Origin of the sequence: Kocuria sp. WN036 (assembly GCF_002287015.1) — a bacterium.
GTDB lineage: Bacteria > Actinomycetota > Actinomycetes > Actinomycetales > Micrococcaceae > Kocuria > Kocuria rosea.
Genome location: NZ_NSKF01000006.1, coordinates 56,408 through 145,716, shown reverse-complemented (window position 1 = coordinate 145,716; position 89,309 = coordinate 56,408). Strand labels below are relative to the sequence as shown.

General features: G+C 73.6%; 81 protein-coding genes, 5 tRNA genes, 1 other RNA gene and 1 riboswitch (1 of these 88 cut by a window edge). Of the genes, 66 read left to right on the top strand and 21 right to left on the bottom strand.

Annotation, left to right across the window (positions count from 1 at the left end):
- Positions 1-1,624, top strand: a 1,624-nt coding sequence (locus tag CK505_RS06195; RefSeq protein WP_176475298.1) for an AAA family ATPase, incomplete at its 5' end; no start/stop codon positions are given.
- A gap of 26 nt (positions 1,625-1,650) precedes the next feature.
- Here CK505_RS06195 and CK505_RS06190 read toward each other — a convergent pair.
- Positions 1,651-2,886, bottom strand: coding sequence for an MFS transporter (locus tag CK505_RS06190; RefSeq protein ID WP_095650552.1), 1,236 nt, complete (start codon positions 2,884-2,886; stop codon positions 1,651-1,653).
- A gap of 82 nt (positions 2,887-2,968) precedes the next feature.
- Here CK505_RS06190 and ftsY point away from each other — a divergent pair, with 82 nt between their 5' ends.
- From ftsY to CK505_RS06065, 25 genes are all read left to right on the top strand, one after another.
- The gene (gene ftsY / locus CK505_RS06185; RefSeq protein WP_095650551.1) at positions 2,969-4,114 is read left to right on the top strand and encodes a signal recognition particle-docking protein FtsY; all 1,146 of its coding nucleotides are present in this window, start codon (positions 2,969-2,971) and stop codon (positions 4,112-4,114) included.
- Positions 4,115-4,322: 208 nt separating this feature from the next.
- Complete coding sequence (locus CK505_RS06180) at positions 4,323-5,636, top strand: ammonium transporter (RefSeq protein WP_081615781.1); 1,314 nt, start codon at positions 4,323-4,325, stop codon at positions 5,634-5,636.
- A gap of 51 nt (positions 5,637-5,687) precedes the next feature.
- Complete coding sequence (locus tag CK505_RS06175) at positions 5,688-6,026, top strand: P-II family nitrogen regulator (protein ID WP_017833766.1); 339 nt, start codon at positions 5,688-5,690, stop codon at positions 6,024-6,026.
- Positions 6,027-6,225: 199 nt separating this feature from the next.
- A complete protein-coding gene (gene ffh, locus CK505_RS06170) occupies positions 6,226-7,809 on the top strand; it encodes a signal recognition particle protein (RefSeq protein ID WP_017833765.1) in 1,584 nt (527 codons plus the stop codon).
- Between the two features lie 7 nt (positions 7,810-7,816).
- On the top strand, positions 7,817-8,302 hold the full coding sequence (locus CK505_RS06165; protein ID WP_017833764.1) for an NUDIX hydrolase: 486 nt from the start codon (positions 7,817-7,819) through the stop codon (positions 8,300-8,302).
- Positions 8,303-8,373: 71 nt separating this feature from the next.
- Complete coding sequence (locus tag CK505_RS06160) at positions 8,374-9,681, top strand: hypothetical protein (RefSeq protein ID WP_109244288.1); 1,308 nt, start codon at positions 8,374-8,376, stop codon at positions 9,679-9,681.
- Positions 9,682-9,748: 67 nt separating this feature from the next.
- Entirely contained in the window at positions 9,749-11,257 is a 1,509-nt protein-coding gene (locus tag CK505_RS06155; RefSeq protein ID WP_095650549.1) for a sensor histidine kinase, read from the top strand.
- Entirely contained in the window at positions 11,254-11,943 is a 690-nt protein-coding gene (locus tag CK505_RS06150; protein WP_095650548.1) for a response regulator transcription factor, read from the top strand. Before CK505_RS06155 ends, CK505_RS06150 begins: the two co-directional genes overlap by 4 nt.
- Before the next feature lie 160 nt (positions 11,944-12,103).
- Positions 12,104-13,045 carry an ABC transporter ATP-binding protein gene (locus CK505_RS06145; protein ID WP_017833760.1) on the top strand — a complete coding sequence of 314 codons (942 nt, stop codon included), beginning with the start codon at positions 12,104-12,106 and terminating at the stop codon, positions 13,043-13,045.
- Positions 13,042-14,223, top strand: coding sequence for an ABC transporter permease (locus CK505_RS06140; RefSeq protein ID WP_095650547.1), 1,182 nt, complete (start codon positions 13,042-13,044; stop codon positions 14,221-14,223). The genes CK505_RS06145 and CK505_RS06140 overlap by 4 nt, the downstream gene beginning before the upstream one ends.
- Positions 14,224-14,404: 181 nt before the next feature.
- Positions 14,405-14,839: a 30S ribosomal protein S16 gene (gene rpsP, locus CK505_RS06135; RefSeq protein ID WP_031283142.1), complete on the top strand. Its 435-nt coding sequence runs from the start codon at positions 14,405-14,407 to the stop codon at positions 14,837-14,839.
- 2 nt (positions 14,840-14,841) lie between these two features.
- A complete protein-coding gene (locus CK505_RS06130; RefSeq protein ID WP_017833757.1) occupies positions 14,842-15,084 on the top strand; it encodes an RNA-binding protein in 243 nt (80 codons plus the stop codon).
- A gap of 139 nt (positions 15,085-15,223) precedes the next feature.
- Complete coding sequence (gene rimM, locus CK505_RS06125) at positions 15,224-15,862, top strand: ribosome maturation factor RimM (protein ID WP_095650546.1); 639 nt, start codon at positions 15,224-15,226, stop codon at positions 15,860-15,862.
- Positions 15,862-16,680: a tRNA (guanosine(37)-N1)-methyltransferase TrmD gene (gene trmD, locus CK505_RS06120; RefSeq protein WP_017833755.1), complete on the top strand. Its 819-nt coding sequence runs from the start codon at positions 15,862-15,864 to the stop codon at positions 16,678-16,680. Before rimM ends, trmD begins: the two co-directional genes overlap by 1 nt.
- Positions 16,681-16,875: 195 nt before the next feature.
- A complete protein-coding gene (rplS, locus tag CK505_RS06115) occupies positions 16,876-17,280 on the top strand; it encodes a 50S ribosomal protein L19 (RefSeq protein WP_017833754.1) in 405 nt (134 codons plus the stop codon).
- Positions 17,281-17,296: 16 nt separating this feature from the next.
- Positions 17,297-17,977 (top strand): signal peptidase I, encoded by a 681-nt coding sequence (gene lepB / locus CK505_RS06110; protein WP_095650545.1) that lies wholly within the window; start codon positions 17,297-17,299, stop codon positions 17,975-17,977.
- Between the two features lie 62 nt (positions 17,978-18,039).
- Positions 18,040-18,945 carry a signal peptidase I gene (gene lepB, locus CK505_RS06105; RefSeq protein WP_255250895.1) on the top strand — a complete coding sequence of 302 codons (906 nt, stop codon included), beginning with the start codon at positions 18,040-18,042 and terminating at the stop codon, positions 18,943-18,945.
- Positions 18,935-19,708, top strand: a complete 774-nt coding sequence (locus tag CK505_RS06100; protein ID WP_095650544.1) for a ribonuclease HII — start codon at positions 18,935-18,937, stop codon at positions 19,706-19,708. The genes lepB (CK505_RS06105) and CK505_RS06100 overlap by 11 nt, the downstream gene beginning before the upstream one ends.
- On the top strand, positions 19,705-20,049 hold the full coding sequence (locus CK505_RS06095) for a DUF2469 domain-containing protein (protein ID WP_017833750.1): 345 nt from the start codon (positions 19,705-19,707) through the stop codon (positions 20,047-20,049). Before CK505_RS06100 ends, CK505_RS06095 begins: the two co-directional genes overlap by 4 nt.
- Positions 20,050-20,161: 112 nt before the next feature.
- Entirely contained in the window at positions 20,162-20,530 is a 369-nt protein-coding gene (locus CK505_RS06090) for a YraN family protein (RefSeq protein ID WP_017833749.1), read from the top strand.
- A gap of 174 nt (positions 20,531-20,704) precedes the next feature.
- Positions 20,705-21,877: a hypothetical protein gene (locus tag CK505_RS06085; protein WP_095650543.1), complete on the top strand. Its 1,173-nt coding sequence runs from the start codon at positions 20,705-20,707 to the stop codon at positions 21,875-21,877.
- 165 nt (positions 21,878-22,042) lie between these two features.
- The gene (locus CK505_RS06080) at positions 22,043-23,614 is read left to right on the top strand and encodes a YifB family Mg chelatase-like AAA ATPase (protein ID WP_095650542.1); all 1,572 of its coding nucleotides are present in this window, start codon (positions 22,043-22,045) and stop codon (positions 23,612-23,614) included.
- Positions 23,615-23,741: 127 nt separating this feature from the next.
- Entirely contained in the window at positions 23,742-24,950 is a 1,209-nt protein-coding gene (gene dprA, locus CK505_RS06075) for a DNA-processing protein DprA (RefSeq protein WP_095650541.1), read from the top strand.
- Positions 24,951-24,959: 9 nt separating this feature from the next.
- Positions 24,960-25,910, top strand: a complete 951-nt coding sequence (locus tag CK505_RS06070; protein ID WP_017833745.1) for a tyrosine recombinase XerC — start codon at positions 24,960-24,962, stop codon at positions 25,908-25,910.
- Between the two features lie 310 nt (positions 25,911-26,220).
- Positions 26,221-26,724: a DUF3145 domain-containing protein gene (locus CK505_RS06065; RefSeq protein ID WP_095650540.1), complete on the top strand. Its 504-nt coding sequence runs from the start codon at positions 26,221-26,223 to the stop codon at positions 26,722-26,724.
- 153 nt (positions 26,725-26,877) lie between these two features.
- On the opposite strand, the gene CK505_RS06060 is transcribed toward CK505_RS06065, so the two are convergent.
- From CK505_RS06060 to aceE, 6 genes are all read right to left on the bottom strand, one after another.
- Complete coding sequence (locus CK505_RS06060) at positions 26,878-28,137, bottom strand: beta-ketoacyl synthase (RefSeq protein ID WP_017833743.1); 1,260 nt, start codon at positions 28,135-28,137, stop codon at positions 26,878-26,880.
- Between the two features lie 111 nt (positions 28,138-28,248).
- Positions 28,249-28,494: an acyl carrier protein gene (locus CK505_RS06055; RefSeq protein WP_017833742.1), complete on the bottom strand. Its 246-nt coding sequence runs from the start codon at positions 28,492-28,494 to the stop codon at positions 28,249-28,251.
- 207 nt (positions 28,495-28,701) lie between these two features.
- On the bottom strand, positions 28,702-29,769 hold the full coding sequence (locus tag CK505_RS06050; protein ID WP_095650539.1) for a beta-ketoacyl-ACP synthase III: 1,068 nt from the start codon (positions 29,767-29,769) through the stop codon (positions 28,702-28,704).
- Between the two features lie 111 nt (positions 29,770-29,880).
- Positions 29,881-30,795 carry an ACP S-malonyltransferase gene (locus CK505_RS06045; RefSeq protein ID WP_095650538.1) on the bottom strand — a complete coding sequence of 305 codons (915 nt, stop codon included), beginning with the start codon at positions 30,793-30,795 and terminating at the stop codon, positions 29,881-29,883.
- A 78-nt stretch (positions 30,796-30,873) separates the two neighbouring features.
- A complete protein-coding gene (locus CK505_RS06040) occupies positions 30,874-32,148 on the bottom strand; it encodes a CdaR family transcriptional regulator (RefSeq protein ID WP_095650537.1) in 1,275 nt (424 codons plus the stop codon).
- Positions 32,149-32,278: 130 nt separating this feature from the next.
- Positions 32,279-35,017 (bottom strand): pyruvate dehydrogenase (acetyl-transferring), homodimeric type, encoded by a 2,739-nt coding sequence (gene aceE / locus CK505_RS06035; protein ID WP_095650556.1) that lies wholly within the window; start codon positions 35,015-35,017, stop codon positions 32,279-32,281.
- A 454-nt stretch (positions 35,018-35,471) separates the two neighbouring features.
- Here aceE and CK505_RS06030 point away from each other — a divergent pair, with 454 nt between their 5' ends.
- From CK505_RS06030 to CK505_RS06015, 4 genes are all read left to right on the top strand, one after another.
- On the top strand, positions 35,472-35,888 hold the full coding sequence (locus tag CK505_RS06030) for a DUF3052 domain-containing protein (protein WP_017833737.1): 417 nt from the start codon (positions 35,472-35,474) through the stop codon (positions 35,886-35,888).
- Positions 35,889-35,923: 35 nt separating this feature from the next.
- The gene (locus tag CK505_RS06025; protein WP_017833736.1) at positions 35,924-36,382 is read left to right on the top strand and encodes a peroxiredoxin; all 459 of its coding nucleotides are present in this window, start codon (positions 35,924-35,926) and stop codon (positions 36,380-36,382) included.
- Positions 36,383-36,413: 31 nt separating this feature from the next.
- Positions 36,414-37,316, top strand: coding sequence for an NAD-dependent protein deacetylase (locus CK505_RS06020; RefSeq protein ID WP_095650536.1), 903 nt, complete (start codon positions 36,414-36,416; stop codon positions 37,314-37,316).
- Positions 37,317-37,446: 130 nt separating this feature from the next.
- Positions 37,447-37,522, top strand: a tRNA-Val gene (locus CK505_RS06015).
- 43 nt (positions 37,523-37,565) lie between these two features.
- Here the strand turns inward: CK505_RS06015 and CK505_RS06010 are convergent.
- On the bottom strand, positions 37,566-37,850 hold the full coding sequence (locus CK505_RS06010) for a hypothetical protein (RefSeq protein ID WP_017833734.1): 285 nt from the start codon (positions 37,848-37,850) through the stop codon (positions 37,566-37,568).
- Between the two features lie 190 nt (positions 37,851-38,040).
- Between CK505_RS06010 and gndA the strand changes: the two genes are divergently transcribed.
- Positions 38,041-39,498 carry an NADP-dependent phosphogluconate dehydrogenase gene (gene gndA / locus CK505_RS06005; RefSeq protein ID WP_095650535.1) on the top strand — a complete coding sequence of 486 codons (1,458 nt, stop codon included), beginning with the start codon at positions 38,041-38,043 and terminating at the stop codon, positions 39,496-39,498.
- Between the two features lie 76 nt (positions 39,499-39,574).
- On the opposite strand, the gene epsC is transcribed toward gndA, so the two are convergent.
- The 3 genes from epsC to msrA form a co-directional block, all read right to left on the bottom strand.
- Complete coding sequence (gene epsC, locus CK505_RS06000; protein ID WP_017833732.1) at positions 39,575-40,159, bottom strand: serine O-acetyltransferase EpsC; 585 nt, start codon at positions 40,157-40,159, stop codon at positions 39,575-39,577.
- 158 nt (positions 40,160-40,317) lie between these two features.
- The gene (cysK, locus tag CK505_RS05995) at positions 40,318-41,253 is read right to left on the bottom strand and encodes a cysteine synthase A (RefSeq protein WP_095650534.1); all 936 of its coding nucleotides are present in this window, start codon (positions 41,251-41,253) and stop codon (positions 40,318-40,320) included.
- Positions 41,254-41,390: 137 nt separating this feature from the next.
- On the bottom strand, positions 41,391-41,990 hold the full coding sequence (msrA, locus tag CK505_RS05990; RefSeq protein WP_241482908.1) for a peptide-methionine (S)-S-oxide reductase MsrA: 600 nt from the start codon (positions 41,988-41,990) through the stop codon (positions 41,391-41,393).
- Positions 41,991-42,094: 104 nt separating this feature from the next.
- On the opposite strand from msrA, the gene CK505_RS05985 reads away from it, so the two are divergent.
- Together CK505_RS05985 and CK505_RS05980 are read left to right on the top strand one after the other, a co-directional pair.
- Positions 42,095-43,054, top strand: a complete 960-nt coding sequence (locus CK505_RS05985) for a Nif3-like dinuclear metal center hexameric protein (protein ID WP_095650533.1) — start codon at positions 42,095-42,097, stop codon at positions 43,052-43,054.
- Complete coding sequence (locus CK505_RS05980) at positions 43,051-43,785, top strand: zinc ribbon domain-containing protein (RefSeq protein ID WP_095650532.1); 735 nt, start codon at positions 43,051-43,053, stop codon at positions 43,783-43,785. The genes CK505_RS05985 and CK505_RS05980 overlap by 4 nt, the downstream gene beginning before the upstream one ends.
- A gap of 46 nt (positions 43,786-43,831) precedes the next feature.
- On the opposite strand, the gene rnpB is transcribed toward CK505_RS05980, so the two are convergent.
- Positions 43,832-44,225: RNase P RNA component class A (gene rnpB, locus CK505_RS05975), an RNA gene on the bottom strand.
- 69 nt (positions 44,226-44,294) lie between these two features.
- Between rnpB and CK505_RS05970 the strand changes: the two genes are divergently transcribed.
- A complete protein-coding gene (locus CK505_RS05970; RefSeq protein ID WP_158279215.1) occupies positions 44,295-45,068 on the top strand; it encodes a YaaA family protein in 774 nt (257 codons plus the stop codon).
- Positions 45,069-45,099: 31 nt separating this feature from the next.
- On the opposite strand, the gene def is transcribed toward CK505_RS05970, so the two are convergent.
- The 3 genes from def to orn form a co-directional block, all read right to left on the bottom strand.
- Positions 45,100-45,672, bottom strand: coding sequence for a peptide deformylase (def, locus tag CK505_RS05965; protein ID WP_035929883.1), 573 nt, complete (start codon positions 45,670-45,672; stop codon positions 45,100-45,102).
- Positions 45,673-45,770: 98 nt separating this feature from the next.
- Positions 45,771-45,844 (bottom strand) — tRNA-His (locus CK505_RS05960).
- A 129-nt stretch (positions 45,845-45,973) separates the two neighbouring features.
- Positions 45,974-46,591 (bottom strand): oligoribonuclease, encoded by a 618-nt coding sequence (gene orn, locus CK505_RS05955; protein ID WP_095650531.1) that lies wholly within the window; start codon positions 46,589-46,591, stop codon positions 45,974-45,976.
- A 156-nt stretch (positions 46,592-46,747) separates the two neighbouring features.
- On the opposite strand from orn, the gene mptB reads away from it, so the two are divergent.
- The 6 genes from mptB (at position 46,748) to ettA (ending at position 52,595) form a co-directional block, all read left to right on the top strand.
- Entirely contained in the window at positions 46,748-48,319 is a 1,572-nt protein-coding gene (gene mptB / locus CK505_RS05950; protein WP_306460800.1) for a polyprenol phosphomannose-dependent alpha 1,6 mannosyltransferase MptB, read from the top strand.
- 69 nt (positions 48,320-48,388) lie between these two features.
- Positions 48,389-48,461, top strand: a tRNA-Arg gene (locus CK505_RS05945).
- 728 nt (positions 48,462-49,189) lie between these two features.
- The gene (locus CK505_RS05940) at positions 49,190-49,420 is read left to right on the top strand and encodes a hypothetical protein (RefSeq protein ID WP_017834571.1); all 231 of its coding nucleotides are present in this window, start codon (positions 49,190-49,192) and stop codon (positions 49,418-49,420) included.
- Between the two features lie 436 nt (positions 49,421-49,856).
- Positions 49,857-49,991: a hypothetical protein gene (locus CK505_RS18820; protein ID WP_017834572.1), complete on the top strand. Its 135-nt coding sequence runs from the start codon at positions 49,857-49,859 to the stop codon at positions 49,989-49,991.
- Positions 49,992-50,196: 205 nt separating this feature from the next.
- A complete protein-coding gene (locus CK505_RS05935) occupies positions 50,197-50,790 on the top strand; it encodes a single-stranded DNA-binding protein (RefSeq protein WP_081615852.1) in 594 nt (197 codons plus the stop codon).
- A 122-nt stretch (positions 50,791-50,912) separates the two neighbouring features.
- On the top strand, positions 50,913-52,595 hold the full coding sequence (ettA, locus tag CK505_RS05930; protein WP_031283621.1) for an energy-dependent translational throttle protein EttA: 1,683 nt from the start codon (positions 50,913-50,915) through the stop codon (positions 52,593-52,595).
- Positions 52,596-52,697: 102 nt separating this feature from the next.
- On the opposite strand, the gene CK505_RS05925 is transcribed toward ettA, so the two are convergent.
- The gene (locus tag CK505_RS05925; RefSeq protein ID WP_017834575.1) at positions 52,698-53,588 is read right to left on the bottom strand and encodes an acyl-CoA thioesterase II; all 891 of its coding nucleotides are present in this window, start codon (positions 53,586-53,588) and stop codon (positions 52,698-52,700) included.
- Between the two features lie 74 nt (positions 53,589-53,662).
- Between CK505_RS05925 and CK505_RS05920 the strand changes: the two genes are divergently transcribed.
- Together CK505_RS05920 and CK505_RS05915 are read left to right on the top strand one after the other, a co-directional pair.
- The gene (locus CK505_RS05920) at positions 53,663-54,148 is read left to right on the top strand and encodes a thioesterase family protein (RefSeq protein WP_017834576.1); all 486 of its coding nucleotides are present in this window, start codon (positions 53,663-53,665) and stop codon (positions 54,146-54,148) included.
- 5 nt (positions 54,149-54,153) lie between these two features.
- Entirely contained in the window at positions 54,154-54,822 is a 669-nt protein-coding gene (locus CK505_RS05915) for a hypothetical protein (RefSeq protein ID WP_052133108.1), read from the top strand.
- A 13-nt stretch (positions 54,823-54,835) separates the two neighbouring features.
- Here the strand turns inward: CK505_RS05915 and CK505_RS05910 are convergent, their stop codons facing one another.
- Both CK505_RS05910 and pepN read right to left on the bottom strand, forming a co-directional pair.
- Complete coding sequence (locus tag CK505_RS05910) at positions 54,836-55,255, bottom strand: globin (RefSeq protein ID WP_081615853.1); 420 nt, start codon at positions 55,253-55,255, stop codon at positions 54,836-54,838.
- 161 nt (positions 55,256-55,416) lie between these two features.
- Positions 55,417-57,984: an aminopeptidase N gene (gene pepN / locus CK505_RS05905; protein ID WP_095650530.1), complete on the bottom strand. Its 2,568-nt coding sequence runs from the start codon at positions 57,982-57,984 to the stop codon at positions 55,417-55,419.
- 240 nt (positions 57,985-58,224) lie between these two features.
- Here pepN and CK505_RS05900 point away from each other — a divergent pair, with 240 nt between their 5' ends.
- Genes CK505_RS05900 through CK505_RS05890 form a run of 3 tightly spaced genes read left to right on the top strand, consistent with a single transcriptional unit; the run spans position 58,225 to position 60,311 of the window.
- Complete coding sequence (locus tag CK505_RS05900) at positions 58,225-58,746, top strand: ribose-5-phosphate isomerase (RefSeq protein WP_035930062.1); 522 nt, start codon at positions 58,225-58,227, stop codon at positions 58,744-58,746.
- Positions 58,747-59,637: an Fpg/Nei family DNA glycosylase gene (locus CK505_RS05895; protein WP_095650529.1), complete on the top strand. Its 891-nt coding sequence runs from the start codon at positions 58,747-58,749 to the stop codon at positions 59,635-59,637. It abuts the gene before it with no gap.
- Positions 59,638-59,669: 32 nt separating this feature from the next.
- The gene (locus CK505_RS05890) at positions 59,670-60,311 is read left to right on the top strand and encodes a methyltransferase domain-containing protein (protein WP_095650528.1); all 642 of its coding nucleotides are present in this window, start codon (positions 59,670-59,672) and stop codon (positions 60,309-60,311) included.
- 82 nt (positions 60,312-60,393) lie between these two features.
- Here CK505_RS05890 and CK505_RS05885 read toward each other — a convergent pair.
- Positions 60,394-60,464, bottom strand: a tRNA-Gly gene (locus tag CK505_RS05885).
- 225 nt (positions 60,465-60,689) lie between these two features.
- Here CK505_RS05885 and CK505_RS05880 point away from each other — a divergent pair.
- The 6 genes from CK505_RS05880 to CK505_RS05855 all read left to right on the top strand — a co-directional run bounded on the left by CK505_RS05880 (position 60,690) and on the right by CK505_RS05855 (position 66,026).
- Positions 60,690-60,762 (top strand) — tRNA-Pro (locus CK505_RS05880).
- 109 nt (positions 60,763-60,871) lie between these two features.
- On the top strand, positions 60,872-62,323 hold the full coding sequence (gene tig, locus CK505_RS05875; RefSeq protein ID WP_158279214.1) for a trigger factor: 1,452 nt from the start codon (positions 60,872-60,874) through the stop codon (positions 62,321-62,323).
- Between the two features lie 268 nt (positions 62,324-62,591).
- Positions 62,592-63,179, top strand: coding sequence for an ATP-dependent Clp protease proteolytic subunit (locus CK505_RS05870; RefSeq protein WP_229587529.1), 588 nt, complete (start codon positions 62,592-62,594; stop codon positions 63,177-63,179).
- Positions 63,180-63,240: 61 nt separating this feature from the next.
- Positions 63,241-63,918, top strand: a complete 678-nt coding sequence (locus CK505_RS05865) for an ATP-dependent Clp protease proteolytic subunit (RefSeq protein ID WP_017834585.1) — start codon at positions 63,241-63,243, stop codon at positions 63,916-63,918.
- A gap of 151 nt (positions 63,919-64,069) precedes the next feature.
- Positions 64,070-65,365, top strand: a complete 1,296-nt coding sequence (gene clpX, locus CK505_RS05860) for an ATP-dependent Clp protease ATP-binding subunit ClpX (RefSeq protein ID WP_095650526.1) — start codon at positions 64,070-64,072, stop codon at positions 65,363-65,365.
- 64 nt (positions 65,366-65,429) lie between these two features.
- Positions 65,430-66,026: a DsbA family protein gene (locus CK505_RS05855; RefSeq protein ID WP_095650525.1), complete on the top strand. Its 597-nt coding sequence runs from the start codon at positions 65,430-65,432 to the stop codon at positions 66,024-66,026.
- Between the two features lie 90 nt (positions 66,027-66,116).
- Here the strand turns inward: CK505_RS05855 and valS are convergent, their stop codons facing one another.
- Positions 66,117-68,777, bottom strand: a complete 2,661-nt coding sequence (gene valS, locus CK505_RS05850) for a valine--tRNA ligase (protein ID WP_095650524.1) — start codon at positions 68,775-68,777, stop codon at positions 66,117-66,119.
- Between the two features lie 85 nt (positions 68,778-68,862).
- Here valS and CK505_RS05845 point away from each other — a divergent pair, with 85 nt between their 5' ends.
- The 5 genes from CK505_RS05845 to ndk all read left to right on the top strand — a co-directional run bounded on the left by CK505_RS05845 (position 68,863) and on the right by ndk (position 75,642).
- Positions 68,863-69,642 (top strand): SDR family oxidoreductase, encoded by a 780-nt coding sequence (locus CK505_RS05845; RefSeq protein ID WP_095650523.1) that lies wholly within the window; start codon positions 68,863-68,865, stop codon positions 69,640-69,642.
- Positions 69,643-69,941: 299 nt separating this feature from the next.
- Positions 69,942-73,313 (top strand): isoleucine--tRNA ligase, encoded by a 3,372-nt coding sequence (ileS, locus tag CK505_RS05840; RefSeq protein ID WP_095650554.1) that lies wholly within the window; start codon positions 69,942-69,944, stop codon positions 73,311-73,313.
- Positions 73,310-74,683 (top strand): folylpolyglutamate synthase/dihydrofolate synthase family protein, encoded by a 1,374-nt coding sequence (locus tag CK505_RS05835; RefSeq protein ID WP_035930036.1) that lies wholly within the window; start codon positions 73,310-73,312, stop codon positions 74,681-74,683. The genes ileS and CK505_RS05835 overlap by 4 nt, the downstream gene beginning before the upstream one ends.
- A 64-nt stretch (positions 74,684-74,747) precedes the next feature.
- The gene (locus CK505_RS05830; protein ID WP_081994585.1) at positions 74,748-75,182 is read left to right on the top strand and encodes a DUF4233 domain-containing protein; all 435 of its coding nucleotides are present in this window, start codon (positions 74,748-74,750) and stop codon (positions 75,180-75,182) included.
- Between the two features lie 43 nt (positions 75,183-75,225).
- The gene (gene ndk, locus CK505_RS05825; protein WP_017834593.1) at positions 75,226-75,642 is read left to right on the top strand and encodes a nucleoside-diphosphate kinase; all 417 of its coding nucleotides are present in this window, start codon (positions 75,226-75,228) and stop codon (positions 75,640-75,642) included.
- Between the two features lie 121 nt (positions 75,643-75,763).
- Here ndk and CK505_RS05820 read toward each other — a convergent pair whose 3' ends face one another.
- Entirely contained in the window at positions 75,764-76,396 is a 633-nt protein-coding gene (locus CK505_RS05820) for a vitamin K epoxide reductase family protein (RefSeq protein WP_035930031.1), read from the bottom strand.
- Between the two features lie 427 nt (positions 76,397-76,823).
- On the opposite strand from CK505_RS05820, the gene CK505_RS05815 reads away from it, so the two are divergent.
- From CK505_RS05815 to CK505_RS05770, 10 genes are all read left to right on the top strand, one after another.
- On the top strand, positions 76,824-80,228 hold the full coding sequence (locus CK505_RS05815; RefSeq protein WP_255250894.1) for an Rne/Rng family ribonuclease: 3,405 nt from the start codon (positions 76,824-76,826) through the stop codon (positions 80,226-80,228).
- 193 nt (positions 80,229-80,421) lie between these two features.
- Entirely contained in the window at positions 80,422-81,156 is a 735-nt protein-coding gene (locus tag CK505_RS05810) for a nuclear transport factor 2 family protein (protein WP_095650522.1), read from the top strand.
- A 49-nt stretch (positions 81,157-81,205) separates the two neighbouring features.
- Positions 81,206-81,299, top strand: a riboswitch (TPP riboswitch).
- Entirely contained in the window at positions 81,291-82,166 is an 876-nt protein-coding gene (thiM, locus tag CK505_RS05805; RefSeq protein ID WP_081994586.1) for a hydroxyethylthiazole kinase, read from the top strand. It overlaps the preceding riboswitch by 9 nt.
- Positions 82,163-82,846 carry a thiamine phosphate synthase gene (gene thiE, locus CK505_RS05800; protein ID WP_095650521.1) on the top strand — a complete coding sequence of 228 codons (684 nt, stop codon included), beginning with the start codon at positions 82,163-82,165 and terminating at the stop codon, positions 82,844-82,846. The genes thiM and thiE overlap by 4 nt, the downstream gene beginning before the upstream one ends.
- Positions 82,843-84,378 (top strand): bifunctional hydroxymethylpyrimidine kinase/phosphomethylpyrimidine kinase, encoded by a 1,536-nt coding sequence (locus tag CK505_RS05795; RefSeq protein WP_095650520.1) that lies wholly within the window; start codon positions 82,843-82,845, stop codon positions 84,376-84,378. Before thiE ends, CK505_RS05795 begins: the two co-directional genes overlap by 4 nt.
- A gap of 220 nt (positions 84,379-84,598) precedes the next feature.
- On the top strand, positions 84,599-84,910 hold the full coding sequence (gene rplU, locus CK505_RS05790; protein WP_017834600.1) for a 50S ribosomal protein L21: 312 nt from the start codon (positions 84,599-84,601) through the stop codon (positions 84,908-84,910).
- Between the two features lie 60 nt (positions 84,911-84,970).
- Positions 84,971-85,228 carry a 50S ribosomal protein L27 gene (gene rpmA / locus CK505_RS05785; RefSeq protein WP_017834601.1) on the top strand — a complete coding sequence of 86 codons (258 nt, stop codon included), beginning with the start codon at positions 84,971-84,973 and terminating at the stop codon, positions 85,226-85,228.
- 142 nt (positions 85,229-85,370) lie between these two features.
- Complete coding sequence (obgE, locus tag CK505_RS05780) at positions 85,371-86,930, top strand: GTPase ObgE (RefSeq protein WP_095650519.1); 1,560 nt, start codon at positions 85,371-85,373, stop codon at positions 86,928-86,930.
- A gap of 127 nt (positions 86,931-87,057) precedes the next feature.
- Positions 87,058-88,311 carry a glutamate 5-kinase gene (gene proB, locus CK505_RS05775; protein WP_095650518.1) on the top strand — a complete coding sequence of 418 codons (1,254 nt, stop codon included), beginning with the start codon at positions 87,058-87,060 and terminating at the stop codon, positions 88,309-88,311.
- On the top strand, positions 88,308-89,309 hold the 5' portion of the coding sequence (locus tag CK505_RS05770) for a glutamate-5-semialdehyde dehydrogenase (RefSeq protein WP_303621201.1). It continues 357 nt past the right edge of the window; the window shows 1,002 of its 1,359 coding nt (coding positions 1-1,002); its start codon is at positions 88,308-88,310; its stop codon lies beyond the right edge, outside the window. Before proB ends, CK505_RS05770 begins: the two co-directional genes overlap by 4 nt.

Sequence of the window (89,309 nt, the reverse complement as noted above, 5' to 3'; positions counted from 1 at the left end):
CTCCGGCGCGGCGGCCGCGGCGCGGGACGCCGCCCGCCGGGCCGCCGAGGAGACCGCGGGGCTGCTGCGCGCCGCCGAGCGCACGGCGGACCGGGCCGCGTCCGAGCTCTCCCGGGTCCGGGCCGTGCTGGACTCGGCCGAGGCGGAGACCCGGCGCTACGACGAGCAGGTCGCGGCCGCGCGGGAGCATCTGGCCCGGGAGCAGGAGCGGCTGCGCGAGGCCGCCGAGCGGCTCGGGGCCGCCGAGAAGCACGGCGAGGAGGACACCGAGACCGTCCAGCTCGAGGCCGCCGCCCGCCGCGACGAGCTGCACCGGGCCGCCACGACGGCCCGCACCGCGGAGACGGAGGCCCGGCTCACCCTGCGCTCCCTCGAGGAGCAGGCCCGGGCCCTCGGCAACCGGGCCGCGTCCCAGGAGCGGGCCGCCGCCGCCGAGCGCCGGGCGCGGGAGGAGGCGGAGCGGCGGGCCCGGCGCCGCCGGATCCAGGCCCGCAACGCCGAGGCGGTGCTCGCCGGCGCCGAGCAGCTGCTCGAGCTCGTGGCGGCGTCCGCGGCGGTCGCCGCCGCGGAGCGGGACCGGGCCGAGGCCGTCCGCGCCGGGCTGGACGCGGAGCTGACGGACCTGCGCGCCGCCAACGACCGGCTCGCCGCGCGGCTCGCCGGGCTCACCGACTCCGTGCACCGGGACGAGCTGGCCCGCACCCAGCAGCGCGCCCGGATCCAGGCCCTGGAGGACCGCTCCCTCGAGGAGCTGGGGCTCACCCCGGACGCGCTCGTGGAGCACTACGGACCGCACCTGCTGATCCCCGACCCCGACCTCGACCCCGAACCCGGCGCCGGCGCGGGCTCCGACCGCGGCCCCGGGGCGCCGCAGGACGACGCGCCGGCGGCGGCCGAGGACGGCCAGGACGCCCTGTTCGGCGTCGCGTCCGGCGACCCGGCCGAGGCCGCGGGAGGCGCCCCCTACGTGCGCGCCCAGCAGGAGGCGCGGCTGCGCCGGGCCGAGAAGGAGCTCGCCTCCCTGGGGCGGGTGAACCCGCTGGCGCTGGAGGAGTTCGCCGCCCTCGAGGAGCGCCACCGCTTCCTGGCCGAGCAGCTCGAGGACCTCAAGCGCTCCCGGCAGGACCTGCGCAGCATCATCCGCGACGTCGACGAGCACGTGGAGCGCGTCTTCGCGGAGGCCTACGCCGACACCGCCCGGGAGTTCGAGGGCGTCTTCGCCACCCTGTTCCCGGGCGGGGAGGGGCGGCTGCGCCTCACCGACCCCACGGACATGCTCAGCACCGGGATTGACGTGGAGGCGCGCCCGGCGGGCAAGAAGATCAAGCGGCTGTCCCTGCTCTCCGGCGGGGAGCGGTCGCTGACGGCGATCGCGCTGCTCGTGGCGATCTTCAAGGCCCGCCCCTCGCCCTTCTACGTCATGGACGAGGTCGAGGCCGCTCTCGACGACCGCAACCTCGGTCGGCTGCTGAGCATCTTCCGCCAGCTGCAGGAGACCTCGCAGCTGATCATCATCACCCACCAGAAGCGGACCATGGAGATCGCCGACGCCCTCTACGGGGTCGCGATGCGCGGGGACGGCGTGACCACCGTGATCGGGCAGCGGCTCGCCGAGCTGCGCTGAGCCCGCCGTGCTCCAGCCCGGGGCCGCTACTGCCCGGTGCCGCGCACGGGCGGGGTCTCGGGCCGCTCCATCGTGTCCCGCACCGGCAGCCAGGCCCCGGCGGCCAGCAGCATGATGGCCCCGGAGACCCCGAAGGCCCAGCCGAAGCCCGCGGCGTCGGCCAGCGCACCGGCCACCACGGGGCCGAGGATCTGCCCGGCGTCGGCGCTCATCTGGAACCGGGCCAGCACCGGTCCGCCGGCCCGGTCCGGTCCGATGACGTCGGCCACGGTCGCCTGCTGGCCCGGGTTCAGGGTCCCGGAGCCCATCCCGGCCACGAGCGAGAGGACCACGAACCACGGGACGTCCTGGACCAGGCCCAGCCCCATGGTCGCGACCCCGTTGAGCACCAGGCCCGAGAGCACGAGCGGCCTGCGCCCGAACCGGTCCGTGAGCCGGCCGGTGACCGGGAGGGTCATCGCGTTGCCCGCGGCGTAGACCGCCAGGGCCAGGCCGGCCACGGCCGGGCCGGCCCCCAGCACGGCCACCGCGAACAGCGGCACGAGGGCCACCCGGATCCCGTGGGCGGTCCACCCGTTGGCGAAGCTGGAGACCAGGGCGGAGCGGTAGGCCCCCACCCGGCGCGCCTCGGCCACGGTCATCACCGGCTGGTTCCGGCGGTCCGCGCCGGCGCCGAGCACCTCGTCCTTGAGCCGGAAGTGCACCACGGCCACGGCCACCAGGAGCGACACCGCGTAGATCAGGAACGGCGCCTGCATGCCGAAGCCGGCGAGCAGGCCGCCGACCACGGGGCCGAGCACCCCGCCCACCAGGAACGCAGAGGCGTAGTAGCCTGAGACGCGCCCGCGCATCCGCGGCGGCGCCAGCCGCACGATCAGCCCCATCGCCGAGATCGTGAACATCACCGAGCCGATCCCGCCGAGGCCCCGGAACAGCAGCAGCTGCCAGTAGGTCTGGGCGAAGGCGGTGGCCGCGGAGGACAGCGCGACGATGAGCACGCCGGTCACATAGGTCGGGCGCTCGCCGATCCGGTTCAGGATCCGCCCGCCCGCCGGCGCGAAGAGGAGGCGGGCCACGGCGAAGACGCTGACCACGGCCGAGGCCGCGGCCACCCCGACCCCGAAGGTCGTGGCGAACTGGGGGAGCACCGGGGCCACGATGCCGTAGCCGATCGCGATGACGAAGGCGGCGGCGATGAGCACCGTGATCTGCTGGGGAACGCGGTCGCGCTCGGGCGCGGCGGCGGCGGGCTGGACAGGCACCCGTCGAGTCTAGGACCCCGGGCGGCGGCCCGGCCCCGCGGCCCCCGGCCCGGGGACCGGGCGGTGTGAGAAGCTGGGCGACGTGGATTCGATACCCGTTCTCGCATACGTGCTCATCGCCGTCGTGGTCCTCGGTCTGCTCGGGCTGGTCCTGCTGCGGGGGCCCAAGGCGCCCCGCGGCGGCTACCCCTCCACCCGGGACCCCGACGACCTCGAGGGCGGCCCCGTCGCAGCCCCCGGGGACCTGGAGCCCGGCACCGCTCCGGTCCCGCCCGCCGACACCCGGCCGGCCCTCGACCGCCCCGAGTCCGCCGCGTCCCGGATGGCGCGGCTGCGCGGGCGGCTGGCCAGGTCCAACAACGTCTTCGGCAAGGGCCTGCTGGTCCTGCTCTCGCGCGACCGCATCGACCAGGACGTGTGGGACGAGATCGAGGAGACGCTGCTGCTCGCCGACCTCGGCACCGACTCGTCCATGGCCCTCGTCGAGGCCCTCCAGCGCCGGGTCAAGGTCGAGGGCACCAACGACCCCGCCCACGTGAAGGCCATGCTCCGGGAGGAGCTCCTCGCGCTGGTCGACCCGTCGATGGACCGGTCCCTGGCCGTGGAGCGCAAGGGGCCGGTCCCCGCCGTCGTCCTCGTGGTGGGCGTCAACGGCGTGGGCAAGACCACCACCGTGGGCAAGCTCGCGCGCGTGCTCGTCGCCGAGGAGAAGGACGTGGTGCTCGGCGCCGCGGACACCTTCCGCGCCGCGGCCGCCGACCAGCTCTCCACCTGGGGCGCCCGCGTGGGCGTGCCCACCGTGCGCTCGCACGTCGAGGGCGCCGACCCCGCCTCGGTGGCCTACGACGCCGTGACCGCCGGCATCGAGCACGAGGTGGACGTCGTGATGATCGACACCGCCGGCCGGCTCCAGAACAAGGCGGGGCTGATGGACCAGCTCGGGAAGATCAAACGGGTCGTGGAGAAGGCCGCCGCCGTCGACGAGGTGCTGCTCGTCATCGACGCGACCACCGGGCAGAACGGCATGACCCAGGCGCGGGTCTTCGCCGAGGTGGTCGACGTCACCGGCATCGTCCTCACCAAGCTGGACGGCACCGCCAAGGGCGGCATCGTGGTCGCCATCCAGAAGAGCCTCGGGGTGCCGGTCAAGCTCATCGGCCTCGGCGAGGGGCCCGACGACCTCGCGCCCTTCGAGCCCGAGAGCTTCGTGGACGCCCTGCTCGACTGATCCGTCCCCCTTTTCCCCCACACGCCCGCCGCAGTTCACGTGCTCGTAACCATTGCGGCGGGCGTGAAACATGTCCGCAACCCCGCGCGGCGGCAGGCGAAACATCTCTCTCGGAGACTCGACAGTGAACGGTGAGCACCGGACGGCCCCTCGGGGAACGGGCCAGTGGCACCGGTGACCTGACAAGCTTCAGAGAGAGGTGCACATCGTGGAAATCACCGCTGGACACGTGTGGACGATCGTGGCGGCAGCCCTGGTCTTCTTCATGACCCCCGGACTGGCCCTGTTCTACGGAGGGATGACCCGCGCCAAGGGCGTCCTGAACATGATGATGATGAGCTTCATCTCCATCGCGTTCGTCTCCGTGGTGTGGGTCCTGTGGGGCTACTCCATGAGCGGCGGGGACCCGCTGCTGGGCGGACTCACGGGCAGCCCCGTGCCGTCCTTCGCCCTGGCCGACATCATGGGCACCGAGGACCTCCTCGGCGCCGCCTACGGCGGGACCTTCGCCATCATCACCGTCGCCCTGATCTCCGGGGCGATCGCCGACCGGGCCCGCTTCGGCGCCTGGGCCGTGTTCGTGCCCGTCTGGGCCACGCTCGTCTACGCCCCCCTGGCCTACATGGTCTGGGGCGGCGGGCTGCTCACCGAGGACGGCGCCGTGGGCTCCGCGATCGGCGAGGCCATCGACTTCGCCGGCGGCCTCGTGGTGCACATCAACGCCGGCGTGGCCGCGCTGATCCTCATCATGATCGTCGGCGCCCGCCAGGGCTTCGGCAAGGACCCGAGCCAGCGCCCCCACAACCTGCCGCTCGTGATGCTCGGCGCCGCGATCCTGTGGTTCGGCTGGTTCGGCTTCAACGCCGGTGCCGCGGGCACCGCCGAGCAGGCCGGCCTCATCTGGATCAACACCCTCGTGGCCCCCTCCGCGGCCATGCTGGGCTGGCTGCTCACCGAGCGCATCCGCGACAAGCACGCGACCTCCCTGGGCGCCGCCTCCGGCGCCGTGGCCGGGCTCGTGGCCATCACCCCGGCCTGCGCCAACGTCTCCCCGGTCTGGGCGATCGTGATCGGCTTCGTGGCCGGCATCTGCTCCGCCCTCGCCGTGGGCCTGAAGTACCGGCTGCGCATGGACGACTCCCTGGACGTCATCGGCGTGCACCTCGTCTCCGGCATCGTCGGCACCGTGGCCCTGGGCTTCGTGGCGCTGCCCTCCGAGGGCACCGCGGGCCTGTTCTACGGCGGCGGCTTCGGCCTGCTGCTCACCCAGGTCGTCGCGGTGCTCGTCTCGGTCCTGTACTGCGCCGTGCTCACCTTCGTCATCGCCATCGCGATCGACAAGACCATCGGCTTCCGGATCACGGAGCGGGACGAGATCGACGGCATCGACATCACCCAGCACGCCGAGTCCGGCTACGCCCTGGCCGGGGACGCCACGGGCTCCTTCAGCCCCGGCCGGCACGCCGCGGGCGAGGACGCCTCGTCCTTCGAGCCCGGCCGCTCCGAGCCGGTGCACAGCTGAGCCGTGCGGCGACCGCCGGCGCATTCCCTCCTCACGAAAGGCATCCCTTCCATGAAACTCGTCACCGCGATCGTGCGCCCCGAGAAGTTCAAGGACATCAAGTCCGCCCTCGAGTCCTACGGCGTCCAGGGCATGACGGTCCAGAACGTGCACGGCTACGGGCAGCAGCGCGGGCACACCGAGGTCTACCGCGGCGCGGAGTACACGGTGGACCTGCTCGAGAAGGTCCGGGTCGAGATCCTCGTGGACAACCACCAGGCCACGGACATCGTCGACGTCATCGTCTCCTCCGCGAACACCGGCCGCGCCGGTGACGGGAAGGTGTGGGTCACCGACGTGCACCAGGCCGTGCGCGTGCGCACCGGCGAGCGCGACGAGACGGCGCTCTGACCCCACCCGTCCCGACGGCCGGCCCCCTCCACCGGGAGGGGGCCGGCCGTCGTCGTCCCCGCACGGCGACGGGGCGGGCCCCGCGCCGCCCGGAGTTGCTAACCTTGGACACTGACCCGCCACACCGGGCCGGGCCGCGGCCCGCGGCGCAGACCGCGGGGCACCGGCCGCCTCCCTCGACGAAAGCAGCTTTCGACCCGTGTTCAATTCACTGTCCGACCGGTTGACCGCCACCTTCAAGAACCTCAAAGGCAAGGGACGCCTGACCGAGGCGGACGTCGACGCCACCGTGCGGGAGATCCGCCGCGCCCTGCTCGACGCCGACGTCGCCGTGCCGGTCGTGCGGGAGTTCACCGCCGCGGTCAAGGAGCGCGCCCTCGGGCTCGAGGTCTCCGAGGCGCTGAACCCCGGCCAGCAGGTCGTGAAGATCGTCAACGAGGAGCTGCAGAACATCCTCGGAGGCCAGACCCGCCGGATCCGGATGGCCAAGACCGGGCCCACGATCATCATGCTCGCCGGCCTCCAGGGCGCCGGCAAGACCACCCTGGCCGGCAAGCTCGGCAAGTGGCTCAAGGGCCAGGGCCACCGCCCCCTGCTCGTGGCCTCCGACCTCCAGCGGCCCAACGCGGTCACCCAGCTCAAGGTCGTGGGCGAGCGCGCCGGCGTGCCGGTCTTCGCCCCGCACCCGGGCACCACCTCGGAGTTCGACGACCCCACGGGCGACCCCGTGCAGGTCGCCCGGGACGGCGTGGCCCAGGCCCGCGCGCGGCTGCACGACGTGGTCATCGTGGACACCGCCGGCCGCCTCGGCATCGACGAGGCCCTCATGGACCAGGCCCGCGACATCCGCGACGCCGTCCGGCCCGACGAGGTGCTCTTCGTCATCGACGCCATGATCGGCCAGGACGCCGTGAACACGGCCCAGGCCTTCAACGAGGGCGTCGACTTCACCGGCGTGGTCCTGTCCAAGCTCGACGGCGACGCCCGCGGCGGCGCCGCGCTGTCCGTGGCCTCCGTGACCGGCAAGCCCATCATGTTCGCCTCCACCGGGGAGAACGTCGACGACTTCGAGCAGTTCCACCCGGACCGCATGGCGTCCCGCATCCTCGACATGGGCGACGTCCTCACGCTGATCGAGCAGGCCGAGAAGCAGTGGGACCGCGACGAGGCCGAGAAGATGGCCCGGAAGTTCACCGACCAGGAGGACTTCACCTTCGAGGACTTCCTCGCGCAGATGCAGCAGCTGCGCAAGATGGGGTCGATGAAGAAGATGCTCATGATGATGCCGGGCGCCGCCGGCATGCGCGAGCAGCTCGAGAACTTCGACGAGCGCGAGATCGACCGCGTCGAGGCCATCGTCCGGTCCATGACCCCGCACGAGCGGGTCGCGCCCAAGATCATCAACGGCTCCCGCCGCGCCCGCATAGCGAAGGGCTCGGGCGTCACCGTCTCCGAGGTGAACCAGCTCATGGAGCGCTTCGCCCAGGCGCAGAAGATGATGAAGCGCCTGGCCCAGGGCAAGGGCGTGCCCGGCATGCCCGCCGGCATCCCCGGCATGCCCGGTGCGGGCGGCGGCCCGAAGAAGGGCAAGGGCAAGGGCGCCGCGAAGAAGGGCGGGTCCCGCTCCGGCAACCCCGCCAAGCGGGCGCAGGAGAACGCGGCCCTCGAGCAGCAGCGCAAGCAGAAGGCGCCCGCCGGATCGGCGTTCGGCGCGGCACCGGGGCAGCCGGACCCCGCGGACCTGAACCTGCCCAAGGGCTTCGAGAAGTTCCTGGGGCAGTGATCGCGCCGTGAGCTCCTACCTGTCCGAGACCGAGCTGAAGCAGTTCGTCGACTCGCTGCCCACCCGCCGCCTCGCCGCGGAGGCCCTCATCCGGGACCCCGAGGGCCGCGTGCTCCTCGTGGAGCCCAACTACAAGTCCGACTGGACCGTGCCCGGAGGCACCGTCGAGGCGGGGGAGGACCCCCGCACCGGGTGCTTCCGCGAGGTCGTCGAGGAGGTCGGCCTGCACCTGCCCGAGGGCCGGCTGCTCGTCGTCCACCACGGCGTGGCGATGGGCCTGTGGGGGGACTCGGTCTCCTTCGTCTACGACGGCGGCGTCATCGGCGCCGACACGCCCATCACGATCCAGGAGGAGGAGCTGCTCAGCCACCGCTGGACGGCGCCGGAGGACCTGGACCGGTACCTGCGGCCCGGATTGGCCCGACGCCTGCGGGCGGGCCTGGCCGCCCTCGAGGACGGCACCACGGCCGAGCTCGTCGACGGGCCCCGCTGAGCGCCCCGGGGCCACCGGGCGCACGCCCCGGACCCCCGGCCCGGCCCCGGCGACGGCGTAGCATGGACGCCATGACCTCACTCCCCGCCGACGACATCGCATCCCCCACCTCCGCGTGGGACCTGGTCCCGGCCACGGTGCTGTGCGCGACGGAGGACACCGCGTCCGAAGGACCCGGGCCGCGCCCCACCTGCGAGGGGATGCGCAAGGTCATCGCCCACCACCGCCTGATCAGCGCCTACGCCGAGGGCCCCCGGGCCACGCAGCTGATGTTCCTCGCCGACGCCGAGGGCCGGCTGGCGCAGGGGGCCGAGGACGGCTCCGTGCAGCCCGGCTGCACCCTCGACGAGCTCTCCGAGACCTTCGTGCGGATGACCGGCCAGCAGCTCCAGCCCGAGCACCCGGGGCTTCGCCGGGTGCTGCTCGTGCACCTGGACGCCCCCGAGCTGCCCGTGCTGGCGGCCCTGTCCGGCACCGGCTTCACCGCCGTGTCCCGGCACGGCTGGTCCGTGGTGGTCTTCGACGCCGAGGTCGACTTCTGGGCCGTGCGCACCGGTCTCGCCGAGACCGCCGTGGCGCTGTCCTCGGACGGGGCCACCCGCTCCTTCGAGGTCCTGCTCGCGGGGGAGGACCCGGCGTCCGTCACCGACCTCGAGGCGGCCGACGCCGTGTGCGCCCTCGAGTGGGGCCCCGACTGGCTCCCCGCGGGCGGCGTGTCCGTCGAGGCCGAGCAGACGCCGGCCGCCCGGTTCGAGCGCGACCTCGTCCGGCTGTGCTCCGGCGGCACCTCGGACCTGCAGATCGAGTCCGTGGCCTCCGTCTTCGACCTGGACCCGGCCGAGACCAACCGGCTGCGCAACTACGTGCTGGGGGAGTCCACCGACCTGGTCCTGGAGTCCGTCCTGCAGCTGCTGGGCCTGCCCGTGCTCGCCGCCAAGGTCGTCGAGGGCCACCGGGAGCTCACGGCCACCGAGGGCGCCGAGCACTACGAGCCCACGGGCGTGGGCTCGGCCCTGCTGCGGGGGATGACCACCGAGCCCACCGGCGACGGGCTGTTCGCGCGGTACCAGCGGGCCCTCGTCCGCCGCCCGGAGCTGCTGCTGGCCGTCGCCGGCACCGAGACGGCCCTCGGGGTGGGGCTCGCCGGCGCGGCCCGGCGCGGCGGGGCCGGGGCGCGCGTGCTCGGCACCCTCTCCGCGGCGCTGCTCGCGGACGCCGCCGCGGAGAGCGCCTACTACGCCGCCCTGCGCGGCGCGCGCCGCCGGCGGAACGAGGAGCGGCCCGCGGCCCCCGGGCCCGCCGCCCAGCTCTCCGAGCCCTCCGCAGCCCCCGGCTCGCGAGCACGCCTGCGCCGCTTCTTCGGCCTGCACCGCGGCTGAGAGCGCCCCCGCAGGATCCCCCGCGGGGCGGAAGTCCCGCGCCGCCGCCGCGGGCTACCGTGGGGGCGTGCACACCCGACCCACCACCGACCCGGACACCGACCCGGACGCGGGACCGGACCCGGCCCCCGTCCGGCGCGCTCCGCTCGCGGTGCGCGTCACCGCCTGGCTGAACGACCCCGAAGACCCGTTCTGGTCCCGGCCCGCGCCCACGGCGGCCCAGCGGCGCAACGACGTCCTGGCCGCCCTGGGCTTCCTGCTCGTCACCCTCCTCGCCTCCGTGCTGCTGCACAGCTACGCGGGGCTCGCCGAGGGGGACGAGCCCTGGCGCTTCTACCTCAGCACCGTGCTCATCGTGGTGCCCCTCGCCGTGCGCCGCCGCTTCCCGCTGCCGGTCGTGGTCGCGTCCTCCGCGCTGTTCCTGGGGCTGACGTACGCGAGCCCCACGGCCGCCATGACGCTGCCCTTCCAGGGCGCCTACTTCGCGGCCCTCTACGCCGCCGTCGCCTGGTCGCGCGACCGCCAGGCCCTGTGGGTCGCCATGTCGGTGGTCGTGGGCACCATGGGGCTGTGGCTGCTCGGCGCCTTCACCATCACCAACGCCTACGCGGACTTCCTCTCCGGTCTGGGCGAGGTCGACGGGCCGCTGCCCCAGCTGCCGTCCTACGCGGTGTACACCCTGATCGTGAACGCCGTGTACTTCGGGGGGGCGGTGCTGGCCGGGCGCGCGTCCTGGCGGGCCGCGCTGCAGCAGCACCGCCTCGCGGCCCAGGCGCAGCGGATCCGGGACCAGTCCGCCGAGATCGCCCGCCGCGCCGTCGTCGACGAACGGCTGCGCATCGCCAGGGAGCTGCACGACGTCGTCGCCCACCACGTGTCCGTCATCGGCATCCAGGCGGGGGCGGCGCGCAAGGTCCTGGACCGTGACCCCGCCGCCGCCACGACCGCCCTGCGCACGATCGAGGCGTCCAGCCGGACCGCCGTGGGGGAGATGCGCCAGCTGCTCGGCGTGCTCCGCGCCGAGGGCGAGGAGGGCGCCCCGGGCCCGGGCGGAGGCGCCCCCGACGCCGCGCGCCGGCCGGACCCCGGCCTCGCCGACATCGACGCCCTCGCCCGCCGGCACGCGGACAACGGGCTCGCGGTGGACGTCCGCACCGTCGAGGCCGTCCCGGGTGACCTGGACAGGATCCCGCCGGCCCTCGGCCTGTCCGTCTTCCGGTGCGCCCAGGAGTCCCTGTCCAACGTGATCCGCCACTCCACGGCCGGCACCGCGTCCGTCACCCTGCGCACCGGCCGCGGCCCGGAGGGGCAGCCGTGGTTCGAGCTCGAGGTCCTCGACGACGGCTCGCCCCGCCGCGGCACCGCCGGCACCGGGTTCGGCCTCCAGGGGCTGCGCGAGCGCGTCCGCCTGCACGGCGGCGAGGCGGAGATCGGGCCGCGCTCCGGCCGGCCCGGCTGGCGGGTCCGCACCCGCTGCCCCCTGCCCCCCGGCGGCACCGGGGAGGACGCCCCGGACGCGGCCGCCGGCGCCGCCTCCGGCGCCCCGGACGGGATTCTGCGAGGATCGGAGGCATGATCCGTGTCCTGCTCGCCGACGACCACGCCCTCGTGCGCTCCGGCTTCGCCATGGTCCTGTCCGTGGAGGACGACATCGAGGTCGTGGCCCAGGCCTCCGACGGCGCGCAGGCCGTCGCCGCCGCCCGCGACGGGGCCGTGGACGTGGCGCTGCTCGACGTGCAGATGCCGGTCATGGACGGCATCGAGGCCACCCGCCGGATCGTCGGGACCGGGTGCGCGAAGGTCGTGATCGTCACCACGTTCGACCGCGAGGACTACCTCTTCGACGCGCTCGCCGCCGGGGCCAGCGGGTTCCTGCTGAAGAACGCCGACCCGGACGACCTCGTGGAGGCCGTGCGCGCCGTGGCCGGCGGCCACGCGCTGCTCGCCCCCGAGGCCACGCTGCGCGTCATCCGGGCCCTGACCGCGGACGCCCCGGCACCCGCCCCCGAGGCCGCTCCCGCGCCGGCCGACCCCCTGCCGTCCGACCCCGCCCGGCGCCGGGTCGTCGAGTCCCTCACCGAGCGGGAGCACGAGGTGCTGCTGCTGGTCTCGGACGGGCTGTCCAACGCGGAGATCGCCCAGCGGCTGTTCCTCGGGCCCGCCACCGTCAAGACGCACGTGTCCAACATCCTCGCCAAGACGGGCTCCCGGGACCGGGTGCAGGCCGTCGTCTTCGCCCACCGGGCAGGCCTCGTCGACTGAGCGGGCTCCGCCCCGGGACGGAGGCAGCCGGCCGCGACCCGCTCCCCGGGGCACCCGCACTCCGCCCGGGTGGGGATCCGCCGGGGCCCCCGCGTTCGTAGGCTGACCACGAGCCGCCCGGCACCCACCGGGAGGACGCACCCCGAGAGGACCCGGGCCCATGAGCACCAGCACCACCCCCGCCGCGACCACGACCCGCTTCCGGAGCCGCCCCGAGGGGCACGTCCTGGAGGCGCGCGGCCTGAGCCGGTCCTTCGGGGGCCGCACCGTGGTCGAGGACGTCTCCTTCCGGGTCGAGCCCGGCCGGATGACCGGCTTCGTCGGCGCCAACGGCGCGGGCAAGACCACGACCATGCGGATGCTGATGGGCGTGCTGCGCGTCTCCGCCGGCGAGGTCCTGTGGGACGGACGTCCCGCCACCGCGGCGGACCGGGCCCGCTTCGGGTACATGCCCGAGGAGCGGGGGCTCTACCCCAAGCAGCCGGTGCTCGACCAGCTCGGCTACCTCGGCCGGCTCCACGGCATGGACCGCCGGGACGCCCTCGCGGAGGCCGGGCGGCTGCTGGAGCGCTTCGGCCTGGCCGAGCGCGGGAAGGACAGGCTGGAGTCCCTCTCCCTCGGCAACCAGCAGCGGGTGCAGGTCGCCGCCGCGCTCCTGCACGGGCCCGCCGCCCTGGTGCTGGACGAGCCGTTCTCCGGCCTGGACCCCGTGGCGGTGGACTCCATGGTCGAGCTGCTGCGCGAGCACACGGCCCAGGGCGTGCCCGTGCTCTTCTCGAGCCACCAGCTCGATCTCGTCGACCGGCTCTGCGACTCCCTGGTCGTCCTCTCCGGCGGCCGGGTCCTGGCCTCCGGCACGGCCGAGGACCTGCGCCGCACCGGTCCCCGCCGGCACCGGCTGCGCTGCGAGCAGGACGCCGGCTGGGTGCGGGACCTGCCGGGCGTGCGCGTCGTCGACGTCGACGGACCCGCCGCGGTGCTCGAGCTCGCGGACGCCGCCGCCCGCCGCCGCGTCCTCGAGACCGCCGTGCCCCGCGGGCTCCTGGAGTTCGCCGAGATCGTGCCCTCCCTGTCCGACGTCTACCGGGAGGTCACCCGATGAGCGCCCGCCCGCCCGCAGCCCGTCCCTGGTGGATCGTCACGTCCCGCGAGATCTCCGTCAAGCTGCGGGACCGGTCCTTCCTGCTCTCCACGGTGGTCACGGTGCTCCTCGTGGCCGCCTCGATCGCCGCCTCCGCCCTGTTCGGAGGCCGGGCCGCCGACCACGTCCTGGCGACCGCGGCGCCCGACGCGGCGCCCGTCGCGGCGCGGGCCGCGCAGGAGCTGGCCGAGCGCGGCGAGGACACCCTCACCGTGCACTCCGCCCACTCCCCGGACGCGGCCCGCGAGGCGGTGGCCGACGGGACCGCCGACGCCGCCCTGCTGCGGGACCTCGACGGGTGGACGGTGGTCGGCCAGGACGACGTCGACCCCGCCCTCGCGCGGGTCCTCGAGGACGCGGTGGCCGCGGAGATGCTGGCGGCCGGCGCCCGGGCCGCCGGGACGACCGCCGAGGAGCTGACCGCGGGTGCCGAGGTGCGCACCGAGCTGCTGTCCGGCGGACAGGACCGCGGCCCCGCACGGCTCGTGGTGGGCTTCGTCTTCGCGTTCCTGTTCTACCTGGCCGCCATCCTCTTCGGCATGGCCATCGCCAACTCCGTGCTCGAGGAGAAGCAGAACCGGGTCGTGGAGATCCTGGCCACCGCCGTCCCCGTCCGGCAGCTGCTCTACGGTAAGGTGCTCGGCAACTCCCTGCTCGCGTTCGGCCAGATCGGGCTCTACGCCGCGGTCGGCCTCGTCGGCGTCAACGTCACGGGCGCCGCCGCGGACGTCGGCTGGATCCTCGCCGCGTCCGGCTGGTTCGTGGCCTTCTTCGTGGCGGGCTTCGCCGCGCAGGCCTCCGTCTGGGCGGTCCTCGGCTCCCTGGCCTCCCGCTCCGAGGACCTCCAGACGAGCACCGGGCCGATCATGACGGTGCTCGTCGGAGCCCTCTTCGTGGGCCTCTACGCCGAGGGCGCGTGGCTCACGGCCGCGTCCTTCGTCCCGGTCGTCTCCTCGGTGGCGATGCCCATCCGGATGCTGGACGGCGGCGTCGCCTGGTGGCAGCCCGTGCTGTCCCTCGCGCTGGCCCTCGCCGCGGCCTGGGTGCTGCTGCGCCTCGGGGAGCGGATCTACCAGCGCGCCGTGTTCCAGGGCGGACGCTCCCTCACGTGGCGGGAGGCCGCACGCCTCGAGCAGTGAGCGGGCAGCGCGCCGCCGGACGCCGGACTTGACGGCGTCTGGCATACTGGACGGGTACTCGATGCGTGCGGTCCCTCTCGCCGCACGTTTCTCGTGTCCACAGAACCCCTGTGACCGGCCCGCCCCACGGGAGCGAGACCAGGGCGTTCACCTCATCCAAGAACCAGGAGAGTCCACACCAGTGGCTGTTAAGATCCGTCTCAAGCGCATGGGCAAGATGCGCGATCCCCGTTACCGCGTCGTCGTCGTCGACTCCCGCAAGAAGCGCGACGGCCGCGTCATCGAGGAGATCGGCAAGTACCACCCGACCGAGCACCCCTCCTACATCGAGGTCGTCTCGGACCGGGCCCAGTACTGGCTCGGCGTCGGCGCCCAGCCGTCCGAGGCCGTCGCCGCCATCCTGAAGGTGACCGGCGACTGGCAGCGGTTCAAGGGCGAGGAGGGCGCCGAGGGCACCCTCCGGACGCGCGAGCCCAAGGCCGAGTTCGTCGCCCCCGACAAGGGCTCCGTGATCGTCCCCGAGGCGATCACCCCCAAGGGCGAGAAGGCCGAGCCGGCCGCCCCCGGTGCCGAGTCCGACGACGCCCCCGCGGCTGACGCCGAGAAGGCCGAGTAGTCATGCTCGCCGACGCGTTGGAGCACCTGGTCCGCGGGATCGTGGACAGCCCCGATGACGTCGACGTCCGTGTCAAGAGCGGGCGCCGGTCGGAGACCCTCGAGGTCCGGGTGCACCCGGACGACCTCGGGCGGGTCATCGGCCGCCAGGGCCGCACGGCCAAGGCGCTGCGCACCGTCGTGGGCGCACTCGCCGAGGACGGCCCGGTCCGGATCGACGTCGTCGACACCGACCGCACCCGCTGAGGCGCGCACCGGGCGCCCCGGCGTCCGGTCCCGCCGCCCGCACGGTCCCCGCATCCGCACCGGATGCGGGGACCGTCGGCTTTTCCCCGCCACCGCACCCCTCCCCGCGGCCACCCGGCCGCCGACCCCCAGGAGATCCATGAAGGTCCAGGTCGCCCGCGTCGGCAAGCCCCACGGCATCCGGGGGGAGGTCACCGTGCAGCTGTTCACCGACGCCCCGGAGGAGCGCTTCGCCCCCGGCGCCCGGCTGCTGCTCGAGCCGTCCGTCCCCCTCGCCCCCGAGGGCGTGGTCACCGTGCGCGGGGCGCGCTGGAACAAGGCCGTGCTCGTGGTGGCCCTCGAGGAGGTCCCCGACCGCAACGGGGCCGAGACCCTGCGCGGAGCCCACCTCTACGCCGAGGCGCTGGAGGAGGACCCCGAGTCCGACGAGTGGTACGAGCACGAGCTGGTCGACCTCGAGGTGCGCACCGGCCCCGAGGACGGGTCGGGCCCGCGGATCGGCGTGGTCACCGGGCTGCGCACCCTGCCCGTCCAGGACCTGCTGGAGATCGAGCTCGACGAGGGGCGGCGCGAGGCCGTGCTCCCCTTCGTCGAGGAGATCGTCCCGGTCGTCGACCCCGAGGGGGGCTTCGTCGTGGTGACCCCTCCGCCGGGGCTGCTCGAGCTCGGCCTCGACGACGGGAAGCCCGACGAGGGGAACGACGACGACGGGAACGGCGACGCCGTGAACCCCGGCACCGGGGACCCCGCGGACGAGGCGACGGAGGGCGGGCGCTGATGCGCATCGACGTCGTCAGCATCTTCCCCGAGTACCTCTCCGCCCTGGACCTCTCCCTGATCGGCAAGGCCCGGCAGCAGGGCCTCCTCGAGCTGACCGTGACGGACCTGCGCGAGTTCACGACCGACCGGCACCGCACCGTGGACGACACCCCCTACGGCGGCGGGGCCGGCATGGTGATGAAGCCGGAGCCGTGGGCCGCGGCGCTCGGCGCCGTCCTCGGCGGCGGACCCGCGCCGGCGGGGGAGCGGCCGGTGCTGGTCGTGCCCTCCCCGGCCGGTGAGGTCTTCACTCAGGCCACCGCCCGCGAGCTGGCCCTGCGGGAGCACCTCGTCTTCGCGTGCGGGCGCTACGAGGGCATCGACGAGCGCGTGGTCGACTGGTCCCGCGAGCACTTCGAGGTCCGCCCCATGAGCCTCGGCGACTACGTCCTCAACGGCGGGGAGGTCGCCGTGCTCGCCATGGTCGAGGCCATCGGGCGCCTCGTGCCCGGCGTGCTCGGCAACCCCGAGTCCCTCGTGGAGGAGTCCCACGCCGACGGCCTGCTCGAGTACCCCGTCTACACCAAGCCCGCGCTGTGGCGGGACCGGCCGGTCCCCGAGGTCCTGCTCTCCGGCCACCACGGCCGGATCGCCCGCTGGCGGCGGGACCGCCAGCTGCAGCGCACCGCCGCCCGCCGCCCCGACCTCGTCGCGTCCCTCGACCCCGCCGGCCTGGACCGCGCGGACCGCGCCGTCCTGGCCGAGGCCGGGTGGGTCGTCTCGGGCGGACACGTGGTGCGCGCCGGGGACGGCGCCTCCGGGGAACCTGTGGCATAATGTTCAGCTGTGTGTCTGCTGGGCACGCCCCTGCCGCAGGGGGATGAGCGACCAACAGCCGGACACCCGGGACCCCGAACAGGGTTCCCGTCACCACGTCTTGCGGATCCCGCACCCGGACCGGGCACCGCCCCGCCACCACGGATCCGTGCCGACCCACGTGAGCGACCTGCGGCGTTCACCAGGAGAGTCACCATGAACATTCTCGACCAGCTCGACGCCAAGTCGCTGCGCAGCGACGTCCCCGACTTCCGGCCGGGCGACACCCTCAACGTGCACGTCAACATCGTCGAGGGCAGCCGCTCCCGCGTCCAGGTCTTCAAGGGCTTCGTCCTCGGCCGCCAGGGCGCCGGCGTGCACGAGACCTTCACCGTCCGCAAGGTCTCCTTCGGCGTGGGCGTGGAGCGCACCTTCCCGGTGCACTCCCCGGTCATCGAGAAGATCGAGGTCGTCACCCGCGGTGACGTCCGCCGCGCGAAGCTCTACTACATGCGCGACCGCCACGGCAAGGCCGCCCGCATCCGCGAGAAGCGCGACAACACCACGGCCAAGTCCTCGAAGTCCGGCAAGGCCGTCAAGTCCGGCAAGTCCGGCAAGTAGGACAGCGCGCGCTTCGGTGTCCACCGGAACCCGCGCACGGGACCCCCGCGCCACCGGGTCCCACGCCGTTCGGCGAGAACGCCAGCCCCGTGCTCGGGGCTGGCGTTCCGTCGTCCTCGCCCTCCTGGCGGCCGTGCTGGTCACGGGTCTGCTGCGCGCCTTCGTGCTGGACGTCTACTGGATCGGGTCGGACTCGATGCAGCCCACGGTCGAACCGGGGGACCGGGTGCTCGTGGGCAAGCTCGTCGACGAGGAAGCTCTCGAACGGGGCGACCTCGTGGTCTTCGACGGGCGGGGCAGCTTCGCCCCGCTGCACAGCGACGACCCGTGGCCCGTGCAGGTCCTGCAGACCCTCGGCCGGTGGAGCGGGCTCACCGGCTCGGACAGCGTGTACCTCAAGCGGGTCATCGGCACCCCCGGGGACACCGTCGCCTGCTGCGGTCCCTCCGGCCGCCTCGAGGTCGACGGCGAGGAGATCGTCGAGGACTACGTCCTCGACGGGGACCGGCCCAGCGAGGTCGAGTTCACCGCGGTGGTCCCGGAGGGCAGGCTCTGGCTGATGGGCGACCACCGGTCGGTGTCGGTGGACTCGCGCAGCCTGCTCGGCGCGCCCGGTGGCGGACTGGTCCGAGCGGATAAGGTCATCGGAGAACCCATTGCTGTTCTGTGGCCCCGGGACCGGGCCGGGCAGCTCTGACGCGATCCGCACGGATCCGGATCCGGACGCCCACAGGCGTCCGCCCAGGAAGGACGAGAGCAGTGGCCGACAGGACCCAGCCCGCCGGCGACGGCGTGCCCCAGGAGAACCACGGCGTCCCCGGTGACGCCGCCGTTCCCGTCCCGGCGGCGCCCACCGCCGACGCGGAGCGCGCCACCGCACCCCTCGACGGCGCCGAGGACGGGCAGGACCAGGCGTCGTCGCGCCGCGCGGGCCGGCGCTCCTCCGACCGGCGCTCCCGCAAGAAGCGCCCCGACACCTTCTGGGGCTCGGCGCGGGAGATCCTCCTCGTGCTGGTCTGGGCCGTGCTCATCGCGTTCGTCGTGAAGACCCTGCTGGTGCGGGGGTTCTACATCCCCTCCGGCTCGATGGAGAACACCCTCCAGCTCAACGACCGCATCTTCGTCAACGTGCTCGAGCCCACCTTCGGCCCGCTCGAGCGCGGGGACATCGTGGTCTTCGAGGACGCCAAGGGCTGGCTGCCGGCCCAGCCCGACAGCGGGGGCGGGCCGACCGACGCCGTCTACGACGCCCTGGCCTTCGTCGGCGTGCTGCCCGATCGCACCGACCAGCACCTCATCAAGCGCGTCATCGGGGTCGGGGGCGACACCGTGGCGTGCTGCGACGCCTCGGGGCAGGTCACCGTCAACGGGGAGGCCCTCGAGGAGCAGGACGCGTACCTCCACCCCGGGTCCGCGCCCTCGGAGCTCGAGTTCGAGGTCGAGGTCCCCGAGAACCACTACTTCGTGCTGGGCGACCACCGGGACGCGTCCGCCGACGCCCGGGTGCACCTGGCCGAGATCGCGGACAACGGCGCGTTCATCAGCCACGACGACGTCGTCGGGACCGCGTTCGTCATCGCCTGGCCGCTGGACCGGTTCCAGCTGCTGCAGAACCCGGACGAGGTCTTCGCGGACGTCGCCGACCGGTCCGCCGGTGGCTCCTGAGCCCCGGCCGGGCCGGCGCGCGGCGCCGCCCCGGGGCGGGGCCCCGGGGCTCGTCGTCGAGCGGTCCCTGCAGGAGCCGGACGGGCGCCTCGTCGGCGGGATGGACGAGGTGGGCCGCGGGGCCCTCGCCGGACCCGTCACCGCCGGGCTGGTCGTCCTGCGACCCGGGACCGGGCGCGGGGTCCCCGGGCTGCGGGACAGCAAGCTGCTCACCCCTGCACGGCGCGAAGCGCTCGTCCCCCGCATCCTCGCCTGGTGCGCGGCCGCCGGCGTCGGCCACGCCTCGCCGCAGGAGATCGACGGACTCGGGCTGACGGCCGCGCTGCGCCTGGCCGGACACCGGGCGATCGCGGCCGCGGCGCGGCGGGGGACGCCGCCCGACGTCGTGCTCCTCGACGGCGCGCACGACTGGCTCTCGGAGCCCGGCGCCGGGACGCTCTTCGGCGACCCCCCGCCCGCGGCGGACGGCCTCCCGGTGCACGGGTGGGAAGGACAGGTCGTGACCCGCGTCAAGGCCGACCTGACGTGCGCGTCCGTCGCCGCCGCCAGCGTGCTCGCGAAGGTCGAGCGGGACCGGGTCATGGGCGAGCTCTCCGCGGGCTGGCCGCAGTACGGTTGGGACAGCAACAAGGGCTACGGCGCCGTCCGGCACCGCCGCGCCCTCGAGGAGCACGGGACCACGCCGCACCACCGGCTCAGCTGGCGGCTCACGCAGGCGCCGCCCGCGGCCGCGCCGAGCACGATCGGAGACGGGACGACATGAGCGCCGAAGAACTCGAGAACTTCGAGACGGACCTCGAGCTGCAGCTGTACCGCGAGTACCGGGACGTCGCCGGGCTCTTCCAGTTCGTGGTGGAGACGGACCGCCGCTTCTACCTGGCCAACTCGGTCCGGGTCGAGCCGGTCGAGACGAAGAACGGGCTGTACTTCGACGTGGAGCTCAAGGACGCGTGGGTGTGGGACGTCTACCGCTCCGCCCGCTTCGTGAAGCACGTGCACGTCATGAGCTTCAAGGACGTCAACGTGGAGGAGCTCGCCCACGCGGACCCCTTCGCGGTGCCGGGCGCCGCCGGGCCCGTGCCGGAGGGGCCCGCGGCCCCCTGATCCGCCCTGCACACGGCCCCTGGGGCCCCTCGGCGGGGGACCGGCGGGGCGCACGATGAGGGCACCCGACCGGCCGCCGCCGGGACGGCGCCGCCGAGCAGGGAGGTGTCCCGTGTCCGAGGGACTGGGCGCGCGCGGCGAGCTGCTGGCGGCCGCCCACCTCGAGGCGCGGGGGTACCGCGTCCTGGAGCGCAACTGGCGCGCACGGCCCTCCCGGGACGGACTGCGGGGGGAGGCCGACCTCGTCGCGGAGCACGAGGGCTGGGTGGTCGTCGTCGAGGTGAAGACCCGCTCGAGCCTGCGGTACGGGCATCCGTTCGAGTCCATTACGCGGCAGAAGATCGTCCGTCTGCACCGCCTGGCGGCCGCCTGGGCGCGGGCCCACGACCGCGACCCCCGGGTGGTCAGGGTCGATGCCGTTGCAATTACTTTCGCACACGGCGGAGGACCGGAGATCGAGGTCCTGCGTCAGATCCAATGAGACGCGGCGCGCCCGGGCCCGCGTGACATGCCTCGTGCGACGTGCCAATGTTGAACCGTCGATGACCGGGAGTAACGACGGAGGTGTGCTGTGGTCGCTGCGGGACCGCTCGCCGCTCCACGACGCGCTGCGGCTCTCGCGGCGGCTGTCGCGCTGACCGCCACCGGGTGCGGCGTGCTGAAGGCCCCGGAGCCCGACGCGATCGCGCAGCCGGGCACCGTGACCACCGCGCCCAGCGGTCTCAGCCCGGGCCCGTACGCCCTCACCACCGACGAGGGCGCGGTCATCACCTTCGACCTGCCCACCGTGCCGGCCCCCGACGACGACGTCGAGCAGCTGCGGCGGGACCTGAACGTGGAGCCGGTGGTCTACGTGGAGCTGCACATCGACAACACCGAGGGCACCCGCACCGTCCAGATCGACGACCTCAAGGTGATCAGCCACGAGGGCGGGCAGTTCCCGTTCGAGCCGGTCGCCGAGGTCCTCTCCGACTGGGACCCCAACCGGTCCGGGGAGGGCGGCTTCTGGGGCGCCGACGGCTCCCCCCTCGACCCGCAGGAGGGCGCCCGGCTCGACGCCCGCACGCACGAGCTGATCGCCCAGTACACCGGTGCTGTCCCGGTCGGCGCCACGGGCCGGGAGCTCATGGTCGGCGACTTCGAGAGGCTGCCGAAGACCTTCGACGACATCGAGCTGTCCCCGTACCCCAACGACCGGTCACAGGACCCCGCCCCGGTCGGGCACGGGCCCGAGCAGCGCCAGTACCGGGCCGGGGTGCCGAAGCCGGCGCCCCGGGAGCGGATCGAGGCGGAACCGGCGCCGGCACCGGCGGCACCCGAACCCGCCCGTCCCGCCGCGCAGCCGCCTCGCGTGCCTGCCGCGCCGGTGCCGGCCGAACCCGCACCGGCCCCCGAGCCCGAGCCGGCGGCGCCGCAGCCGCCGGTGGAACCGGCGAACCCCCAGCAGCCGGTGGATCCGGTGATCCCTCCCGTCGTCCCTCCCGTGGAACCGACGCCGGAGCCCACGCCGCCGCCCGTTCCCCCGGTCACCCCACCGCCGGAGGAGACGATGCCTCCCGCCGAGAACCCCGACAGGGGCGAGGTCCCCACCCCGGGGCCCACCGCCGGCGCGTCGGCCTCGCCCTCGCCGAGCACCTCCAGGCGCTGGAACTGGCCCCCGCGCCCGGAACCCACGCCGACGCCCGCGCCGTCGGCCTCGACCACCACCCCGTCGCCGGCTCCGTCCCCCACGGCGACGCCCACACCCACGGCCTCCACGGGCGCTCCATCACCGGCCGCGACGCCCGGGCCGTCACCCTCGCTCCCCGGCGGGGCCGAACTGGCCTGAGCCGGCGGACTTCTCCACCGTCGGGCGGGCGGCACCGCCGCGATCCGCCGGCACGGCGCAGTCTGGGAACGAGGAGGTTCCCATGCACCGTCGTCGTCCCCTTCCGTTCCCCGTCCCCGGGCGCCGCCCCCGGGACCCCGTCGCGCCCGCCACCGGGGTGCGCTGATGGGCTTCGCACGCACCTGGGCGGTGGCCCTGGTCGGGCTCGACGGGTCGATGGTGGAGGTCGAGGCGGACATCGGGCAGACCCTGCCCGCCTTCTCCATCGTGGGGCTGCCGGACGCCGCGCTCAACGAGGCGAGGGAACGGCTGCGGGCGGCGGCGCGCAACAGCGGGATGCCCCTGAGCCCGCGCAAGCTCACGGTCAACCTGACCCCCGCGACGCTGCCCAAGCGGGGATCCCTCTTCGACCTCGCCATCGTGATGAGCGCCCTGCAGGCCGCCGGTGACGTGCCCGCAACCGGACGGACCGTCTTCCTGGCCGAACTGGGCCTGGACGGGGCGCTGCGGCCGGTGCGCGGCATCCTGCCGGCGGTCATGGCCGCCGTGCGCGCCGGGCACGAGCGGATCGTCGTCCCGGCGGCCAACGCGGCGGAGGCGGGGCTGGTCCCCGGCGCACGGGTGGAGGGCTTCCGCTGCCTCGCCGACGTGCTCGCCGGCGCCGGGGCCGATCCCGCCGGTCTGTGCCGGCCGGCACCTGCCGGGTCCGTCCCGGGCGGGGCAGCGCCGGGCCTGCCCGGGACGGGGGGCGCGGCGACCCACCCCGCAGCCCGCGCCGCACCGGATCTCGCCGACGTCGCCGGGCAGGCCGACGGGCGCCTCGCCCTGGAGATCGCCGCCGCCGGCGGGCACCACCTGCTCATGGTGGGCCCGCCCGGATCCGGCAAGACGATGCTCGCCGAGCGGCTCCCGGGCCTGCTGCCGGACCTCGAGGACGACGCCGCGATGGAGGTGACGGCCGTCCACTCGCTCAACGGGGCCGCCGGGCGGTGCACCGCCCTGATCCGGCGCCCTCCGTTCGAGGCGCCGCACCACACCGCCTCGGCGGCCGCCCTGTTCGGGGGCGGGTCCGGGATCCCGCGTCCCGGTGCCGCCTCCCGGGCGCACCGCGGCGTCCTGTTCCTCGACGAGGCCCCCGAGTTCGACCGCGGGGTCGTCGACGCGCTTCGCCAGCCCCTCGAGAACGGCCGGGTCGTGATCGACCGGTCCACGGCCTCGGCGGTCTATCCGGCCCGCTTCCAGCTGGTCCTCGCGGCGAACCCCTGCCCGTGCGGGCAGGCCGGGGGCCGGGGCGCCGACTGCACGTGCACCCCACGGATGCGCCGCAGCTACTTCGGCAAGCTGAGCGGTCCGCTGCTGGACCGGGTGGACCTGCAGATCGCGGTGCCGAAGGTCTCCTACGGCGAGCTCGCCGCCGGGGCGGGACAGGGGGAGAGCACGGCGGAGGTCGCCGTGCGCGTTGCCCGGGCGCGGGCGGCCCAGGCGGAGCGTCTGCGCGGCCTCGGGCTGCGCACGAACGCCGAGCTCGGGGGCAGCCTCCTGCACGGCGCCCTGCGTCCCCCGCGCCCGGTCACCGCCCCGCTGGAGCGGGCCATGGACCGAGGCTCGCTGACCGCCCGAGGGCACCAGCGGGTGCTCCGGGTCGCCTGGACGCTGGCCGACCTGGAGGGCCGGGGCGTCCCGGTGCTCGACGACGTCGACACCGCGCTGTACTTCCGCTCCCTCGTCCCGGCCTGAGCGCCGCCGCATCCGCCCCGTCCCGCCCGTCCCGCCCCGTCCCGCCCGGTCCGCCCCGTCCGGCCCGGTTGGTCCGGTCCGACCCATTCCGTCCAGTCCGACCCGTCCGCGACAGGAAGGCCCCGCCATGCACTCCGCCCCGCCCGGCACACGCTCCGGCCACGACCCGCTGCTGCTGGCCCGCGCCGGGCTGTCCCGGCTCGTGGAGCCGACCGACGCCACCGCCATGCTGCTGCTGGCGGCGCTCGGACCGGTCGCCGCGCTCGAGATCGCCACGGGGACGCGCCCCATCGGCGCCGGGGAGCACCCGGTGTTCGTGCGGGCGGCCGCCGAGGCCGGGTACGGTCCCCGGCAGGTCGACCTCCGGCGCGCCCTGGCCCGCTGGGCGCCCCGGGCGGCGGACCTCGACCCCTCCGCCGACCTGGGGATCGCCGCCCGGGCGGGAGCGTGGTTCGCGATCCCCGAGGACCCCGACTGGCCCGCGGCGCTGGCCGACCTGGGCCTGTTCCAGCCGGTGGGCCTGTGGGGCCGCGGCGACCGGCGGCTCCTCGGGTTCCCCGCCGCCCGCTCCGTCGCCGTCGTCGGCTCCCGGGACTGCTCGACCTACGGCCGGCAGGTCGCCCTGGACATCGCCGGCGCCCTGGCCGCCCGCGGCTGGACGGTGGTCTCCGGCGGTGCCCACGGCATCGACCAGGCCGCCCACTCGGCCGCGCTGGCCACCGGCACCGCGCACCCGCCCACGGTGTCGGTCATGGCGTGCGGGATCGACCGCCTCTATCCTCCGGGCAACCACGAGCTGCTCCACCGGGTCGAGGCCGCCGGGCTGCTGCTGGCCGAGGCCGCCCCCGGGTGCACGCCCAGCCGCTACCGCTTCCTCCAGCGCAACCGGATCATCGCCGCCCTCTCCGCCGGCACGGTGGTGGTCGAGGCCCGGTGGCGGTCCGGGGCGCAGAACACGGCCCACCACGCGGACGGGCTCAGCCGCCCGGTGGGCGCGGTGCCCGGCAGCGTCCACGCCGGCACCTCCGCCGGCTGCCACCGGCTGGTGCGGGAGGGCACCGCCGTCCTGGTCACGGACGTCGACGAGGTGCTCGAGCTCGTCCAGCCCCTCGGGACGGCGCCGGCGCCCGACCGCCCCGCCCCGGTCTCCGTCGTCGACGGGCTCTCGGACCGGGACCGCGTGCTCCTCGACGCGCTGCCCCTGAGGGTGCGCAGCCGCCCGGACCACCTGTCCCGCGTCGCCGGCCTGTCCGTCCGCGAGGTGCTGGGCGGGCTGCGCCGGCTCGAGGAGCGCGGCCTGGCGGAGGGGGCGGGGGAGGGGTGGCGCCGCCGCTAGAATCGCCGCATGACCTCCGACGCCGCCCCGCTGCCCACGGCCGTGGTCCGGGCCCTGGAGCGGTACACGGACCACCTGGTGCACGAGCTGGCGCGCAGCCCCCGCACCGTGGACGCCTACACGGGCGACCTCCGCGCCCTCTTCACCTGGCTGCACGCCCGGTACGGGGTCGCCGCGCCGGCCGCCGTGGACCTGGAGATGCTCCGGGCCTGGCTGGCCGCCCGGCACGCCGAGGGGGCGGGCCGCTCGTCCATGGCCCGCTGGACGGCGTCGGTCCGCGGTTTCTTCGGCTGGGCCGCCGGCACCGGCCTGGTGGGCGCCGACCCCAGTCTGCGGCTCGTCGCCCCGCGCCGCCGGCGCCACCTCCCGGACGTCGTGCCCGCCGACGGGATGCGCGAGCTGCTGGACGATCTCGCGGCCCGCTCCACCGAGCCCGGGACCGCGGGGGTGGAGGGCGCGCTCGTCGCCCGGGACCGCGCCCTCCTCGAGCTGCTCTACGCCACCGGTGCGCGGGTGGGCGAGCTCACGGGTGCCGACGTCGACGACGTCGACCGCTCCCGCCGCGTCCTCACGGTGATCGGCAAGGGCGACAAGCAGCGCACGGTGCCCTTCGGCCGCCCCGCCGACGACGCGCTGCAGCTCTGGCTGGCCCGCCGGCCCGTGCTGGCCGCGGCGGGCAGCGGGCCGGCGCTGTTCCTCGGGTCCCGGGGCGGCCGGATCGACGCCCGACAGGTCCGGCGCGTCGTGGAGCGGGAGCTCGGCACCGTCCCCGACACCGCCGCCCGGGGTCCGCACGCCCTGCGCCACTCGGCGGCCACGCACCTCGTGGACGGCGGCGCCGACCTGCGCACGGTGCAGGAGCTGCTGGGGCACGCCTCCGTGGCGACCACCCAGATCTACACGCACGTCTCCGTGGACCGCCTGGGAACCGTCTACCGACAGGCCCACCCCCGGGCCTGATGTGCGCCAGGGGCGGAGGATCGCGGAGCAACACGGCGTCCCGGGTTGACGCCCGTGGAATGTTTGCAGTTGAATGAGTGGCATATTGTACTCGACGTCCCGGACACGGCAACACGCTCGGAGCCGGCCGGAACGACGGGTGCGGCACCCGGGCGACCGGACGCCGCGCGGGCCTCGAATCCCCGCGGCGGGACGCGAGCCCGGACAACAGCATCGTCCGGTCGCGGCACGCTCGCCGCGGCCCGACGGGTGGGACCGCTTCCGTGCAGGGCGTTGGGGAAGACGTACCTACACGACGGAGGAACAGGTCATGTCTGCACCCACCACGCGCGGAGTGCTCTACGTGCACTCGGCTCCGCGAGCGCTGTGCCCGCACATCCAGTGGGCGCTGGAGTCGGTCGCGCGCCAGCGCACGGAGCTCGAGTGGACCCAGCAGAACGCCGAGCCCGGTTCCGTGCGCGCCGAGCTGGAGTGGTCCGGACCCGCGGGGACCGGCGCCCTCCTCGCCTCGGCGCTGCGCACGATGGGCCGCCTCCGGTTCGAGGTCACCGAGAACCCGTGCCGCGGCCACGACGGCGCCCGCTGGTCCTTCACCCCCGACCTCGGGATCTTCCACGCGACCACGGACGCCGCCGGCAACATCGTGGTCTCCGAGGACCGGATCCGCTACGCCTACGAGACGGCGGCCGGCAACCCGCTGCTCGTCATCAACGAGCTCTCCCTCGCCCTGGGGGAGGCCTGGGACGAGGAGCTCGAGCCCTTCCGGCACGCCGCGGAGGGCGCCCCGGTGCGCTGGCTGCACCGCGTCGGCTGAGCCCCCGCGGCCCCGCCCCGCCTCCGGGGGCACGGGGCCCGCAGCGCGCCGGAGGGCCGTCCCGCGACCAGCGGGACGGCCCTCTTCCGTGCGTCCGAACGGTCTGCGCCCGGACGAGCTGCGCCCGACGGCGCGGACGCGGCGGGCGTGCGCTCAGACGGTGCGGAACGCGGCGACCGCGTTGTGGCCGCCGAAGCCGAAGGAGTTGGACACGGCCACGAAGTCCCCGGAGGGAAGGTCGCGGGCGTCGGTGACGACGTCGAGGTCGATCTCCGGGTCCTGGTTCTCCAGGTTGATGGTGCAGGGCGCGGTGCGGTGGTGGACGGCGAGCACGGTGAGCACGGCCTCGACGGCGCCCGAGCCGCCCAGGATGTGGCCCGTCATCGACTTGGTCGCCGAGACGCACATGTCGTCCACCGCCGAGCCGAACGCCCGGCGCAGGGCGCCGGCCTCGGGGGCGTCGCCCTTGGGCGTGGAGGTCGCGTGGGCGTTGACGTGCTTGACGTCGGCCGGACCGAACTCACCGGTCTCCATGGCCTCCGCGAGGGCGCGGGCCGCCCCGCGGCCCTCCTCGTCGGGCGCGGTGATGTGGTAGGCGTCCGAGGTGAGGCCGGCGCCGGCGAGCTCGGCGTAGATCCGTGCGCCGCGGGCGCGGGCGTGCTCCTCCGACTCGAGGACCACGGCACCGGCGCCCTCGCCCATCACGAACCCGTCGCGGGCCGTGTCGTAGGGGCGGGAGGCGCGCTCCGGCTCGTCGTTGCGCTTCGACAGCGCCTGCATGGAGGCGAACGCCGCGATGGTCACGGGGTGGATCGCGGACTCGGCGCCGCCCACCACCACGAGGTCCGCCTTGCCGGAGCGGATGAGGTTCATGCCCTGGTAGAAGGCCTCCGTGCCGGAGGCGCACGCGGAGACGGGCGTGATGGACGCGGCCCGGGCCTTGAGGTCCATGCCGACGGCCGCCGCGTTGCCGTTGGGCATCAGCATGGGGACGGTGAGGGGCATGACGCGCCGGGCGCCGCGCTTCTGGAGGGTGTCGTAGGCGTCCAGCAGGGTCCAGACCCCGCCGATGCCGGTGCCGAAGGCAACGGCGAAGCGGTCCGGGTCGACCTCCTCGGAGGTCTCTGCGTTGTTGCCGGAGAAGCCGGCGTCGGCCCACGCCTCGCGGGCGGCGATGACGGACAGCTGCCCGGAGGGGTCCAGACGCTTGGCCTCGACCCGGGAGAGCACCTCGCTGGCGGGGGTCGAGACGGGCGCGGCGATCCGCACGCCCAGATCGTAGGTGTCCACCCAGTCGTGCTCGATGGCTCTGACACCGGAGACGCCCGTGGTGGCGCTGCGCCACAGCTCGGGGACGGTGCCACCGATCGGGGTGGTGGCACCGAGACCGGTGACGACTACTTTGCGGGTCATGACTGCACTTCCTCGTGTCCTGGGGTGATGCGGCGGGCGGCCCGCCCGGTCGCGGGTCGGTGCGGCGCGGCGGATCCTACGGTCCGCCGCGCCCCGCACCGACCGGCCGGATCAGGCCTGGGCGTTGTCGATGAAGTTGACGGCGTCCTCGACGGTCTTGAGGTTCTTGACCTCTTCGTCGGGGATGGTCACGTCGAACTTCTCCTCGGCGTTGACCACGATGGTCATCATCGAGATGGAGTCGATGTCGAGGTCCTCGGTGAAGGACTTGTCCAGCTGGACGGCCTCGGTCTCGAGGCCGGTCTCCTCGTTGACGATCTCGGCCAGGCCGGTCAGGATTTCCTCTTTGCTCGCCATGGTGGCTTCCTTTCTCTGCGGCTGCCGGAGCAGCCGGTGGTGACGTGCGCCCCGGGCAGGTGCCGGGTGCATCTGTCCCGGTCGGGCCGTGGGCCCGGACCGGGGGACATCGGGTGTGCGGTTCAACCCTACGACGACTCGCAGGGCCCCGCGGCGGCACCGACACGTGGGCAGGACCCCGGGGGCCGGTCCGCGTGCCGGCGGCGGTCAGGGGAGGACGACGACCTGCGCCCCGTAGACGAGGCCGGCGCCGAAGCCGATCTGCAGCGCCAGCTTCCCGGACAGTTCCGGGTGCTCGGCGAGCAGGCGGTGGGTGGCGAGGGGCACGGACGCGGCGGACGTGTTGCCGGAGTCGGCGATGTCCCGGGCGATGACCACGGACTCGGGGAGCTTGAGCGTCTTGGCCATCTGGTCGATGATCCGCATGTTCGCCTGGTGGGGGATGAAGGCGCTCAGATCCTCGGGCCGCACGCCGGCCACGTCCATGGCCTCCTGTGCGCGCTTGGCGACCTCCCACGAGGCCCAGCGGAAGACCGTCTGCCCGTCCTGGCGCAGGGTCGGCCAGAGGGTGGCGTCCTCGCGCACCGCGCCGGTCTCCGGGTCGAGGAGGTCGGGGGACTGGGCCCGCTCGCGCCCCTGCTCCACCGCCCGGATGTCGGTGAGCGGGTGGGTCATCCGGATGGCGTCCCACTTGGAGCCGTCGGAGCCCCACACGGACGGGCCGATGCCGGGGGTGTCGGAGGGCCCGATGACCACGGCGCCCGCGCCGTCGCCGAGCAGGAAGGAGATGGAGCGCTCGCTGTTGTCGATGACGTCGGAGAGCTTCTCCACGCCGATGACCAGCACGTAGTCGGCCGCGCCCGAGCGGACGAGCGCGTCGGCCTGGGCGACGCCGTAGCAGTAGCCGGCGCAGGCCGCCGAGATGTCGAAGGCCGGTGCCGGGGTGGCGCCCAGGCGGTCCGCCAGGGCCGCGGCGGCGGACGGGGTGAGGTAGGGGAAGGAGATCGTGGAGACGATGACCGCCCCGAGCTGCGAGGCCTCGATGCCGGCGGCGGCCAGCGCCTCGCGGGCGGCGTGCTCGGACATGTCGAGGACGCTCACGTCCTCGGCGGCGCGGTGCCGGGTCCTGATGCCGGTGCGCTGCTGGATCCACTCGTCCGAGGACTCGATCCACTGGCAGACGTCGTCGTTGGTCACGATCACGTCCGGGCGGTAGACGCCCAGGCCGAGGATCCGGGAGTGCGCGTTGGTCTGTTGCTGCTTCAGGGTCACCACAGGGGTCGTTGCTCCTTCGTGCGGCCGGGCGGGACGGACGGGCCGGCTGGGCGGGGCGGAACGGCTGCTCCGGCCTCGGGACGGGCGGCGCACGAGGTGCGCGCGCGGACGTCAGTCAAGAATACTCCTGGCCTGCTCCAGCTCCGCCGCGGAGTTCACGGCCAGGGCCGGGACGCCCTTCATGCCCCGCTTGGCCAGGCCGACGAGGGTGCCCGCCGGCGGGAGCTCGACGAGCTGCTCGACGCCGCGCTCCAGGAGGGTCCGCGTGCACAGGTCCCAGCGCACGGGCCGGCAGACCTGGGCCACGAGCGACTCGAGGTTCGCGGCGCCGCCGCTCACGGGCTCGCCGTCGGCGTTGGAGAGCAGCGGGTGCACGGGGTCGGCGGGCGAGAGCCGGGGGACCAGCTCGTGCAGGGGCTCCAGGGCCGGGGCCATGTGCTCGGTGTGGAAGGCGCCGGCCACCTTGAGGGGGATCACCCGGGCGCGGGCCGGCGGGGCCGCGGCGAGGGCGGCCAGCTGCTCGAGGGTGCCGGCGGCCACGGTCTGCCCGCCCCCGTTGGCGTTGGCGGGCGTCAGGCCCGCGGCCTCGATGGCGGCGAGGACCTCGTCCTCCTTGCCGCCGAGCACGGCGCTCATGCCGGTGGGGACGGCGGCGGCCGCCCGGGCCATGGCGTTGGCCCGGGTGCGCACGAAGGCCATGGCGTCGGCCTCGGTGAGGGCGCCGGCCAGGGCGGAGGCGGTGATCTCACCCACCGAGTGCCCCGCGAAGACCAGGTCGTCCCGGCCGGGGCCGATCCGGTCGCCGAGAAGCCGGCCCGCGACGAGGCCGGCGGCCACGATGAGGGGCTGGGCCACCGCGGTGTCCTTGATGGTGTCCTCGTCGGCCTCGGTGCCGTAGTGCACGAGGTCGAGTCCTGCGGCCTCGCCCAGCTCCTCGAGGTGGGCGCGGACGCCGTCGAGGGCGAGCCATTCGGTGAGGAAGCCGGGTTTCTGGGAGCCCTGTCCGGGGCAGACGATCGCGATCACCGCTACAGCTTCGCAAGGATGGGCCCCCGCGCGGTGGCCCGGAGGCCACCAAGCCCGGCGGCGGTGTTTGTAGGGATGCTACAAGACCGGTCCCACGGCGGGGGTGGAGGTGTCGATGGGGGCGCACGAGTCCGCGAGCCGGCCCGCCACGAGGGCGCAGTGCAGCACGAACGCGTCGCGGGGGACCAGGGGGTCCCAGCCGGTGAGGTCGCTGATCCGGCGCAGCCGGTAGCGCACCGTGTTGGCGTGCACGAACAGCTCCCGGGCGGTGGCCTCGAGGGAGTGGCCGACGGAGACGTAGGCGGACAGGGTCTCCACGAGCCCGGTCGCGGAGCGCGTCAGCGGGCGGTAGACCGACTCGACCATCGCCGTGCGCGCGCTCTCGTCCCCGGCCATGGCCCGCTCAGGCCACAGGTCCTCGGAGTGCACCGGGCGGGGCGCCGCGGGCCACGCCGGCGCCACGGACAGGGCGGCGTGGGCGAGTCGGGCGGAGCGTCCCGCCGCGAAGACCGTGGGGGACTCCGGGCCGTAGGCCACCGGTCCCGGCCCGAACGCGGCGGCGAGCTTCTCGAGGGCGAGGTCCCGGTCGGACAGCCCTCCGAGGATGAGCACGAGCCGGTCGCCCTGGATGGAGACGAGGGAGTCCTGCGCGTGGCGGCCGGCGAGCCTGCGCAGCCGGGCCACGGTGGACGGGCCGGCGCCCTCGGGCGCGGAGCCCGTGAGCACGGTGACCGGGCCCGTCGAGGTCCAGCCCAGGGCCGCGACGCGGGAGCGCAGCGCGTCGGAGTGCTCCCCCCGGAGGATCCCGTCGACCACGAGGGACTCCAGCCGGGCGTCCCACGACCCGCGGTTCTCGGCGGCGCGGGCGTAGACGTCCGCGGCGGCGAAGGCGATCTCCCGCGAGTAGCGCAGCACGGCCTCCCGCAGCGCGGCCTCGTCGTGGTGCTTGGCGAGCTCCGGGACCTTCTCCTCCACGACGTCCACGACGATCCGCAGCAGCTGCAGGGCGTGCTGGAGGGAGATGGAGCGGGTCAGGTCCGTGGGGGCGCCCCGGAAGACCTGGGTGAGCACCCACAGGGGCTCCTCCGGGTCCTCGTACCAGCGCACGAACGAGGAGATGCCCCGCTGGGCCACGAGGCCCAGCTCGGAGCGCTCGTCGGCGCGCAGCTCCTCGAACCAGCCGAGGTCCGTCTCGAGCCGGCGGGTCGCGACCGTGGAGATCGCGCCCAGGTTGGCCTTGAGGTTCTCGAGCGTCCTGGGGTGGGGAGGGGCGACGGGACGGTGCCGGTCGGTGGACCGTCTGCGCGAGGGGCGCAGCCAGCGTGTCGTGGTGTTCCCGTCCTGTCCAGCCATGCCTCCGAGCTTAGAGCACCGGATCGCCGCCCCGGGCCCGGGACGACGACGGCGCCCCGCCCACCCGGACGCGGGTGGGCCCACCCGGACGCGGGTGGGCGGGGCGCCGTGGTGCACCGGAGGGCTCGGCTCAGGCGTCGCCGCCGGCGTTGCCGGAGGTGCCGGCGGTGACGTCCTTGAGCGAGTACTTCTCGATCGCCTCGCCGGGAGCGCGCCAGTCGACCTCGCCGCGCTTGGCGAGCATCTCCAGGGCGCGGACCACCATCGAGTGGGAGTCGATCTTGAAGAACCGGCGGGCGCCGGCGCGGGTGTCCGAGAAGCCGAAGCTGTCGGCGCCCAGGGACGCGAACTCGTTCGGGACGAACTGGCGGATCTTGTCCGGCAGGTCCGCGCTGAAGTCCGAGACGGCCACGACCGGGCCCGTGGCCCCGGCCAGCTGCTGGGCCACGAACGGGGTCCGCGTCCCGTCGCCGGGGTTGAGGAACGCCTCCTTCTCGGCGGCCAGGCCGTCGCGGCGCAGCTCGACCCACGAGGTCACCGACCACACGTCGGCGGAGACGCCCCAGTCCTCGGCGAGCAGCTTCTGCGCCTCGAGCGCCCACGGCACGGCCACGCCGGAGGCGAGCAGCTGCGCCCGGGGCCCCTCGTTCTCGGCGGGCTTGAGCAGGTAGATGCCCTTGAGGATGCCCTCGACGTCGACGTCCTCCGGCTCGGCCGGCTGCTGGTACGGCTCGTTGTAGACCGTCACGTAGTACATGACGTTGTGGTCCTCGTCGCCCGTGCCGTACATGTGCTCGAGGCCGCGCCGGACGATGTGGGCGATCTCGTAGCCGTACGCGGGGTCGTAGTGGATGACCGCCGGGTTGGTCGCGGCCAGCAGCGGCGAGTGGCCGTCGGCGTGCTGGAGGCCCTCGCCGGTGAGCGTGGTGCGCCCGGCGGTGGCCCCGATGATGAACCCGCGGGTCATCTGGTCGGCGGCGGCCCAGAAGGAGTCGCCGGTGCGCTGGAAGCCGAACATCGAGTAGAAGATGTAGACCGGCACCATGGGCTCGCCGTGGGTGGCGTAGGCGGTGCCTGCGGCGGTGAACGCCGCCACGGAGCCGGCCTCGTTGATCCCCGCGTGCAGGATCTGGCCCTGTGGGGACTCCTTGTAGGCGAGCATCAGCTCGCGGTCCACGGAGAGGTAGTTCTGCCCGTTGGGGTTGTAGATCTTCGCCGTGGGGAAGAACGAGTCCATGCCGAAGGTGCGGGCCTCGTCGGGGACGATGGGCACGATCCGGTGGCCGAACTCCTTCTCCCGCAGGAGGTCCTTCAGGATGCGCACGAAGGCCATGGTGGTGGCGGCCATCTGCTTGCCGGAGCCCTTCTTCGCGGACTTGTACGCGGCGTCCGTGGGCAGCACGATCTCCTGCTGCTCGTGCGGGCGGTCGGGGACGAAGCCGCCGAGCTCCTTGCGGCGCTCCAGCAGGTACTTGACCTCCGGCGAGTCCTTGCCGGGGTGGTAGTAGGGCGCGCCGTAGAGGTCGCTCTCCAGCTCCTCGTCCGAGATGGGGATGCGCAGGTGGTCGCGGAAGGCCTTGAGGTCCTCCAGGGTCAGCTTCTTCATCTGGTGGGTCGCGTTGCGCGCCTCGAAGTGGCTGCCCAGGCCGTAGCCCTTCACGCCCTGCGCCAGGATCACGGTCGGCTGGCCCTCGTGCTCGGTCGCGGCCTTGTAGGCGGCGTAGACCTTGTGGTAGTCGTGGGCGCCGCGCTTGAGCTCCCAGATCTCGTCGTCGGTCATGTCCGCGACGAGCTCCTTGGTGGCCGGGGACTTGCCGAAGAAGTGGTCGCGGATGAACCCGCCGGACTCGGCCTTGTAGGTCTGGAAGTCGCCGTCGAGGGTCTCGTTCATGATCCGGACGAGCTCGCCGTCCTCGTCCTTGGCGAGCAGCTCGTCCCACTCGCGGCCCCACAGCACCTTGACCACGTTCCAGCCGGCGCCGCGGAAGAAGGCCTCGAGCTCCTGGACGATCTTGCCGTTGCCGCGCACCGGCCCGTCCAGGCGCTGCAGGTTGCAGTTGACGACGAACGTGAGGTTGTCGAGCTTGTCGTTGGCGGCCAGCTGCAGCAGGCCGCGCGACTCCGGCTCGTCCATCTCGCCGTCGCCGAGGAACGCCCACACGTGCTGCTCGGAGGTGTCCTTGATCCCGCGGTGGTGCAGGTAGCGGTTGAACTGCGCCTGGTAGATCGCGTTCATCGGGCCGATGCCCATGGACACGGTCGGGAACTGCCAGAAGTCGGGCATGGAGCGGGGGTGCGGGTAGGAGGGCAGCCCGTTCGGGGCCTTCGTCTTCTCCTGCCGGAACCCGTCCAGCTGCTCCTCGGTGAGCCGGCCCTCGAGATAGGCGCGCGCGTAGTTGCCGGGGGCCGAGTGGCCCTGCCAGAACACCTGGTCGCCGCCGCCGGGGTGCTCCGGGCCGCGGAAGAAGTGGTTGAGGCCCACCTCGTAGAGGGTCGCCACACCGGCGTAGGAGGAGATGTGACCGCCCACGCCGATCTCCGGGCGCTGGGCCCGGTGCACCATCACGGCGGCGTTCCAGCGCAGGAACGCACGGTAGCGCCGCTCGATCTCCTCGTCGCCCGGGAACTCCGGCTCCTGGTCCACCGGGATCGAGTTCACGTAGTCCGTGGTGGTGACCATCGGCACGCCCACGCTCTTCGCACCGGCGTGCTGGAGGAGGGCGCGCATGATGTACTGCGCCCGTTCCGTGCCCTGCGTCTCGATCAGGCCCTCGAAGGACTCGATCCACTCCCGGGTCTCCTCGGTGTCGGAGTCCTTCAGGTTGTTGGTCAAGCCACTGAGGATGTGGTGGTTGCTGGATGAAGGCACGTTCAACCTCTCTTCGTCGAGTTGCCCGACGGATCCCGGGCGGGTGCGCGCGCGAGGGCGCGGCCGGGAGGTCCGACAGTCTCAAAAATACCCGTTGCCCGTGCCGCTGTCCGAACGCCACCCGGAACGGGCGGACGTCCGGGAACCGGGCCCGTCGTGCGGATCGCGCCGCCGGGGCCGCCTCGGGCGTACGGGGTGTCTGTGGGGACCATGCTTCCACACCCGGGGCGGGCCGTCACACGGCGTGCCAGCCCACGCGTCACCCCCATGATTCGGAGGCGCTCACCGTGCGGGAGCTTGAAAGAGTCCCTGATCCGGTGTTGTCTGGACGGTGAAGCCGGTATCCGGCCCGCCACCGTGCCCCCGCGGTCCGCCGACGGGCAGGCGGAGCCCAGCACCGGTACGCAGTGCGTGGTCGTCGTTCGTCGGCCCGATCCCAGAAGGAGCAAGAACAGTGAGCGAGGCCAAGACCACCGCGGGTGACGCGGTAGTCCAGCTCGGTTTCAAGGATGGCGACTACATCCAGGAGTTCGGATACGACGAGGACGTCGACCTCGACCTGAGGGACGGCATCGAGGAAGTGATCGGGTCGGACCTGCTGGACGAGGACGACCAGGAGGTCGTCGACGCGGTGCTCCTCTGGTTCCGCGAGGGTGACGGTGATCTCGTCGACACGCTGGTGGACGTCACCACCACCCTGGACGAGGGCGGCGTGGTGTGGGTGCTGACCCCCAAGGCGGGCCGCGACGGCTACGTGCCGCCCGCGGAGGTCCAGGAGGCCGCGCCCACGGCGGGCCTGCACGTGACGACGACCGCCCGCGTCAGCGCGGACTGGGCCGCGACCCGGCTCATGCCCAAGCGCAACGTCTGACCGGGCGTCCCGGACCCCAGCGGAGGAGACCACGCATGCTCGAGATCGGCGCGCCCGCCCCGGACTTCACCCTCAAGAACCAGTTCGGCGAGCCGGTGACCCTGAGCGCCCTCCGCGGCCGCCCCGTGGCGATCGTGTTCTACCCGTTCGCGTTCTCCGGGGTCTGCACCGGCGAGCTGTGCCGGCTCCAGGACAGCCTCTCCGTGTTCGACGACGCCGGGGTGAAGCTGCTCGCGGTGTCCGTGGACTCGAAGTACACGCTGCGGGCGTTCGCGCGGGAGGAGTCCTTCGACTTCGACCTGCTGTCCGACTTCTGGCCCCACGGGGAGGTGGCCCAGCGCTACGGGGTGTTCGACCCGGTGGCCGGTCTGGCGGAGCGGGCCACCTTCGTGTTGGACGCGCAGGGCGTCGTCGTCGACGCCTTCCGGTCGGAGCGCGGCACGCCGCGGGAGCTCGAGGCCTACCGCACCGCCCTCACCAAGCTGCACGGCTGAGCCCGGCCGGCCCGGTCCCCAGCGAGCAGCGATGCCCACCGTCCGCGCCGGCTACGGCGCCCCCGTGCACCCCGACCAGTTCCCGGACCCCGACGCCGCCGGGCTCGAGGCGGGCCTGGCCGGGGCGGCCGCGCTGCTGGGCGGTCGGCGGACCGCCGTCCTGACGGGCGCGGGCATCAGCACGGAGTCCGGGATCCCGGACTACCGCGGCCCCGGCTCCACTCCTCGCACCCCCATGACCTTCGACGAGTTCATGGGCAGCGCGGCCATGCGCAGCCACTACTGGGCGCGCAACCAGTACGGGTGGCGCCACCTGGCGCGGGCCCGGCCCAACGCCGGGCACGCGGCCCTGGCCCGGCTCGAGGAGTCGGGGTCCGTCACGGGCGTGGTCACCCAGAACATCGACCGCCTGCACCAGGCCGCGGGGTCCCTCAACGTCGTGGACCTGCACGGGCGCTACACGCAGGTCGGGTGCATGCGCTGCGCCACCCGCATCCCCCGGGCGGTGCTCTCCGACCTGTTCGACGAGCTCAACCCCGGCTTCTACGACTCGATCTCGTCCCCGGACGACATCGACTTCGCCCCGGACGCGGATGCGGTGGTGCCGCACACGGCCGGGTTCCGGGTGCCGGACTGCCCGGTCTGCGGCGGGGTCCTGAAGCCCGACGTCGTGTTCTTCGGGGAGAACGCGCCCCGGCACCGGGTGCTGCGCGCGCTGCGCATGGTGGACGCCGCCGACGCCCTGCTGGTCGTGGGCTCGTCCCTGACCGTGAACTCGGGGCGCCGCTTCGTCCGGCACGCGGTGCGCGCCGACGTGCCGGTGGTGATCGTCAACCACGGGCGCACCCGGGGGGACGCCGCGGCGCGGCTGAAGGTCGACGCGTCCGCGACCGCCTTCCTGGTGGGGCTCGAGCAGCGACTCGCCCGGCCGTAGGGCGGACATCGAATATGTCGAACGTCACGCCGGGCGCAGCCCGCACCCGGTCGGCACCGGTGCGCCCCGGCGGGTAGCCTGTTCGGGAACCGGGTGCCGGCGGTTGCGAAAACCGCCCACCCGGTTGTCAGGGTCTTTAGCTCAGCTGGTAGAGCGCCACGTTTACACCGTGGATGTCATCGGTTCGATCCCGGTAGGACCCACCACGAGCTGGTCGGCACCGCCCGCGGGAGCCGGCGCGGAGCGCGGTCAGCGGAAGTAAACCTGTTTGTTCCCGGGCCGGGTGCACAGGACCACGATGCTGCCTGTGCGATCGGCCTTCCGGGCCCGCGCCGCGTAGCTGGAGGCCGTGCCCCCGCACAGCCGCGACGCCCCCTCGGTGACCTGGGCGATCGTCGCCTCATCGAGCACCACTTTGGTGCCGAGGACCAGGTCGACACTGCCCTCGGCGGCCGCCGCAGGTGCGAGCCCGGCGCCCGACCACAGTGCGGCACCGGCCACGGCCACCGTCAGTGCGCTCTTCCACGCGTCCATCCCGGCCCCCCGGCTCGTCGTGTTCCAGCACTAATGTAAATGTAGGAGCCTCCGGGGGCGAACGGAGATTGTGACGGGGCTCGTTTTCCGGATGTCGCCGTCGGCCCTCCCAGGCCCTCCTTCCCTTGGGGATCGCGGCAACAAGTGCGCACCGGACGGAGCGCCCTCCCGGAGTTTGTAGGCTGGGGGCATGGCAGCAGAACAGAAAGCTCAGATCGGGGTCACCGGCCTCGCGGTCATGGGCGCGAACCTCGCCCGCAACTTCGCCCGGCACGGTTACACCGTCGCCCTCCACAACCGCTCCGTCGAGAAGACCGACGCCCTGCTCGACGCCCACGGCGACGAGGGGACGTTCCTCCGCACGGAGACCCTCCAGGAACTCGTGGACGCCCTCGAGACCCCCCGCCGCATCCTCGTGATGGTCAAGGCCGGCGCCCCCGTGGACGCCGTCATCGAGCAGCTCGTGCCGCTGCTCGAGAAGGACGACATCATCATCGACGGCGGCAACTCCTACTTCCAGGACACCCGGCGCCGCGAGCGCGAGCTCGCCGAGAAGGGCCTGGACTTTGTGGGCATCGGCGTCTCGGGCGGTGAGGAGGGCGCCCTGCTCGGGCCCTCCATCATGCCCGGCGGACCCCGCAAGTCCTACGACTCCCTCGGCCCCCTCCTCGAGGACATCGCCGCCAAGGCGGAGGACGGCACGCCGTGCTGCGCCTGGATCGACACGGACGGCGCCGGCCACTTCGTGAAGATGGTGCACAACGGCATCGAGTACGCCGACATGCAGGTCATCGGCGAGGCGCACGAGCTGCTGCGCTCCGTCGCCGGGCTCGAGCCGGCCGAGCAGGCCGACGTCTTCGAGCAGTGGAACCGCACCGAGCTGGCCTCCTACCTCATCGAGATCACCGCGCACGTGCTGCGCCAGGTCGACGCCCGCACCGACCGGCCCCTCATCGACGTGATCGTGGACGCCGCGGGGCAGAAGGGCACCGGCCGCTGGACCGTCCAGGAGGCCCTCGAGCTCGGCTCCCCGGTCACCGCGATCGCCGAGTCCGTCTTCGCCCGGGCGCTGTCCTCCGCCGAGCCGGAGATGCGCCTCGAGGCGCAGCGCGTGCTGCCCGCCGGCATCGGCGGCACCACCGAGGACGTCGTGCACGACCCCGAGTTCGTGGAGGACGTGCGCAAGGCCCTCTACGCCTCGAAGCTGGTCAGCTACGCCCAGGGACTCGACATGCTCACCATGGCCGGCCGGGAGTACGGCTGGGACCTGGACCTCGCGACCATCGCCGGCCTGTGGCGGGAGGGCTGCATCATCCGGGCGGAGCTGCTCGAGGTCATCATGGAGGCGTACAAGGGGGACAAGCAGCCGCTGAACCTGCTGTTCGCCCCGGAGTTCGTCGCCGCCGTCGAGGAGGCCCTGCCGTCCTGGCGGCGCGTCGTGGCCCGAGCCGTGGAGCGCGGCATCCCCGCGCCGGTGTTCGCCACCACGCTGAACTACTACGACTCGCTGCGCCGGCCCCGGCTCAACGCGGCCCTGACGCAGGGGCTGCGGGACTTCTTCGGCGCCCACACCTACCGGCGCACCGACGACGCCGAGGGTGTCTACCACACCCTGTGGAGCGGGGACCGCTCCGAGGTCGTCTCCTGACCCGGACCCCGCACGACGACGCCGGCCGGCCGTCCCCGTCCCGGGGGCGGCCGGCCGGCGTCGCAGCGGGGCAGGGTCAGATCCACATCGCGGGGTCGATGTAGCTGGAGGGGTCCACGAGGGGCTGCTGCTTCTCGGGGGTGCGCGGGCGGACCTTGCCGGGGATCCCGGTCACGATCGAGTCCTCCGGCACGTCCTTGACCACCACGGCGTTGGCGCCCACGGCGGAGTCGGCGCCGATCTCCACGGGGCCCAGGATCTTCGCCCCGGCGCCGATCACCACGCGGTCGCCCACGGTGGGGTGCCGCTTGACCTTCTCCAGGGAGCGCCCGCCCAGGGTCACCCCGTGGTAGATCATCACGTCCTCGCCGATCTCCGCGGTCTCCCCGATGACCACGCCCATGCCGTGGTCGATGAAGAAGCGGCGCCCGATGGTCGCCCCCGGGTGGATCTCGACGCCCGTGAGGAAGCGGCCGAGCTGGGAGACCGTGCGGGCCAGCAGCCGCCGGTCGGGGTGCTGCCACAGCCGGTGGGACAGGCGGTGGACCCAGATGGCGTGCAGACCCGAGTAGTTGAGGGCGATCTCCACCCTGGACCGCGCGGCCGGGTCGTGCGTCCGGGCCGTCTGCAGGTCCTCGGCGAGTCTGCTCCAAAAACTCACGGTCTTCCTCTGTTCTTCCGGGGGCGGGGGTCCTGGCCCGCCGGGACCGGCGGGACGTGCTGGGGCGCGGACGGGAACGACCCGCCCACCACCGGGAGTAACGTCACCGGCAGGCGGCGCTATTCCCGGCGGGGACGGGTCGTGGTCCGCGGCGCGGCTCAGCCCCGGATGTCCTCGTAGAGCAGGGTGGAGATGTAGCGCTCGCCGAAGTCGCACACGATGGCGACGATCAGCTTGTCCCGGTTCTCCTCCTTGGCCGCCTCCTGGAGGGCGGCCCACACGATGGCGCCCGAGGAGATCCCGCCGAGGATGCCCTCCTTGGTGCCGAGCTCGCGGGCGACCCGCACGGAGTCCTCGACCGTCACGTCGTAGACGTCGTCGTAGATCTCGCGGTCCAGGATGTCGGGGATGAAGTTCGCGCCGAGGCCCTGGATCTTGTGCGGACCGGCCTTGCCCTCGGTGAGCAGGGGGGAGTCGGCGGGCTCGACGACGACGAGGCGCACGTCCGGCTTCTGCTCGCGCAGGTAGCGGCCCGCGCCCGTGATGGTGCCGCCGGTGCCCACTCCGGAGATGAACACGTCGACCTGGCCGTCGGTGTCCTCCCAGATCTCCGGGCCCGTGGTCGCGTAGTGGATGGCCGGGTTGGCCTCGTTGGCGAACTGGCTGGCGAGGACCGCGTTGTCGGTCGTGTCGACGATCTCCTGGGCCTTGTCGACGGCGCCGCGCATGCCCTCCGCACCCGGGGTGAGCACGATCTGGGCGCCGTAGGCGCGGAGCATGACCCGACGCTCCGTGGACATGGTCTCCGGCATGGTCAGGATGACCTTGTAGCCGCGGGCGGCGCCGACCATGGCCAGCGCGATGCCGGTGTTCCCGGAGGTGCCCTCGACGATCGTGCCGCCCGGCTTCAGCTGGCCGGACTTCTCGGCGGCGTCGATGATGGCCACGCCGATCCGGTCCTTGACGGAGTTCGCCGGGTTGTAGAACTCCAGCTTCACGGCGACGTTGCCGGGCAGGCCCTCGTCGAGCCGGTTGAGGTGGACGAGCGGGGTGCGGCCCACGATCTCGGTGACGTCGTTGTAGATCTTCGGCATGTGCGTACCTCGGTTTCTGCGTGGTCGGTTCTCTGTCGGATCTGGGTGCTGCTCGGGTCGTGCTGCGGCCGCCGGCGCTCTGGGGGGCCCGCGGCGGCGCGGTCCTAGCTCAGCCTAGCCAGGCCCCGCAAGCGCTACTACGCGGTAAGCCACGCGGAGTAACGTTTCCGGACCTTCGCCAGCTTGGGGTTGATGATCACCTGGCAGTAGCCGTTCCAGGGCTGCGCGGCGTAGAAGTCCTGGTGCTCGGGCTCCGCCTCCCAGAACGGGCCCAGCGGCTCCAGCGTCGTGACGATCGGCTGGTCCCACGCCGGCTGCGTGCGGCGGATCGACTGCTCGAACAGGTCCCGCTGGGCCTCGTCGGCCCAGAACATGGCGGACCGGTACTGGGTGCCCACGTCGTAGCCCTGCCGGTTGAGGGTGGTCGGGTCGTGACCGGTGAAGAACAGGTCCAGGATCACGTCCGCCGGCACCACCGACGGGTCGAAGGTCACGGCGACCGCCTCCGCGTGGCCGGTCGTGCCCGTGCACACCGCGTAGTAGTCGGCGCGCCCGGGGTCGCCGCCGGTGTAGCCGGAGACCACGGAGGTGACGCCCCGGGTGATCCGGTAGACCGCGTCGAGGCACCAGAAGCACCCGCCCGCGAGCACGAACGTCTCGGTCGCGGCGGGCTCCGCCGCGTCGGGGCGGGGATCGGGGGCGGGGCGTGCGTCGTCGTCGTGCGCGGAGTAGGCCATGACCCGTACAACACCGCACGGCCCGCATCATTCCCGCACCCGCCCCGGGCGCCTCCGCGCCCGCCTCGGCGGCCGGCGCGGAACGGGCTCCTAGACTGGGGCGCATGAGCGAGCAGAGCACGTCCCCGCCCCGGCCCGCCCCCACCCTGTCGGAGGTGCTCGAGACCGTCGAGCAGCTGTGGCCGATGCACCTGCAGGAGCCCTGGGACGCCAGCGGGCTCGTCACCGGCCGCCCCGACCAGCCCGTGCGCCGGATCCTGTTCGCCGTGGACCCCGTGGCCGGGGTCGTCGCCGAGGCCGTGTCCACCGGCGCCGACCTGCTGGTCACCCACCACCCCCTGCTCCTGCGTGGCGTGACGTCCGTGGCCGCCGACGGCTTCAAGGGCGCCGTGGTGCACGAGCTCATCGAGCACCGGTGCGCCCTGCTCGCCTGCCACACCAACGCGGACTCCGCCCCGGACGGCGTCTCGGACGCCGTGGCACGGGCCGCCGGACTCACGACGACGACGCCCCTCGCGCCGCACCCCGCCGACCCGGCCGTGGGCATCGGGCGCGTGGGGGACCTGGCGCGGCCCGTGCGCCTGCGGGAGCTGGCCCGGCGCCTCGCCGACGCCGTGCCGCCCACCGCCCACGGGGTCCGGGTGGCCGGGGACCCCGACGCCCTCGTCCGGCGTGTCGCCGTGTGCGGGGGAGCCGGGGACTCGCTCTTCGACGCGGTGCGGTCCTCCGGGGCCGACGTCTACGTGACCGCGGACCTGCGCCACCACCCGGCGTCCGAGGCGCGCGAGGCCGCACTGGGCCCCGGCGCCGGCGGCACCCCGTACCTCGTGGACCTCTCCCACTTCGCGAGCGAGTGGCTGTGGCTGCCCGTGGGCGCCGCCGCGCTGCGGGAGGCGCTCGCGGCGCGCGGCCACGACGTCCAGGTCGACGTCTCCGAGCGGTGCTCCGACCCGTGGGACTTCCGCCTCGACCACCCCGGCCACGACGGGTCCGACCCCGTCCGGTCCGGCCACGACCGTTCCGCCCCCGACCCCGCCGCACCGACCGCAGGAGGACCCGCATGAGCACCGCCACGCCCGAGCAGCAACGAGCCCTGCTGGAGCTCGAGCGGGTGGACGCCCGGCTGCGCCGGATCGCCGCCCGGATCGCGGAGCTGCAGACCGACCCCGAGGTCGCCGCCGCGCTGCAGCTCCGGGCCCGGGCGATCGCCACCGCCAAGGAGCTCGGGGCCGCCGAGCAGGACGTCCGGGACCGGCTGGCCGCCGCCGAGCAGAAGGTCGCCCGTGTCCAGGCCTCGATCGAGAAGGACCGCCGGCGCCTCGAGCAGGGCGGCTCCGCCAAGGACCTCATGGGCCTGCAGCACGAGATCGACACCCGCACCCGGCAGCTGGCAGAGGCGGAGGAGGCGGAGCTGGAGGTCATGCAGGAGCTCGAGGACGCCGTGGCGCACCGGGCCCGGATCACGCCGCGGCTCAAGGAGGCCGACACGGAGGCCCGGCGCCGGGTCGAGGCCCGGGACGCGGAGGGCCGCGCCCTGACGGCCGAGCGGGACGAGCTGGCCCGCACGCGCCCCGCCGCCGCGGAGGGCGTGGGGCACCCCGGGCTGCTCGCACGGTACGAGAAGATCCGGACCGGGCGCGGCACCGACCGTCCGGCGGCCGCGGAGCTGCGGGGCACCGCGTGCGGGTCCTGCGGCACGGCGCTCAGCCCCACGGACGCCGCGACGTTCCGGGCTGCGGCCCCGGACGAGGTGCTCACGTGCCCCGAGTGCGGGGTTCTGCTCGTCCGCTCCTGAGGTTTCACGGTGCCGCTCGAGCCCGGAGCGCGCGGTGCGGGGGCGGGGGACAGGCCGGCCTGTAAGCCGGGTTCTGTGCGCACGGCCGGTCGCCCGTGCCGTGCCGGTGACCATCCATCTAGGCCCACCGTTGCCGGTGGGCTCGAGCGGCCTACCCGGGTGCTCGGGCGAGCAGCCCTCGGGCGCACCCTGTCTGGCCTTGCTCCGGATGGGGTTTACCGAGCCGCGCCGGTCACCCGGCGCGCTGGTGGTCTCTTACACCACCTTTTCACCCTGACCCGCCGCCCGGACGGACCGGGGACGGGCGGTCTGTTCTCTGTGGCACTTTCCTGCGGGTCTCCCCGAGTGGGCGTTGCCCACCATCCTGCTCTGCGGAGCCCGGACTTTCCTCGCGCCGCGACAGCCGGAGCTGCGCGGCCCGCGGTCACCCGGCCGACCTGTCCGAGGCCCATCCTACCCGCCGGTCCGGGGCGCCCGGACCGGCCCGCGGGGTCACTAGACTGCTGCGAGTGCTGATCCTCCTCCCGCCCTCCGAGACCAAGACCGCCCCCGGCGCCGGCGCCCCCGTGGACCCCGCCGTCCTGTCCTTCCCCGAGCTCACGGCCGCCCGGGAGCAGGTGCTCGCCGAGCTTGCCGCGACGAGCGCCCGCGAGGACGCGCTCGAGGTGCTGGGCGTGGGGGAGCGGCTGCGCGGCGAGGTCGAGCGCAACACCCGGCTGGGCGCCGAGCCGGCCGCACCGGCCCTGAGCGTCTACACCGGGGTGCTCTACGACGCCCTCGACCCGGCCGGGATGACCGGGGCGCAGCGGACCGCCGCGGCGGCCTCCCTCGTCGTCGTCTCGGCGCTGTGGGGCGCGGTGCGCCCCGACGACCGGATCCCGGCCTACCGCCTGTCCATGGGTGCCGAGCTGCCGGGGCTCGGCAGGCTCGCGGCGCACTGGAAGCACCACCTGCCCGCGGTGCTGGAGCCGGCGGCCGGGGACGGGCTCGTCGTGGACTGCCGGTCGGCCGCCTACGCGGCGGCGTGGCGCGGTCCCCGGGCCCGGACGGTGGGGGTGAAAGCGGTGCGGGAGCGGAACGGGAGGCGCCAGGTCGTCTCGCACATGGCCAAGCACACCCGCGGCCTGCTGGCCCGGCACCTCGTCGAGCGCGCCGCCGCCGGCGAACGCCTGGAGACGCCGCTGGACCTGCTCTCGGCGGCGCAGGAGCGCTGGCGGGCCGAGCTGACGGAGCCCACGGCCCGGTCGGCGGGCGAGCTCGTCGTCGTGCTGACGGAGGACTGAGCGGGCGCGCCGGGGCCGGTGCGCGGACGGATCAGTGGCCGAACGGGTCCTCGTCGACGCCAGGGGTCCAGGTGTGGCCGCCGCGGCCCCAGCCCTCGGCCTTGACCGCCTTCCGGGCCTTGCGGGACCACTTGTCGTTGAGCCGGTCCACGTAGAGCTTGCCGTCCAGGTGGTCGTACTCGTGCTGCATGACGCGGGCGAACCACCCGGTGGCCTCGAAGTCGACCGGACGGCCCTCCACGTCGAAGCCGGCGACCCGGACCCAGTCCGCCCGCTTCAGCGGCCAGCTGTAGCCGGGCACGGACAGGCAGCCCTCGGACTCCTCGTCCGGGTCCGGCGCCTCCTGGGATATCTTCCCCGGCGTCAGCACGGGGTTGACGAGGACGCCGCGCGGCGCCACGTCGTCGTCGTTCTGGAACGTGTAGGTGAAGATCCGCAGCCCCACGCCGATCTGCGGGGCGGCGAGCCCCACGCCGTGGGCGGCGTCCATGGTCTCGTACATGTCCGCCACGAGGGCGTGCAGGTCCTCGTCGAACTGCGCCACCTTGGCGGCGGGGCGGTGGAGGACGGGATCGCCGGTGATCACCACGGGACGGACGGCCATGACGCACTTCCTTCGACTTGCCGGGGCCTGCGCCCCTTCGAACCGGTTCGGGAACGACGAAAGGCCGCCCCGAGTCAACGGGACGGCCTTTCACAGTGGGTGAGCGACGGGGGTTGAACCCGCGACCTCCTGGACCACAACCAGGCGCTCTGCCGAACTGAGCTACGCCCACCATGAACGCCCGCCGGAAGACCTGCTTCCGCTGGGCAACGCATACGAGTGTACCGCATTCCCGGAGGGCTCCGGACCACGCCGGGACCCCCGCCCGTCCGGGCCGGGGTCCCGGCGCCGGACGGGGGACTCAGGCGCCCGTGCGGGACGCGGCGATCTCCGCGGCGATGCCCTTCGCGGTCACCGAGTCCGGCCCCGGCTCGGCGGCGAACACGGCGCGGCGGTAGTACCGCAGCTCGTCGATCGAGTCCCGGATGTCGCCCAGGGCCCGGTGGTTGCCGGTCTTCGGCGGGGCCTGGAAGTAGGCGCGCGGGAACCACCGGCGGGAGAGCTCCTTGATGGTGGAGACGTCGATCACGCGGTAGTGCAGGTGCGCCACGAGCTCCGGCATGTCGCGCACCAGGAACGTGCGGTCCGTGCCCACCGAGTTCCCGCCCAGCGGGGCCTTGCCGGGCTCGGGCACCCACTCCTTGATGTAGGCGAGGACCTGCTCCTGCGCCTGCTCCATCGTCAGACCGGAGGGGAGCTCGTCGAGCAGCTTGGAGGAGGTGTGCATGTTCCGCACGAAGTCCCCCATCTGCGCCAGCGCCGCCTCGTCCGGGCGGATCACGACGTCGACGCCCTCCCCGAGGACGTTGAGCTCGTCGTCGGTGACGAGCGCCGCGACCTCGATCAGGGCGTCGTCCTCGATGGACAGCCCCGTCATCTCGCAGTCGATCCACACAATGCGTCCGTTCGAATTAGCCACCCGGACAATCTACCGTGCCGCCCCGACGCCGCCGGTCGCCGCCGGGACCGGTCGGGGACTCCCCGAGGAGCCGGGGATAGGATCGGGGCGACCACGGGTCCGTGCTGCGCCCAGCCGGGGCGCCCGCAGCCACCGGACGGGCGCATCGGGAGAGCAGTGCAGACCACTTCGACGACGCCGGCGCCGGGCGAGGGACCCGACGGCGTCCGGCCGCCGGCGGATCCCGGGAGCTCGTGGTACGACTCCGACTCCCTCCTGCGGACGGTGCTCATGGGCACGCTCGGGTCGCTCATGCTCCTGGTCGGCTCCCTGGGCGTCGGCTGGCTCGCCTCCGTCTCCCCGCTGCGGCAGGCGCCGGTCATCATCGGCATGCGCTTCACGACTACCGGGGTGATCGTCTCCATCCTCCTGCTCGCCGTGGGCGGGATGCTCCTGATCCGTGAGTGGCTGCGCCTGGGGCAGAAGCTCAACACGTGGGGACCCGGCAGCGGCCGGTGGGTGCTCATCGCCATCGCGGCGTGGGCCGCCCCCATGCTCGTGACGATCCCCCTGTTCAGCCGGGACGTGTACTCCTACATCGGCCAGGGCCGGGTGATGGCCAGCGGGCTGAACCCCTACGAGCACGGCGTCTCCACGATCGACAACTTCTTCCAGCTCGGGGCCGACCAGATGTGGTCGGAGTCCCCGCCGCCCTACGGGCCGCTCTTCCTGTGGCTCGAGCAGTTCGTGGTGGCCGTCACCGGCGCGGACCCGGACGCCGGGGTGCTCTGGTTCCGGGGGATGTGCGTGCTCGCCGTGATCGCCTGCATGTGGCTGGTCCCGCGGCTCGCGCGGCTGCACGGCATCAACCCGGCCCGGGCCCTGTGGCTCAGCGTGGCGAACCCCCTGTTCCTCACGAACTTCATCGTCTCCGTGCACAACGACGCCATCATGATCGCCCTCGCCCTCGGCGGCACCTACGCCGCCGCGGTGCACCGCAACTGGAAGGGCGGTCTGCTCGGGACCACGCTCGTCACGCTGTCCGTGGCGATCAAGCCCATCACCCTCGTCTTCCTGCCCTTCATCGGCCTGCTGTGGGCGGGCCGGAACGCGTCGTGGACCCGCCGCTTCGTCATCTGGTTCCTGGTCCTCGTCTACGCGGTCGCCCTGCTCGGGCTGATGGGTCTGCTCAACGGCTTCGGCTTCGGCTGGGTCTCCGCCATGTCCACCCCCGGCTCCGTGTCCATCTGGTACGCCCCGGTGGGTCTCGCCGGCGTGCTCGCCACCACCCTGGCCGCGGCCGTGGGCGCCGACGCGGGCCAGTGGCGGGAGGTGGTCCACACGGCGGGCCAGGCCCTCGCGGTGCCCGTCATCCTCTGGCTGATGTTCGTGGGCCGGGACGAGCGGATCATCCGCCGGCTGACCTGGGCGTTCGCCGCGATCGTGCTGTTCTCCCCGATGATCCAGGCCTGGTACGTGGTGTGGCTCATCCCGCTGTTCGCGGTCACGGGCATCCGCAGCGACTGGCAGGTCGACATCCTGTTCTTCCTCACCGTCTTCTTCATGATCTACGCGGTCTCCGACCAGCTGGACGTCTTCCCGTACCTGGACCTCGACCTCAGCTCCGGCCGGCTGATCGCGGCGGTCGTCGCCCTCTCCTACGGCGTGTACCTGTGGTTCATCGACCCGGCGACCCGGCGGCTCTTCCGCGGCCGCTACCAGCCCCCGGTGCAGAGCGCCGTGATCTGAGGAGCCGGTGTGGCCCCCGCGAGTTGATAAACTCGACCGCGGTGCCCGGGACGCGGTCCCGGGCGGCACGCCCCAGTAGCTCAGTGGATAGAGCAGGAGCCTTCTAATCTCTTGGTCGGGGGTTCGACTCCCTCCTGGGGCACACTCGCGATCCCCGCCATTCCGGCCCTCACGGCTCAGGGTGGCGGGGATCTCGTCGTCTCCGACGCCAGATCCGACGGCAGATCCGACGGCACGTCGTGCTGCGGTGCCCGGCGGGACCTCTCCGGTGGCGAGACGCACGGCCCTTGCGGGCAGGGCCGGCGGACCGGATGAGCGTGCCGGCGCCCGTTCGGTGGACCGGTACCTCCGAGCGGAGCGGAGGCGGGGTAGGCTGTGCGGTGGGCACGCAGATCTCGCCGTCTGTGTGTCCGCGGCTCGCTCGGTCTTACTGGACCGGGCGGGCCATCTTTCGTCGGTGGCGGAGCCGGCAGGTGCTGAGCGGCGTCCCGGCAGGCGCCCGGAGCCGGAGCACTTTCCCGCCACACCCCGGACGACCGGCCCACCTGCGGCCCTCGGCGGGCACGGCCCGGCCGTCCCCCTCCCAGGCAGTCCTGCCGGTGCCTCTCCCCGAGCTACAACCCGCTCTGGATTGTTTGCGGTCGCGAAAGTGTGGACAAGCACCACCCTGTGAATTCGCATACGTTAAGTAGCACATCGAGGGGTGCAGTGATCCGGCCACCTGAGCTCCGCGCCAGGACGGACGAGGAGCCGGAGCAGCACCTCCGCGACGACCCCGGCGGCAGCCCGCCGGGACGGCCGCAGTTCCCGGACGGGGTGCCCGGGGCGGCCGCGGACCACGCGTCCGGATCCGATTCAGGGGGAGGAACCATGAGCGTCACCATCATCAGGCAGTGGACCGGCCGGGGGGCCCGTTACTACCACTACGACACGGTGGAGGAGGCCACGGAGGACACCCGTGACTTCATCGTCCGCAACGTCGGCCCGGACATCGATCCGCAGCAGCTGGAGGCGATCACCCGGGGCGTCGTCGCGCTGCACTGCATGCACCTCGACTTCCGGGAGGACTGCATCGTGGTCGAGCCGGGGCACGCCGCCTAGTCGAACGGAACGCACGGGGGCCGGCGGCGAACCGGGCACGGCGCCGTTGCGCCGTGCCCGGGAGACTGCGGGGGTCGTCGCACGCGAGGCCGACCGCCGCCTCCCGTCCGGGCGCCCGCACTGCACCGGCACCGGCCTGCCGTGGCGAGATCGCGGCCGACGCCCGTGGCTGACGTCCGCGGTCGACGCCCCGCCGCGCGGAGCGACGGCTCCGAGGGGCGGGGCGACGGCTCCGCGCAGCGGGGCGACGCGCGGGGACGGGGTAGGCGCGGCGCCCGCTCCGGCGGTCCGGGCGCCGTGCCGGCCCCGAAAACCGGGCCGCGGTGCATCCACAGGAGCCCCTGGGCCGGTAGTAGGGGTGAGGACACCCGCGCAGGATGTCGTCCGGCAGGCCGTCACCTGTCAGGCCACTGCAACGAACATCGAGGTGAGTCCGATGGCCCGGATCCGACTCTGCCAGTGCGGCGCCCCACCGCTCTACGGCCCGTGGTGCTGGGCATGCTCCCACGAGCAGGAGCGGCACCGGGAGCCCCTCGCCGTCATCGCCTGGAACGCCGTCGACATCGACTGACGGGCGCTCGCGGACCGTGAGCCGGTCTCACGCTGGTCGCCCGGCGGTCGCACTGCACAGCGCGTGGTCCCGGAACCCGAGGAGCGCGGCCGTCCACAACCGGGGCCCGCCCGCCGCGGCGGCACCGGCTCCGGCAGGACGCTGGGTGCACCCCGCCACCGGGGCCAGCACCGGCCGCACCGGCCGCCGTCCAGAGGAGTTCCCGATGACCGAGCAGATCACCGTCCGCGGCTACGTGGCCACGGATCCCGAGTCCCGCAGCCTGCCCGACGGCACCGTGGTGGTGACCTTCCGCCTCGCCTCCACCCCGCGCTGGTTCGACCAGCAGGCCGGTGCGTGGCGGGACGGGCACACCAACTGGTTCTCCGTCCAGGCGTTCCGTTCGCTGGGGCTCAACGCGCTGGCCAGCATCAAGAAGGGCCAGCCCGTGGTGGTGGTCGGCAAGCTCAAGGTCCGGTTCTGGGAGGGCGAGCACGGGCGCAACACGGCCGTGGACGTGGACGCGGTGTCCCTGGGGCACGACCTCGCCCTCGGCACGGCCTGCTTCCAGCGCACCGTGAGCTCCTCGCCGCCCGCCGAGCAGACGGGGGAGCGGCCCGCCGGACAGACCGAGGACGCGGCGGCGACCGGGGCCGCGGACGCCCCGGCGGCCCCGGACGGGGACCCGTCGGAGTCGAGCGGCGACCTCGACGGCGGGGCCCCCGTGCTCCCGGAGGGCGTCGACCCGGAGACCGGTGAGCTCCTCGGGGCCGCTGCCGGGCCGGGACGGCGCCCGCGCCGCCAGCCCGCCACCGCCTGAGCTTCCCGGGCGGAGCCGTCCCGGCGCGGGGACGGAGCGGGGGCTGCGGCGCCCCAGCCCCCGGTCCGTCCCCGCCCGGTGGCCGCCCCTCGGCCTCCGCCGGGCGGGGTAGCCTTGAGGGCATGGCGGAATTCATCTACACAATGTCCAAGGCCCGCAAGACCGTGGGCGACAAAGTCATCCTGGACGACGTCACCATGTCGTTCTACCCCGGCGCGAAGATCGGCGTCGTGGGACCCAACGGGGCCGGCAAGTCCACCATCCTCAAGATCATGGCCGGCCTCGACCAGCCGTCCAACGGCGAGGCCCGGCTCAGCCCCGGCTACACCGTCGGCATCCTGCTCCAGGAGCCGCCGCTGAACGAGGAGAAGACCGTCCTGGGCAACGTCGAGGAGGGCGTGGGCGAGATCAAGGCGAAGGTCGACCGCTTCAACGCGATCTCCGAGGAGATGGCCCAGCCGGACGCGGACTTCGACTCCCTCATGGAGGAGATGGGCAAGCTCCAGGAGGACATCGACGCCGCCAACGCCTGGGACCTCGACTCCCAGCTGGAGCAGGCGATGGACGCCCTGCGCTGCCCGCCGCCGGACGCCGACGTCACGGTCCTCTCCGGTGGTGAGCGCCGCCGCGTGGCCCTGTGCAAGCTGCTGCTGCAGAAGCCGGACCTCCTGCTGCTCGACGAGCCCACCAACCACCTCGACGCCGAGTCCGTGCTGTGGCTGGAGCAGCACCTGAAGGACTACCACGGCGCCGTCATGGCCGTGACCCACGACCGGTACTTCCTCGACCACGTGGCCGAGTGGATCTGCGAGGTCGACCGCGGCCGGCTGTACGGCTACGAGGGCAACTACTCGGCCTACCTCGAGACCAAGCGCGCCCGCATGGAGGTGCAGGGCAAGAAGGACGCCAAGCAGGCCAAGCGGCTGGCCGACGAGCTCGAGTGGGTGCGCTCCAACGCCAAGGGCCGCCAGGCGAAGTCGAAGGCCCGCCTGGCCCGCTACGAGGAGATGGCCGCCGAGGCCGAGAAGACCCGCAAGCTGGACTTCGAGGAGATCCAGATCCCGCCGGGACCCCGCCTGGGCAACCTCGTGATCGAGGCGAAGGACCTGCAGAAGGGCTTCGGGGACCGCTCCCTCATCAAGGGCCTGTCCTTCTCCCTGCCGCGCAACGGCATCGTGGGCGTCATCGGCCCCAACGGCGTCGGCAAGTCGACGCTGTTCAAGACCATCGTCGGCATGGAGGAGCTGGACGGCGGGGAGCTGAAGATCGGCGACTCCGTCAAGATCTCCTACGTGGACCAGAACCGCGCGAACCTCGACGCCAGCAAGTCGCTGTGGGAGGTCGTCTCGGACGGCCTGGACTACATCAACGTCGGCAACGTCGAGATGCCCTCGCGCGCCTACGTCTCCGCGTTCGGCTTCAAGGGCCCCGACCAGCAGAAGAAGGCCGGGGTGCTCTCGGGCGGGGAGCGCAACCGGCTGAACCTGGCCATGACCCTCAAGCAGGGCGGCAACCTGCTGCTCCTGGACGAGCCCACCAACGACCTCGACGTCGAGACCCTCGGCTCCCTGGAGAACGCGCTGCTGGAGTTCCCGGGCTGCGCCGTGGTCGTCTCCCACGACCGGTGGTTCCTCGACCGGGTCGCCACCCACATCCTCGCGTGGGAGGGCACCGAGGACGAGCCGGACCAGTGGTACTGGTTCGAGGGCAACTTCGAGTCGTACGAGGCCAACAAGGTGGAGCGCCTCGGCGCCGACGCCGCGCGGCCGCACCGCGTCACCCACCGCCGCCTCACCCGCGACTGACGCAGGGCCGGGCCCGGAGCCCGTGCCGCCGGAGGGGCCCGCCGGGCGGGAAGGAGCAGCTCCTTCCCGCCCGGCGGACCCCTCCGGCGTGCTCCGGTGCGGTCAGGAGAACTCCGGGAAGCGCATCATGCCCTCCTGGGCGGTCGTGGCGACGAGCCGGCCGTCCCGGGAGAACATCCGGCCCACCCCGAGGCCGCGGGCCGAGGAGGCGTTGGGGGAGGACTGCACGTAGAGCAGCCACTCGTCCGCGCGGGTCTCCCGGTGCCACCACATCGCGTGGTCGAGGGAGGCGATGTTCATGCCGGGCTCGATCCACGTCCTGCCGTGCAGGCGCAGGATGGGCTCGAGCAGCGTGTAGTCGCTCGCGTAGGCGAGCGCGGCGCGGTGGATGTTCGGGTCGTCCGGCAGCGGCTTGAGGGTCTTGATCCACACCGCGTTGAACGGCTCTCCCCGGGAGTCCGGCTTGAAGTAGATCGGCTCCGTGATGTACCGCATGTCGAAGGGCCGCTCGTGCGCGATCGCCTGCGCCTCGGGGGCGTCGACGTGGCCCAGCAGCTCCACGGCGCTGGGCAGGGACTCCGGCTCGGGCAGGTTCCGGGGGGACTCGTCCTGGTGGTCCAGGCCCCGGGCCGGGACCTGGAAGGACGCGATGGCCGAGAGGATGGCGCGCCCGTCCTGGTAGGCGTGCACGCGGCGGGCGGAGAAGGACCGCCCGTCCCGGATCCGCTCCACGCCGAAGGTGATCGGCTGGGACACGTCCCCGGCGCGCAGGAAGTACGCGTGCATCGAGTGGATGATCCGCTCCGGCTCCACGGTGCGCATGGCGGCGGTCGCGGCCTGCGCCAGGACCTGCCCGCCGTAGACCCGGCCGCGTGCGGGGGAGATGGAGTGGCCCACGTAGATGTCCTCGAGCGTGCGCGCGCCACCCCCGTCCGCGAGGTCGAGCATGTCGAGCAGGGCCTGCGTGGGGTCCGGGATCGGGCTGTAGGTCATGGCCTTCACTCTAGCCAAGCCGCCGGTCGCGCCGGGGCGCGTCCGACGCGCACGGGTGTGATGGGATGGGGGGCATGTCTTCGCTGCTGATCCCCATCCAGATGCGCTTCGGCGACATCGACAGCTACGGCCACGTCAACAACGTCACCATGCTCCAGTACCTCGAGGACGCCCGGGTCCGGCTCATGGCCCGTCCGCTGCCCGAGGACGCCGCCGCCGGGGTGCCGGAGGGCGCGACGTTCCGCACCCTGCTGGGGGACCTGATGACCGTGATCGGCCGGCAGGAGGTCGAGTACACGCAGCAGCTGCTGTACCGCGACGACCCGGTGTCCGTGCGGGTGTGGGTCTCCTCCGTGGGCGGGTCGAGCTTCGTGCTGGACTACGCGGTCCAGGAGGAGGACGGTTCGCGCGTCTACGCCGTGGCCCAGACGGTCGTCGTCGTGATCGACCGCTCCTCCGGACGGCCGGTGCGCCTCGACGACACGCAGCGGGGCCTGCTCGAGCAGTGGCAGGACGCCCCGACCCGCTTCGCCCGCCGGCCCGCGCCGGCGGAGGCCTGAGCCCCGTGGGCCGGTCCCTTCCCCTGACGGACCCGCGGGACGTCGCCGACCTGCGGACGTACCTGTCCCGGGCCCGCGGGGTGGACCCGCAGGGCGCGGTGCGCTTCCAGGCGCGCGGGCGGGCCCTCGGCGCCTACGTGTGCGTGCTCGAGCCCCACGGCCTGCTCGACACCACGCCCACGGTCCTGGGCCTGCGCACCGCCGCGCTGGCCGGGGAGCAGGCCCTGGACGTCACCGTCCCGCTCGGCGGGGTCCTCGACCGGATGCCGCGCCAGGACCAGGACGCCACGGACGTGGGCCTGCCCCCCGTGGACGCGAACGTCTCGTGGGCGGGCATCGCCCCGCCCCTGGGCGGGTGGACCCCGGTGGGCTCCGTCGCCGGGGACGCGCTGCGCGAGGTCGCCCGGGCCGGGATCGCCGAGGTCGCCCGGGCGGTGCCCACGGACGCGGGCGCCGCCGTCGTGGACACCGTGCGCTCGCAGGTCTGGGGCCGGTCGTCCGGGTGGGCGGAGCCCCTCGCGGGGCGGCTGACCGGGGCGCCGCTGCCGGACGGCGCGGCGTTCGCCGCGTACTCCCTCGGCTTCCTGCGCCCGGGCGCGGAGGTCGCCGTCGCGGAGAACGGCCGCTGGGTGCGCCTGAGCACCCCCGGCGGGCACGTCCTGGCCAAGCGCTGAGACTCCCGGGGGATCAGCCGGGACGGTTGATCATGGCGTGGGCGGCGCGGTCGAAGTAGTCCCAGATGATCCCGTCGTGCAGCGGGGAGAGCTCCAGGGTGTCCAGGGCCGCGCGCATGTGCGTCAGCCACGTCTCGCGCGCCCACGTGTCCACGGGGAACGGCATGTGCCGCATCCGCAGCCGCGGGTGCCCGCGCTGCTCCGAGTAGGTGGTCGGCCCGCCCCAGTACTGCTCGAGGAACATCCGCAGCCGCTCCTCGGCGGGGCCGAGGTCGTCCTCCGGGTAGAGCGCCCGGAACCGCTCGTCCTCGGCCACCCGGGCGTAGAACTCGTGCACGAGCTTCACGAACGTCTCGTGCCCGCCCACCTGGTCGTAGAACGACGACGCCGTGCCGGCCTCGGCCTGCTCCCGCTCGTCGCCGACCTGCGGCACGGGGCGGCGCAGCTGGGACAGGGGCGCCCCGACCGCGAAGGAGCGCGCCCCGGGCGGGGCCGCCGCGGCGGGGTCGGTGCGCGGGTCCTGGCCGGCCGGGGGCGTCGAGCCGGGCCCCCCGGGTCCGTGCCCGGCCGGACCGGGGCGCTGCTGCTCGTCGCTCATGCGCGCACCACCTCGTAGGCGGCGTCCACGGCCTGCGCCCGGACCGCGCGGGCCGTCGCGTCGCGCTGCTCGAGGACCAGCCGGCGGAGCCCGTGCAGGTCCTCGGGCAGGTCCGCGAGGAAGGCGTCCGCGGCGTCGACCGTCTCCTGGGCGGGGATGTTCGGGTACATGCCGATCGCGATCTGCTGGGCCAGCTCATGGGTCCGGGTGCGCCACACGCCGGGGATCGCCGCGAAGTACTCCTCGGCCCAGGGCGCCAGCAGGGAGGTGTCGGCGGCCGTGCGGAAGCCGTCGATCGCCGCGTCCTGGATGGAGTTGGGCAGCGACCCGTCCACCATGATCTGCTGCCACGCCCGGGCCTTGGCCTCGGCCGTGGGGATGGCGGCCCGGGCGCGGGCGGCCGCGATCGCGCCGTTCTCGGTGTTGTCCTGCGCGAGCATCGCGTCCACCTCCGCGTCGCCGGCACGCCCGCCGGCGCACAGCGCGGTGAGCAGGCTCCAGCGCAGGTCGGTGTCCAGTGCCAGGCCCTCCAGGGTGCGCCGCCCGTCGAGGAGCTGCTCGAGGACGTCCAGCTGCTCGTCGGTGCGGGCGTGCCGGGCGAAGGCCCGGAGGAACTGCAGCTGCTGGTCGGAGCCGGGCGCCGCCTCCTCGGTGAGCCGGCGGAGCCGGTCGGCGGCGGCGCGCACGGTGGCCCCGCGCACGGGCTCGGCCACGTAGCCGTCCAGCACGGTGTCCAGCTGGCGCAGCTGCACCTGGATGCCGGTCGAGGACGTCTCGTGGGCGATGTTGCCGAGCACGAGCTCCACGTAGCGGCGGGCGGGCGTCTCGCCGTCGTGCACGCCGTCCCACACGGACGCCTGGACGAGGGCGCGCGGGAGCGTGTCCTCGAAGTTCTTCAGGTGGGTCAGGGCGGTGTCCAGGGAGCACTCGTCGAGGCGGATCTTCGCGTAGGCGAGGTCGTCGTCGTTGAGCAGCACGAGGTCCGGCAGCTCCCGGCCCACCAGCTGCGGCACCTCCGTGGACGGGCCGTCGACGTCGAGCTCGACCCGGTGCGTGCGCACGAGCTTGCCCTGCTCCCCGTCGTGGTCGTAGAAGCCCACGGCCAGGCGGTGCGGGCGCAGCGTGGGGTGCTCGTCGGGGGCGGTCTGCCGGATCCGGAAGGAGCGGATGATCCCGTCCTGGTCGGTCTCGAGCTCCGGGGTCAGCGTGTTCACCCCGGCGGTCTCGAGCCACTTCGCGGCCCACTCGTCGAGGTCCCGGCCGCTGGCCTCCTCGAGCCGGACCATGAGGTCGCGCAGCTCGGTGTTGCCCCACGCGTGCTCCCGGAAGTACCGGTTCAGCCCGGCCATGAACTGCGCCTGGCCCACCCAGGCCACCAGCTGCTTGAGCACCGAGGCGCCCTTGGCGTAGGTGATGCCGTCGAAGTTCACCAGCACGTCCTCGAGGTCCCGGATCTCGGCCTTGATGGGGTGGGTGGTGGGCAGCTGGTCCTGCTCGTAGCCCCAGGACTTCTCCCCGGCGGCGAACGTGGTCCACGCCTCCGTGTACCGGGTGTTCTCCGCCGCGGCGAGGGTGGACATGAACTCGGCGAAGGACTCGTTGAGCCACAGGTCGTTCCACCAGCGCATGGTCACGAAGTCCCCGAACCACATGTGGGCCAGCTCGTGCAGGACCGTGATGGCCCGCCGCTCCACCCGGGCCTGCGTGGGCCGGGAGCGGAAGACGTAGAGCTCCACGAAGGTCACCGCGCCGGCGTTCTCCATGGCCCCGGCGTTGAACTGCGGGACGAACAGCTGGTCGTACTTCTCGAACGGGTAGGGCACCCCGAACTGCGCCTCGAAGAACTCGAAGCCGCGCTTGGTGATGCCGAACATCTCCTCCGCCTCGACGTGCTCCACGAGCGAGCGGCGGGCGTACAGGCCCAGGGGGATCGTGCGGCCGTCGGCGCTGGTGAGCTCGTCGTACACGGACGCGTACGGGCCGGCGATCAGCGCCGTGACGTAGCAGGGGACCACCGGGGTGGGGGTGAAGGACCACGTGGCGGCGCCCTCGCCGGCGGCGACGGGCTCCGGGGTGGGCTGGGTCGAGACGACCGTCCAGTGCGCGGGGGCCGTGACCGTGAACGCGAAGCGCGCCTTGAGGTCCGGCTGCTCGAACACGGCGAACACGCGCCGGGTGTCCGCCACCTCGAACTGGGTGTAGAGGTAGACCTCGTCGTCGACCGGGTCCACGAACCGGTGCAGGCCCTCGCCGGTGTTCATGTACCGGCAGTCCGACTCGACCGTGAGCACGTTGTCCGCGGCGAGCCCGGGCAGCTGGATCCGCACGCCGTCCGAGACCTCGGCGGGATCGAGCTCGGTGCCGTTGAGCACCACGGAGTGCACCGCGTCGGTGATCGCGTCGATGAACGTCGAGGCGCCCGGGGTCGCCCGGAAGCGCACGGTGGTCGTGGAGCGGAAGACGCGCTCGCCGCGGGTCAGGTCGAGGACCACCTCGTAGGCGTCCACCGCCACGGTCTCGGCCCGCGCGGCCGCCTCCTGGCGGGTCAGGTTGGTTCCGGGCACTTCAGTGCCGTCCTCTCGTCGGGGTCGGGGTCGGGGTCGGGTCGGGATGGCTCGGGATCGGGGCGTCCGCGACCGGTGGGCCGCAGGGGATCGTCCCATTATGTCAGCCGGGTCCCAGCCGCCCGGGGAGGCCCTGCGGTGTGCGCGGCACGCACTACGCTGGAGGGCGGCCGGTCCGTCCGCGCGGGCCCTGCGCCTCGATCCCGCCCCGTTCCCGCGAACCCCAGGAGCACGCCGCCCATGCGCGTCCACATCGCCACCGACCACGCCGGCCTGGACCTCTCCCGCTACCTGGTCGAGGAGCTCGTCGCCGCCGGCTACGACCTCGTCGACCACGGCCCCGCGGAGTACGACGCCCTCGACGACTACCCCGCGTTCTGCATCAGCGCCGCGCGCGCCGTCCGGGCGGACCGGGAGGCGGGGCTCGACTCCCTCGGGATCGTCCTGGGCGGGTCGGGCAACGGCGAGCAGATCGCCGCCAACAAGGTCGAGGGCATCCGTGCCGCCCTGGCCTGGAACCTGGACACTGCCCGGCTCGCGCGCCAGCACAACGACGCCCAGGTCGTGGCCGTCGGTGGGCGCCAGCACCCGCAGGAGGAGGCGCTGGCGATCGTCCGGGCGTTCCTCGCGGAACCCTTCTCCGGGGACGAGCGCCACGAGCGCCGGATCGCCCAGATCGGCGAGTACGAGTCCACCGGCACCGTCGCGGGAAAACTCGAGGACCTGCGCCCGCGCGAGTTCCCGGCCGCCCGGGAGGCCTGAGTGCCGGAGGGCCACTCGGTCCACCGCCTCGCCCGCCAGTTCGCCGACTGCTTCATGGGCCAGGCCCTGGCCGTGAGCTCCCCGCAGGGGCGCTTCGCCGCCGGGGCGCACGCCCTGGACGGCGCCGTGCTGGAGGGGGCGCGGGCCCACGGCAAGCAGCTGTTCCTCGACTTCGCCGGGGATCGGGTGCTGCGCTCGCACCTCGGCCTCTACGGCGCGTGGAGCTTCGGCGGCACCGACCGCTTCCGCGGCGCCTCCTCCATCGGGGCCCCGCGCCGGATCGGGGAGCGGGAGGCGCACGACGACGACGCCGCCCCCGCCGGCCCGCTGCTGCCGCCGGCGCCCGTGGGGGCGGTGCGCGTGCGGCTGGTCGGGGACGAGGGCTGGGCCGATCTGCGCGGGCCGGCGCTGTGCGTGCTGGAGAGCTCCGCCGAGGCCGAGGCGGCCCGGGCGCGGCTGGGCCCGGACCCGCTCGACCCGCACGCGGACCCCGCGGCCTTCGTGGCCGCCGTGCGGCGCAGCCGCCGCCCGGTGGGCGCGCTGCTCATGGACCAGGCCGTGCTGGCCGGGGTGGGCAACATCTTCCGGGCGGAGTCCCTGTTCCGCCGCGGACTGGACCCGATGACGCCGGGGCGCGCCCTCGACGAGCCGGTGCTGCTGGAGCTGTGGGCGGAGAACGCGGCCCTCATGCGCACGGGCGTGCGGCTGGGCCGGATCCTGACGACCGACGCCGCGGACCGCCCGGGGATCCCGGAGGCGCAGGCGTGGCCCGGGCACGCCCACCTCGTCTACCAGCGCCAGGGCCTGCCGTGCCGCCGGTGCGGGACGCCCGTGGCGGCGGGGGAGCTGGAGGGGCGCACGCTCTACTGGTGCCCCTCCTGCCAGCGCTGACCGGGTCGGGTTCCACGGCGTAGCCTGGAGCCGTGTCCAGTTGTTGCGGCGCGCCCGGTTACCGGCGCGTCTTCGGTCCCCGCTTCGCGCGGCGCCTCGCCCGCCGGTACCGGCGGCGGGGCCTCGACCGCGCCTCCCGGCGGGTCGTGGACTTCCTCGCCGCCCAGGGCGTCGAGGGGGCCAGCGTGCTGGAGATCGGCGGCGGCGTGGGCGGGATCCAGCTCGAGCTGCTGCGCCGGGGCGCGGCACGGACCACGAACCTGGAGCTCGTGGACTCCTACGAGGCCGAGGCCGCGGAGCTGGCCGCCGCCGCCGGGGTGTCCGGCCGCGCGGTGCGCCGGCAGCTCGACATCGCGACGGACCCGGAGGCGGTCGCCCCGCACGACGTCGTGGTGCTGCACCGGGTCGTGTGCTGCTACCCCGACCACGAACGGCTCCTGGGCGCCGCCGCGGACCGGGCGACGCGTCTGCTCGTGTTCAGCCACCCGCCCGGGCACCGCCTCCTGCGGGCGCTCGCCGCCCTGGAGAACCTGGGCCTCCGCGCCGCCGAGACGCCCTTCCGCACCTACGTGCACTCCCCGGCGGCCATGCTCGCCGTCCTGCAGGAGCACGGGCTGCGTCCCGTGCACGCGGACCGGGGCGCGGTGTGGCGGGTGGTCGGGCTGCGCCGCTGAGACGCGCCGGGGGCCGGGCCGAGGTGCCGCCGGGGACGACGAACGCCCCGGTCCAGCGGGACCGGGGCGTTCGTGCACGGAGAGGGGATGACGGGAATCGAACCCGCGTAATCAGTTTGGAAGACTGAGGCTCTACCATTGAGCTACATCCCCGCGGAGCGCTCTGTCGAGGCCTTCCCATTAACCGGCCCGGCGCGCGCGGTGTCAAATCCCGGGGCGCGGGCGCACCCGCGGAGCGCGGTCGGCAGGACGCCGGCGGGCCGTGCGGAGCGGGGTCCGGCGGGCCGAGGTGCGGCCCCGTCCGCCCAGCCGGTAGACTCGCCGGTGGTCCGTGCTCGTGCACCGGACCGCAGTCGTTGCAGCCGAGGCTGCAGGTACCGGGGCGTAGCGTAGTGGCTAGCGCGCCTGCTTTGGGAGCAGGAGATCGCAGGTTCGAGTCCTGTCGCCCCGACGTTGGAGCGGCTGCCCGGTCCTGCCGGGCAGCCGCCTTCCCGACTGTCCCGGGCCGGAGAGCGGCACCGGAAGACCCAACCGACCTACCACTCAGGAGTGCAGCGGAAGTGAAGAGCGCCGTCGAGAAACTCAACCCCACCCAGGTCAAGATCGTGGTGGACGTCCCGTTCGCGGAACTGAAGCCGTTCATCGACCAGACCTACACCTCGCTCGCCAACCAGATCCAGGTCCCCGGCTTCCGCCGCGGCAAGGTTCCGGCGCGGCTGATCGAGCAGCGCGTGGGCTTCGACTTCGTCGTCGAGAACGCGCTCAACGAGGGCCTGAACACCTTCTTCCAGCAGGCGCTGGCGGAGAACGAGATCACCCCGCTGACCCAGCCCCAGGTCGAGGTCCTCGCCAAGCCGGACGAGACGGACCGCGAGGCCGACGTCAAGGTCGAGATCGACGTGGCCGTGCGCCCCGAGATCGAGCTGCCCGACTACAAGGGCCTCGAGGTCGAGGTGGAGGCCCGCGAGGCCTCCGCCGAGGACGAGCAGAAGGCCCTCGACGAGCTGCGCGGGCGCTTCGGCACCCTCAAGACCGTGGACCGTCCCGCCGTCGAGGGCGACTTCGTCACCCTCGACCTGCAGGCCCTGGTCGACGGCGAGGAGGTCGACGCCGCCAACGACCTGTCCTACCAGGTGGGCGCCGGCACGATGCTCGAGGGCATGGACGAGGCCATCACCGGTCTGTCCGCCGACGAGGACGCCACCTTCGAGACCAAGCTCGCCGGCGGCGAGCACAGCGGCGAGGACGCCGTGGTCAAGGTCAAGGTCACCGCCGTCAAGGAGCGCGAGCTGCCCGAGGCCGACGACGAGTTCGCCCAGCTGGCCTCCGAGTTCGACACCATCGAGGAGCTCAAGGAGGACCTGAAGAAGCAGGCCGCCGAGGGCACCGTGGTGGAGCAGGGCGTCGAGGCCCGCGACAAGGTCCTGGAGAAGCTGCTGGCCCTCGTGGAGATCCCCGTGCCGCAGGCCGTGATCGACGAGCAGATCGCCCAGCACTTCGACAACCCGCAGGCCGAGGCGGACCACGACACCGCGGACCACCGGGCCGAGGTGCAGAAGAACGCCGAGGACGCGTTCCGCAACGAGATCGTGCTGGACGCGGTCGCCGAGGCCGAGGAGATCGGCGTCGAGCAGTCCGAGCTGATCGACTACATCATCAACATGTCCCAGCAGTACGGCATGGACCCGAACCAGTTCGCCCAGCTGCTCGACTCCTCGGGCCAGGCCGGTCTGATGGTGGGGGAGGTGCGCCGCCGCAAGGCCCTGGCCAAGGTGCTGGAGTACGCGACGGTCACCGACACCGAGGGCAACACGGTGGACCTCTCCGAGTTCGTGCGCCCGCAGGGCGAGGAGCAGGCGGGGGAGCCCGCCGAGGAGGTCGAGCCCGAGGAGACCACCGCGGCCCCGGCCCCCGGCACCGAGGAGGAGTCCGCCGACTCGCCCGAGTCCGCGGAGTCCGCCGACTCCCCGGAGTCGGCCGACTCGGCGGACTCCCCGGACTCCGCCAAGTGACGTCCTGACGCCGCTCCCGACGACGCCGCCGTCCCGCCCGGGACGGCGGCGTCATCGTCTGCGGGGGGCACGCCCTCCGACCATGCGCCATCAGCGAACAACCCGGACGGGGACCGGCCGGGACCCGGGGCGGGCACTAGTGTTCTGTTCAGAGATCACCGGACCACACGGACGAAAGAGGCACTGTTACATGACCTCCGCTCACGAGTCGCCGTTCGGCTCGACCCACGCAACCTCCACCGGCCCGCGCCTGCAGGGCGGCGGCCCCATGGGCGGCCAGGACGACTACGTCTACAACCGGCTGCTCAAGGAGCGCATCATCTGGCTGGGCTCCGAGGTGCGCGACGACAACGCGAACCTCATCTGCTCGCAGATGCTGCTGCTCTCGGCCGAGGACCCCCAGGCGGACATCTTCCTGTACATCAACTCCCCGGGCGGCTCCGTCACCGCGGGCATGGCGATCTACGACACCATGCAGCTCATCCCGAACGACGTGGTGACCGTGGCCACCGGCCTGGCCGCGTCGATGGGCCAGTTTCTGCTGTCCTCGGGCACCAAGGGCAAGCGCTACTCCACCCCGAACGCCCGGATCCTCATGCACCAGCCCTCCGGCGGCATGGGCGGCACCGCCTCGGACATCCGGGTGCAGGCCGAGCTGATCCTGTCGATGAAGCAGCGCCTCGCGGAGCTCACCGCCGAGCAGACCGGCCAGTCCCTGGAGACGATCCTCCGGGACAACGACCGCGACAACTGGTTCGACGCCCAGCGCGGCCTCGAGTACGGCTTCTTCGACCACATCGCCAGCTCGGCCGGCTCCATGACCGGCGGCGGCGGGACCATGAAGGACCAGGAGTAGGACCTCGGCGGTCCCACCACGTCATCAGGCACGCTCTTCCAGACCTCCGAGGAACTCAACCATGACCTTCACCCACGGACCTTCGTCCACGGCCGGTTCCGCGGCCGCCCTGCCCACCAGCCGCTACGTGCTCCCGGACTTCGAGGAGCGCACCCCCTACGGGTACCGCCGGCAGAACCCCTATACCAAGCTGTTCGAGGACCGGATCATCTTCCTGGGCGTCCAGGTCGACGACGCCTCGGCCGACGACGTCATGGCGCAGCTGCTCGTGCTCGAGGCGCAGGACGCCGACCGGGACATCACGATGTACATCAACTCCCCGGGCGGGTCGTTCACCGCGATGACCGCGATCTACGACACCATGCAGTTCATCCGCCCCGAGGTCCAGACGGTGTGCCTCGGACAGGCCGCGTCCGCGGCGGCCGTCCTGCTCGCCGGCGGCACCCCCGGCAAGCGCCTGGCCCTGCCGAACGCCCGCGTGCTCATCCACCAGCCGGCCATGTCCGGTCAGGGCGGGGGCCAGGCCTCGGACATCGAGATCCAGGCCAACGAGATCATGCGCATGCGCGAGTGGCTGGAGGAGACCCTGGCCCTGCACTCCGGCAAGACCGCCGAGGAGGTCAACCGGGACATCGAGCGCGACAAGATCCTCACCGCGTCCGCCGCCAAGGAGTACGGGATCGTGGACCACGTCCTGGAGTCCCGGAAGATCCACAAGCCCGCGACCGTCACCTCCTGACCCGGGCGACCCGCCGCAGCCCACCCGCAGCGCCCCGGTGCGCCGCGACCCGACCGGTCGCGGCGCACCGGGGCGCCCTGGTGTTGGGGCGGGACCCGGTCCTCGCCTATCCTGGACGAGGATTCCCGTACCCCGACCAGAGGACTGTTTCATGGCGCGCATCGGCGAGACCGCGGATCTGCTCAAGTGCTCCTTCTGCGGCAAGAGCCAGAAGCAGGTCCGCAAGCTCATCGCGGGCCCGCGCGTCTACATCTGCGACGAGTGCATCGAGCTGTGCAACGAGATCATCGAGGAGGAGCTGAGCGAGGTCAAGGACCTCGAGCAGCAGGAGCTCCCCACGCCCCACGAGATCTACCAGCACCTCCACCAGTACGTGATCGGCCAGGAGACCGCCAAGCGGGCGCTGGCCGTGGCCGTGTACAACCACTACAAGCGGGTCCGGGCCGGCGAGAACGGCAAGCCCCTGTCCCTGGCCACGGCGGCCGGTGACGAGGACGTCGAGATCGCCAAGTCCAACATCCTGCTGGTCGGCCCCACCGGCTCCGGCAAGACGTACCTGGCCCAGTCCCTGGCCCGCAAGCTCGACGTGCCCTTCGCGGTGGCGGACGCCACGTCCCTCACGGAGGCCGGCTACGTCGGCGAGGACGTCGAGAACATCCTGCTCAAGCTCATCCAGGCGGCGGACTACGACGTCAAGCGGGCCGAGACGGGGATCATCTACATCGACGAGATCGACAAGATCTCCCGCAAGTCCGAGAACCCCTCGATCACCCGCGACGTCTCCGGCGAGGGCGTGCAGCAGGCGCTGCTGAAGATCCTCGAGGGCACCGTGGCCTCGGTGCCCCCGCAGGGCGGGCGCAAGCACCCGCAGCAGGAGTTCATCCAGATCGACACCACCAACGTGCTGTTCGTCGTGGCCGGCGCCTTCGCCGGGCTCGAGGACATCGTGGACTCCCGGGCGGGCCGGACGAGCATCGGCTTCGGCGCGGAGCTGAAGCAGAGCGGGCCGCGCCACGAGGTGATGGCCGACGTCATGCCGGAGGACCTGCTGAAGTTCGGCCTGATCCCCGAGCTGATCGGCCGTCTGGCCGTGGTGACCACGCTGCGCGAGCTGTCGGTGGCCGACCTCACCCGCATCCTCACCGAGCCGCGCAACGCGCTCGTGAAGCAGTACAAGAAGATGTTCCAGCTGGACGGCGTCGAGCTGACGTTCGACCCCGAGGCGCTGACCGCCGTCGCCGAGCTCGCGATCCAGCGGGGCACGGGCGCCCGCGGGCTGCGCGCCATCCTCGAGGACGTGCTCCAGCCCGTCATGTTCGAGCTCCCCAGCCGGGAGGACATCGCCGCCGTGCTGGTCACCGCCGAGGCCGTGGCCAAGCAGGCCGAGCCGGAGATCATCACCCACGAGATGATCCGCGAGGAGCAGAACCGGAACAAAACAGCCTGAGCCGTGGCTTCTACCCGGTGAAGCGTCCGCCACTCCCGGCGGACGCCCGCACGAGAGGAAGCTGATGACGGACAAGGTGGAGTTCTGGTTCGACCCCCTGTGCCCCTGGGCCTGGATGACCTCGCGGTGGATGGAGGAGGTCGAGCGGTTGCGCGACGTCGAGGTGCACTGGCGGATCATCTCGCTGGGCATCCTCAACGAGGAGAACCCCGGCAACCACCACCACGGCCACGAGGAGTCGATGTGGCTCGTGCGCGTGGTCGAGGCCGCGGCCCGTGCCCACGGTGACGAGTACAACAAGAGGCTCTACGACGCCATGGGCACGCGGCGCCACCCCGGGGGGATCGAGGACCTGGAGCGGATCATCACCGAGTCCCTCGAGGAGGTCGGCCTGCCCGCGGAGCTCGCCGCGGCCCGGCACGCCACCGAGTTCGACGACGCGCTGCGGGCCTCCACGGAGGCCGCCCAGGCGGTCGCCGGCGAGGACATCGGCACGCCCTGCATCTCCGTCAACGGCGTGGGCTTCTTCGGCCCGGTCTTCACGCCGGCGCCCCGGGGCGAGGACGCCGCCCGGGTCTGGGACGGCTGCCTGGCCCTGGTCTCCCACCACGGGTTCTACGAGCTCAAGCGCGGTCGTAACGAGGGCCCGATCTTCGACTGAGCAGCGACCCGGACCGACCCGGGTCCCGGACAGCACGAGGGCCCGGCCGCCGCGGCGGCCGGGCCCTCGTGCTGCGCACCGGGGACGGCGCTACCGGGCCGGCTCCTCCGCGGGGACCAGCTCGACGTCGCGCACGGCGAGGCCCTCGGGCCCGGCGACGAGCACGAGCTCGGCGGCGTTGCCCGCGGCCTTGAGGTCGCCCAGGCCCGCCTCGAGGCGGGCGACGTCCTCGGAGGCGGCCGTGATGGTCGCCGAGCGCACCTCGGTGCGCTGCTTGACCTTGGCCTCGGACTTGGCCTTGCGCAGCCCCGAGAGGGCCTCGCCCACGGTCGTGAGCACCTCCGGGTCGGCGTCGGTCACGGCGTCCGCGAAGCCCTCGACGCCCGGCCACGAGGCCCGGTGCACGGAGCCGGTGCGCCACCAGGACCAGACCTCGTCCGTGGCGAACGGCAGGACGGGGGCGAACAGGCGCAGCAGCGCGTCGAGGGTCGTGGCGAGCGCGGCGTGCACGGACGCCTGCGCGGCCGCCCCGCGGGCCCCGTAGGCCCGGTCCTTCACGAGCTCGACGTAGTCGTCGGTGAAGGTCCAGAAGAACTGCTCGGTGAGCTGCAGGGCCCGGGCGTACTCGTAGTCCCGGAACGCCTGGCCGGCGCGCTCCACGACCGTGGCCAGCTGGGCGAGCAGCGCACGGTCCACCGCGTCGGTCACGACGTCCGCGGACGCCCCGGCGCCGAGCACGGAGGCCTCGGTGACGCCCTGGGCGAGGACGAACTTCGAGGCGTTGAGCAGCTTGATGGCCAGCCGGCGGCCGATCTTCATCTGCCCCTCGTCGTAGGCGGTGTCCGCGCCCAGGCGGGCGGAGGCGGCCCAGTAGCGCACCGCGTCGGCCCCGTAGTTCTCGAGCACCTCGGTGGGGACCACCACGTTGCCCTTGGACTTGGACATCTTCTTGCGGTCCGGGTCGAGGATCCACCCGGAGAGCGCGGTGTTGGTCCAGGGCACCGTGCCGGCCAGCGACTCGGAGCGCACCACCGTGGAGAACAGCCAGGTGCGGATGATGTCGTGGCCCTGGGGCCGGAGGTCCATCGGGAAGGTGTTGGCGTGCAGCCGCTCGTCGAACGCCCAGCCGGTGGCGATCTGGGGGGACAGCGAGGACGTCGCCCAGGTGTCGAGCACGTCCGGGTCGCCGGTGAAGCCGTGCGGCTGATCCCGCTGGGTCTCGTCGAAGCCGGGGGCCGGGTCGGCGGCCGGGTCCACGGGCAGCTGGTCGAGGGCGGGCAGGACGGGGTCGTCGTAGTCCGGGTTGCCGTCGCCGTCGAGCCGGTACCAGACCGGGAAGGGCACCCCGAAGAAGCGCTGGCGGGAGATCAGCCAGTCGCCGTGCAGGCCCTCGATCCAGTTCTCGTACCGGGACCGCATGAACGCGGGGTGCCAGGCCATCTCACGCCCGCGCCCGATGAGCGCCTCGCGCCGGTCGGCGTCGCGGCCGCCGTTGCGGATGTACCACTGGCGGGAGGTGACGACCTCGAGCGGCTTGTCGCCCTTCTCGTAGAAGTTCACCGGGTGCATGACCTTCCGGGGCTCGCCCACCAGGTCCCCGGACTCCCGGAGCATCTCCACGACGGCCTGCTGCGCCGAGAACACGGTCTTCCCCGCGACCTCGGCGTAGCGCTCGGCCGGGGCGCCGGCGGCGATCCACTCGGGCGTCTCGCTCGCGAAGCGGCCGTCACGGCCGATCAGCGCCCGGGTCGGGAGGTCCAGCTCCCGCCACCACGTCACGTCGGTGAGGTCGCCGAAGGTGCAGATCATGGCGATCCCGGAGCCCTTGTCCGGCTTGGCCAGCGGGTGCGCCCGCACCTCGACCTCGACGTCGAACAGGGGGGAGCGCACCGTGGTGCCGAACAGCGGCTGGTAGCGCTCGTCGTCCGGGTGGGCCACGAGGGCCACGCACGCGGGCAGCAGCTCGGGGCGGGTGGTCTCGATGTGCACCGGCTCGCCGTCGGGACGGTGGAAGGCGACCCGGTGGTAGGTGCCCTCCCGCTCCCGGTCCTCAAGCTCGGCCTGGGCCACGGCGGTGCGGAAGGTGACGTCCCACAGGGTGGGGGCCTCGGCCATGTAGGCGTTGCCGGCCGCGAGGTCCTGGAGGAAGGCGCGCTGGGAGACGGCCCGGGAGCGGGCGTCGATGGTGCGGTAGGTGCGGGTCCAGTCCACGGACAGGCCCAGGGTGGAGAACAGCTGCTCGAAGACCTTCTCGTCCTCGACCGCCAGCTCCTCGCAGAGCTCGATGAAGTTCTTGCGGGAGACCACGTCCCAGTCGCGCTGGTTCTTCGCGGGCTTCTCCGGCGGGCGGTAGCCCTCGACGTAGGGCCTCGTGGGGTCGCAGCGCACGCCGTAGTAGTTCTGCACGCGGCGCTCGGTGGGCAGGCCGTTGTCGTCCCAGCCCAGCGGGTAGAAGACGTTCTTGCCGCTCATCCGCTGGAAGCGGGCGATCACGTCCGTCTGCGTGTAGGAGAACATGTGGCCGACGTGCAGGGAGCCCGAGGCGGTCGGCGGGGGAGTGTCGATCGAGTAGACCTGCTCGCGCGTGGTGTCCTCGTCGAAGGCGAAGGTGCCCTCCTCACGCCACCTGCGCGCGTACTTCTGCTCCAGGCCCTCCAGCGCGGGCTTGTCGGGAACGGTCACGGGCGTGGTCTCGGGCGTGGTCTCCGGTGCGGTCCCGGGCGTGTCTGTGCCCTGCGTGTTGTCAGCCATGCCGACCAGTCTCTCACGAGCCCCGGCGCGCGCCCCGACGCCCCGGTGCTTGGGCGGCGCCGGGCGCCCGGCTAGCGTGGGGCTCATGACCGATCAGCAGAGCCCCACCACGCACACCGGCAGGGTCGCCGTCGTCACCGGCGCGTCGACCGGCATCGGGCAGGCCACCGCGCGCGAGCTGCGCCGGTCCGGCTGGACCGTCTACGCGGTGGCCCGCCGCGCCGAACGGCTCGAGGCCCTGGCCCGCGAGACGGGGGCCGTGCCCGCGCCGTGCGACATCACCTCGGACGCCGACGTCGAGGCCCTCCGGGACCAGGTGCTGGAGGAGCAGGGCCGCGTGGACGCGCTGCTCAACATCTCCGGCGGCGCCCGCGGCACGGACCGCGTGGCCGAGGCCAGCACCGAGGACTGGGAGTGGATGTACCAGGTCAACGTGCTCGGCACGATGCGCCTGACCCGCGCCTTCCTCCCGGCGCTGCGCGCGAACGGCGAGGGCACCGTCCTGAACCTCACGTCCCTCGCCGCGCACCGGGCCTACGAGGGCGGCGGCGGCTACAACGCCGCGAAGTTCGCCGAGCGGGCCATGACGGAGGCGCTGCGGCTCGAGGAGGCCGAGCACAACGTGCGCGTCGTCGAGATCGCCCCGGGCCTCGTGCACACCCCGGAGTTCTCCCTCAACCGTCTCGGCGGGGACCAGGAGGCCGCGGAGAAGGTCTACGCGGGCGTGGACAAGCCCCTCACCTCAGAGGACGTCGCCCAGGTGTGCGCCTTCGCGGTGAACCTGCCCCACCACGTGGACCTCGACACCGTGACCATCAAGCCGGTCGCCCAGGCGGCCCCGCACAAGCTGATCCGCGGCCGGTAGCCCTCCCCGCGACCTCGGCGAAGTCGCCGGTGGGTTAAGATGGGGGCAGTCATCACGGCGTCGATCCGGCCATCACCGGGGAGTCTTCGGAAGAACAGGCCCGCCCCGCCCCGGGGCGCGCCCCAGTAGAACCGAACGGGTAAGCCCGTCACAGCAGTCGACGAGCGGCGGCCCGCGTCCCCCAGGGGACCGGGGCGCAAGCGAGGTGGTACCGCGTTCCGCCCCGGGCGACCGGCCGGCAGCGTCCTTGCACCCTGACCCGCACGAGCAGCACCGACGTCAGAACGAGGATGGACCCCGTGTCAGACCAGCCCGTCTACCCCAAGGCGACCACCGACCCCGCGGCCCGGGGCGTGCCCGCGGCGCCCGCGTTCCCGGCCGTGGAGGAGCGCGTCCTCGCCTATTGGGCGCAGGACCGCACGTTCCAGGCCAGCGTGGACCAGCGCGACCCCGGCCGGGACGGCTCCAACGAGTTCGTCTTCTACGACGGCCCGCCCTTCGCCAACGGACTGCCGCACTACGGGCACCTCCTCACGGGCTACGTCAAGGACCTCGTGGCCCGCTACCAGACCCAGCGGGGCCGCCGGGTGGAGCGCCGCTTCGGCTGGGACACCCACGGCCTGCCCGCCGAGCTCGAGGCGATGAAGCAGCTCGGGATGGCCGACAAGCAGGAGATCGAGCGGATGGGCGTCGCGGCGTTCAACGACGCCTGCCGGTCCTCCGTGATGAAGTACGCCTCCGAGTGGCAGGACTACGTCACCCGCCAGGCCCGGTGGGTCGACTTCGACAACGACTACAAGACCCTCAACCCGGACTACATGGAGTCCGTGATCGCCGCGTTCAAGGCGCTCGACGACAAGGGCCTCGTCTACTCCGGCTACCGCGTCCTCCCTTACTGCTGGAAGGACGAGACCCCGCTGTCCAACCACGAGCTGCGGATGGACGACGACGTCTACCAGGACCGCCAGGACCAGACGGTGACCGTCACCTTCCCCGTGCTCGACGACGCCTCCTGGGCGGTCCGGCCCGAACTGGCCGCCGAGCTCGCCGGGGTGGAGGCCCTCGCCTGGACCACCACGCCCTGGACGCTGCCGACCAACCAGGCGATCGCCGTGGGCCCCGAGATCGTCTACGCCGTGGTCCCCGGCGCCGGCGAGCTCGAGGGCCGGCGCTTCCTGGTCGCCGAAGAGCTGCTGGGCGCCTACGCGAAGGACCTCGGCTGGGGCGAGGCCGAGGACCCGGCGGCGGCCGCGGCCGCGGCGGTGACCGCCCGGCACCGCGGGGCCGACCTCGAGGGGCTGCGCTACCAGCGGCTGTGGGACTACTTCGCGGACGCCGAGCGCTTCGGCACGGGCACGTCCTGGCAGTTCGTCGTGGCCGACTACGTCACCACCACCGACGGCACCGGGCTCGTGCACCAGGCGCCCGCCTACGGCGAGGACGACCAGAACGTCTGCGCCCGCTACGACATCCCCGTGGTGCTCTCCCTCGACGAGTCCGGGGTGTTCTACCGGCTCTTCGAGGACGAGCGGCTCGCCCCCGGCGCGCCCCTGGCCGGGATCGCCGGGCGCAACGTCTTCGACAAGGACGTGGCCCGCACGGTGGTCCGGGACCTCAGGGCCCAGGGCCGGCTGGTCCGGGAGGCCAGCTACGAGCACCCGTACCCGCACTGCTGGCGCTGCCGGAACCCGCTCATCTACCGCGCGGTGTCCTCCTGGTTCGTGGAGGTCACCCGGATCAAGGAGCGGATGGTCGAGCTCAACCAGCAGATCACCTGGATCCCGGAGAACGTCAAGGACGGCCAGTTCGGCAAGTGGCTGGAGAACGCCCGCGACTGGTCGATCTCCCGCAACCGGTACTGGGGCACGCCCATCCCGGTGTGGGAGTCCGACGACCCCGAGCACCCGCGCCGCGACGTCTACGGGTCCCTCGCCGAGCTGGAGGCCGACTTCGGCCGGCTGCCCGTCAACGACCGGGGCGAGGTCGACCTGCACCGGCCCTGGATCGACGAGCTGACCCGCCCGAACCCCGACGACCCGACGGGCGCCGCCACGATGCGCCGCGTGCCCGAGGTGCTGGACGTGTGGTTCGACTCCGGGTCGATGCCGTACGCCCAGGTGCACTACCCCATGGAGAACCGGGAGTGGTTCGAGACCCACAACCCGGGCGACTTCATCGTGGAGTACATCGGCCAGACCCGCGGCTGGTTCTACACGCTGCACATCCTGGCGACCGCGCTGTTCGACCGGCCCGCGTTCCGCAACGTCATCAGCCACGGCATCGTGCTGGGCTCGGACGGGCAGAAGATGTCGAAGTCCCTGCGCAACTACCCGGACGTCAACGAGGTCCTGGACCGGGACGGCGCGGACGCGATGCGCTGGTTCCTGATGTCCAGCCCCATCCTGCGCGGCGGGAACCTGGTGGTCACGGAGCAGAGCATCCGCGACGGCGTGCGCCAGATGATGCTGCCGCTGTGGAACGTCTACCACTTCTTCGGCCTCTACACGAACGCCGCGAACGGCGGCGCCGGCTACGAGGCCCGGACCCGCCACGACTCGGAGCACGTGATGGACCGCTTCGTGCTGGCCGCCACCGGCCGGCTCGTGACGGACGTCCAGGACGCCTTCGACCGCTACGACGTCTCCGGGGCCGCGGAGCGCCTGCGCTCCTACATGGACACCCTGACCAACTGGTACGTGCGCCGCTCCCGGGACCGGTTCTTCGACGAGGACACCGTCGCCTTCGACGTGCTGTACACCTGCCTGGAGACCGTCTGCCGGGTGGCCGCCCCGCTGCTGCCCCTGGTCGCGGAGGAGATCTGGCGCGGGCTGACCGCCGGGCGCTCCGTGCACCTGACCGACTGGCCGGACGCCTCGCTGTTCCCCGCCGAGGCCGACCTTGTGGCGCGCATGGAGACGACCCGCACGATCTGCTCCAACGGCTCCGCCCTGCGCAAGGCCCACCAGCTGCGCGTGCGCCAGCCGCTGGCCGGGATGACCGTGGTGGTGCCCGGGGGAGACGAGCTCGCGGGCACCTTCGAGCGCATCGTCGCGGACGAGCTGAACCTCAAGTCGGTGACCCTGCTCGACGCCGGCCAGGCCTCCGCGGAGCAGTTCGGCATCTCCCAGCAGCTCAAGGTCAACGCCCGCGCCGCGGGACCCCGCCTGGGCAAGGGCGTGCAGGCCGTGATCAAGGCCGCGAAGTCCGGGGACTGGAGCACGGCCGAGGACGGCACCGTCACCGCCGGCGGAACGGCGCTGCAGGAGGGCGAGTACGAGCTCGAGACCGTCGTGGCGCAGGACGCCGCGGCCGGGTCCCGCGCCGTGGCGGTCCTGCCCGGCGGCGGCTTCCTTGTCCTCGACACCGAGCTCACCCCCGAGCTCGAGGCCGAGGGCACCGCCCGGGACATGGTCCGGGCGATCCAGCAGGCCCGCAAGGACGCCGCCCTCCAGGTCTCCGACCGGATCCGCACCGTCGTCACCGCCGACGAGCGGACGGTCGCCGCCCTCGAGGCCAACCGCGGGCTCGTGGCCGGCGAGACGCTCTCCGCCGAGCTCGAGCTGCGCGTGGGCGAACCGGCCGTGGCCGTGTCCGTCGTGGGCGCCCCGACCGGGGCCTCCGCCGGCACCTCCGCCGGCACCTCCGCCGGCAACGGGGCGGTGCGGGCGTGAGCGCCCCCTTCGCCGGGACCGGTGGGGCGGGGACCGTCGAGGAGGTCTACGCCCGGCTGCTCGAGCGCGCCCCCGAGAACCGGATGGCCCCGCGCCTGGACGCGATGCGCCGGACCATGGAGGTCCTGGGGGAGCCGCAGCGCGCCGCCCCGGTGATCCACCTGACCGGCACGAACGGCAAGACCTCGACCGCCCGGATGGTGGAGGCCCTGCTGCTCGCCCACGACCTGCGGGTGGGCCGCTACACCAGCCCCCACCTCTCCCGGGTCACCGAGCGGATCAGCGTGGACGGCGCGCCCGTCGACGACGAGACCTTCGTGCGCGTCTTCGGCGAGATCGCCCCGTACCTGGGCTTCGTGGACGCCGAGCTGGCCGAGCGGGGGGAGCCCCGGCTCAGCTACTTCGAGACCGTCACGGCGCTCGCGTTCGCCGTCTTCGCGGACGCGCCGGTCGACGTCGTCGTCCTCGAGGTGGGCATCGGCGGCTCCTGGGACGCCACGAACGTGGCGGACGCCGCGGTGTCCGTGGTCACCCCGATCGACCTCGACCACACGGACCTGCTCGGCGACACGCTCGGGGAGATAGCCACCGAGAAGGCCGGGATCCTCAAGCCGGGCGGGTTCCTCGTCTCCGCCGCGCAGGACCCGGAGGCCGCCGAGGTGCTCCTCGCCCGGGCCCGGGAGCTCGGCGTCCCGTTCCGCTTCGGCGGCGTGGAGTTCGGCGTGGAGGCCCGCGCCACGGCCGTGGGCGGTCAGGTGCTCACGCTCCAGGGCCTGGCCGGGCGGTACCCCGAGGTCCTGCTGCCGCTGTTCGGCGCCCACCAGGCGGAGAACGCGGCCCTGGCCCTCGCCGCCGTGGAGGCCTTCCTGGGCGGCGGGGAGAAGGAGCTCAACCCCGAGCTGGTCCGCACCGGGCTGGGCGCCGTCGAGTCCCCGGGACGCCTGGAGCTGGCCCGCAAGGCGCCCCCGGTGGTCCTCGACGCCGCGCACAACCCGCACGGGCTCACGGCCGCGGCGGCCGCCCTCAAGGAGGCCTTCACGTTCGGGAAGCTCAACCTCGTGGTGGGGATGCTCCGGGAGAAGGACGCCGAGGCGATGCTGCGGGTCCTGCTCGACGAGTACGAGGAGTTCCACACCGAGTTCTGGTTCACCCGGTCCTCCTCGCCCCGGGCGGTCGACCCGCAGGAGCTCGTGGAGCTCGCCGTGGACCTCGGCTTCCCGGAGGACGTGGTCCACGCCGTCCCGCAGCTCGACGACGCGATGACCGAGGCCGTCCAGGACGCCGCCGCCCGCCCGGAGTTCGACGGCGCCGTGCTGGTCACGGGCTCGATCACCGTGGTCGGCGAGGCCCGCACGCTGCTGGGGCTGTGACCGTGCCCCGCGCCCCGCACCGACCGCACCCCCCGCAGGAGAGGACCCGTCCCACGTGGCACGCATGACCAGAGCCCAGCGCGACCGGAGCCCCGGGCAGCCCCGGCCGCGGCGCTCGATCCGCACGATGTTCGCCTCCTCGGTGCTGGTCATGGAGGCGTTCATCGCGTTCTTCGCGGCCCTCACCGCCTACGGTGTCCTCGGCCGGGAGCTCGGGGACGGGGCCCGGACGGCGATCCTGGCCGGCGGGACCGCGCTCGCGCTGCTCCTGGGGCTGGCCCCCGCCGTGCTGGGCCGGCCCTGGGGGTACACGGTCGGCTGGGTCCTGCAGGCCGTGTTCCTGGCCACCGGCTTCGTGCTGCCCACGATGTTCTTCGTGGGCGGACTGTCCGTGCTCGCCTGGTGGTACGCCGTGCGCACCGGGGCGCGGCTGGACCGGGAGAACGCCGCTCGCGACGCCGCCCAGGCGCAGTGGGAGCGGGAGCACCCGGACGGCTAGGCTGGGCACCGACATCCTGGACCCGCACCTCGGAAGGACCCCCATGACCACGGAACGCACCCTCGTCCTCGTCAAGCCCGACGGCGTGGCCCGCGGCCTCACCGGCGAGGTGCTCGCCCGGATCGAGGCGAAGGGCTACCGCCTCGTCGACCTGCGCCTGCTGCACGCGGAGCGCTCCGTGCTGGAGCAGCACTACGCCGAACACCAGGGGAAGCCGTTCTACGAGCCGCTCGTCGAGTTCATGCTGAGCGGTCCGGTCGTGGCCGCCGTCGTCGAGGGCCACCGGGTGATCGAGGGCTTCCGGTCCCTGGCCGGGACCACCGAGCCGACCACCGCCGCGCCGGGCACGATCCGCGGCGACCTCGGCCGGGACTGGGGCGAGAAGGTCCAGCAGAACATCGTGCACGGCTCCGACTCCCCGGAGTCCGCCGAGCGTGAGATCGGCATCTGGTTCGCCTGAGCCCTGCGCCCGCCGGACCCCGGTGCGCACCGACGACGACGGCCTCCGCCCAGCACGGGCGGAGGCCGTTCGTCGTCGGTGCCGTGCCGCGTCCGGCGGAGCCGCACGGCACCGGGCGGGCTCAGGCCGGGAAGATGACCCCGGCGAACCGGACCAGGACGGTCCCGAAGAGCAGCACGAGCAGGGCGGCGGAGACGAACCACGCCCACTGCTCGGCGCCGCGCGCCACGCCGGCCGGCGCCGGCAGCACCCCGCCGCGCAGGTTGCGGGTCGTGGTGTGCACCAGCAGGACGGTCTGCATCACCCACACGAGCATGCAGTACAGGCACAGGGCGTTGATCTCGAAGGTGGTCTGCCACCACAGCCACAGCACGAAGACCCAGCCGAGGGTCACCCCGATCTGCAGCCCCCACCAGTACCAGGCGGCGAACCGCGCACCCGCCAGCACCGCGAGCGCCACGGCCACGACGACCGCGTAGGCGACGATGCCGATAAAGGGGTTGGGGAAGCCGAAGGCCTCCGCCTGGGGCGTGCGCATGACGGTGCCGCAGGACAGCCACGAGTTGATGTCGCAGCTGGTGCGGTGGCCGGCGTCGAGGAAGAGCTGGAGCCGCTCGTACACCAGCGTGGCGGCGCCGTAGAAGCCCAGGAGCCCGGTCACGAGGGCCACGAGGCCCCAGCGCCGGTCGGCGCGGGCGTCCGGGCCGCGGGACACGGCGGGGGAGTCGTCGAGGCGGGGCGGAGTGGAAGTCACACGCCGATCCTAGGCGATGCCCCCTGATGCTCCCCGGGGGCTCTCCCGGCCCCGTGCCCGCGGGTTGCGGGCCGTGACGGACCCAATCCGGCCCGCACCGGGGCGTCTGTGAGATACTGGCCACGGTCGAGCCCGCCCGTACGCGGGATCTCGGCCCAGTCGGACTTCGACCCCAGGTCGGCAGGACCCGCGGCTCTCATCGGATTGAGCGCGTCCGCCGCCGGCCCAAGACCGTTGCCCTCGTGAGCAGCGGCTCGAAGCCCCGGACTGGCTCGTTGCCGTCCCCGCCCGTTCGCGAGGTGTGCGGGACGCGACGGGTACGCACAGGACTTCTGGCCGCCGCGTGGACCCCCACCGGCGATACGCCGACCAAGCAGCTGCGGGGACCGGGTACGGACGGCGTACCGCGGCAGGAGCACAGCTGTATATGGATGCCGAACAGGTGAACCAGGCCGGGGCGCAGGACGCCCTGGACGCTGGTCAGCAGAACACATCGCACGACGCCCGCCGGGACCTCCCGGTGGCGGAGGCAACGGTGCAGGACACCGCCCCCGAGGTGCCGGGCCACGTGCCCGAGGAGCCGTCGGAGGACGCGCCGGCCGTGCCGGACACTGCCCCCGAGGTCTCGGGCCACGTGCTCGAGGAGCCGTCGGAGGACGCGCGTCCCGCGCCGGACACCGTCCCGGAGGCCGGACCCGACACGCCGGGCGAGGTCCCGGACGAGCCGGCGGAGGTTGCGCCGGCCACCGGCGAGCCGGTGGAGGCCGCGCTGTCCGCGCCGGCCACCGGCGACGCCGCGGGGACCGACACCCTCGACGTCGCGCCCGGGACCGCGGTCCCCGGCGACGAGCGCCCCGGTGCGGTGGCCGAGGAGGCCGCCGCGCCCGCGAACCCCGCGCCCGGCACGCCCGGTGCCGAGGAGGCCGCCGAGGGCGTCGAGCCCGCCGGCGAGACCGAGGACCTGGGCCCCGGGGCCCCGGCCGCCGACGCGCCGGACGGAGCCGGGCAGGACTCCGCCCCGTCCGCCGGGGACGATCGCGCGGACTCCGATGACGGCGCGGACACCGACGACGAGGACACCGACGACGACGGGGAGCCGCGCACGGCGCCGGCCGCCGCGGTGACGGCGACCTCGCTCATGTTCCACGCCCCGGACCTCGACGAGCTGCGCGAGGCCGCTCAGCAGCGCGCCGCCCGGCGCCGGGAGGCGCGGCGCCGCCAGCAGGAGGAGAACGCCTCCGCCGAGGACCCGGGCGACGGTCCCGAGGAGCCGGACACGGCGGAGCTCGCCGACGAGGGTGAGGAGGCCGGCCAGGGGACCGGCGGGAGCGCCACCAGCCGCCGCCGTCGGCGCCGCCGCCGCGGCGAGGTCGACATGGAGCTCGTGGGCGGCAGCGACGACGACCCGCCCAACACGGTGACCCGGGTCCGGGCGCCCCGCGCCGCGGAGACCGCCACGGTCGACGAGGTCGTGGCCGTGAAGGGCTCCACGCGGCTCGAGGCCAAGAAGCAGCGCCGGCGCGAGTCCCGCCAGACGGGCCGCCGCCGCCAGGTGATCACCGAGGCCGAGTTCCTGGCCCGCCGCGAGTCGGTCGAGCGGCAGATGCTGGTCCGGCAGAAGGACAACCGGATCCAGATCGGCGTCCTCGAGGACGGCGTCCTGGCCGAGCACTTCGTCTCGCACACCCAGCAGGACTCCCTGATCGGCAACGTCTACGTGGGCAAGGTGCAGAACGTGCTGCCGTCCATGGAGGCCGCGTTCATCGACATCGGCCGGGGCCGCAACGCCGTGCTCTACGCCGGCGAGGTCAACTGGGACGCGTCGCGGCTCGAGGGCGGGCCGCGCCGGATCGAGGTCGCGCTGAAGTCCGGGGACTCGGTCCTGGTGCAGGTCACCAAGGACCCGGTGGGGCACAAGGGCGCCCGGCTCACGAGCCAGATCTCCCTGCCCGGCCGGTACCTGGTCTACGTCCCGGGCGGGTCGATGACCGGGATCTCCCGGAAGCTGCCCGACGTGGAGCGCGCCCGGCTGAAGAAGATCCTCAAGGACCGTCTGCCGGACGGGGCGGGCGTCATCGTGCGCACCGCCGCCGAGGGGGCCTCCGAGCAGGAGCTCACCCACGACATCAACCGGCTGCGAGCCCAGTGGGAGCAGATCCAGGAGCGGGCCGGGTCGACCAGGACGCTCGCGCCCGAGATGCTCTACGCGGAGCCGGACCTCACGATCAAGACGGTGCGCGACGTCTTCAACGAGGACTTCACCACCATGGTCGTCCAGGGCGACGAGGCGTGGGACAACATCGAGGCGTACGTGACCTACGTCGCACCGGACCTGCTCGACCGGCTCAAGAAGTGGGACGAGGACGAGGACCTGTTCGTGAACTACCGCGTGGAGGAACAGATCCAGAAGGCACTCGAGCGCAAGGTCTTCCTGCCCTCGGGCGGCTCGCTCGTCATCGACCGCACCGAGGCGATGACGGTGGTCGACGTGAACACCGGCAAGTTCACCGGCTCCGGGGGCAACCTCGAGGAGACCGTCACCAAGAACAACCTGGAGGCGGCCGAGGAGATCGTCCGGCAGCTGCGGCTGCGGGACATCGGCGGGATCATCGTGATCGACTTCATCGACATGGTCCTGGAGTCCAACCGGGACCTCGTGCTGCGCCGGCTGGTGGAGTGCCTGGGCCGGGACCGCACCAAGCACCAGGTGGCGGAGGTGACCTCGCTGGGCCTCGTGCAGATGACCCGCAAGCGCATGGGCACCGGCCTGCTGGAGGTGTTCTCCGAGCCGTGCGAGCACTGCGCCGGCCGCGGCGTGGTGGTCCACGACCAGCCGCTCGAGGGCCGCTCCGGCGGCGTCACGAGCGAGTCCCGCGACCAGCGGCCGAACCGCACGGAGCGCAAGCGCGGCCGCGGGGGCCGCAGCGAGCAGCAGCCCGCCCGGACGGAGCAGCGCTCCGCCGAGGCCGATCCCGCGGAGAAGGCCAAGGCCGAGGCCGCGCGGACGGCGTTCGCGACGATCGCCGCCGCCACCCACCACGAGGAGGCGGCCGCGGACGAGCCGGAGCGCGCCGAGGAGGCCGCCCAGCCGGCGGAGTCCCGGCCCGAGGGCTCGGGGCGCTCCCGGAAGAAGCGCCGCGGCAAGCGCAGCCGCGGACGTGGCCAGGGCGGGGACACCGCCGCCGAGCAGCAGCCGGAGGAGGGGGAGGACACCGCCCCCGCCGCCCCGGAGCAGCTCCCCGCCGAGGGGGCGCCGGGCGAGCAGGGCTCGCGCCTGACCATCAACGGCGAGGTCATCGAGCTGCCGCAGGGCCACGCCGTGGTCGTCGAGCCCGCCGAGGCCCGGCCGCTGAGCCTGGACTCCCTCGCGGAGGTCTTCGGGCAGCGGGGACCGGACGCCGGCTCCGCCGCCCCGGAGGCCGCCGCCGAGGCGGTCACCGGTGCGGATGACGCCGCGGAGGGGGCCACCGCCGCGGCGGAGGCCCCGGCCCAGGAGAGCACGGCCCAGGAGAGCACGGCCCAGGAGAGCACGGCACAGGAGCGCACGGAGCGGCAGGCGCCCGCTCCCGCCGCGGCGGTCGCCGCGGAGCAGGCGGACGTCGAGCCCGTGCGGCCCCGGCGGCGCTCCCGGCGGGCCTCGGCCCCGGCGGCGCGGCCCGGCGAGGCCGAGGTGACCGCCGGCCGGGCGGCCGCCGCGGAGGGCGCCCGGCACGAGGCGAAGACCGTCGCCCAGCGCGCCCCGGAGGAGTCCTCCCGCCGGGCGCCGACCGTCGTCGGCGTCGGCGTCAAGGCCGAGGACCTCACCAGCGGCCGGCCCGCCGACCGGGGCTGACCCGCCCCGCCGAGCAGCACCACGGAGGACCCCGACCGGCACGGTCGGGGTCCTCCGTCGTCGCGGACCGTCACGGACCGTCCCGGCCTGCCCGCCCTCCGTGCGGCGGCGTACCGTGGTGCGCACCACAGCACACCCGGGGCCGCCGTCCCGTCCGCCGGGAGAGCGGCCGCCCGCTCCAGGGAGCATCGCCATGACCAGTGCAGACACCATCCGCACCACCGGCACGGAACTGTTCGTCCACCGGGATCCGTCGGCCGTGGACCGTCACTACACGGAGGACTTCGTCCAGCACTCGCCGCTCGCGCCGGACGGGCGCGAGGGTCTCAGGCAGTTCGTGCAGAGCATGCCCGAGGACTTCCGCGTGGACATGGTCCGGATGCTCGACGACCACGGGACGGTGGCCGTCCACTCGGTGTACGAAGGGCTCGGTCCGGAGCCGCTGGTCGGCTTCGACGTCTTCCGGGTGGAGGACGGACGGATCGCCGAGCACTGGGACGTCTTCGAGGCCCTGCGCACGGGCCCCGACGGCGCCCGCCCCCAGCTCGACGGTCCCGTCGCGGTCACGGACCACGAGCGGACGCAGGGCAACAAGCGCATCGCCGCCGAGTGGGTCGAGGCCGCCCTCGTCGGGGGCGACCGCCACGCCGTCCAGGACCACCTGAGCCCCCGGGGCTGCATCGAGCACACCGGCGGCACGCCGGACGGCCCGCAGCCCGCGTACCAGCGGCTGCGCCGCGTGGTCGGCGAGGGGAACTTCGTGCTGACCGTCGCGGAGGCCGTTCCCGGAGGGAACAGCGACGGGGGATCCACCGGAACGGTCGCCTGCTACGACCTCTGGCGCCTCGACGACGGCCGGATCGTGGAGCACTGGGGCGTCTCGCAGCCGGTGCCCGAGCGGATGGCGCACGCCAACGGCATGTTCTGATCCCGTGCGGGGTCCGTGCCGGCTCCCGCACGACGACTAGACTGGCAGGACACCAGACACGGGGTGCCGCACGAGCGGCTGAGAACACACCCGTCGAACCTGATCTAGCCAGTACTAGCGAAGGGATGTCGCAGATGCGCGATGCCGTACCCCCGTCCGACCGCACACCAGGACCCGGGAGGCCGCTGCCGCCGGACCCCGCGCTCGCCGAGGACGCCGCCGCGGCCCTGGCGGACCTGCGCGCCGCGGCGCCGCTGGTGCAGTGCATCACCAACGCCGTGGTCACCAACTTCACCGCCAACGTGCTGCTCGCCGTGGGCGCGTCCCCGGCGATGACCGACATCCAGGGCGAGGGCGGGGTCTTCGCGGAGCTCGCCGACGGCCTCCTCGTCAACACCGGCACGCCCACCGCCGAGCAGCGCGGCGCCGCCTATGAGGCCGTCGGGGCCCGGCGCCGCGCGGGCCGGGCCTGGGTCCTGGACCCGGTGGCGGTGGGTGCCCTGCCCGTGCGCACGGCGCTGGCCCGCGACCTGCTCGGGTTCGAGCCGGCGATCGTGCGCGGCAACGCCTCCGAGGTCATCGCCCTCGCCGGCGGCGCCGGCGGCCGCGGCACGGACGCGACCCACGGCGTCGACGCGGCCCGGGACGCCGCCGCTGCGCTCGCCGAGCGGGCCGGCTCGGCGGTGGCCGTGTCCGGGCCCGTGGACCTCGTGCGCTCCCCGGACGGCACGGTGGTCCGGGTGCCGCACGGCACGCCCCTGCTGACCCGCATCACCGGCGGCGGGTGCGCCCTGGGTGCCCTCATGGCGGCGTTCACCGCCGTGCGCACGGACCCGGCCGCCGCGGCGGTGGCCGCCACCACGGTGTACACCCTCGCGGCCGAGGACGCGGCCGCCGACTCCGCCGGGCCCGGCTCCTTCGCCGTGGCGCTGCTGGACCGGCTGCACGCCGTCACCCCGGAGGGGATCGCCGCCCGGGCGGAGCTCGTGCGCGAGGAGGTCGCCCGGTGAGCCCGAGCCTCGACCCCGCGGCCCTGTCCCTGCACCTGGTGACGGACACCGCCCTGAGCGCTCCCCGGGCGGTCCCGGACGTCGTGGCCGCCGCCGTGCGCGGCGGAGCCACCATGGTCCAGGTGCGGGAGAAGGACGCCCCGGTCCGCGAGCTCGTCGCCCTGCTGACGGCCGTCGCCGAGCGCGTGGGCCGGGAGGTGCCCGTGCTCGTGGACGACCGCGCCGACGTGTACCTCGCCGCCCGCGCGGCCGGCGCCCCCGTGGCCGGCGTGCACGTGGGCCAGTCGGACCTGCCCGTGGCGCTCGCCCGGGAGATCTGCGGCCCGCACGCCGTGCTCGGCCTCAGCGCCGCCACGGCGGAGGAGCTCGATGCTGCCGCCGCGCTGCCGGCCGGGACGGTCGACTACCTGGGCGTCGGGGCGGTGCGGGCGACCCGCACCAAGCCCGACCACCCCGAGCCGCTGGGCGTCGAGGGCTTCGCCCGCGCCGCGGCCCGCACGGCCCTGCCCTGCCTGGCCATCGGCGGGGTGCGGGTCGAGGACGCCCCCGGCCTGCGCGCCGCCGGCGCCGCGGGGCTGGCCGTGGTCTCCGGGATCTGCGCCGACCCGGACCCCGCCGCCGCGGCCGCTCGCTACCTGCGGGCCTTCACCGCCGTGCCCGCCGGGGAGGTGGCCCCGTGACCGCCCGCGTGCCCCGCGTCCTGGCCATCGCCGGCACCGACCCCACGGGCGGCGCCGGCCAGCACGCGGACCTCAAGTCGATCGCCGCGATGGGCGGCTACGGGATGAGCGCCGTCACCGCCGTCGTCGTCCAGAACACCGTGGGCGTGCGCGACATCCACGTCCCGCCGGTCGAGTTCCTCTCGGCACAGCTGGACGCGGTCGCCGAGGACGTCGAGATCGACGCCGTCAAGATCGGGATGCTCGGGTCCGTGCCGGTCATCGAGGCCGTCACCCGGTGGCTCGGGACCCACCGGCCGCCGGTCGTGGTCCTGGACCCCGTCATGGTCGCGACCTCCGGGGGCCGCCTGCTGGAGCGCGAGGCCGAGGACGCCCTGCGCGCGATGCTCGGCCTCGCCGACCTGATCACCCCGAACCTGCAGGAGCTCGCCGTGCTCGCCGGGGAGGACACGGCGTCGTCGTGGGACGAGGCCCTCGCGCAGGGCCACCGCGTGGCCCGCGCCCACGGCACCCTGGTGCTCGTCAAGGGCGGGCACCTCACGGGGGACCGGACGCCCGACGCGCTCGTGGGCCCGGACGCCCCCGAGCCCCTCGTGGCCTTCGACGGCGCCCGCGTGCCCACCGAGAACTCCCACGGCACCGGCTGCTCCCTCTCCTCGGCCCTGGCCACCCTCCAGGCCCGGCACGGGGACTGGCCCCGGAGCCTGCGGATCGCCCGGAACTGGCTGCGCGGGGCCCTCGAGGCCGCCGGGGACCTCGAGGTCGGCCACGGCAGCGGGCCCGTCCACCACTTCCACCACGTCCAGGACGCCCTCGAGAGCTGGGGCACGGCGCCGGAGCGGTTCACCGACGAGCTGTGGGAGGCCTCCGCGGCCGTGCGGCGGGAGATCGAGGAGCTGGAGTTCGTCCGCCTCCTCGGCGACGGCCGGCTCGAGCCGGACCGCTTCCTCGCCTACCTCGACCAGGACCTGCAGTACCTCGACGGCTACAGCCGGGCGCTGGCCCTGCTGGCCGCCAGGGCGCCCGACGAGGAGCAGCGGCTGTTCTTCGCCGCCGGCGCCGTGTCCTGCACCGAGACCGAGGCGCAGCTGCACCGGGCCCGGCTGCGGCACGCCGGGGACGGCGGAGCCCGGGCCGGCAGTGCCCGGGACGGCCTCGGCGAGGTGACGCGGCGCTACACCACGTTCCTGCTCGCGGCCACCGCCGCCGAGCCCTACCCGGTGGGCCTGGCCGCCGTGCTGCCGTGCTACTGGGTCTACGCGGACGTGGGCCGCCACCTGAACGAGCTCGCCGCGGCCGACGGGACCGACGGGCACCCCTACGCGGACTGGCTGGCCACGTACGCGGACGAGGGATTCCAGGAGGCCACCCGCACGGCCCGCCGGCTGCTCGACGACGCCGCCCGCGCGGCCCCTGCGGACGTCCGGGCGAGGATGCGGGAGGTGTTCCTGGAGGCCTGCGCGCTCGAGCGGGACTTCTTCGCCGCGCCGGTGGCGGAGCGCCGGTTGGCGGGCGCTGACCGGATCGAGTAGTCTTGATCTTCGGTGCCCTGCCGGTGCGCGCGTGTAAAAACTCGACACCCCACCTGGCGGCACATGCGGGTGCAGTTCCTGAATTGCGGCGAACCTGCGCTGACCTCGGCCTAGTCCCACGGGCCGGTCACCGTCAGCTCGTCTCAACGTCGTTGGTCCTGACAGGTATGCGCTCGACCCACACTGTTTACACATGACGTCGAGAGAAGTGAGTTCCCAAGTGGTGTACGCGATTGTCCGCGCTGGCGGCCGCCAGGAAAAGGTTTCCGTCGGAGACCTCGTTACCCTTGACCGCGTCGCCGGCGGAGCAGGCAGCACCATCGAGCTCCCTGCCCTGCTGCTGGTCGACGGGGACAAGATCACCTCGGATGCCCAGACCCTGGCGAGCGTCAAGGTCACGGCCGAGATCGTCGAGAACCTCCGCGGTCCCAAGATCTCCATCCAGAAGTTCAAGAACAAGACCGGCTACAAGAAGCGCCAGGGCTTCCGTGCCGAGCTGACCACCGTGAAGGTGACCGGCATCGACGCCTGACCGGCCCGGTCCCCGTCCAAACTCCACCAGCCAGTAAAGACCCGAAGGTAGGCACACCTCATGGCACACAAGAAGGGCGCGAGCTCCACTCGCAACGGTCGCGACTCCAACGCGCAGTACCTCGGCGTGAAGCGCTTCGGCGGCCAGACCGTCAACGCCGGCGAGATCCTCGTCCGGCAGCGCGGCACGCACTTCCACCCCGGCCTCAACGTCGGCCGCGGTGGCGACGACACCCTGTTCGCCCTGGCCGCCGGTCAGGTCGAGTTCGGCACCCGCCGGGGCCGCAAGGTCGTCAACATCCAGGCTGCCGCAGAGTAGTCCACAGGGCCGGCGCTGCCGGCCCCGGTGCGGGTCACGACCCGCACCACCCATGTTTGGTCTGTAGAGGGTGGGTGCGTCCAGCGCCCGCCCTCTACAGTCTTAACGTGGCCCGTCCGTTCTTGAACCAGAGGAGTTCCCCGTGGCCAGTTTCGTCGACCGCGTCGTCCTGCACGTCTCCGGCGGCTCCGGCGGGCACGGCTGCGTGTCCATCCGCCGCGAGAAGTTCAAGCCGCTCGGCGGGCCGGACGGCGGCAACGGGGGGGACGGCGGCAGCGTGGTGCTGCGCGTGGACGGCCAGACCACCACGCTGCTGAACTACCACCACGCCCCGCACCAGTCCGCCCCCAACGGCGGACCCGGAAAGGGCGACCTCCGCCACGGGCACAAGGGCGAGGACCTCGTGCTGTCCGTCCCCGACGGCACCGTGGTCAAGGACCAGGACGGCAACGTCCTGGCCGACCTCGTGGGCCAGGGCTCCGAGTTCGTGGCCGCCCCCGGCGGGCAGGGCGGGCTGGGCAACGCCGCGCTGGCCTCGGTCAAGCGGAAGGCCCCCGGCTTCGCGCTCCTCGGCACGCCGGGCTCGGCCCGGGACGTGGTCCTGGAGCTGAAGTCCATCGCCGACATCGCCCTGGTCGGCTACCCCTCCGCCGGCAAGTCCAGCCTGATCGCCGCGATCAGCGCCGCCCGCCCCAAGATCGCCGACTACCCGTTCACCACGCTCGTCCCGAACCTCGGCGTGGTGGAGGCCGGGGACGTGCGCTACACCGTGGCGGACGTCCCGGGCCTGATCCCCGGCGCCTCCGAGGGCAAGGGCCTGGGGCTGGAGTTCCTCCGCCACGTTGAGCGCTGCGCCGCGCTCGTGCACGTCCTCGACTGTGCGACCCTCGAGCCCGGGCGGGACCCGGTCTCCGACCTCGAGACGATCGAGGCGGAGCTCGCCGGCTACGCCGTCGACGGCGACCTCGACGGCGGCCAGGCGGTGCCGCTCAACGACCGGCCCCGGCTCGTGGTGCTGAACAAGATCGACGTCCTCGAGGCCCGGGAGCTCGCCGAGTTCGTGCGGCCCGAGCTCGAGTCCCGCGGCTACCGCGTGTTCGAGATCTCCACCGCCTCCCACGAGGGGCTGCGGCAGCTGACCTTCGCCATGGGCGAGGTCGTGCAGGAGGCCCGGGCGACCCGCCCCGCCCCGGCGGAGGCCCCGCGGGTCGTGCTGCGACCCAAGGGGGTGCGCGGACCCGAGTTCACCATCACCCGGGAGGAGCGCAACCTCGAGCCGCTGTGGCACGTGCGCGGCGACAAGCCCGACCGGTGGATCCTGCAGACCGACTTCAACAACGAGGAGGCCGTCGGCTACCTCGCCGACCGGCTCGCGAAGCTCGGTGTCGAGACGGAGCTGTTCAAGCAGGGCGCCCGGCCCGGCGACGCCGTGCTCATCGGCCCCGAGGACGACGGCGTGGTCTTCGACTGGGAGCCCACGATGGTCGGCGGCGCCGAGCTGCTGGCCGGGCCCCGCGGCACCGACCTGCGCTTCGCGGACATCGACCGTCCCACCCGCGAGCAGAAGCGCCAGCAGTACCAGGACCGCAAGGGCGCCAAGGCCGCCGCCCGCGCCGAGCTCGAGGCCGAGCGCTCCGCCGGGGTGTGGACCGAGTCGGTCGACGCCCGGCGCGGCGAGGCCCCGGCCGGCACCGACGACTGAGCCCGCCTGCGGGGCGGACGGCGGCCGCACGTGCCGGGAGCCCCCAGGCCACCACCCGACGACCGACCCGACACACCGACTGACCCGACACACCGACGACGCCCACCGGACGAGGGAGACGCCCAGGATGAACGAGCAGACGAACGAGATCGACGTCGAGCAGCTCGAGGAGGTCGCGGAGAAGTCCGCGGTCCAGCTCAGCAGCGAGAACCGCGGCAAGAACCGGCGCAGCCCCATCGAGCGCCGCGAGGACATCCCGCGCGCCCACCGCGTGGTGGTCAAGGTCGGCTCGTCCTCGCTGACGTCCATCGAGAGCTCGATCGACGAGCAGGCCGTGCGGATGATCGTCGACGCCCTCGGCGAGACGAAGGCCCGCGGCATCGAGCTCGTGTTCGTGTCCTCGGGCGCCATCACGGCCGGCCTGGCGCCCCTGGGGCTGTCCCGGCGGCCGAAGAACCTGGCCGGCAAGCAGGCGGCCGCGGCCGTGGGCCAGGGCCTGCTCATGGGCCGCTACATCGAGTCCTTCGCCCGCTACGGCGTCACGGTGGGCCAGGTGCTGGTCACCGCCGAGGACCTGATGCGGCGCAGCCACTACAAGAACACCCACCGCCAGATCGAACGGCTCCTGGACTTCGGCGTGCTGCCCATCGTCAACGAGAACGACGCCGTGTCCAGCCAGGAGATCAAGTTCGGCGACAACGACCGGATCGCCGCCCTGATCGCCCACCTGATCAAGGCCGACGTCCTGCTGCTGCTCTCCGACGTCGACGCCCTCTACACCATGGACCCCCGCAAGGGCGGGGAGCGGATCCCGGTGGTGAACGACCCCATCAAGGACCTCGAGGGCGTGCAGATCGGGTCGGTCGGCCGCGCCGGCGTCGGCTCCGGCGGCATGGTCACCAAGGTCCAGGCGGCCCGGATCGCCGCGGCCTCGGGCATCCCCGCGCTCGTCACCTCGGCCCAGAACATCACCCACGCCCTGGACGGCGAGGACGTCGGCACCTGGTTCGCGACCTCCGGCGGGCGGCGCAACGTCCGGCTGCTGTGGCTGGCCCACCTCGCGGACATCAAGGGCTCCCTGACCCTCGACCCTGGCGCCGTCGAGGCGATCCGCGACCGCAACTCGCTGCTGGCCGCCGGGGTCACCGGCGTGTCCGGGACCTTCGAGGCGGGGGAGCCCGTCTCGCTGCGGGACGAGGAGGGCAAGGAGATCGCCCACGGGCTCAGCAACTACTCCTCGGACGAGATCCCGCCGATGCTCGGCAAGTCCACCTCCGTGCTGGCGGAGGAGCTCGGGGACGACTACAGCCGGGAGCTCGTGCACGTGGACAACCTCGTGGTCCTGCGCGCCCGCGGCGCACGGACTAAACTGAAGAAATGACTTCCGCCGCACACGATTCCGTGACCACCGACGAAGCCACCCGCACGACCGGCAAGGCGGTCGTGACCGACACCGGCGTCATCGCCACCTTCGGGGAGGACCCCGTCGCCGGCGTCGCCGCGATGGCCGACGACGCCCGGGACTCCGCCCGCGTCCTGGGCCGCGCCACCCGGGCCTGGAAGGACCGGGCGCTGCTCGCCATCGCCGACCGCATCGAGCGCAAGCAGGACGTGGTGCTCGCCGCGAACGCCAAGGACCTCGAGCGCGGCCGCGTGAACGGGACCTCCACCGCCCTCCTGGACCGGCTCAAGCTGGACGCCGAGCGGATCACCGGCCTGGCCGAGAGCCTGCGCGAGCTCGCCGCGCTGCCCGACCCCGTGGGCGGGTTCGTCCGCGGCAGCACCCTGCCCAACGGCCTGCGGATGCGCCAGGTGCGCGTGCCGATGGGCGTGGTCGGCGCCATCTACGAGGCCCGCCCCAACGTCACCGTGGACATCGCCGGGATCGCCCTGAAGTCCGGCAACGCGGTGCTGCTGCGCGGCGGCTCGGCCGCGGAGGAGTCCAACCGGGCCCTCGTGGGCGTCATCCGGGACTCCCTGGCCGACGTGAAGCTGCCCGTGGACTGCGTCCAGAGCGTCGACGAGTACGGCCGCGAGGGCGCGAACGCGCTCATGGCGGCCCGCGGGAAGGTCGACGTCCTCATCCCGCGCGGCGGGCACGGTCTGATCCAGTCCGTCGTCCAGAACGCCAAGGTCCCCGTCATCGAGACCGGCGAGGGCAACGTCCACCTCTTCGTCGACCACTCGGCGTCGAAGAAGATGGCCGTGGACGTGGTCGTCAACTCCAAGACCCACCGCACGAGCACGTGCAACACCACGGAGACCCTCCTGCTGCACCGCGGCTTCGAGCACGGGGCCGCCGTGCTCGCGGCCCTCGACCGGGCCGGCGTCACGCTGCACGTGGACGAGCGGGCCGAGGCCCTGCTGCCGGCCGGCAGC

What these genes read in the sequence shown, in the direction of transcription:
- rimM (WP_095650546.1), top strand. Translation starts at nt 15,224, where the DNA reads ATGAAGGTCCAGGTCGCCCGCGTCGGCAAGCCCCACGGCATCCGGGGG.
- CK505_RS06060 (WP_017833743.1), bottom strand. Translation starts at nt 28,137, where the DNA reads ATGACCCGCAAAGTAGTCGTCACCGGTCTCGGTGCCACCACCCCGATC.
- cysK (WP_095650534.1), bottom strand. Translation starts at nt 41,253, where the DNA reads ATGCCGAAGATCTACAACGACGTCACCGAGATCGTGGGCCGCACCCCG.
- CK505_RS06020 (WP_095650536.1), top strand. Translation starts at nt 36,414, where the DNA reads ATGCCCACCGTCCGCGCCGGCTACGGCGCCCCCGTGCACCCCGACCAG.
- CK505_RS06095 (WP_017833750.1), top strand. Translation starts at nt 19,705, where the DNA reads ATGAGCGCCGAAGAACTCGAGAACTTCGAGACGGACCTCGAGCTGCAG.
- CK505_RS06070 (WP_017833745.1), top strand. Translation starts at nt 24,960, where the DNA reads ATGACCTCCGACGCCGCCCCGCTGCCCACGGCCGTGGTCCGGGCCCTG.
- CK505_RS05810 (WP_095650522.1), top strand. Translation starts at nt 80,422, where the DNA reads ATGACCAGTGCAGACACCATCCGCACCACCGGCACGGAACTGTTCGTC.
- CK505_RS06055 (WP_017833742.1), bottom strand. Translation starts at nt 28,494, where the DNA reads ATGGCGAGCAAAGAGGAAATCCTGACCGGCCTGGCCGAGATCGTCAAC.
- CK505_RS06130 (WP_017833757.1), top strand. Translation starts at nt 14,842, where the DNA reads ATGCTCGCCGACGCGTTGGAGCACCTGGTCCGCGGGATCGTGGACAGC.
- dprA (WP_095650541.1), top strand. Translation starts at nt 23,742, where the DNA reads ATGCACTCCGCCCCGCCCGGCACACGCTCCGGCCACGACCCGCTGCTG.
- CK505_RS06040 (WP_095650537.1), bottom strand. Translation starts at nt 32,148, where the DNA reads ATGGCTGGACAGGACGGGAACACCACGACACGCTGGCTGCGCCCCTCG.
- CK505_RS06140 (WP_095650547.1), top strand. Translation starts at nt 13,042, where the DNA reads ATGAGCGCCCGCCCGCCCGCAGCCCGTCCCTGGTGGATCGTCACGTCC.
- CK505_RS05815 (WP_255250894.1), top strand. Translation starts at nt 76,824, where the DNA reads ATGGATGCCGAACAGGTGAACCAGGCCGGGGCGCAGGACGCCCTGGAC.
- gndA (WP_095650535.1), top strand. Translation starts at nt 38,041, where the DNA reads ATGGCAGCAGAACAGAAAGCTCAGATCGGGGTCACCGGCCTCGCGGTC.
- CK505_RS18820 (WP_017834572.1), top strand. Translation starts at nt 49,857, where the DNA reads ATGGCCCGGATCCGACTCTGCCAGTGCGGCGCCCCACCGCTCTACGGC.
- CK505_RS06065 (WP_095650540.1), top strand. Translation starts at nt 26,221, where the DNA reads ATGTCTGCACCCACCACGCGCGGAGTGCTCTACGTGCACTCGGCTCCG.
- CK505_RS06145 (WP_017833760.1), top strand. Translation starts at nt 12,104, where the DNA reads ATGAGCACCAGCACCACCCCCGCCGCGACCACGACCCGCTTCCGGAGC.
- valS (WP_095650524.1), bottom strand. Translation starts at nt 68,777, where the DNA reads ATGGCTGACAACACGCAGGGCACAGACACGCCCGGGACCGCACCGGAG.
- msrA (WP_241482908.1), bottom strand. Translation starts at nt 41,990, where the DNA reads ATGGCCTACTCCGCGCACGACGACGACGCACGCCCCGCCCCCGATCCC.
- CK505_RS05935 (WP_081615852.1), top strand. Translation starts at nt 50,197, where the DNA reads ATGACCGAGCAGATCACCGTCCGCGGCTACGTGGCCACGGATCCCGAG.
- proB (WP_095650518.1), top strand. Translation starts at nt 87,058, where the DNA reads ATGAACGAGCAGACGAACGAGATCGACGTCGAGCAGCTCGAGGAGGTC.
- ndk (WP_017834593.1), top strand. Translation starts at nt 75,226, where the DNA reads ATGACCACGGAACGCACCCTCGTCCTCGTCAAGCCCGACGGCGTGGCC.
- CK505_RS05980 (WP_095650532.1), top strand. Translation starts at nt 43,051, where the DNA reads ATGAGCACCGCCACGCCCGAGCAGCAACGAGCCCTGCTGGAGCTCGAG.
- CK505_RS05900 (WP_035930062.1), top strand. Translation starts at nt 58,225, where the DNA reads ATGCGCGTCCACATCGCCACCGACCACGCCGGCCTGGACCTCTCCCGC.
- CK505_RS06175 (WP_017833766.1), top strand. Translation starts at nt 5,688, where the DNA reads ATGAAACTCGTCACCGCGATCGTGCGCCCCGAGAAGTTCAAGGACATC.
- CK505_RS06010 (WP_017833734.1), bottom strand. Translation starts at nt 37,850, where the DNA reads ATGGACGCGTGGAAGAGCGCACTGACGGTGGCCGTGGCCGGTGCCGCA.
- CK505_RS05855 (WP_095650525.1), top strand. Translation starts at nt 65,430, where the DNA reads ATGACGGACAAGGTGGAGTTCTGGTTCGACCCCCTGTGCCCCTGGGCC.
- CK505_RS06080 (WP_095650542.1), top strand. Translation starts at nt 22,043, where the DNA reads ATGGGCTTCGCACGCACCTGGGCGGTGGCCCTGGTCGGGCTCGACGGG.
- def (WP_035929883.1), bottom strand. Translation starts at nt 45,672, where the DNA reads ATGGCCGTCCGTCCCGTGGTGATCACCGGCGATCCCGTCCTCCACCGC.
- CK505_RS05985 (WP_095650533.1), top strand. Translation starts at nt 42,095, where the DNA reads ATGAGCGAGCAGAGCACGTCCCCGCCCCGGCCCGCCCCCACCCTGTCG.
- CK505_RS06160 (WP_109244288.1), top strand. Translation starts at nt 8,374, where the DNA reads ATGACCTCACTCCCCGCCGACGACATCGCATCCCCCACCTCCGCGTGG.
- CK505_RS05865 (WP_017834585.1), top strand. Translation starts at nt 63,241, where the DNA reads ATGACCTTCACCCACGGACCTTCGTCCACGGCCGGTTCCGCGGCCGCC.
- rpmA (WP_017834601.1), top strand. Translation starts at nt 84,971, where the DNA reads ATGGCACACAAGAAGGGCGCGAGCTCCACTCGCAACGGTCGCGACTCC.
- CK505_RS05870 (WP_229587529.1), top strand. Translation starts at nt 62,592, where the DNA reads ATGGGCGGCCAGGACGACTACGTCTACAACCGGCTGCTCAAGGAGCGC.
- rplS (WP_017833754.1), top strand. Translation starts at nt 16,876, where the DNA reads ATGAACATTCTCGACCAGCTCGACGCCAAGTCGCTGCGCAGCGACGTC.
- CK505_RS06150 (WP_095650548.1), top strand. Translation starts at nt 11,254, where the DNA reads ATGATCCGTGTCCTGCTCGCCGACGACCACGCCCTCGTGCGCTCCGGC.
- trmD (WP_017833755.1), top strand. Translation starts at nt 15,862, where the DNA reads ATGCGCATCGACGTCGTCAGCATCTTCCCCGAGTACCTCTCCGCCCTG.
- CK505_RS05920 (WP_017834576.1), top strand. Translation starts at nt 53,663, where the DNA reads ATGTCTTCGCTGCTGATCCCCATCCAGATGCGCTTCGGCGACATCGAC.
- CK505_RS05845 (WP_095650523.1), top strand. Translation starts at nt 68,863, where the DNA reads ATGACCGATCAGCAGAGCCCCACCACGCACACCGGCAGGGTCGCCGTC.
- thiM (WP_081994586.1), top strand. Translation starts at nt 81,291, where the DNA reads ATGCGCGATGCCGTACCCCCGTCCGACCGCACACCAGGACCCGGGAGG.
- CK505_RS05925 (WP_017834575.1), bottom strand. Translation starts at nt 53,588, where the DNA reads ATGACCTACAGCCCGATCCCGGACCCCACGCAGGCCCTGCTCGACATG.
- CK505_RS05830 (WP_081994585.1), top strand. Translation starts at nt 74,748, where the DNA reads ATGACCAGAGCCCAGCGCGACCGGAGCCCCGGGCAGCCCCGGCCGCGG.
- ettA (WP_031283621.1), top strand. Translation starts at nt 50,913, where the DNA reads ATGGCGGAATTCATCTACACAATGTCCAAGGCCCGCAAGACCGTGGGC.
- CK505_RS06025 (WP_017833736.1), top strand. Translation starts at nt 35,924, where the DNA reads ATGCTCGAGATCGGCGCGCCCGCCCCGGACTTCACCCTCAAGAACCAG.
- clpX (WP_095650526.1), top strand. Translation starts at nt 64,070, where the DNA reads ATGGCGCGCATCGGCGAGACCGCGGATCTGCTCAAGTGCTCCTTCTGC.
- CK505_RS05940 (WP_017834571.1), top strand. Translation starts at nt 49,190, where the DNA reads ATGAGCGTCACCATCATCAGGCAGTGGACCGGCCGGGGGGCCCGTTAC.